The organism is Bradyrhizobium elkanii USDA 76, assembly GCF_023278185.1.
Classification (GTDB): Bacteria; Pseudomonadota; Alphaproteobacteria; order Rhizobiales; family Xanthobacteraceae; genus Bradyrhizobium; species Bradyrhizobium elkanii.
The window spans coordinates 6143963-6257565 of the sequence record NZ_CP066356.1 but is presented as its reverse complement, the minus strand read 5'-3'; the positions used below and the strand labels follow the sequence as shown (position 1 = coordinate 6257565).

Sequence of the window (113603 nt, the reverse complement as noted above, 5' to 3'; positions counted from 1 at the left end):
CGGCGGCACCACGCCGCCGATGATGATCATGATGTCCTCGCGGCCGTGCTTCTTCAGCGCCGCCTTCAATTCCGGCACCGCGGTGAGATGCGCCGCGGCAAGCGAGGAGACGCCGAGGATGTGGACGTCGTTCTCAACCGCTTGCCGCGCGGCTTCGTCGGCGGTCGCGAACAGCGGCCCGATATCGACGTCGAAGCCGACATCGGCGAACGCGGATGCGATCACCTTCTGGCCGCGGTCATGGCCGTCCTGGCCGATCTTGGCGACCAGGATGCGCGGGCGGCGGCCCTCGGCTTCCTCGAACGCATCGATCAGCGCCTGCACCTTTTCGACCTTGTTGGACATCGCCGCTGCCTCTCGCTTGTAGACGCCGGTGATGGACTTGATTTCGGCGCGGTGGCGGCCGAACACCTTTTCCATCGCGTCCGAAATCTCGCCGACGGTGGCTTTGGCGCGCGCGGCGTCGATGGCCAGCGCCAGTAAATTGCCGTTGCCTTCGCCCGCCGAGCGCGTGAGGGCGGCGAGCGCCGCATCGACGTCCTTCTGGTTGCGCTCCTTCTTGAGCCGCGCCAGCTTGTCGATCTGCAGCCGCCGCACGGTGGAGTTCTCCACCTTCAGCACGTCGATCGCCTTCTCGTTCTCCGGCTTGAACTTGTTGACGCCGATCACCGCCTGCCGGCCGGCATCGATGCGCGCCTGGGTCTTGGCGGAGGCTTCCTCGATCCGCAGCTTCGGCACGCCGGCCTCGATCGCCTTGGCCATGCCGCCGAGCGCCTCGACCTCCTGGATGTGCCCCCAGGCCTTCTGCGCGAGATCGCGGGTCAGCCGCTCGACATAATAGGAGCCGCCCCAGGGATCGATGATGCGGTTGGTGCCGCTCTCCTGCTGCAGGAACAATTGGGTGTTGCGGGCGATGCGCGCCGAGAAGTCGGTCGGCAGCGCCAGGGCCTCGTCGAGCGCGTTGGTGTGCAGCGACTGGGTGTGGCCTTGCGTTGCCGCCATCGCCTCGATCGTGGTGCGCATCACGTTGTTGAACACGTCCTGCGCGGTCAGCGACCAGCCCGAGGTCTGGCAATGCGTGCGCAGCGACAGCGAGCGCGGGTCCTTCGGATTAAACTGCTTCAGCAGCTTGGCCCAGAGCAGCCGCGCGGCGCGCATCTTGGCGACTTCCATGAAGAAGTTCATGCCGATCGCCCAGAAGAACGACAGCCGCGGCGCAAAGCGGTCGACGTCGAGGCCCGCTGCAAGCCCGGCGCGCAGATATTCGACGCCGTCGGCCAGCGTATAGGCGAGCTCGAGGTCCTGCGTCGCGCCGGCCTCCTGCATGTGGTAGCCGGAAATGGAAATGGAGTTGTATTTCGGCATCCGCTGCGAGGTGTAGGCGAAGATGTCGGAGATGATCCGCATCGAGGGCGCGGGCGGATAGATATAGGTGTTGCGCACCATGAACTCTTTCAGAATATCGTTCTGAATGGTGCCCGACAGTTTCTCCGGCGGCACGCCCTGTTCCTCGGCGGCGGCGACGAACAGCGCGAGGATCGGCAGCACCGCGCCGTTCATGGTCATCGACACGCTCATCTGGTCGAGCGGGATGCCGGCGAACAGCGTGCGCATGTCGTAGATGGAATCGATCGCGACGCCGGCCATGCCGACGTCGCCGGAGACGCGCGGATGATCCGAGTCATAGCCGCGGTGGGTGGCGAGGTCGAACGCGACCGAGAGGCCCTTCTGCCCCGCGGCGAGGTTACGGCGGTAGAACGCGTTGGAATCCTCCGCCGTGGAGAAGCCGGCATATTGCCGGATGGTCCAGGGCTGGTTGACATACATGGTCGGGTAGGGGCCGCGCAGATAGGGCGCGATGCCCGGCCAGGTCTCGAGGAAGTCGATGCCTTCGAGATCGGCCTCGCCGTAGACGGATTTGACCGGGATGCCCTCGGGCGTCAGCCACGGCTCGGCGCTCGCAGCCGGGGCCGTGGTGGCAACGGGCTGGAAGGCGACATCGGCGAAATCGGGAATGCGGGTCATTCCTGGGCTTCCTCAAACTGGCGATTGCATTCGATCAATCGCTGTAGCTTCTAACTCAATCATGGTCCGGATGCTGATGGCTGACGATCGTCGCCATCTTCTCCGGTCCGTAATTCTGCATCGTGGTCTGGCTCGGCAGGTTGGCAATGCCGACCACCCAGCCGTGGCGGGACTCGGTTCCGAATTGCTGCGTCGGTATCACCCGGTCGGGCCGGTCGAAGGCGCCCGTCATGATCTCGATCCGCGGCCCGTCGATGCGGCGGAAGCTGAGCGGTGTTCCGCAGGCCGCGCAGAAGTCGCGCTCGGCGATCGAGGAGGATCTGAACGCGGCGGGCTTGCCGCGGGTCCATTTGAAGTCGTTGCGATCGATGTCGGCGAAGGAGGCAAATGGCGCGCCGGACGCCTTCTGGCACATCCGGCAGTGGCAGATGCTGATCCGGGTCGGTGCCGCCGAGACGGCAAATCGGACGGCGCCGCACTGGCAGCCGCCGGTCAGAACGGGTGTCGCTGGTGTCTCTGCGCTCATGTCTGCTCCATCCGCCGATAGGCCTCGCGCAATGTCGCCAGCGCATCACCGCCGGCGAAGACGAACTCACCGATGCCGGCCGCCCGCAGCGCCGCTTCCTGGTCGCCGGGCCGCCCTGCCAGATAGATATGCCTTGCTCCGGCGCCGTGAAGGGCCTTGGCAGCCTCGGCGGCGCTGACGGCATAGACCTTATCCGAGGAACAAATGCACGCCATCGTGGCGCCCGAGGCCTTGAAGGCCGCCGCCAGCACAGCCGCGTCGGCAAAGCCCTCGCTGTCGATGGCCTCGATCCCGCCGGTTTCGAAGAAACTTTTGGCAAAGGTCGCGCGAGCCGTGAAGTCCGCGGCGGTGCCGAGATTGGCCAGGAAGATCTTCGGCCGTGCGCCATGCGCCTTGAGCGCGGCATCCGACTTGTCGCGCAGCGCCTCGAACGGCTCGGCGAGCCGTATCGGTGCGAGGGCGTCGAACTTCACCTTGGCATCGGCCACCGACGCCGGCGCCGATGGTTTCACATCCAGCACCGCCGGGACGGCCTCGCGCAGATCCGGGAATTCGCTGGCGCCGGTCAGCACGTCGCGGCGCTTCGCCACGTTGGTTTCGCGCAGCGATCGCGTCGCCGCGACCTTGTTTTGCAGCAGCCCCTGCTCGAGTGCGGCGAAGATGCCGCCGGCCTTCTCGATCTCCTGGAACAGCGTCCACGCCGCCTCGCAGAGCTGCGAGGTCAGCGTCTCGATGCCGCCGGCGCCGGCCGCGGGATCGGAGACCTTGGCGAGGTTGGACTCATCGAGCAGCACGAGTTGGGTGTTGCGCGCGATGCGCCGGGCGAAGTCGTCAGGCAGGCCGAGCGCCAGCGTGTGCGGCAGCACCGTGATCGCATTGGCGCCGCCGAGCCCGGCCGCAAAGGTTGCGATCGTCGCGCGCAGCATGTTCACATTGGGGTCGCGCTGGGTCAGCATGCGCCAGGCGGTCTGCGCGTTGACGAAGATCGGCTTCGGCGTGAGGCCGCAGGCCTGCTCGACCCGTGCCCAGAGCAGCCGCAGCGCGCGGAATTTCGCCATGGTCAGGAACTGGTCGGCATCGGCGCTGAGGCGGAACGAGATGCCCGGGCGCGCCGCATCCAGATCGATGCCGGCGCCTTCCAGCATGCGCAGATAGGCGAGGCCCAGTGCGAGCGTGAAAGCGAGTTCCTGCACCTCGGAGCCGCCGGCATCATGGACCGGCCGGCCGTCGGCCAGCACGAACGGCCCCTTGAAGCCGCGCTTGATCAGGCCATTGACGACCTGGCCGAACGACTTTTCGTAGTTGGGCCAGGCGATGGCCGCAGCTCCGCGCACGGCCATGGTGCTGAGCGCCTGGTAATTGAAATGCAGGTCGAGCTTGGCCGGGTCGAGCTTGCGGGCCTCGACCATGTCGGCAAAGGTCTCGCCGGCGTTCTCGCGGCCGATCACCGGGTTGAGCGCGATCATGATGCCGGCATCGAGATGGATGCCGCCGCAGGCGCGCGCCAGCGTCTTCTTGCTGGCATCGGCGAGGCCGAAGCCGCGCGCGCCGGGACCGCCGGCGAACTCGAATTCGAGGCCGGTCGCGCCGTTCTCGAGATCCTGCAGCGCTTGTGCATTGGCCTGTGCGGCATCGGGATGATCGACCCGCTGCAGGATCTGCCAGGGCGCTGCGGCGGCGCGGCCGGCAAGCGGGCTTGCGTTGGTGGCGCGGCGGTAGATCGGATCGATCTTCAGGCCGTCATAGGTCTTGCCGACCAGCTTCTCGAACGGAGCGCCCTTCAGCACGCCGTCGACCAGCTTGCGCCAGTCGTCATAGGTCGCAGGCCGAAAATCCGAAGCCAGAGCCAAATCGTCAGTCGAGGTCGTCATCCGCCCAAATCGTCCTTCACCGGCCCCGCGAGGAGCCCCTTGATTTGGCCGGAAATTGCCACGGGCGGGCGGCCAAGCCAAACGGTTGTTTGCGGTGGTTTGGCTTTAATCGAGGTCCGCTAGACGGAAAATACCGTCGGCGGAGACCTCGGCCAGCGCATCGGCGACGCGGCGCCCGGCGATGACGCGGTCGGGAACGATCTCGGCGAGCGGCACCAGCACGAAGGCGCGTTCGAACAAACGCGGGTGCGGCAGCGTCAGTTCCGGCTTGTTCAGCGTGACGTCGTCATAGGCGATCAGGTCAAGGTCGAGCGTGCGCGGTCCCCAGCGCTGCTCATGGGCGCGGTCGCGGCCGAACTTGGCTTCGATCTTGTGCAGCGTGAACAGCAGCGCATGCGGATCGAGACTGGTCTCGATCTCGATGCAGGCGTTGATGAAGCTGTCCTGCTGCTGCTCGCCCCAGGGCGGCGTCGAATAATCCGACGAGCGTGCGATAAGTGCGGCCTGGGCCATGCCGCAGATATTGGCGATCGCCTTGCGAAACGTGGCGCGGACATCGCCGACATTGCCGCCGAGGGCGATCAGGACGTCGGCCATCTGCGTTCAACCCTGAGGCGGTTGATGGCGCGAGCGGGTCAGCACCACGCCGACATCGTCGAAGATCGCGGCGATCGGCGCATGCGGCTTGTGCACCGTGACCTTGACCGCCCGGATGCGCGGGAAGCTCGCCAGGATGTCCTCGGCCACTGCGCCGGCGGCGCGCTCCAGCAGCTTGTAGTTGGTGTTCTTGAATGCCGATGTCGCGGTCGCCACCACGTTGGAATAGGAGACGGTGTCGGAGAGGCGGTCGGTGCGCGAGGATTCCGAGAGGTCGGTATAGAGCTCGAGATCGATGACGAAGCGCTGCCCGACTTCGGTCTCATGCTCCATCACGCCATGACGGGCATGGATGACGATCCCGGTGATGAAGATCGTATCGGTCATTGCTGTCCCTCGATTGCTGCGGCCACGCGCAGCGCCTGAACGGTTTCGGCGACGTCATGCGCGCGGATGATACGGGCGCCATTCTGCGCGGCAATCAGATGCGCCGCGATCGAGCCGCCGATCCGCTGTTGCGGCTCCGACGGCACGACCGTGCTGATGAAGCGCTTGCGCGAGGCGCCGACCAGCAGCGGCAGGCGGAACGAGCCGAGCTCGGAGAGCCGCGCCAGCGCGATCATGCTCTGCTCCGGGGTCTTGCCGAAGCCGATGCCGGGATCGAGCACGATCCGGTCGGGCGAAATGCCGGCGCTCGCGGCGATTGCGAGCGAGCGCTCGAAGAAGGCGGCGATGTCCTGCATGATGTCGATCGCCGGATCGGCCTGCTCGCGATTGTGCATGATGATCACGGGCACGTCGCGTGCGGCGACAAGCGGCGCCATGCCGGCATCGCGCTGCAGGCCCCAGACGTCATTGGCGATCGCCGCGCCCTGGTCGAGCGCCCAGGCCACGACCTCCGATTTCATACTGTCGATCGAGACCGGCACGCCAAGCGCGATCACGTCGGACAGCACCGGCTTCAGCCGCGCCATCTCGGCCTCGGCGGTGACCGGCTGCGAGCCGTAAGGGCGGGTGGATTCCGCGCCGATGTCGATGATATCGGCGCCCTCGGCGACCAGCTTGCGGGCCTGTGCCAGCGCCTCTTCGGGTGCGGCGAACTGGCCGCCGTCGGAGAACGAGTCCGGCGTCACGTTCAGGATGCCCATCACCGCCGGATAAGGCCGCGACAACAGCGCCGGCAGCACCGCCGATACGGCCGGGCCGGTCACCGCCGATGCTATGGGCTTGCTCGCCATCATGCGGTGGCTTTGCGCTGACCGCAGCGGCAAGTCAAGGTGTGGCGATGACGGGTGACGCGGCCGGCGGCCGGATGCCGTTAAGACAGGCTAATATGTGATTTTGGGAGGCAGCTTGCGTGCCTCTTCGATTAGCAGCTCGACCGATTTCTCCGACGGCATCACGCGGACGAGCTTACGGCGCACATTGGCGTCCTTCATGCTCTGCGCGAGCCGCGACGGGTTGCGGTGTGCGAGCTCGCGCACGGTGGTGACGCCGGCGGCGCGGACCAGGCCGACCTTCGCCTTGCCCATGCCGGGAATCCGCATGTAGTCGGAGATGTTGGCCCATTCGAGCAATTGTTGTTCGCTGATCCCAGTCTTGGCGGCGAGCGCCTTGCGTCCCTTGACGGTGCGGGCGGCTTCAAGCAGTGCGTCGGTCGTGCGGATACCCTGCGATTTCAGTTTGGTGGCGCAATAGGCGGACAGGCCTTCGATCTCGGAGAGGGGGTATGTCATGATACTCGTATGCAGGTAGAAGGGAGCGCACGTGCAAAGGCGTTTGGGAAAATGCTTCAGGCAAACTGGCTGAGGCCCGGCGTCCCCGAGATGATCTCGCCCATTTGATCCGCTCCGATTTTGTCGCGGCCGAACCTGAAAAGTTCACGCGCGACGTTCTGAATCTCACTCATGCTCAATCCAAGCGCCATCAGCCGGGTGCCGACAGCCATCAGACCGCCACCCATCAACCGCGATAGACCACCGCTGTTGTTGGAGGCGGCGATTGCCGCTTCGGCGCCGGGGATTTGGTCGATCAGAGCCTGGACCTTGTCGGAAGGTCCCTCGTTACGGAGGAAACCCAGAACGATGCCGATGGTTTTTTCAGCGACAGCACCGTCGATGCCGGCTTTCGCGGCCAGCTGCCCAACCAATTCGTCCATATTGCCCCGCCTCAACCGGTTTTTGCCGGATCATTCTTGAAGATTTATCTTGAGCGCCTGTGTCACGAAATACAAGCGATCCGCGCATTTCAGTTCGTTTTCTTTTTCGATCGCGTCGGAAGTGTTGCACCTCTGCAAGAGTGAGCGGCGGATTCACACCATCTTGGCGCAATGCGCAATGCCTTTCGTCACTTGGCCGGGAATAAAGTATGAGGAACTGGTAGAGCGACAATATACATCAGTGCGCGCCGATGGTTTCAATCGACCTGCAAGATGCAATATGATGTCATCGGTTCGAATGGATCGAGCCGATTTAAAATCGCGTTAAGAGGCGAAGCGATGGCGACGTCCGACACCAAGTTGGCCGACACCGATGAGAAAATCTTTATCGGCAAGGGCGAGGAAGCAGCGTGGCTGACGCTTGCGCTGGCCAACCGCCACGGCCTTGTGACCGGTGCGACGGGAACCGGCAAGACCGTCACCCTACAGGTCATGGCCGAAGGATTTGCGCGCGCCGGCGTTCCGGTTTTCGCAGCCGACATCAAGGGCGATCTTTCCGGTATCTCCGAAGTCGGCGAGGCCAAGGACTTCATCCTGAAGCGCGCCAAGGAGATGGGCCTGACCTTCCAGCCCGATCAGTTCTCGACCGTGTTCTGGGACGTGTTCGGCGAGCAGGGCCATCCGGTGCGCGCCACGGTCACCGAGATGGGACCGCTGTTGCTGTCGCGGATGCTCGATCTGAACGACGTGCAGGAGGGTGTGCTCAATGTTGCCTTCCGCGTCGCCGACGAGAACGGCCTCACGTTGATCGACATGAAGGACCTGCGGGCGTTGCTGGATGCGATCGCCCCGGACACCAGCAAGAAAGCTGCCGACGACGAGGAGGATCCGCTGACACCGATCCGCAAGGCGGCACAGAGCTACGGCAATGTGTCCAAGGCGACGATCGGAACGATCCAGCGTCAGCTCCTGGTGCTCGAGAACCAGGGCGGCGCGAAGTTCTTCGGCGAGCCGGCGCTGACGCTGAAGGATTTCATGCGGACCGACCGCGACGGCCGCGGCATGGTCAATATCCTGGTTGCCGACAAGCTGATGCAGAGCCCGCGGCTTTACGCCACGTTCCTGCTCTGGATGCTTTCGGAATTGTTCGAGGAATTGCCGGAAGCCGGCGACCTGCCGAAGCCGAAGCTGGTGTTCTTCTTCGACGAGGCGCATCTCTTGTTCAACGACGCGCCGAAGGCGCTGATGGACAAGATCGAGCAGGTGGTGCGCCTGATCCGCTCCAAGGGCGTCGGTGTCTATTTCGTCACGCAGAATCCGATCGACGTGCCGGACAAGGTGCTGGCGCAGCTCGGCAACCGCGTGCAGCACGCGCTGCGCGCGTTCACACCGCGCGACCAGAAGGCGGTTGCCGCGGCCGCGCAGACCTTCCGGCCCAATCCGAAGCTCGACACCGCGCGGGTGATCATGGAGCTCGGCAAGGGCGAGGCGCTGGTGTCGTTCCTCGAGGGCGGCGGCACGCCATCGATGGTCGAGCGCGTCATGGTGCGCCCGCCATCGGCGCGGATCGGGCCGATCACGCCGGAGGAGCGCAAGGCGATCATGGATGCGAGCCCGGTGAAGGGCAAATACGACACCGCGGTCGACGCCGAATCCGCCTACGAGATCATCCAGAAGCGGCTCGCCGGGACGGCGGCGCCGGCGGACGGCAGCGCTGGCGGCGAAGGTGGCGGCATCCTCGGCCAGCTCGGTTCGATCGCGTCCACGATCTTCGGCACCAACGTCAAGCGCGGCCGCATGTCGACCGGGCAGGTGATCGCGCGCAGCGTCACGCGCTCGGTGACCGACAAGGTGATCGGTGGCGTGGCCGCCGATCTCGGCAAATCGCTCGGCGGTTCGGTTGGCGGCTCGATCGGCCGGGCGCTGGTGCGCGGCGCCCTCGGTGGATTGCTGCGCAGATAGCATCGCGCCGGCCGGCCGAAGCGGGAGACCGGCTTTGCCTCGCGCGGCCGGCGCGCTACAACCTGGCGCAACGTCCAACAAAAAGGATATCCGCGATGTCCAACGCCAAGTTGCAGCCCGTCCTCGACCGCATCGACGCCGATTTCGACAACAGTCTCGAGCGGCTGTTCACGCTCTTGCGGATCAAATCGATCTCGGCCGATCCGGCCTTCGCCGATGACTGCAAGGCGGCTGCCGATCATCTCGCCAAGGATATCGCAACCCTCGGCTTCAAGACCGAAGTGCGGCCGACCGCCGGCCATCCGGCCGTTGTCGGCAAGCTGAACGGCTCGACCGACGGACGCCCGCATGTGCTGTTCTACGGCCACTACGACGTGCAGCCGGTCGATCCCTTGAATCTCTGGCACCGTCCGCCGTTCGAGCCCGTGGTGACCGACCACGCCGACGGACGCAAGATCATCGTCGCGCGCGGCGCCGAGGACGACAAGGGACAGTTGATGACCTTCGTCGAGGCGTGCCGTGCCTGGAAGACGGTGACGGGATCGCTGCCGGTCGACATCACCATCGTCATCGAGGGAGAAGAGGAGATCGGCTCGAAGAATTTCGTGCCGTTCCTGGAGGCGAACAAGGACGATCTCAAGGCCGACTTCGCGCTGGTCTGCGACACCGGCATGTGGGACCCGAATACGCCGGCGATCACCACCTCGCTGCGCGGCCTGGTCTATGACGAGGTCAAGATCAAGGCCGCCAATCGCGACCTGCATTCCGGCGTGTTCGGCGGCGGCGCGCAGAACCCGATCCGCGTGCTGACACGGATCCTCGGCGGGCTGCATGACGAGAACGGCCACATCACCATCCCCGGCTTCTATGACGGCGTGAAGGATTTGCCGCCGGATATTCTGGCCCAGTGGAAGCAGCTCAATCTGACGCCGGAGAGCTTCCTCAAGCCGATCGGCCTCTCGGTGCCCGCCGGCGAAAAGGACCGGCTCTTGATCGAGCAGGTCTCCTCGCGCCCGACCTGCGACATCAACGGTATCGTCGGCGGCTATACCGGCGAGGGCTCCAAGACGGTGATCGCGGCGGAGGCGTCAGCGAAGGTCTCGTTCCGCCTGGTCGAGGGGCAGGATCCCGAGAAGATCCGAAAGGCGTTCCGCGACTATGTGAAGGCCCGCCTGCCGGCCGACTGCAAGGCCGAGTTCACCGACCATTCCAGCGCGCCGGCGATCGCGCTCGACTGGAACATGAAGCCGCTGGCAGCGGCGCGCCGCGCGCTGACCGACGAATGGGGCAAGGAGGCGCTCTTGATCGGCTCCGGTGCCTCGATCCCGATCGTTGCCGATTTCAAGCACACGCTCGGCCTCGACAGCGTGCTGATAGGCTTCGGGCTCGACGACGACAACATCCATTCGCCGAACGAGAAGTACGACCTCAAGAGCTACCACAAGGGCATCCGCTCCTGGGCGCGGATCCTGGCGGCGTTCGCCGAGGCCAAATAGCGCAGGGCGCACTGCACGTAAAAACGCCGCCCGGGATTGGGCGGCGTTTTGATTCCGATAGTGCAGAGGATGTTGGCTTTAGCCTACCCGAAGATTGTGAAATTTCAATCACGATAACCGGGATTGACCCGGTCGAGCTTGCGCAGCAGCGGCGGCCAGACCAGCTGGGTCGAGCGCAGCTCGGCGCGATCGGGGTTCGACAGCAGCTCGGTGTTCTTGTCGATCGCGTGCTGGTCGACCGGATAGGCGATCGGTCCGAGCGCGCGGGTCGCCACCTGCATCGAGCAGGCGCGCTCCAGATGGTACATCCGCTCGAACGCGGACGCGACCGAGCGGCCGACCGTCAGGGTGCCGTGATTGCGCAGCAGCATGTGGTTCTTACTGCCGAGATCGCGCTGCAGGCGCGGGCGCTCGTCATGATCGAGCGCGATGCCTTCATAGTCGTGATAGGCGAGGTCGTGGGTGACGAGCTGCGCGGTCTGGTTCAGCGGCAGCAGGCCCTCGGGGCCGCTCGACACCGCGGTGCCGTCGACGGTGTGCAGATGGAGCACGCAGCCGGCGTCCTCGCGCACCTCGTGGATCGCCGAATGGATGGTGAAGCCAGCCGGGTTGATGCTGTAGTCGCTCTTCGAGAGCTGGTTGCCGTCGAGGTCGACCTTGACGAGGCTGGAGGCGGTGATCTCGTCGAACATCAGCCCGTAGGGGTTGATCAGGAAGTGGTGCTCGGGCCCCGGCACGCGCGCGGAGATGTGGGTATCGACCAGATCGTCCCAGCCATAGAGCGCGACCAGCCGGTAGCAGGCAGCGAGATTGATCCGCTGCTCCCATTCCGCCGCACTCATATCCGACGGCACTTCCTTCAGGCGCGCTTCCGCTGGCGACATGGCCGATTGCTCCATTGATGGCGTTATTGCTTGATCCAAGCGTAGCGCCGCCGGCGGACCGCAGCAAGGCAGGGTAACGGCGTGACAGTCATGTCGGCATGCGGCCCACGATCCGAACGGCGATCGTCAGTGGGCAGCGTGATGCGTTACGGCGCCGGGATCGCCAGCAGGCTCGAGATGCTGCGGCCGCGGATATCGTAGACGCGGGCGAACACGACGTCGTCGCGCTTGATCTCGACCATGACCGGCGCGGCCAGGCCCTTGCAGTAGAATTCGCCGAGCGTCATCGCGAAATCGGCGGCGTTGCTGTCCCAGCCGATCGTGAAATCGGGGCCGAGCGCGACCTGCGCGGGGCGCTGCGGTCCGCACACTGCGACCTTCCACTTGCGGTTCTGCGGCGGCACTTCCTGCCGCTCCGCCAGTTGCTCGCGCAGCCCGTCGGATGCCTGCTTCAGCGCCAGGCCCCAATAGTCCAGCATGAAGAAGTTGTCCGCGGTCCGCACCGTGCCGGCGATGTGGTTGAAGTGCGTGTACTGATACGGATGCAGGCGGATCATTTCGCTGAGCGGCAACAGGAGGCCGAACGCGAACACGGCGAGCGCCGCGGGCTGCCAGGCGCGGCGGTTCTCGCCGAGCCAGTCCATGCCGCGCGCGAATGCGACGCCGGCCAGCACCGTCATCGGCGGAATCACGAAGATGAAGTGGCGGATGCCGTTATAGAGCGCCGGCCGCTTCACCATCGCGATCACCAGCGGCAGCGTCGCCGCCAGCGTCAGCATCAGCATGATCGACTTGCGCTTTGCGGTGACGTCGTAGCGCGACAGCGACATCAAGGTGATGACGACGGCGGCGGCCAGCAGCACCAGCAGCACTTCGGGAAGCTGCAGCGCGAACAAGGTGGGCAGATAGGACCACGGCATGTCCGGCACCGACACCAGCGCGCCGTCGAACATCTCCTTCCACGGTTTCTCGAAGAAGTGCGAGAAATAGGTCACCGCTTCGAGCGGATGTCCGGGCTCCATGATCGACCACGGCCAGATCAGGCCCATCACGAGATAGCCCAGCACAAGCCCCGGCAGCAGCACATAGACGACATGGGCAAAGCGGTGGGTCGCCTCGCGCGGGCCCTGCTTGCGGAACTCCTCGATCAGAAGCGGGACGAAGCCGACCACGGCGTAGATCAATGCGAGCCCGCCGAGCACGCGGCAGCCGATCGACAGGCCGGCCCCCAGGCCGACGATCAGGATGGTGCGCGGCGAGGGCGCCGGATATTCCTCGATCAGGCGCACCAGGCCCATGATCAGGACCACCATCGCCACGGCGAACGGCGCATCCTTGGGATTCATGAACATGTGGCCGTAGAAGGTCGGGCACAGCGCCAGCAGCAGCAGCGCCGCCAGTCCCGCCAGCGGGCCGCCGACGCGGCGCGCCAGGCGCCAAGTCACCGCAAGGCCGATAACGCCGACGATCGCACCGAGCAGGCGGCGCGTCTCGAACAGTTCGAGCGGAATGATCTTGTGCAGCAGGGCCGCGGCCATGTCGAAGCCGCCGCCGTACATATACAGATTGGCAAACGACAGTGCGCCGGTGTCCTTGAACCCGGACTCGTACATGCGCAGCAGGAGGTCGGCATATTCAGCGTGGGTGTAATCGTCCCAGCCCAGACCGTAATCGCGGAACGTCAAGCCGGCGACCACGGCGACCACGCCGAGGACGAGGACAGCGAGATCGTCGCAGGTCTTCTCCACCGAGCGCCGCGCAGGCGCCTCGAGGGCAGACGTCGTAATCGATGACATAGCTAGTGATACCGGCGTGCCTGTGGCCCAGATTGGCGCTTTAGGGCCTCATTCCCCGGCATCCATAGCGCAGTTCCGTTTCCGAGTAATTGGTAATTGTGGCGTAATTTCCCAGATGCGTTGCAATAAATTGGCAGCAATTCGTAGCCAGTAAATCTACGGGAGCTGGCTGCCCGACAGTCACTGCGGCCGCGGTGAAGCAACGCATCGCGGCTTGGTTAAGCGGGATTTTAGGGAACTCTGTCTACAATTGGCGGTTGGCGGTGTGGGCAATATGACGGTATCGTGGCGTTGGTGGCCCGCGCCGATTTTCGGTCGGGTCTCCCGGGGGTTAGTTCGATGAAGGTTGGTCTGTTGGTCGTCGGCGCGGGCCTGGTCGTGGCGGGCTTGGCGGCGGTCGGCCTCGGAATTCCAAACAAGGAATTCAGCGTTGGCGGCACGTTGATCGCGACAGGCGTGACCGGCGCATGTACCGGCGTGATTGTTGTGGCCCTTGCCGCCATCCTTCGCGAACTCCAGGCCATGGGCGACCGGCTCGATGCCGTCGTTGCCGTGGGTCTGCGGTCCGGGTCGCCGTCTGCAACTTCCCCGCGCGGCACTCCCGACGATCCGGTGTTCCCGCCGCCTGAGCCGAAGGTCTCGGCGCCTCCGCCGCTGGCTCCCGCGTCCCCGCCATCCGCGCCGGCGGCGCCGCCGCCCTGGCACGACGAGATCGCCTCGCGCGGCGCATCAGGCGAGGTGCCGCCCGCGCCCGCGGATGGTTCTGCACCGCCCAAGCGGCGCAATCTGCTGTTCTCCTCCTCGCGCAAGGACCGCGAACGGAGCCAGGGGCGTGCCGCCGAGCCGCTCACGCCGGATCTGTTGTCGCCGGAACTGCGCTCGAATCCGGGCGGTTCGGCCGAACCGGCGCCGGCAACCTTCGACGATGCCTGGCCGAAGGCCGACCGACCGCGGTCGGTCGACGTCGCCGCCCGGCGCGGCCCCCGGACGCCATCGACCTTCGGCGAGGCCCAGTCGGCCGCCGCCGCCTCGCCGTCATCGGGCCATCCGCCGCCGCCCCAGGAGCAGCCGCCGGTGACCGTGCTCAAATCGGGCGTCGTCGACGGCATGGCCTATTCGCTCTATTCGGACGGATCGATCGAGGCGCAGATGCCCGAGGGCATGATGCGATTTGCCTCGATCGACGAGCTCAGGTCGCATCTGGAGCAGCGGCCTTAAGATCCGGGCCAATACTTGCGCGCGGCCGGCCCGAAGCCGGAAACGCGGCCGTTGTTGTCAGATTTGCTGTAATTTGTGCATATTCGCAAAGTAGTACGCGATTCCATTAATGTATTGCTGCGCATGGATACTGTCCGGTGCGCGCCGGGCTGTCGATAGCACGGGGAAGATTGAGCCATGTCCGATACGTCAGGCAAAACGCCGGTCGAGCTGACCGCCAACATCGTTTCGGCCTATCTCAGCAACAATCCGACGCCGGCCTCGGACATTCCGAACCTGATCAGTCAGGTCCACTCCGCCTTGCTGCGGGTGTCGAGCGGACGCAGCGACACGCCGAGCGAGCCGGCCAAGCCCGCGGTGTCGATGAAGAAGTCGATCACGCCGGAATATCTAGTGTGCCTCGAGGACGGCAAGCGCTTCAAGTCGCTGAAGCGCCATCTGCGCACCCAGTACAACATGACCCCGGAGCAGTATCGCGACAAATGGGGCCTGCCGGCCGACTATCCGATGGTGGCGCCGAACTATGCGGTGGCGCGCTCCCAACTCGCCAAGAAGATGGGCCTCGGTCAGCAGGCGCGGAAGCGGAAGTAAAGATCTACGCGGCGGACGCCAGCGCCTCGCGCGCATCGTTGCGGATGCGGTCGACCATCGAGCGCAAGCCGTTGGAGCGTTGCGGCGTCAGATGGTCGCGGAAGCCGAATTCGTCGAACAGCGCAAGCGCGTCGGTGCCGAGGATTTCCTTGGGCGTCTGCCCGGAAAACAACGTCAGCACGATCGCGACCAGGCCGCGCACGATGTGGGCGTCGCTGTCGCCGATATAGATCAGGCGCGGTTCGCCGTTGGCATCGCGCTCGACCCGCTTCGACAGCCAGACCTGGCTGACGCAGCCCTGCACCTTGTTCTCGGCCGAGTGCTCCGCCTCCGACAACGGTTCGAGCGTGCGGCCGAGCTCGATGACATAGCGGTAACGGTCGTCCCACTCGTCCAGCAGCGCAAAATTGTCCCTGATTTCGTCGATCGTCGTCATCGTGGCCCGCGTCCTGTCCTTGACGGCTTATATAGGAAGACGGGCCGCGAAAGCGATGAAAATGGAACCGGTTCCCGGTTGTTTTGACGCGTTTTCTTCACGCGAACCGGGATCCGCTTCGCGCGACAGCACTTTGGTTTCCCCTTACGGCGTCGGCGGCAGGCGGAATTCGATGGACTGATCGTCCGTGGTCAGCGTGTCGCGGGACGCGGTGGCTGAATCGGTATCGTCCTGGCCGATCGAGCCGGTGTGGTCGGGCGGCTTCTTGTCGGTGATGATCTGGTAGAGCTTGCGCGCCCCGTCGGTCGCGCGCTGGCCGATCGCGGTCGCGGCCTGGCCGCCGACCTCGCAGGCGGACGGCTGGCGCTTGCAGAACTGACCCATGTCGTTGATCGTCGCGGTCGCGGCCGACACCGCATCCGACGCGCTGATCTGCGGCGTCTTGTCCGCTTCGGGTGTCTTGTCTCTCGGCAGCAGCACGAGCACAAGCCCGAGCCAGAATGCCAAACGCAGCAGGAAGAACATGGCGCGATCCCGGTCGTCTGTCTTGTCTTGCTTCTTGCGCGGTCGATGCCGCTATTGGCCTTGAGGGTTAGCATCGGTCGATAAATCGGAAGTATCTGCATTGAAGTAAATCCGCCGAAAAATCGCGGAAAATTCGCCTGAATTGATTCGCCGTAAATTTTCGATTGATGGCGGCCGACGCGCGTCGGCTGCGCAGGATCCGCCGTGTCCACCATTTCGAAACCATAGAATGTCGCATCCGGAAACCAGCCGTTCACCATCCCCCGACAAATGGCCGGTGAATAGCGGGTCAAACCCACTCCAATGCGCGGTGTTTGGCGGCAGGCCGCCCAGCCTTAGCGTTCGCTTAAGTTCGCTCTGACACGTTGACCTGCAATCACGAAGGAGGCGTTCCGGCGCGTCTGTGTTGACGATTGAGCCGAAGCGCGAGTGCTGTGAGTAGTTTGAGTCTGATCCGCGATTGCCTGGATGCGCTGCTGCATCCGTCGGCGCAATATGATGCGCTGACGCGTGCGCGCCATCGTGCCTTCATGGCGCCGCGGCTGCTCGGCAGCCTGGCGGCGCTTGCCTCGTTCCCTGCCTTTCTTGCGATGCGCGGTGCGCCGACGGCGATCGAAGTCGCGGCATTCGCCTGGCTGATCGCGCCGATCCTGCTGTCATGGTTCCTGTCGCGCACCGGCCGCTATGAAGGCGCGCATGTGCTCTCGTCGCTGGCGCTCGCCGGTCTCGTGATGATGATCGCGGCGACGACCGGCGGCATCGCCTCGTTCGCCGCCGTGTGGCTCGTCGTCATTCCGATCGAGGCGGCGCTGTCGGCGTCGCGGCGCGTGGTGGCGTTTGCGTTCGCGCTGGCGATGATCTGCGCGGCGCTGCTGAGCGTGCTCGGCCATTATCACGTGCTGCCGGTCGTCGATCCCGCGGTTGCGTCGAACAGCACGCTGGTCGGCTTCGGAGTCGTGTCGGCGATCTTCTACGCCGCCGGGCTCGCCTTCGGTGCGGAGTCGCTGGCGCGCACCAGCGTGGCGCTGCTCTATGTCGAGGAAGAGCGTTACCGCCTGCTCGCCCATAACATGAGCGACGTGCTGTCGCGGCACAGCCGCAACGGCGCGGTGCGCTTCATTTCGCCCGCGGCCGAGAACATGCTCGGCGTGCCGGCATCGCGGCTGTTGGGCCACGGCCTGTTCGACCGCGTTCATGTCGCCGATCGCCCGGCCTATCTCACGGCGCTGTCGGACGCCGCGCGCGGTGACTCGCGCAGCGTCGAGTTCCGCGTGCGCCGTGACGGTGCGCGGGGCGAGGTCGCCGCCGAATTCATCTGGGCCGAGATGCGCTGCCGCCCGCTCGATCAGGCCGCCGCCGATGCCGAAGTCGTCGCCGTGATCCGCGACGTGACCGATCGCAAGGTGCAGGAGCAGGCGCTCGAACAGGCGCGCAATGTGGCCGAGCAAGCCGATGCGTCGAAGACGCGCTTCCTGGCCACCATGAGCCACGAACTGCGCACCCCGCTCAACGCCATCATCGGCTTCTCCGAGATGATCGCGCAGGAAGACGTGCTCGGCCTCGACGTGGCCCGCCGCAAGGAATACGCGCAGCTGATCAACGATTCCGGCCAGCACTTGTTGTCGGTCGTCAACGGCATCCTTGACATGTCGAAGATGGAGTCGGGCAATTTCGAGATTTCGCCGGAGCCGTTTGCGCCGCGGCCGGCGCTGCTCAATTGCTGCAATCTGGTGGCGTTGAAGGCGCGCGAGAGCGGCGTCGACCTCGTCACCCGCGTGCCGGACGATCTGCCGATCGTGAACGGCGATCCGCGCGCGTTCAAGCAGATCGTGCTCAATTTGGTCTCCAATGCCATCAAGTTCACCGAGCGCGGCGGCAAGGTGACGGTGTCGGCCGGCGTCGAGGGATCGCGGCTGGTGCTGCGTGTCTCGGACACCGGCGTCGGCATCGCCGCCGATGATCTCAAGCGAATCGGCGATCCGTTCTTCCAGGCCGGCAAGACCTATCAGCGCCGCCACGAAGGCACCGGTCTTGGTCTTTCGATCGTGAAGGGGCTGGTCGGCCTGCACCACGGCGAAATCAATGTGGAGAGCAAGGTGGGCGAGGGCACCACGGTGTCGGTCGCGCTGCCGCTGGCGTTCAACCCGCCCGCCGCCGTCGAGCCGTCCAGCAACGTCTCGACCCTGAAGCCCGCGCTGCGTTCCGGACTACAAGAGCAAACCCATCAGGTGAAGAAGAGTGCCTAGACAGACTTTGGATGACGATGAAACGCCGCGCCGTCGCCGCGGCGCCAAGGCGGTGGCCATCGCGGCCGAGGAGGAACGTGGCCTCGTCCTGCGCCTGCTGCTGCACAGTCCGAAGGATCTGGTTGCCGGCGTGCTGGCAACGTCTGCCATTGTTGCGATCCTGATCAATGCGCTGTTCCTGCAGGCCGGCCGTCATCCGTCGCCGATGTTCGGCGGTTCGGTTGTGACGCTGCCGCCGCCGGCCCCGGTTGCCGCGGCCGCCAGCCCGATACCGCGCCCGCGTCCGGCCGAGGCGGCTGCCCGATCGGCCGAGCCCGTCGACGTGAAGCCGGTGGAGACCAAGCCGGCCGAGACCAGGTCCGTCGAAGCCAAGCCGGCAGAACCCAAAGCCGAGGCCAAGCCGGTCGATCCGATGGCCAATCTGGTGCTGAAATCGACCGCCGCGCCGCCGGCCGCCGCACCGTCCCCGGCTGCCGCGCCGTCCAGCGTCATTCGTCCACCCGCGTCGATCCCGACACAGCATCTGAGCCCGGCCGGAAAACGCATCGCCGCGGTCCAGCGTACGCTGACGGAGTATGGCTACGGCCAGCTCAAGCCGACCGGCACGATCGGCGCGGATACCCAGCACGCCATCGCAAAGTTCGAGCGCGCCCGCAAGCTGCCGGTGACCGGCCAGATGTCCGATCGCCTGGTGCGCGAGCTCAGCGCGATGATCGGGCATTCGATCGAGTAGCCTCTCTGCGAAGGCATCGAATGCGTATTCGTCATGCCTGGGCTTGTCCCGGGCATCCACGTCTTTGACACCTGTGGAAGCTAAGACGTGGATGGCCGGGACAAGCCCGGCCATGACGCGTTAGGGCGTCTCGCCCAGCAGAACGTCCCTGACGTCGTCGGAGAACAGCTTCCTGCGGCCGGCCACCAGCACCCATTCCGGATCGTCGCGATCCGGAATGGCGCGCGGCATCCCGTGATCGAGCAGGGCCTGCGCGCAGCCCACCCAGTCGCCGCCGCTGACCGGCTCGTTGCAGGAGGCCCACGACAAGGAGCCGGACGCGTTGTCGCCGAAGCCGTGCTGTTCGGTCCACTCCGCGCCGTGCTCGAGCAGGAATCGCGTCAGGGCAGCGTTGCCGCGGAAAACCGCGTGATTGAGCGCCGACGCATCCCAATCGCCGCCGCGTACCGTGATCGGCCAGCCGAGCTCGACCATCAGCCGCACAGCATCGTCGCCGCCTGCCGCGGCGAGCTCCGGAAGCAACCGCAATTGCTGCGGTGAAAGTGAACCTGGAAGATCGGGCCGGCCGGCCTGGATTCGCCGCGCCTCGCTCTCGTCACCGCTGCTGCATGCCGCGACGAACCGCTCGTCATCGGCAAGCGTCTCATCGCCCGTGCGCTCGCGCAGCAACTCGGCGACCTCGGTCAGTCCGAATTGCAGCGCGTATCTGTAGGCGCTGAGCCCGCCTGGTGTCGTGATGCGCGGATCCGCGCCGGCGTCGAGCAGTGTCGCGATGCAGGTCCGCGACCGCCGCCGGCGAATCGCCCACAGCAGCGGCGAGCCGCAATCGGTCAGCGGCGCGTTGCCGGCGGGTTCGTTCGGATTGCCGCCGTGCCGCAGCAGCAAGTCGAGCGCCGCCACGTTCTCGTCGTCGAGCACCTTGTACATCGCGTTGGTGCCGGCGATCCGCGCGCCATGCTCGAGCAGCAGGCCCGTCGTCACCGAGCCTTCGAGCGAGTGGTACAGCGATTCATTGTCGTTCGGATTGGCGCCCGCTTCGAGCAACAGTTTTGTCAGCTCGAGATCGTGGTTGCGGCCGGCGGCGCCGTACAGCGCTGACAGCGGATTGCTGTCATCGGGCGCGTCGAGCGACCCCGGCGGCCAGCGGCTGCTGATGTGCTGGTCGGGATCGGCGCCGGCTTGCAGCAGCAGGCGTGCGCAGCGATGCAGCCGTGCCTGAAATTCAGGAATCTGCAACAGGCTGGAATGCGTGACCGCGACCAGCGGCGGCAGTTTCAAGGGACCGCCGGGACGGTTGAGCCATGCTGGATCGCCGTTGGCGGTGCGTTGCACCGTCTCCTCGTCGCCGATGGCGCAGGCGAGATAGGGATCGTCGGCGACAAGGCCGGGATCCTCGGTGAGCATCCGCGCCGCAACGCGCGGGTTGGCGCGGTCGGTGGTGCCGGCGACGTCTGCGGCATAGACCAGCTGCAGCCATCGCCGCACGCGATCGGCCTTGCTCTTGCCGGGCGGCAATTGTGCGTCGACATAGCGCCGCAGGTCCGGCCAGGAGGCGAAGCCGAGATCGCGCGCCACGCAGGACTGCGCATCGTGCAGCCGCAGATCAAGCGCGGCGATCTCAGTATCGCTGCGCCCGGCCGCAGCCGGAAGTGCATGCCGGAAACGCGCGTAAGCCTCCGGCGCCTGCCGCCGGTAAAGGCGAATGAGCTCCTTGGCCTGCTTCTTCAGATGTTCGAGATTCAATCGCGCGGGCGATCGGTCCATGGAAACCTCCGTGCATCAATCGCCGATGGTCCACAAAACCGGCTGCACAAAGGCTTGGTTGGCCGCTCAATTGGTGCAAGTGGGTTCAACCCTTCCCGTGGACCCGGGTGCGGCTTGCACCGCAGACTCAAGGATATGGGTGGCGGTTGGTTCGGTCAACCCGCCGCTGCGTGACCCGCCGCTGCGTGACGACATCCGTGACAATTGGACGTGGCCGCGCCGCTGGCCTATAGCTCGGCGCATGCGATTGAAAACCAGCATATGGGTCGCGGCGTATCTGCGCCGCTGCCAGACCGAGGGCGTGTTCGGTGCAGTCCGCAAGAAGGGCGCTGAGGAAGCCGGTGCCGTGTTCGTCAAGGTGGCGCTGATGGACGGCAACGCGATGCTGTATGCGCCGGCGCCGCAGACGGTCTATGACGACAGCCGTCCAGTCGAGCGGCTGTTCGTGCCGACCGCGCCACAGCCGGTGTCCGAGCCGTCTGTCGAGGAGCGCTTGACCAAGGAGCTCCGCTTCGATCCCGATGCCTGGATCGTCGAGACCGAGGACCGCGCCGGGCGACACTTCCTCGATCTGGCGAAGGGTTAACCTCCAGACTTCTGATTTCGGACAGCGGGTGCGCTGCCGGGCTGCAACGCGGGCCGCGTCTGCGAGGATGCCGCGCGCACGCGATGGCGCTCATCGTCATAGAGCGACGAGCGATATCTGGCGCGGGCCACCGCCATGGTCGAGCCGCGCCACGCCGCCAGCATCACCAGCGCCGAGCGCTCGCTGAGGCGATCATAGAGCCGCGACAGCCGATAGACATAATTGACCGAGGAGCCGGCTTCGGGATTGAGGAACATCAGGATCCGCTGGAACGCGGCGCTCGACACGTCGAGCGCTCGCATCGCGCAGGCGAGCGGCTCGCCGCCGGGATCGTTGACCACGTCGGCGGCGATCCGCGACGGCAAAATCAGCGCCTCGCCGAGTTCGAGCGTGAAGTTATCGAGGTCCTCGGCAAACGCCGCCATCTCCAGGATATGGATCGCACGCGCGGCACGCGCGGCCGGGATCCGCGCCGCGGCCTTCAGCGGCGTCTCCTGCAGATTGTGCAGGATCTGCGCGCGCTCCGTCGTGTTGGCGGCAAAGAACATGTCGGAGATTTCGGCGGCATCGTTCGGCCGCATGGCGAGGCTCGCCGCCATCCGCAGCTCGGCTTCGGTCGGGATCTTGGCCGGCAGCGCGGAGGGGGCGGGCGCTGGAATTGGCGCGGCCGCCGGCATCGGCTGGTCGGGACCGACGCGGCGCAGCCCGAGCTTGTCCATGATCCGGGCTGGCGTCGCCGGATAGATCGCAAGTCGCGCGCGGACCGCGGCCCGTGTCGCGTCGTCGACCTCGTCGATCAGGCGCGTCGTCAGTTCGACGAACTGGCGCTCTTCATCGGCGGAATGTGCGCTCGCCTGCACATAGAGGTCGGTCAGGACGCGCAGCAGCGTCGGGCGGATGTCGACGCCCTCGCGACGGGAGAGCGTCATCAGCCCATCGAAACCAGGAAATAGCGGAGCTGCGCTCATCTCGGGCGTACGCGACTTGCCAAACTTCGGTTTGAAAACCTTGTGGCAGCGAGCCTACGCAGGCTGTTTTAAGAGGCAGTTAAGGAAAACAAGCCGTGAAGGTGAATGGTCGAATTTGCGCGTGTCTATTAAGGCACAGCGCCATATCCGTAACCGTCCGTACCGGCGGCTTAAGATGTCATTAACCATGCGCGTTCTTAACTCGGCGTGCGCGGGGCAAATCATGTCCGTGCGGGGCCAGAGAGAACGGAACATGGGCACCATCGTTGAGTTTCCGGCGGATGCGGCTGCACGGCGGCCGGGCATGGCCGGTGCTGCCGGCGAAGGCATGGGGACCGTACTGATCCTTCCCGTCGTCCGGATCGAGCGAACGACAGAGGAGACCGGTGGTGGTCGCGGACCGGAGCAGGGCACTGCGCAGGGCCGCCGTCGCCGACGCCGCTCCTGATCGCGGACATCGGGCGATGCCGCAGCTTGTGCAGTGGACCGTCGCGCGGCGGTCACTCCCGGCGCTGATCCTGCTGCTGGCGGGCTCGGCGCTCGCCGGCTGCAGCGGCGGCGATTTCGGCCGCACCCGCGCCGATTTCCGCAACGACGACATGCATCGCTGGATCGGCGCCGAGGCGACCGGCAGCATCGGCAAGAACGCCTCGCAATTCCAGCTCACCGAACACGAACGTCAGCTGCGCGACCTCGCCTATCAGTTCATCGAGCCGCCGCTGTCGCGTCCGGCGTGGAAGAGCGTGTTCGGCGACTACCAGCCGCTGCCTTCGCCGTGGCGGCAGAGGGTCGTGTTCGATCGCACCGCTTATGGCCGCAATCTGATCGACGAGCCGCATCGCTCGTTCGCCTCACGCTATTCGCTGCTGATCGATGAGGTGCGCGACGACATCACCCGCTTCGAGCCGTTCTTCGCCACCGCGATCCAGGTGATCGAGCTCGATCGCAAGCGCAATGCCAGCCTCCACATGATCGCCGATGTGTCGCCGCGCGAGCGGGCTGACGCGGTGGCGCGGATGGAAGAGAACACGCTGATCGTGCAATGGGTCCAGCAGGCCCTGGAGCGGCGGATCTCATCCTATCGCTGGGCGCTGGAGCGGCTGGTGATCCAGGCGCCCGACGGCATGGCGGCCGACGCCGAACGCCAGATCAACGAACTCGCCCGGCTTACCGCCAACGCACCGCTCATCTCCGCGCCGGTCACGGGCCAGGCCGTGGTGACCAAGGGCTAGTGTCCCGAATCCGAAGTTCGCATCATTTGCCGCACCTTCGGGGCGAACTTCGGATTCGATAAGGACACTAGCAAACTTATGATTCTAGTGTGCTTTATGAATGCGAAGTTCGTGAAAGTGGCTGCCGCGAAATCGCACGAACTTCGCATTCAGCACACTAGGCGCGCTTCGGCTTCTTCGCTGTCGATTTGATCCGGCGACTGTTGGCTTGCCGTGGCAGGCTCGCAATGAATGCTTTCAGCGCGTCGGAGGGCGGCTGGGCGGAGGGGTAGGCGAGGCCGACCTGGCGCGTCACGTCGATATCGATCGCGCGCATCGTGACGTCAGGATTGCCGCGCGCCACGCCCTCGGGGACGATCGCGACGCCGACCCCGGCCGCCACCAGCGCCATCGCCCACTCCTCGGATTCCGCGATCGCCACCGGCTTGCGCGGCGGTGAGGCACGCTTGAAGAATTCCTGCTGCTCGCAATGGCAACGATCGATCATCGGAACGCCGGCGAAATCGGTGGTGCGGAGCGTCTCCTTCAGCGTCAGGGGATGCGAGGGCGGCAGTGCCGCGACATAGCGCTCGCTCCACAGCGGGATGAAGTGCTCGCCGGCGCCGACCATGGTCTTGGCGACGATCCGCGCGTCGGCCTTCTCGCTGGCGCCGACCAGCCGGAGCGCAAGGTCGGTATTGCCGGTCAGCGGCTTGAGCAGCGCGATAGTCCGGGCCTGATCGAGCGTCCGCAACAGGCCGAGCGTCAGCGCCTGCCGCGTCGCGGGGTTGCGGAAGAGATTTCGCGCCGCATCCGCCTCGTCGATGATCCGGCGGGCGATGCCGTGAAACTGCACGGCTGAGGCCGTCGGGGCCATGCCCTTCTTGTGCCGGATGAACAGCGTGGTGCCGAGCTCGGCCTCGAGATTGGTGATCGCCGCCGAGATCGACGGCTGCGAGATGAAGCAGCGTTTCGCCGCGGCGGTCAGATTGCGCTCGCGGTAGACCGCGGCGAAGTAGCGGAGTTCGCGGATATCCATAGGCATATCCTATCACATAGATAGAAAGACAATATTTTACCTATGGAAACGCCGGTGGCAAGTCTGCGCGCTGTTACAGCGGAGGACCTGTCATGCGCATCCACCATCTCAACACCGGCACGATGTGCCCGATCGGAAAGCGGCTCGTGAACGGCAGCGGCAGCATCTTCCAGCGGGCGCGGATGGTCTGTCATTGCCTGCTGGTCGAGAGCAATGACGGCCTTGTGCTGGTCGACACCGGGATCGGGCTCGACGACATCGGCGATCCGCCGCGGCTCGGACGCAAATGGGTGCGGCAGACGACGCCGCGGCTCGATCCGGCCGAGACGGCGGTGCGGCAGGTCAAGGCGCTCGGCTTTTCAGCTGATGATGTGCGCCATGTGCTGCTGACGCATCTCGATCGCGATCACGCCGGCGGCGTGCCGGACTTTCCGAAGGCCAAGGTGCACGTCCATCGCAAGGAGTACGAGATGGCGGTGACGCATCAGGTCGCGCCGCCGCAGGGGCGCTATATCACGGCGCAGTGGCGGCATGGGCCGGACTGGGCGTTCTATGGTGCCGGCGGCGAGGACTGGTTCGGCTTCAAGGGCGCGCGTGCGCTCGGCGACCGCGAGCCGGACATCCTGATGATCCCGTTGCCGGGCCACACGCTCGGCCATTGCGGGATCGCGGTGCGCGACAACGACAAATGGCTGCTGCACGCCGGCGACGCCTATTTCCACCACGCACAGCTCGATGCCAGGCCGCGGATCCCGCTGGTGCTCGGCATGTTCCAGCGCCGCGCGGACATGGATCGCGCGACGCGCATCCAGAACCAGGAGCGGCTGCGCCAATTGAAGGCGGCGCATGGCGCTGATGTGACGATCGTCAACAGCCACGATCCCGTCGACTACGAGACCTGCCGCTGCGGCCGGCACGCACTCGCCGTGAGCTAGCGCTTGCGAGCGGCAGGCGGCGGAGCCGGCGCGGGCAGCGGCGGCGGCGCCTCCTGCTTGGCCGCGACCGGCTCGGTCTGCACCTTGCACGAGGAGGCGGCGAGCGAGGCCTGCGCCTGCGGCATCAGGCCGGGCTCCGGCGCCAGCGCCTTCAGCAGGATCAGGCCGGTTGACGTCGGCGAGTCGATGATCAGCCGGTCGGCGGCGGTGATTTCCTCGTCCTCCGGCAGCTCGTTGTGCTGCGCCTCCGTCATCAGGTCGAGCTCGATCACCTTCTTGCCGGCGGAGCGGTCGTTGATCGCGTAGTAGGCGACCTCGTTGCGGGTATAGAACGACACCGACGTATAGGCCTGGCTGACCGGCACGGTGAGCTTGAGCGGTCCGGTCGAGAGATCGTAGCGGCAGATCGCCACCGCGAAGGCCGGATCCATCAGCGGCATCGGCGAATGGCTCGGGTCGGCGAGCGGCAGCTGGGTCACCTCGTTGAGCTTGGTCATCGGCGTCAGCCGCGAATAGGCGTCCTGCGAGGCGATGCGCGGCAGCGCCAGCACGCTGACGAGATGCACCACGCCGCCGAGCAGCACGCCTGCGAGGATGGTGAGCAGCAGGCGGATCATGGGCAACCCGTCGTTGCGATCGACGGCATCGGCGCGTCGCGCTGCGTGCGGGTCGCGACCCCGACCGGCGTGTCGTAGAGCCGCAGCATCAGCGCGTAGCGCTCGATGCCGCCGGTCGGCAGCCAGTTGCCGGCGCGCGAGCGCGAGGCGATGTGGATCTCGAACGTGCCGTCGGAGGCGCGCATGATCTCCTGGCTGGTGAAGCCGTAGCGCTGCAGCGTGTTGGCGACCAGGTGCCCCTTGCGGTCAAACAGCGTCAGCGTCCAGAACCGCGCAGCCGGCGTCACGCCGCTGACCACGATGTCGCAGCGGCCGTCGAGCGGCTTGTTCTTGTCGTCTGTGGTCGCCGAGAACGCGATGCCGTCGCCGGTGCCGATCGGCAGCTCGCCGCTGCGCGCGATGGTGGCGCGCGAATAGGGATCGACGTCGGAGGTGCCGCTCTTCGGACGCGCGGTCCAGGCGCCGATCTTCAGCGTGCCGAGATCGGTGCCGCGGGTCGCCGTCGCATAGGTCAGGCCGAGGCCAACGGCCGTGGCGATCACGAGTGCCAGCAAGGTGGTGAGGAGGAGCCGCACGTCAGTTCTTGCGTGGCACGGCCGGTGTCGCGCCGTCCGGCCCGGCCGCGGCAACGTAGTTTTCGGGGAACGCCAGCGCGCTCGAGGACTCGGCCTTGCCGGTCTTCGAGGGCTCGTTCAGCGTGGTCTTGCCGGCGGTCCTGGCAGCGTCGTCGAGCAGCTTCTCGACCCGCACCAGGATATCCGCGCCGCGCTTGGTCAAGACCGGCGGCGGGCCGGGCTTGGTTTCCAATACGCGCGGCGCCGCGCTGGTCTGGGCATTGGCCTGCGCCGGCTGCGGCGGCAGCTTCTGGCCCATGCCGACGCCGACCAGTTCTTTCACTTCCACGCCCTGATGCGCGGCGACCATGATGTCGTGCCAGGTCTGCGCCGGCAGCGAACCGCCGGTCATGCGGTTGGTCGGCGAATAGTCGTCATTGCCGTACCAGACTGCGCAGGTGAAGTTGCCGGTGTAGCCGACGAACCAGGCGTCGCGATAGGCGTTGGTGGTGCCGGTCTTGCCCGCGGTCGGAATGCCGTCGAGCGCGGCGCGGCGCGCGGTGCCTTCGCTGACCACGTGGCTCATCATGCCGGCCATGTCGGCGGCGATGTTCGGCGGAATGGCCTGCCGCGGCTTCGGGCCGTCGCGGTCCCAGCGCCAGACCAGGTCGCCGGCGCCGGTGCGCACCTCGAGCACGGAATGCGGCGTCACCGCCTTGCCGCGGTTCGGGAAGGTGGCATAGGCGACCGCGTGCTCCAGCACCGTGACTTCGTCGGAGCCGATCGGCAGCGACGGCGTATCGGGCAGCGGCGCCTTGAGGCCGAAGCGGCGCGCGACCTCGACGATCTTGGCGCGGCCCGCCTTCGGCCCTTCCTTGCCGCCCATCATGATCGAGAGCTTGACCGGCACCACGTTGATCGAGCGGGTGATCGCTTGCGTCAGCGTGACCTGACCCGAATAGGAATGGCCATAGTTCTGCGGGCACCAGTTGCCGATGCAGACCGGGCCGTCGACGATCTTCGAATTCGGCGTGAAGCCGTTCAGCAGCGCCGTGGTGTAGACATAGGGTTTGAACGACGAGCCGGGCTGGCGATAGGCGTCGGTGGCGCGGTTGAACTGGCTTGCACCATAGTCGCGTCCGCCGACCATGGCGCGGATGCCGCCGTCGAGATCGGACACCACGGTCGCGGCCTGCGTCGCGTGATAGTCGCGCCCGAACTGGCGCAGCTGGTTCTCGATCGCTTCCTCGGCCGCCTTCTGCACGTTCATGTCGATCGCAGTGCGGACCACGAAGACGCGCTCGGTGTAGGATTTCGGGAAGGTGTCGACCAGCCTGCGCATCTCGTCGAAGGCGTAGTCGAGATAGTAGTTCGGCGAGTTCTCGTCGCGCCGGTCGACCGCGACCGCGGGATTGCGGCGGGCGCCGAACACCTGGCCCTCGGTCATGAAGCCGGCATCGACCAGGTTGTCGAGCACGACATTGGCGCGGGCGCGCGCCGCGGGCAGGTTGATGTGCGGGGCGTATTTGGTCGGCGCTTTGAACAGGCCGGCGAGCATCGCGGCCTCCGCGAGGTTCACGTCGCGCACCGACTTGTTGAAGTAGAAATGTGCCGCGCCGTCGACGCCGAAGGTGCCGCCGCCCATATAGGCACGGTCGAGATAGAGCTTCAGGATCTCGTTCTTGGTGAGCCGCGTCTCCAGCCAGATCGCGAGGAAGGCTTCCTTCACCTTGCGCTCGATGGTGCGCTCGTTGTTCAGGAACAGGTTCTTGGCGAGCTGCTGGGTGATCGACGAGCCGCCCTGGCGGACGCCGCCGGCCTGCGCGTTGGTGACGAGCGCGCGGGCGAGGCCCGGCACGTCGATGCCGAAATGGTCGTAGAAGCGGCGGTCTTCGGTCGCGAGCGTTGCCTTGATCAGATTGTCCGGAAAATCTTCCAGCGGGATCGAGTCATTATGCTTGATGCCGCGGCTGCCGATCGGGTTGCCGTAGCGGTCGAGGAAGGTCACCGCGAGGTCGGACTTCTTCAGCCAATCCTCGTCGGCGGTCTCGCGGAAGGCCGGGATCGCGAGCGTCAGCATCAGGATCATGCCGCCGAGCCCGAGCGTCGCGGCTTCCGACAGCGGCTCGATGAACACCCAGCGCTTCCAGCGGCCGACATAGAAGCGGTCCATGAAGGTGGAATAGCGCTCGTAGAGCTCGCGCAGGCCCTTGCCCGACGAGAACAGCGTCGAGTCGATACGCGCATCGAGGTCCAGGAAGAAGTTCCGGACCTTCTGTTTCCAATGCGACGGCATGATCTGAAAGGACCGGACCCTTGATCAGTTCGACAGCGCTACGGGTGCCCAAAACGGACACGGGCCAGCGTCTTGCTTCGATGTTGCGGCAATCCCAAGGCGCTTTTGCGTCGTTGGGGACTCGTTCATTCTTCTATCCGAGCGGCTGCCATAAACCAATGGTGCGGCTTGTGAATTTAATGAAAGCCGTAACGCTGCCCACCGGCTTTTTCGACCCCGCAATAACCACCCCCTTGCGGAGGGAGCGTCGGCATCCCAAGAAGAGTTGCACCGCCATTTCAAGGATATCATGACCGCACCGCCCAAGCGCCCGTCGGACCAGGAGGGATTCTTCTGGAAAACCAAGACGTTGGAAGAAATGTCCAACGCCGAATGGGAGAGCCTGTGTGACGGCTGCGCACGCTGCTGCCTAGAGAAGCTCGAGGACGAGGACACCGGCAAGATCTATTTCACCCATATCTCCTGCAAGCTGCTCGATTCCGGCCTCTGCACCTGCAAGGACTACCCGAACCGTTCCGACCAGGTTCCGGATTGCGTCCGCCTGACCCCCGAAAACGTCCGGACGCTGAACTGGCTGCCGCCGAGCTGCGGCTACCGGCTGGTGGCCGAGGGGCGGGACCTCTATTGGTGGCATCCCCTGATCTCGGGCGATCCCAACACCGTCCATGAGGCCGGCGTCTCGGTGCGCGGTCGGGTGGAGGGCACCGAACTCGACGTCAACGACGCCGATCTCGAGGATCATATCGTGCGATGGCCGGCGCTGCTGCCGAAACGGGCACAATTGAAGAAGCGGCCGAAAATGCTGGGCAAGACGACCAAAGCGTGACGCCGTCGCCGCGTCCGCGATCACGTCACCGCGAGAACATCGCGGCGGGATGCACCCATGCGCTGGGGTGCCTGCCTCAGCATTCAATTGCTGCATAAATTGCAAAGCAGAGAATGATTCCATCGCGGGACGCGCCCGCGCAGCAGCATTACGCCCCAAATGAACAAGTATGAACGGCAGAGCCGGATTCCTGCCGACCAAGAGACATTGCCTGACGACATTGCCGAAGAGCTGTCTCATCTCCCGAGCGAGGTGATCGAACTCAGTGACGCGCCGCCGCTGGCGCCGCCGGCACCGCTCAATCCGGACGAAGTCCGCACCATCGTCATCAGCCTGATGCTGACGATGTTCCTGGCCGCGCTCGACCAGACCATCGTCGCGACCGCGCTGCCGACGATCGGGCGCCAGTTTCACGACGTCACCAATCTGTCCTGGGTGATCACGGCCTATCTCCTGGCCTCGACGGCGGTGGCGCCGGTGTTCGGCACGCTGAGCGACATCTATGGCCGCCGCGTCATGATCATCACCTCGCTCAGCCTGTTCGTGGTCGGCTCGGTGCTGTGCGCGATCGCGCCCAGCATGACCATGCTGATCGTTGCCCGCGGCCTGCAGGGGCTCGGTGGCGGCGGCATCATGCCGGTGGTCCAGACCGTGATCTCCGACGTGGTGAGCCCGCGCGAGCGCGGCCGCTACCAGGCCTATTTCTCCAGCGTCTGGATGGCCGGCGGCATCCTCGGCCCGGTCGTCGGCGGCGTGTTCGCCGAGCATCTGCACTGGTCGATGATCTTCTGGATCAACCTGCCGCTCGCGGCGGCGGCGCTGGCGCTGCTGCTGCCGAAGATGGGCAAGATCCCGGTGTTCCACCGCAAGCGCAAGGTCGACTGGCTCGGCGGCATCCTGCTGATGGCCTCGGCCGTCGTGCTGATGCTGGTGCTGACCTGGGGCGGCACCCGTCTGTCCTGGCTGTCGCCGACCATCACCGCGATGGTGGGCGCGTCGATCGCGCTCGCCGGCGCCTTTGTCTGGCACGCGCGCCGCGCCGACGAGCCGTTCCTGCCGCTGTCGCTGCTCGGCGGCTCGGTGGTGCCGTTCGCGATGGGGGCGGGCGGCTGTGCGCTCGGCGCCATGGTCGGCCTCACTGTGCACCTGCCGCTCTATTACGAGGTGGTCTATCACCTCACCGCCAGCGAGGCCGGCCTCGCGCTGATCCCGCTCGCGGCGATCTCGACCTTCGGTGCGGCGATCGCCGGCCGGACCATGGCGAAGGCCAAGCACTACAAGCGTGTCGCGATCGTCGGCACCTCGGTGGCCGCGATCTGTGCTGTCGGCATGGCGGTGACGACGCTGCCGCTGTGGGGATTGCTGCTTTTGATGAGCGTGTTCGCGCTCGGCCTCGGCACCACTTTCCCGATCAGCGTGGTGTCGCTGCAAAACGCGGTGGCACGGCCGCAGGTCGGCACCGTGACCGGCGCGATGAACTTCTTCCGCGCGATGATGGCCTCCTTCACGGTCGCCGCCTTCACCACCATCCTGCTGATGACGCTGGGGACCGACATCTCGCTCGCCGGCGAGCATCATGCCGCGGCCAGCACCGTCAGCGCGATCCCGATGGCCGACATGATCCATGCGTTCCGCTACGTGTTCGGCGCCGCCGCCGTGCTGCTGACCACCGCCTCGATCTGCATGATCACGATGGAAGAGCGCCCGCTCGCCGGTCCCGCCGCCCACCCGCCGGCGGAGATGGCTGAGTAGGGGGGTGGCCTCGTACACCGCTGTCGTCCCGGCGGACCCATACGCCGCGGCGGATGTTGTGAATCGGACTCGTCGTTCCAACATCGCGTAACAATCAGCATCCGTGGTCATGGATTCCTGCCTTCGCCGGGACGACACTGAGCTTGTCGCACGGCCAGCGGGCAACAATCCGCGATCTCGCGACATGAATTGCCCGAGCGTTGCTTTTCGTTCCGCTCTCTCCGCTTCGCTCGCCCTGCGTAATTTGCGCAGCGGGGAATGACGATCCGAGAGATCGGCGCCCCACGACCTTTTATTCCCCCTCTGCCTCAAATTTATTCAGCCGCACCGCGCCGACCCACTACTTTAGTCGCCGTCCATGCATGGCGATCCGCGCGCAGTTTCACTTGCTGCGCATTTTGCCGCGGCTATAGTCGCGCCCCAAGAGCTCGAAGCAGCCGAAGAAAAAGAGGAGAGAAACAGGGTGACAAGAACATCGCGACTCCCCGTGCATGCGAAACTTGCAGGAGCGGCCGTGTTGGGCCTGTTGGCTGCGGCGCCCAGCGGAGCGCTGGCTGCCGACACCCTCAAGATCGGCGTGATCGCCGAAGCGCAGGCGATTGCCGGTGCATCGATCCCGCAGGCGGCGCAGCTGGCCGCCGACGAGATCAACGCCAAGGGCGGCATCGACGGCCGCAAGATCGAGATCGTCAGCTACGACAACCACTCGTCCTCGGCGGATTCGGTGCGCGCGTTCCAGCGCGCGGTCAACGAAGACAAGGTCAACGTCGTCATTTCGAGCTACATCAGCGAAGTGGTGCTGGCGCTCGAGCCCTGGGCTTCGCGCCTGAAGACGCCGTTCGTCACGCCCGGCGCCGCCTCCAATGAGATCAGCAAGAGCGTCCACGCCGATTACGAGAAGAACAAGTACACCTTCCACGGCTACCTGACCTCGGCCGCGCTGGCGCTGTCGGTCTGCGATGCCGCCAAGGAGCTCCTGGTCGATCAGAAGCACATGAAGACCGCGGTCATCATGAGCGAGGATGCGGCGTGGACCAAGCCGCTCGACGTCGGCTACGAGGAGTGCCTGCCCAAGATCGGGCTCAAGGTCGTCGACCATATCCGTTTCTCGCCCGACACCACGGACTTCACGCCGATCTTCAACAAGGTCGAAGGCTCCAAGCCCGACGTGATCATCACCGGCATCTCGCATGTCGGCGTGCAGCCGACAGTGCAGTGGAAGAACCAGCAGGTGCCGATTCCGATGTTCGGCATTTCCTCGCAGGCGACCAACGAGACCTTCGGCAAGGACACCAACGACGCGGCGGAAGGCGTGCTGTATCAGGGCGTGTCCGGCCCGAACGTCGCGGTGACGCCGAAGTCGGTGCCGTTCGCGGAGGGCTTCAAGAAGCGCTACGGCAACTATCCATCCTACGCGGGCTACACCGCCTATGACGAGGTCTACTACATCGCCGATGCGGTGAAGCGCGCCGGCTCGGTCGAGGCCGACAAGATGGTCGATGCGCTGGAGAAGACCGACTGGGAAGGCACCATCGGACGCGTCCAGTTCTACGGCAAGGACGATCCGTTCACCCATTCGATCAAGTACGGCAAGGGCCTGATCACCGGACTGATGCTGCAGTGGCAGGGCGGCAAGCAGGTCGCGGTCTGGCCGAAGGAGGTCGCCAAGAGCGACCTCAAGTTCCCGAGCTTCATCAAGGTCACCACGAACTGACGACTGATGATCATGCTCCCGGGCCCCACCCCGGAGCATCCCCGTTCGGTTCCGTGTCCTCCACAACAGGCAGCCCTGCTGCCCCGGCCAATCTGAGATGCTTGCCCTACAAATCCTGATCGATGGCTTTGCCATCAGTGCGCTCTATGCGCTCGGCGCGACCGGCTTCACCCTGATCTTCGGTGTCTCCGGCGTTCTCAACCTCTCCCACGGTGCCATCATGGTGGCCGCAGCGGTTGCGGCCTGGGCCGCGGCCAGCGTGCTGCACCTCGACATCTACACCGGCGCGCTGTTCGGTGTCGGCGTCGCGCTGATCGTGTCGTTCGCGACCTATTTCGCGGTCGTCAAGCCGATCCAGAATTCGAGGCGGATCCCCAACGAGGAGAAGGAAATCTTCGTCCTCACCGGCACCCTGCTGTGGGGCATCATGATCCAGGAGCTGATCGCCTATTTCTTCACCAACAACGCCAAGACGGTGCTGCCGATCGTCGAGGGTGTCGTCGATATCTTCGGCAACCGCACGCCGCGCAACAATATCTTCACCGCGCTGGTCTGCTGCCTCGTGATCGGTCTGCTGTGGCTGCTGGTGAACCGCACCAGGACCGGCAAGGCGGTTCTGGCGGCCTCGATGAACCCGCGCGGCGTCACGCTGCTCGGGCTCGAGCTCACCCAGATCTACATCGTGGTGTGGGGCATCTACGGCATTCTCGCCGGCATCGCCGGCGTCCTGCTCGGCATGTTCCTCGGCGTCAGCTCCTACAGCGTCGGGCCGCTGACCGCGAGCGCGTTCTCGATCGTCGTGCTCGGCGGCCTCGGCAGCGTGTCGGGCTCGCTGATCGCGGCCTTCGTCGTCGGCTATCTCGAGACCATCACGGCCTACATGATCTCGCCGGCCTATCGCACCATTCCGGCGCTGCTGCTTCTGGTGTTCGTGATGTATATCCGGCCTCAGGGCCTGCTCGGGAGGCGCTGAGATGGCCAGCTTCTTTTCCTCGCGCCTGTTCTTCATTTCGCTGGTCTGCGTGGCGGTCGCCGCGACGCTGCCGTTCTACGTCTCGGGCTACATCCTCGGGCTGCTGACCGTCGCATTCTATTTCGGCGTGTTCGCGATGGCCTGGGACCTCTTGTTCGGCTTCGCCGGCGAGGTGAATTTCGGGCCGACCTTCCTCATCGGCACCGGCGCCTACACCGCCGGGATCCTCAACAACCAGTTCGGCTGGTCGGTCTATGTCTGCATCCTGCTCGGCGCGCTGGCGTCGGTCGTCGCGGGCTTCGTGCTGGCGCTGCCGGCGCTGCGAGTGAGGGGACCGTATTTCGGCCTGACCACGCTGGTCGCGGTCTTGATGCTGCAGAACTTCGTCGTGGTGTTCGCCGATCTCACCGGCGGCGAGATCGGGCTCACCATTCCCGACGTCATCACCATCAATGCCGGCGCCAATTACTGGATCGCGCTCGGCTTCATGACCGTGAGCGCGGCCATCCTGTACGGCCTGTCGCAATCGCCGGTCGGCCTCGTGCTGCAGGCGAGCGGGCAGGACCCGGTGCAGGCCGGCGCGCTCGGCTTCAACATCGTCAAGCACAAGCTCGCGGCCTTCATCGTCAGCGCCTTCTTCTCGGGACTGTCGGGCGCGCTGCTGGTGTTCTACTTCGGCACCGCCTCGGTCGGCACCGTGGTCGACGTCGCCGTCGGCGTGAACGTGATCGTCTCCGCGGTGCTCGGCGGCCGGCGCACGGTGCTGGGGGCCGCGTTAGGCGCGATCTTCCTGATCGTGGCCGGCGAATTCCTGCGCCCGACCGGCGAGCTTGCGACCTTCATCGTCTCGGCGGTGGCGCTGCTCGTCGTCCTGTTCTTCCCCGGCGGTTTCCTCGGAGCGGCCCTGTCACGCGAGGCGCGCTCTTAAATGGATCAGACCGTGACCACAGCAACGCTCACCGTCCGCGGGTTGACCAAGCGATTCGGCGGCCTCACCGCCGTGAAGAACCTCTCGTTCGACCTGCATCCCGGCGAGATCCTCGGCCTGATCGGGCCGAACGGCTCGGGCAAGTCGACCGCGATGAAGAGCGTGATGGGCATCGAGCGCCCGACCGCGGGCGAGGTGCTGTTCGAGGGCGAGAACGTCGCCGGACTGCCTGCGCACAAGATCGCGCGCAAGGGCTTCGGCATGGTGTTTCAGCACTCGCGGCCGCTGAACCGGCAGACCGTGCTGGAAAACATCATGGTCGCACTGTTGCCCGACAGCCTGTTCATGCTGTTTCCCGACAAGGCGTTGACCGAGCGCGCCAAGTGGATCGCCGAGCGCGTCGGGCTGGGGGCGGTGATGGACCGCCGCCCGCCGACGCTGCCGTTCGCTGACCTGCGCCGGCTGGAATTGGCCAAGGCGATCGCGCGCGACCCCAAGGTCGTGCTGGTCGACGAGCCCTTCGCCGGTCTCACCAGCGCCGAGGTCGGCACCTTCTCCGCATTGATCCGCAGCTTCCGCGACGAGGGCCGTGCGGTGATGCTGGTCGACCACAACGTCAAGAGCGTCGCGGCGCTGGTCGACCGCGTGCTCGCGATGTATCTCGGAGAGGAGATCACGACCGGCCGCGCCGAGGACGTGATGAAGAACGAGACCGTGCGGCGGGTTTATCTCGGCGGCGCGATCGAGACCCATGCGCGGCCCGAGACCTCGTTCAAGGACAAGGTGCCGCTGCTGCAGGTCGAGAATGTCAGCGTGCACTACGGCAAGGCGCAGGCGCTGGAGAACGTTTCGATCCACGTCCATGAGGGCGAGTTCGTCTCCGTCGTCGGCCTCAACGGCGCCGGCAAGACCACGCTGTTCAACACCATCTCGGGTTTCCTGCCCTATACCGGCGAGATCCTGCGCGGCGGACAGCCACTGCGCGGCACGGGGCCTGCGAAGATCGCCCGTTCGGGCCTCGTGCAATGTCCGGAATCGCGCGAATTGTTCGGCGAGATGACGGTGCGGGAAAATCTCGATCTCGGCGGCCAGCATCTCGACGACGCGGCGAGGGCCAGGCAGCTCGCATGGCTGTTCGAGCTCTTCCCGATCCTGAAGGAGCGCCAGGGCCAGATGGCGCAGACGCTGTCCGGTGGCGAGCAGCAGATGCTGGCGATCGGCCGCGCGCTGATGATGCAGCCGCAGATCCTGATCCTCGACGAGCCGACGCTGGGGCTTGCGCCTGTTATCCTCGAGCTGCTGTCGAAGGCGCTGGAGAAGCTGCGTCAGACCACCAAGATCACGGTGCTGCTGGGCGAGCAGAACGTGACGTTCGCGCTTCCGCATGCCGACCGCGTCTATGTGCTGGAGCACGCGCGGATCGTCTGGGAGGGCGATCCGGGCCGGTTCGCCGCGGAGGCCGGCAAGGACTTCCTGTGACGTTCGAAGTTTGAAAAGAAGAAAGCAAAACAAGGGAGATCATGATGACAGCATATTCAACCGCGACCCGCGTGAGCCTGTTGGCCTCGGCGCTCGCGCTCTGCCTCGCGGCGCCGGCCTATGCGCAGTCCAAGGACCCGATCAAGATCGGCATCATTGCCGAAGTGCAGTCGATCGCGGGTGCGGCGACGCCGGGCGGCGCGCAGATCGCAGCCGACGAGATCAACGCCAAGGGTGGCGTGATGGGCCGCAAGATCGAGATCGTCACCTACGACAACAAGAGCTCGTCGGCGGACTCGGTGCGCGCCTTCCAGCGCGCGGTGAGTGAGGACAAGGTCTCCGCGGTGATCGCGAGCTACATCAGCGAGGTCGTGCTGGCGCTCGAGCCGTGGGCCTCGCGGCTGAAGATGCCGCTGATCACGCCCGGCGCCGCCTCGAACGAGATCACCAAGGCGGTTCACAACGACTATGAGAAGAACAAGTACACCTTCCACGGCTACCTGACCTCGGCCGCGCAGGCGCAGCTGGTCTGCGATGCGGCCAAGGAGCTGCTGGTCGACCAGCTCAAGTTCAAGTCGGTCGCGATCATGAGCGAGGACGCGGCCTGGACCAAGCCGCTCGACGTCGGCTACGAGGCCTGCCTGCCGAAAGCTGGCCTGAAGGTGGTCGAGCACATCCGCTTCTCACCCGACACCACCGACTTCACGCCGATCTTCAACAAGATGGAAGCCGCCAAGCCAGACGTGATCGTCACCGGCATCTCCCATGTCGGCGTGCAGCCGACCGTGCAGTGGAAGAACCAGCAGGTGCCGATCCCGATGTTCGGCATCAGCGCGCAGGCGCTGAGCCCGACCTTCTGGGGCGACACCAACGGCGCGGCCGAGGGCGTGCCCTCGCTCGCGGTGGCGACGCCCGATGTTGCCGTCACGCCGAAGACCAAGCCGTTCGCGGCGGCGTTCAAGGCCAAGTTCGGCACGCCGCCGGCCTATACCGGCTACACCGCCTATGACGAGGTCTACATCATCGCCGAGGCAATCCAGCGCGCCGGCTCGACCGATCCGGACAAGATGGTGACCGAGCTCGAGAAGACCGACTTCGAGGGCACGATCGGCAAGATCCAGTTCTACGGCAAGAACGACGAGTTCACCCACGGCATCAAGTCCGGTCCGGGCGCCGTGACCGGCCTCGTGTTCCAGTGGCAGGGCGGCAAGCAGATCACGGTCTGGCCGAAGGCGATCGCCGAGGGCCAGATGAAGTTTCCGAACTTCGTGAAGCTGTCGCAGTAATCGCGGCGCGGGCGTTAAGGGCGATCAGGGGCGGTCATGCGGTGGCCGCCCCTTTTGTTATTTCCGCGTCGGCGGCGCCGTCTGGATCGTCGGCGCGGCCGCCGCGAGCAGCGCGGCGCGGTCGCCATCGCGCGGCGGATAGATGCGCTGCCGGTTGATGGTCTGCTTGGTGAGCTTGGCGGCGGCGCCTGACGTGTGCACCTCGCGGTCCCAGCCGGTGGTGTAGAGCGCGCCCCAGGCGCCGAGATCGAGCACCGTCACATACCAATCGATATTGAGCGGCAGCAGCGGTTCACCAAACAGGTCCGCGACCACATTGTGGCCGGCGAAGCGGCCCATCGGCCGCGCGAACTGGCACGACATCACGGTCGGGTGCTCGCCGTCGATCAGGCAGGCGGCGACGTCGCCGGCGGCGAAGACATCTGGCAGGCCTTCGGCGCGCATGGTGTGGTCGACTTTGATGCGGCCGAGCGCGTCGCGCCTGGCCGGCAGCGAGGCGGCGAGGGGGCTGGCGCGCATGCCGGCGCACCACACCACGGTTTTGGTCGGAATGATCTCGCCGGAGTTGAGCGTGATGCTGTCGGCGCCGACGGCACTGACCCGGACATTCAGCCGCGTCTCGACGCCGAGCGTGGCCAGCGCCTCGTTGATGACCGGGCGGCCATGCGCGCCGAAGGTCGCGCCGACCACGGGATTGGGATCGATCAGGATAACCCGATGATCGCCGGAGATGCCGGCGTGCGCCAGCTTGGCCGGCATCTCGGCCGCGACCTCGATCCCCGTGAACCCTGCGCCGACGACCGCGACCGTCGCGCGTGCCTCTGACGGCGGCTCTTTGCCGAGCGCCGCCAGATGCGTGTCGAGCCGCATCGCCGCTTCATAGGTGTCGACATCGAAGCCGTGGGCGGCCAAGCCTGAGATGGCGGGGCGGACCAGTTCGCTGCCGGTCGTCAGCACCAGCCGATCGTAGCTCAGAATCGCCGCACCCGCGCTGGTCTTGACCGTGACTTCGCGCGTCGCGGGATCGATTACCGCGACCTCGGCCAGCCGATGCCTGACGCCGACCGGATCGAGCAGGTCCTTGAGCAGCAACGCGACGTCGCCGAGATCGACCTCGTAATTGCGCACCCGGATGTTGTGATAGGCGTTGCGATCGACGACGAGGATTTCGGTGTCCGCCGCCCGCGCGCCGATCTCGTCGCGCTTGCGGGCTGCGCCGAGCGCGGCCCACAGTCCGGCGAAGCCGGCCCCCAGCACCAGGATGCGCGCCATCTCTCCCTCCGAAGTTGCATTGGATGGAGCTTGCCTGCGCTGGCGATGTCAAATCAAGTGGGGAGCCAAGGCCGTGTCGCTGCGCGCCGGAGCCTGGCCCAATGAACTCGCGCTTTCCGCGAGTTCGTCATGCCCGGCCTTGGGCCGGGCATCCACGTCTTCCTTGCTTGGGCAGGAAGCAGACGTGGATGGCCGGGACAAGCCCGGCCATGACGGAGATCGGCGTGCGAGGTGTCCTCACGTCCCCGGCCGCGAGACCTCGGTCTCCTTGCTGGTGATGAATTCCAGCAGCACCGGCACACCTTCCCTGGTCTTCTGGATGCCGCGCTTGATCGCGGGGATGATGTCCTCGGGCTTGGTCACCCGTTCGCCGTAGCCGCCGAAGGCGCGGGCCATCGCGGCGTAATCGCCGGAGATGTCGGTTGAGCGGTATTTCTCGGTGGAGATCGGCATCACCTTCAATTCGATCGCCATCGAGAAATTGTTGAGCAGGATCGACATGATCGGAATCCGCTCGCGCACCGCGGTCTCGAAGTCCATCCCGGTAAAGCCGATCGCGGCGTCGCCCCAGACATTGATGCAGAGCTTGTCCGGCTTTGCCAGTTTGGCGCCCATCGCAAGGCCCAGGCCATAGCCGAGCTGCGTGGTCTTGCCCCAGCCGATATAGGACAGCGGCTCGACCGACTTCCAGAACGGCGAGAGCTGGTCGCGCGGGCTGCCCGCGTCGTGGGTGATGATGGTGTTGTGGATGTCGACGGTGTGCTGCAGGTCCCACAGCACGCGGTAGGGATTGAGCGGCGAATCGTTGTGCGTCAGCTTCGGCATCCACTTGGCGAGCCACTCCTTGTGGGAAGCGGCGATCTCCTCGGCGACCGCGCTGGCGTTGCGGTCCGTGGACACGGTCTTGCCGATCTCCTCCAGTAGCGCGTCGAGCACCAGGCCGGCGTCGCCGACCAGGCCGACCTTGGCCTCGACATCCTTGTTGATGTGGTTCGGATCGAGCGTCGAATGGATGATGGTCTTGCCCTTCGGCATCGCGATGCCGAACGAGGTCTCGGTGAAGGAGCAGCCGATGCCGAAGATCACGTCGGCTTCGGAAAGAAATTTGGGCACCGCGCGCGGCACGGCGAGGCCGCCGGAGCCGAGCGAGAGCGGATGCGTCTCGGGGAACGACGACTTGCCGCCGAGGCTGGTGGTAACCGGTATCGCGAGCCGCTCGGCGAGGCGCTTCAGCTGCGGCCAGGCCTTTGCATAGTGCACACCCTGGCCGGCATAGATCACCGGACGCTTGGCGCCAACGAGCAGGGCGGCCGCTTCCTTCACATGGACGGGGTCGGCGCCGTAGCGGGTGCGCAGCACCGGCGTGTAGTTCAAGGGCTCCGGCACCTCCTCGTTCCACATGTCGGCGGGGATTTCGACGATGACCGGCCCGCCGCGGCCGTTCTTCAATTTTGTAAACGCCCGCCGAAAGATGTTGCAGACCTCGGCCGCGATGTTGATCGGCTCCGACGATTTTGAGAACGCCTTCATCGCCTGGCTGGAATTGAAGTTCGGGTCGATATTCGCGAGCCGGCGCGCATAGCCCATCGGCAGCACCAGGACGGGCACGGATTCGCCGTAGCACTGCGCGACGCCGCCCATCGCGTTCTCGGCCCCGGGGCCGTGCTGCATGCAGAAGGCGCCGATCTTCTCGCCCGAGGTGACGCGGGAGATCGCGTCCGCCATGTGCACGCCGATGCGCTCCTGGCGCACCATCACCGGGCGGATGTCGGCATTGGCGGCGTATTCGATCAGGTGGTTGACCGGGTAGCCCGTGAGGATCTCGATGCCCTCGCGCTTCATGATTTCCGCGATCGCGGTGCCGAGCTTCATGACGGTCACTCCCTTTGCATGCGGCCGGTTCGTTCCGGCCTCGTTGTCGCCTGTCCGATAAAGGAACAGGATTCCGCGGCACCGGTAAAGCGCGGCCGGGGCCGGATCAGGTAGTCCTGATATGCGTTTACGAGCGGAGCCGTTTCCGGTCAGACGGGATCAGAACGGAGCTCTAGATACTTGTTTTGACGCGTTTTCTTTGCGCGAGCCGGTGTCAACTTCGCTGGAAAGCGCTCCGGCCGCGGCCCGGTGCCTCGCCCGGCGGCAACCCGATGCAGGCAGAACTAGCAGGGAAATTCGCTGCAACTTTTAAGCGACCGTTCATCCTTTCCCTCAATGGGCCGTCAACCAATGTGGCCTAGTTTGGCCGGCATATTACTACGGCGCGGGAGAAAAAGCCGCGAGCGTCGGACAGGAGCTTTTCATGCGCGCGTTGATGGCAAGGTTTCTGCGTGATGAGGTCGGGGCGACGGCCATTGAATACGCCATCATCGCCGGCGGCATCAGCATCGTGATCGTCGCCGGCGTCAGGGGCATCGGCACCAGTGTGAGCGGCCAATTCAATGCCGTCAGTTCGGCATTCAAGTAAGCGCTGCCGACAGCTCGGCATTTTCCAGATTCAGTCGTCCCCATTCAACGCGCGCAGCATCGCGATGCGCGCGAACATCAACCAGCCGGCACCTTGTTCCGCCGCATTGATCAGATGCTCGACCGCGATCTGCCAGCGCGTCTCCTGCTGGGTGTCTTCCGATAGCTTCATGATGTAGTCGGCAGCGTGCTGCAGCGTCACCAGCGTGCCGCCGCGATGCAGCGCGATCGGTTCGTCAAACGGCGTCGACCAGGGCATCCTCGACCGGGACATCTCAGGCGCTGTGGACCGGGCTCATCTTGTGGTCGCTGCCGCTAGCCTGCCTTCTTGCGCGCCGCGGTGCCCTGGGCGCGCGTTGTCTTCTCGGCCTTCTTTGGCTCGGGCTTGGCGGCTTCCTTGGGCTCGCGCTTGCCGCTGCCCGAGATCGGCAGCAGCATTTCGCGCTGGCCCTCGATGCGCTTCTTCGGCTTCTTGCCCTTCGCCGCCTTTGCCTCGGCCTTGGCGGGCGCGGCCTGCTTCTCGTTGGCGAGGCTCTTCTTCAGCGCGTCCATCAGGTTGATGACGTTGCCGCTGGTCTTCGCCGCGGGCTTGGCAACCTTGATGCCGTTGCGCTTCTGGTTGATCAGGTCGATCAGCGCCTGCTCGTAGCGGTCCTCGAACTCCTCCGGATCGAAGTCGGCGGACTTCTGCTCGACGATGTGCTTGGCGAGATCGAGCATGTCCTTGGTGATCTTCACATCCTGGATGTCGTCGAAATACTCCTTCTCGCTGCGCACCTCATACGGGTAGCGCAACAGCGTGCCCATCAGCCCGTTGTCGAGCGGCTCGAGCGCGATGATGTGCTCGCGGTTGGTCAGCACCACGCGGCCGATCGCGACCTTGTTCAGGCTGCGGATGGTCTCGCGGATCACCGCAAAGGCGTCGTGGCCGACCTTGCCGTCGGGAACGAGGTAGTAGGGGCGGATCAGATAGCGGCTGTCGATCTCGCTGCGCGGCACGAATTCGTCGATCTCGATGGTGCGGGTCGAATCCAGCGCGATGTCGTCGAGCTCTTCCTTGGTGACCTCGATATAGGTGTCGGTGTCGACCTTGTAGCCCTTCATGATGTCTTCGGTGGAGACTTCCTCGCCGGTCTCCGCGTCGACCTTGGCGTATTTGATGCGGTGGCCGGTCTTACGGTTGATCTGGTTGAAGGAGACCTTTTCGGTATCCGATGTCGCCGGGTACAGGGCAACCGGGCAAGTCACGAGCGAAAGGCGCAAAAAGCCCTTCCAATTGGCACGAGGGGCCATGGGGGAAACTCCGGGGAAACTCCGATTACGCAACCGACGGAACGGTCAAGGATAACACCGGGAACCCCAGTTTGAAACAACACGGCCCGGTGAATCTCGCAACGGCGTTAACCGTGACCTCGCGCTGCGCCGGTTTGACGCGGCGGGCGGGACTGCCGTTGGGCAGCCGTCGAAGCGCTCGGAACATCGCTCCCGATCACGCGTTGGCTGTCGAAGGGGAGCGGCAACGCCGGAATTACAGGCACTTAAGCAAAGAGGTTGCCATGGCAACGGAACGACACGGTCAAATCGTTGAAACCCCGACCGAGGCGCGCCAGGCCGAGCCTGGACCTTCGGTTCTCGCGCTGCTCACGGCCTCGACAGGGCTGGCCGTCCTGATCCTCGGCATTGTCTGGTTCGCCTTTTTCCGCGTGTGAGGCGATGATCATTGGTTGGCCGCGTGCGAGGACTTGATTGTTAGACTGACAGGCGGGGCGAAGCGGGCAGATTGCTCCCGGGAAGAATCCGTTCGGTCGATCGCGTCGGCTTCCGGCGCGCGGCTATCCCGCATGCGGGTCACATTGCATGGTCAAGCTGCACGATCGTCTTGACGCAAGGACGCGACGTCGATCGGACCAGAATGCAAGTGGAAATTCCGGCGTGCGGGTTGCCGCGATCGCCGACGTCGAATTCCAGATCGGGTCGAATGGAATTTCCCTGAGCGATGGCCTGCAGCTTGGCCGCGTTTTGCAGCGGTGATCTGTGATGCGCGAGGCGAATGGCTGCGGCGACGCGTCACGAGATCATCGAAATTGACTGCTAGCTGATTTGAATCAGATACGTCCTGAGCCTGAGATGTTCTATTCGCAAGAAGAAAAAAACTCGTTGCTGGCCCGTCTCAAGGAGAAAAGCGTTTCAGGTGTCTTCGTCGGATTGACGGTGCTGGCGATGGCAGGTTGGATTTATCTTCTCAGCTCGATGTTCCTGAAATTCATGCTTTGGTGGTTCTCCTGAGACGTTGTCTCGCGAGAACAACTATTGTTGACGCCTGATCATTGTTGCGCCGTCAGATTGCACAAAAATTCCAGCGGCTGAACAATCTTTCGGCGCGTCCAATCATGATGTCGTCACAACTTCGAATGTTAATAACATCGGGGCGAACGTGGACGATTGTGATGGTTTCTTCTGCTCTGATTCTCGCGGCGGTGTTCGTCGCAGGCTTCTTCTCCGGTTTCGCTGCGCGCTCGTGGCGATCGCACAAGCGCCGCGCGCAATATCGGATCTATGCACCGTATGTGGCGCCATCGGCCGCGAAATCGTCGAGGCGGGACCAGCCGGTCAGTGCGTTCGGCCACATGCGTCGCGCGTTCTAGCGGAGTAGTTCGATCGAGGTAGCGCGACGGTGTGCGATGAGTTGGGGTTGGCTGGCAACATGCAATCGGTCATCATGTCCGCGTCCGTTGCGGCAGGCGGGTTGGTTGCGCGCCGGCGTGCGCCTGATCTCGTTGCCAGCCTCGCGGATCGCAAGGGAACTTTCACGTCATGAGTGATCTCAGGGGGCATTCGCCAAGGCGGTATGTCGTCGATGTCAGTGGCAAGCGCGTGCTGGTCGGGCTGACGCTTGAGGAGACGTCGGAGTTCGAGGACCTGGACGCCTCGCTGCCCGGACTGGCGGACGGGGGCGGGACCGGCTTGGTGCCGTCAGCCGGTGAGGGACGGTGGCTCGAACTCTATGACAAGCACGACAAGGCCTGGATCAAGTGGAAAGCCGACCTGAGGGCCGGGCATGAGGGCAATTCATCCTTTTTTAACTAAGACCGGGCGATTTTTGACCTGTGCTGCCTGAATGGGCCCGAACCGGATACTGACAGATGTTTCAGCTGTTTTTGCGGTCTCGCGCGCAGGACCTGATCAGGTCGCGGCGCGGCGAGGAAGGTTTCAAGGCACGCTCGGCCGAGCGCGATGCCGAGACCGATCGCGCCCGGATCGGATCGATCATGGCCGCGATCGAGGCTGCGTTGCAGGCGGCCGAGAGCGAGCAATCCGGTCTTGGCCGCCGTGTCGACGATGTTCTGGCCCGCGCCGCGGTAACCCTCGGCAACGGCACCGACGAATATCTGGAACGCGAGGCGCTTGACAACTATCATCAAGACCTGTTTGACGCCGAGATCTCCAACGGCCAGCGCCGGCTGAAGGAATTGGCGACCGAGATTGCGCACTTCAAGTTCATGAAGGCCGCGGTCCTGAGCCGCTTTCCGGACTACAAGCCTCCGGCCGCCGGCAACTGACGCCTAGCGGGGCGCAACGCGCAGGCAGCTGCGGCTGCCGCGTGTGACGGCTGATCCGGAAGGTCCGGCGCAAGGCGAAAGGCACAGGCAAAACTTGGTGATCGCAGGCAATCTACTCGTCACGGGCTGCGCCGGCTTCATCGGCTTCCATCTGGCGGAGCATCTGCTGCGGGCGGGGCAGCCGGTCATCGGCCTCGACAATCTGAACGACTATTACGACCCGGCGCTCAAGCGCGCGCGCCTCGATCTGCTCAAGCAGCACCGTGGCTTCACCTTCGTGGAGCTCGACCTCGCCGACCGCGCCGGCATGAAGGCGCTGTTCGAGCGTTATCGCTTCGAGGTCGTGGTGCATCTCGCCGCGCAGGCCGGCGTGCGCTATTCCCTGCAGAACCCGCACGCCTATGCGGATTCCAATCTGGAGGGCTTCCTCAACGTCCTCGAGGGCTGCCGGCACACCGCGTGCAAGCACCTGTTGTTTGCGTCCTCATCGTCGGTCTATGGCGCCAACACCAAGTTGCCGTTTTCGGTCCACGACAATGTCGACCATCCGGTCAGCCTGTACGCCGCGACCAAGAAGGCCAACGAGCTGATCGCCCATTCCTACAGCCATCTCTATCGCGTACCGGCGACCGGGCTGCGGTTTTTCACCGTGTATGGGACATGGTATCGGCCGGACATGGCGCTCTATGCGTTCGCCGACGCGATCACCAAGGGCAAGCCGATCCAGCTGTTCAACAACGGCAACATGCGGCGCGACTTCACCTATGTCGACGACGTGGTCGAGGCGATGATGCGGTTGATCGGCCGCGCGCCGGAGGGCGACGTCAACTGGTCGGGAGCGCATCCCGATCCGGGCTCGAGCCGGGCGCCGTGGCGGGTCTACAATATCGGCAACAGCAGGCCGGAAGAACTGATGCAAGTGGTTGCGCTGCTCGAGCGGGGCTTCGGGCGGCAGGCCGAAAAGCAGTTGTTGCCGATGCAACCGGGAGATGTACCGGAGACGTCGGCCGACGTCTCCGACCTGGAGCGTGAAATCGGCTTCCGCCCGCAGACGCGGATCGAGGATGGCATTGCCAGGTTTGTCGCCTGGTATCGGGCCTATCACGACGTCGATCGGACCTAGGCGCCGCGAGAATCGACGTCACGTTTCAACACGTGGCCAGAGCCTGATCTTCGCGCACACGCGATCCGCGTTTGTCGCGACGGAAAACCGCTTCGCACTTTTCCGGATCATGCTTTAGTGCGCTCCTTGCGAGTCCGGGCTCGAGAAAAAAAACTGGTTCAGCTTGGAACGGAGTGTGGCAATGCGAGTTATCTCCGGTTTTGCGATCGCTTCAGCCGTGATCATGATCTCCTGCGCGATGGTTCCGGCGCATGCGATCGACGTGCAGGTGGCGCGCGCCTGCGATGCTTTGGTGGCGAAGGCATTTCCGCCGCTACAGCCCGGCAATCCCGCTTCCGGTAGCGCGAGGGGCGGTGCGAAAGCCCAGCGGGACTATTTCAACAAATGCGTCGCCAATGGTGGCAAGATGGACGACGATACGCCTCCTAAATCGAAATAGCGCGCGATCGCGACGCGCGTGGCGAATTAGCGATGCTTATGGCGAATCTTCGCTGTCGCTGCTGTTCGTGGCGACTGTGCAAGCACGTATGAGTGAAGCGACAAGCGCGCGAAAGCCGTTCGCTCTCTCTGTTCAAGCCGGACGCTTCGGTCCCGCTCATTTTAATTAGAATAGCGTTAGCGCGTTTGGATCCGGCGGAGGCGAAATCGCGCTTGGTCCGATGTCCAGCGTTGAATTCACTTCGCCGGATTGCTCGAGCGATTCAGAACCGTCAGAGCTGCTTCAATATTCGCAACCGATCGAAACACTCTGCGATCCTTGATGGGCGTGGCAGCAGCAGATTTTGCGTCTACGGAGCGGCTTTGGTGGAATATCTTGTGTGCACCCGAACGCGCCCTTTGCCGTGCGATCGCTAACACGGCGACATTGTGATAGCCGGACAATGCCCGTTCAGCATTGCAGGACACGGCAGCCATCAATGATCACCGAGCAATATCATGCGCTTGGTAGAGCTTCTGCCGCGCATTGAGCCGCGTTGTCCAGCCGCGCGCCTTATCGTTGCCGCTGCCAACTCATCTGCACGACACATCAAAGGCCGCCGATCGAGCGCTTCGCGATCAGGTTGTGGAACCTGATTGAGAAAATTTAACTCGGAGCCGTGTTGGTCGCAAACCTGCCCCATTAACCGCCTTCCATGTGCGCGGAATAACCCTGTCATCGAAACTTCAATCACATCGCTCATACCCTTAACCGCAGAGCGAGGGCGCGCCATGAAGCAGCACAAAGTTCAACATTTGCATCAGCCGATCGAAGAGGCGTTGCTCGCGACCAATCAATCGCTGCGCAACGAAGTCGTTGCGCTGATGCTTGATATCGCTGAGTTACGTGAAATCCAGGAACGCCCGGGCTCGTCGCGTTCGTTCGGCATGTCTCGTGAGCAGAACACCCCGCGCGTCGCGCTGCGCCGGGTTCACAGCTGAAGTCCGTCAGCCTCTTTCTCACCGGCAGATTATGCGGCCACACCCTCGCCAATCCGGCGAGCATGCTGGCACGCCTGCAGTTGCGGACATTTCAATTCTAAATTGAAGAATGCGTCGGCCCAATGTTCGTTCAGGCGGCCGGCGGACGTTGCTGCGGACAATCGCGGTCGTGAGGGTGGGGGCGGTCAGTGCTCCTGCGGCACGGACTTGCGTGCCCCGGCATCGGACAGACGCTCGCGCAGGATCCAATTCTGCAAGACCAGTTCGACCGCGGTATGCCGGAGCTCGCAATTTTCTGCGACGAGGCGTTCCAGGATGTCGGCCGCCTCGCTGGACGCGGGTTGGTTCCCTTCGAAGACCTTGAGACGCGCCATGGTGTCGATCCTCGCAAAAATGTTGATCAGAGGCTGGCTCTGACAAGCGTCAGCACGGAATGGTTCGTGGATGATCGGGCGGACGTGGTTCCGCCTGATGGCCTCGGGTGGGAAAGCGCTTAATTGATAATTTGGGGATCGAGATATGAGCGTTAGGTTTCGTGAAAATAATCCTCAAATATGTTGAAACCCTCATGACACCTAACGTCCTAGTAACTACTGCTGGGCGTGTACGCCCGCAAGCGGCCGGACGCGAAAGTCGCGGGATTAATTTGTTAGAAATTTGTGAAAGTTGCGCTTGACCGATGAGGCGATTATCGCGGCGAGGCATGGCGCACTCACAATCTGTCGAGAGACCGATTGAATATTCTCATTTGCTTCCCGTTTGAGAATGCAAACAGTGCGCCAGTTATCCAGATCAAACTCTCATACACAGAAAGTCGTATAACTTTTTTTATCGGGCCCTTTCAGCGGAGGAATATTCCCCGTATATTCCGTTCAATACCTTGCAGCTTCGGCGTTTCTTCGCACTATGTGTTGCTGCCGACCGGCAAGTTCGAGGCTCCCGAAAGGCCCCCGGGAAACCCTCAATTTGAATTTCCTGTTGCATTTACATAGCTTATAGGCCATGCGATGATTGCTAATCTAGGGGGCAATGAGATGACCAATGAGGCGTCATTCTACTGAGGAGATCAGTTCCAAGGTCAAACAGGCCGAGGAACTCATGGCGCGGGGGCAGTCCCAGGCCCAAGCGTGCAAGGTGCTGGGCGTTAGCGTGATGACATTTCATCGCTGGCGCAAGCAGGAGGCCGCACGTGGCCACCAGGCGAATGGTACTGTTACCGAATTCGCCGCTCGCACCGATGATCGAGATGGGATCCCCCCTGTCCATAACCGTATTGATGAATTACGGCTGGAAAATGAACGGCTGCGCCGGATCGTGACCGACTTGCTGCTCGAGAAAATGAAGATCGAGGAAAAGCTAGCGCTCAGGTCCGGCGGCGGGAGCGGCTTGCCCCGCCGTGGTGAAGCCCAAAGCTGACGTAAGCTATCCGTTAGTGGATACGTGAAGGCCTGGGAGCCAGCAGCAGCTGGTCGCTCAGATGTGCCTTCTCCGACCTTGCGCGCAGCTCTTCGAAGATCGGACGCAGTCTGGCCTGTGCAAGGTCCAGACCTCTGACGATGTCCTGATTCGGCATGTCGGCCGGGAAGCGGGCCGCTCGCAGCTTGGTCTCGATCGCCTTGACCAGCACCTCGACGTCGTCGCGGTGCTGGCCTGCGACGAGTTCGGCGCCCATCAGGCGGATGAGATGGAGGAGGGCCACCAGCGCGGCCTCGGTTTCGCCAGCCGATGAACTCATGCGCGCTCTCTATCCGATATCCGCAGCAGGTCTTGCGAGCTCACGACTCGCCTGATAATACACATATGAATTGTTAACACGAATGTTAATTCCCGATGACCGACCTTTCGGACGCTCGATTGGCGAAGGTACCGGTTAACTTCGGCGCCTTCTCGTTCGCTTTCGCCTCCCTCGAGGCGTTTGCCGTCGCGTTCGAGATGATAATCGTCGTGCTGTCCAGCATCGTCGGCGGCGCGGCCTATCACCTCTTTTACTACCACACGGTTTATAGCAACAGCTTCGAGGGTTTTCTAGGGATCGGGGTCCTCGCCGCCATCCTTCACATGTTCGTGGCGAAGTCGCAGGGCCTCTACAATGCGCAGGTGCTGGCCGGTCTCGACCGGCGCTGGAGCAGCCTGCTCGGCGGCTGGCTGCTGGTCGTTCTGCTGATGACCCTGATTATCTTCCTCTTGAAGGTGGGTTCCGGCGTCTCGCGCGGATCGGTGATGTCATTTGGCCTGATCGGCGGCCTCGGGCTGGTCACCGGACGGATGCTGCTGCAGGCGCCGCTGCAACGCGCGATCGACCGCGGCATGTTGGCCACGCGCCGCGCGGTCGTGGTCGGGATGGCGGACGAATTGTCCCGGGTGCGGCAAGCGAGCCTGCTGCGCGATTTCGGCCTCAGCGAGGTGCGACGGGTCCAGCTCTCCGGATCGTCTGACGACGCCGGCGACCGGGCCGCCGTCGCGTCAGCCATTCGTGCAGCCCGCGAGAGCGGCGCCGACGAGATCATCCTGGCCATGCCCTGGCAGCAAGAGCCGCGCATCCAGTTCGTGTGCGATCAGCTGCGGGCATCGCCGCTGCCGGTGCGGCTGCTGCCAGACCGGACCGCGGAACGATTCCTGGCGCTGCGGATGGTGGCGACCGGCCCGATCCCGACGCTGGAAATGCAGCGCTCGCCGCTTACTTCGCTCGAGCGCGCCGGCAAGCGGCTGTTCGACATCGTGGCATCCAGCGGCCTCCTGGTGCTGTTCGCGCCGCTGCTGATCGGAACGGCGATTGCGATCAAGCTCGACTCCAGGGGGCCGGTCCTGTTTCGGCAGCGCCGCAACGGCTTCGACGGCAAGCAATTCACCATCCTCAAATTCCGCTCGATGCACGTGCTCGAGGATGGCGATGTCATCACGCAGGCCCGCCAGAACGATCCGCGGCTGACCGGGATCGGCACGACGCTGCGCCGCCGCAGCATTGACGAGCTGCCGCAGCTGGTGAACGTATTGCGCGGCGACATGTCGCTGGTCGGGCCGCGGCCGCACGCACTGGCGCATGACGATAAATATTCGAAGCTGATCGCGAGCTATGCGCAGCGCCAGCACGTCAAGCCCGGCATCACCGGTCTCGCGCAGGTGCAGGGGCTGCGCGGTGCGACGCCGGCGATCGAGGACATGCAACTGCGCGTGGCGCACGACCTCATCTACATCAAGAGCTGGAGCTTCGTGCTCGACCTGCGCATCCTGCTGCGCACGGTCGGTGCGGTGCTGCGTCACAAAGGTATCTGACGGCTGGGCATCCGGCGCCAGGCGCGCCTTACTCCGGAATGCTCTGGTTGGCGTCCTTGAATTCCGCCTCGATGATGCGCCGGTTGGCGTCGCCAGCCACGCGATAGGCCTGCCCGATCGCGCCCTTCAGCTCCGGCGCGCGGGTGAGGATCAGGCGGATCTGCCGCTGCAGCAGATCGATCAATTCGACGTCGCGCGTGGTGTCGACCTGCGCCAGCAGGATCAGGCGCGGCGCGATCAGGTCGCTGCGGTTGAAGCCGGTGTAGTAGGACATCTTCAGCGCCTTCGACGCGGTCGGGTTCAGCCAGTCGAACCGTCCCGTTGCCGAGGCGAGGCCGAACCAGGCGCCGGCGTCCATCGGCGAGAGCCGAAGCGCACGCGTGAACGCGGCTTCGGCGGCCTCCGGCGACGTCTGCAATTCGCTCCAGCCGTTGCGCAGCCACAGCTCGCCTCTGACCAGGCCGACCTCTGCGGCGATCGCCGGTTTGCCGCGCAATGCATCGGCGGCAAGCCACCACGCCGACAAGGCCAGCGTCGCCGCGCCGATCGCAGCGGCGGCCGGCACGAAGGCCCGCGAGAGGTGCCTCGCATTCCGGCCGATCGCATCAGCCATCGTGTTGGCCATCGTCTTAGCCATGGCGCGCGGCCCGGTTGCCGGTCATCAGGAGGGTTCGCCGTGCTCCTTCGAGCTTGACGCAGGTCAGGCGGCCGGTCGCATAGGCGCCGGTGTCGACATTGATGCGGTTGCGCAGCAGCTCGGCCTCATGCACCGGCGTATGGCCGTGGACCACGACCTTGCCGAAATCATCTTCCGACATCAGGAAGTCGTCGCGGATCCAGAGCAGATCCTCCTTGCGCTGCTGGTTGAGCGCGATGCCGGGCCTGACGCCGGCATGGACGAAGAAGTAGCGTTTGTGCACATAACAGAGCGGCAGCGAGCGCAGGAAGGCGAGATGGGCCGGCGGCATCTGGCGGATCAATTGCCGGGCGAGCGCCCTTCGTTCGGAGGCGTCGGGATTGGGCGAGGGCGTCAATCCGTAGGACATCAGCGTTTGCAAGCTGCCGAACTGCCGCCATTGCGCGAGCATGTCGGGATTGACGAGAAACTCCAGCAGGCAGGCCTCGTGATTGCCGAGCAGGCAGACCATGCTGCGGGTGCGTCGGCGTTGATCGAGCATGGCGATGACATCGCGCGAATCCGGTCCGCGATCGATATAGTCGCCGAGGAAGACCTGGATCGGTCGCGCCGGCCGGAACCGCCGGATATCGGCATCGATGCGGGCGCAGATCTCGTGCAGCAGATCGGCGTGACCGTGGATATCGCCGACGGCGTAGATGCAGGTCTCGTCGCCCTCATGTTCGAGATCGCCGGCATGGCCGACAAGACGCTGGAGGAAGCGGCGCATCTGGCGTCTAGCCCGCCTGCAACCGTGAACGGCTGATCCGCTGTGCCAGTCCTGTTCCGATCACGGCTCCCAACACGATCACTCCGGGCAGCGCCGGCAATTCCGGCAAGGTGAAGCCAGCCAGCAGCAGCGTCAGCAGGACGGCTGCGGCCGATGCAGGGTAGGACCAGTCGCGGCCGCGATTGCGCGCACCGGCCGTGAACGCTGCGATGCCGACGATGATAGCCGCGACTGAAGTCCAGAACATGGCGGAACCGAACTGGGCGATCAAGGCCGCCGTGCTGGTCACAACCACCGGCCGCGTGGAGGCGCCCTGCCAGTCCATATAGGTCGACGCCAGCGTTGCTGTGGTGCCGGCGCCGCTGCCGAGCGCGGGCAGGTCGGCGAGCAGATTGTGGGTCGATTGCACGAACTCGGACGGTGCATGAACAAAGGCGACCGCAAGCGGCACGTCGGGATGGCGATTGGCGATCGCCGTCGCCAGGGCGATCAGCGCGATCGCCGCCGCAGCGGCAGCGCTGCTCCAGCGGTGCAAATGAAGTTTCCGCGCGGCGAAGGTCATCAGGACAAGGGCGATGCCCGCGGCGAGTGCGATCGCGGCGCCGCGCCCCACGTACCAGCAGGCGCTGGCGGCGCAGAACAGCGCGCCGGCGGCGAGCAGCCAGCGCAGCCGTGTCAATTGGGCTGCGGTGCGGCCGTCAGCGTGTCCGCCGACGTCGAGCGCGCGCGCAAGGCTGAGCGGAACGCCAACGAGAGCGACGACCAGGAATCCGCTTGCCGTCTCATCGCGCGCAGCGCCAGGCCAGACTTTGATCGGATCGCTTGATAGCAGCAGGATCAGGGCCGCGACGGCCGCCGTTGCTGCAATGGTGCGGGCCAGCACATCGGCGCGGCGGGCGTCGATCGCGATCGCGGCGGCGGTGATCATGACCGACACGAGTGACAGCCAGATCAGCAGCGTGCCGAGGCTTGCGCCGGTGTCGATCGTGATGCTGCCGCTGAGCTGTGCTCCCAGTGTTTCGCCGGCGAACTTCCACACCGGATGCGCCAAGGCCGCCAGTGGCAGCATCTGCAGGACGATCCAGAGCATCGGCAGAAGCGCCGCCGCAACAGCGGGACCGGCGACCGACCTCAGGAAGGACAGCTCACCTGGACGGATCGCCACGAGGCTTGCGAGCAGCCCGAGCGACGTCGCCGCGCCGACGGGACCAGTTGCGAGCGATGCGTCGATGAGACCCAGCGGAATCGACGCCCCGATCAAGATGCAGATGAAGGCCGTGACGTTCCACACGGGAGGGGGAGGTCCTGCGGAGGATGAGACGCAAGACAGCGGGATGCCCCGGGCTTGCCGCGAGGTCAACGGAAATCGGCCGCGCCAAAGGGGGCAGTGAGATGCCCTGCTATTGCGAACGGCGCAGGGCGAGACGCGGTGTCGAGGTACGAGACCGGAACGGCGGCGCGAAGGTGCCTGCCAGATAACCGACTTGCAGCGCTACGATCGCGATGATCATGAGCAGCGCGGTTTCCGACCACGACAGGCGCGCGACCCCGATGGCGGCCAGCAGCGCGAGCTCTGCGAGCGCCACCGGCGCCAGCACCAGACAGTGCTGGCGCAGCCCGAGAACGGTTCCGCCGATCAAATTGCCAAGAAAAACAAATAACATAACCAAACCCTGCGCCCGCATGGTACCGGGCCGGGCCTAAGCCGGGGTTAACCCGCACGCCGCAAGCGGCCGGCGTGACGCCGGTCGACGCTCGAATGACCAGTGGGTTTGTTAATCGATTAACATTCAGAACGGGCGCAGATCACCGTAACTATAGGCCGCCCAATAATCGCGGCCGCCATACGGTCCATAGGCGCCGTAGAGCGGCGCGCAAGAGTAGCGATCGGGACAGCCGTGCCAGCAAACCCGTTTCCACTGGCAGACGTCGCCACGACAATATTGCAGCCGCTGACAGTTGCCGCCGACCCGTTGCACGGCGCGCGGCGCAGGAGAAACGCTTAGTTCTGCGGCAAAAACGCCGGAGCCACCGAGGGGGCCTGGCAGCGGCAAGGCGACCATTCCCAACGCGATCGCCAGTGACTTCATGCGGGCCATCGAACCCTCAATCGGTTAACTTAAACCATCTCATTCACAGATAACGGGAACATCGGACGAAATCAAAGCCGGAGTGACGGCGCGCGGGGCTTTGTCTCACAGCGGTGCGCCGGTGTCGCCGATTTGCCTCACCTCGCTAACATTATTTATCAATTGCATCGCAATATATCGCGAAACCTTGTGATTATGATAGTCGGCGTGTTACGGCACGGCCGGAGTATTTAAATGTCGCGTACGATTTTCATTCGGGTAATGTTATTACTTGCGTCCGCCTGTTGGGTCAGCGGTTGCCATTACATGCCGACCAACGGTCCGACGAGCTCCGATGTCGTGGCCGGGCAGCGCGATCCTGAAAGCCTGCCCTATGCGATGGTCAAGATCACACCGCAGATCGAGAACGTGCTGGCGTCATTCGCGCCGCAACTTGCCGGCGGCATCCAGGGCCCGCCGCCGAAGGACATCCGTTTCGGCATCGGCGACGTCGTCAGCGTCACGATCTTCGAGGCCGCCGCCGGCGGTCTGTTCATTCCGGTCGAGGCCGGCGTGCGTCCCGGAAACTACATCACGCTGCCCAACCAGAACGTCGATACCGACGGCAACATCTCGGTGCCCTATGCCGGCGCGATCCGCGCCAAGAGCCGCACGCCGACCGAAGTGCAGCGCTCGATCGTCGATGCGCTGAAGAACCGCGCGATCGAGCCGCAGGCGGTGGTCGCCCTGATCGAGCAGCGCACATCGCTGATCTCCGTGCTCGGCGAGGTCAATTCGCCGAACCGCTTCCCCGCCAACGCCGCGGGTGAGCACGTGCTCGACGCCATCACGCGCGCCGGCGGCCCGAAAGGGCAGGGCTTTGATACCTGGGTGATGCTGGAGCGTGACGGCAAGCGCACCACTGTGCCGTTCGGCCAGCTGGTCTACGAGCCCAAGAGCAACATCTACGCGCATCCCGGCGACACCATTTATGTCTACCGTGAGCCGCAGACCTTCGTCGCCTTCGGCGCTTCGGGCGCGCAGGGCCAGTTCAATTTCGAAGCCTGGCGCATCTCGCTCGCCGAAGCGGTCGCCAAGGCGGGCGGCCTGAACGACTCCTCGGCCGATCCGGCCTCGGTGTTCGTCTATCGCGGCGAACTGCCGGAAGTGGCCGCCAAGCTTGGCGTCGACGTCAGCAAATATTCAGGGCCGATCATTCCGGTCGTCTACAACATCAATTTCCGCGATCCGGCCGGCTATTTCCTGGCCACGCGTTTCCAGTTGCGCAACAAGGACGTGCTCTATGCGTCGAACGCGGCATCCGTCGAGGACGCCAAGGTGATGCAGCAGATCCGCCTCGTGACCGCAACGGTGAACGATCCGATCGTGGCCGCCTACAACGCAACCTTACTTCGTAATTCGATCAAGCTTGCGCCCTGATACTGGGGCGTGAGCCGGCACGGCCGGCTTCATGACACGTTTGCGACTAGCTTCCGGCTCGGGCGAGGCGACGGCATTGCCGTGGCCCGTGCGCTGGTCGTCGTGGCTGTTCTGCGCCGTCGTCGCGCTGGCGCCGCTGCCGCTCGGCTCGATCGGTGCTGTTGCTCCCGCGATCTGGTCGATCCTGCTCGGGATTGCACTGCTCGGGGTGTTGCCGATGCGCCTGCGCGGCAGTCAGCTCGCGATCCTCGCCGTGACGGCGCTGTTGACGGCGCTTGCCATGCTGGTGCTGCGCGAGCAGTCGGCGCTTCGGCCCTGGTCGGGTGTGGCGCCGAACGCGTTGTGGGCACAGGCCGGCAAATTGCTGCCTGCCGAGCTGCCGCCGGCCGTGTCGATCGCGCGCAGTCAGCCGTTCTACTCGATCGGCGTCGGGATCGTTTGCCTGCTCAGCTTCGCCATCGGCGTCGTGCTCGGCGCCAACCGCGGACTGGCGCGCGGGTTGTTGCGGGCGGTGGCCGCGGCGGGCCTGGTCTATGCGATCTGCGGCATCGTCACTTTTGCGATCGATCCCACCCGGATCTACCTGCTGCACGAGAAGCAGGCGCACCTGGCGTGGCTGACATCTCCCTTCGTCAATCGCAACACTGCCGGCATCTATTACGGTTGCTGTGCGCTGATCTGGCTGTTGTTCGGCTGCGAGCTGATCGAGCGGCATTGGCCGTCGCGCCGCGCCAGCCTGTCACGGCTGCTCGCGCGCCTCGATATGCCGGCGCGGCGCCGGCTCGCCGGCCATGCGTTCGGCTGGCTCACCTGCCTGCTGGCGATGTTTCTGACCGGCTCGCGCGGCGGCGCCGGGATCTCGCTGCTCGCTGCGGTCGCAGCCGCCGCGATCTTCTTTCGCAACCGGGTGCCGCGCCGCTACGGCATGATCGTGGCGCTCGGCGTCGGCAGCCTGGTCGCGCTGGCACTGCTGCAGCTTCTCGGCGGCGGCGTCGGCGCGCGCTTCAGCACGATGGGCCTGTCGGATGAGGGACGGTTCTCGACCTATCGCGCAACGTTGCGGATGATCTGGGACCACCCTTGGCTCGGCGATGGTTTCGGGACCTTCGAATGGGTCTATCCGGCCTATCGCACCGACGACATCTCGCTGCGCGGGACCTGGAACCGGGCGCATAACAGCTGGCTCGAACTGGCGTCCGACGGCGGAATGTTAATGGCCGGCGCCACCATGATCGCGCTGCTCGCAGCGTTCGGCGTGCTCGCGCATGGCGTGCGGACCCGCCACCGCGACGTGATCGTGCCGCTCGCGGCGCTCTGCGCGTCGGCCGCCGGCGCGCTCCATTCGATGATCGATTTCTCGCTCCAGATCACCGGCTATGCTGTTGTAATCGCGGCCTTGCTCGGGGCAGGCCTGTCGCAATCCTTCCGCTCGGGCAGGGGCGGCTCCGGTGGCGGCTCCGACCGTGACGCCCATGTTACGGTCGGGCGGCAGGTTAACGTTGATTTGGCGCGCCGAAGCGGGGGCGCGGCCGGCGAGGCTATTTAATTGGCGCGATAACTCTGACTATGCTAACGAACTGTTAGTATTCGTTAGGGAGATAGCTGTGTTCACATTTGAGCGATCCGGCGGTTTTTCCGCTCCGCGCCTCGCGATGCTGGTGATGTTGGTGCTCGCGGTGCCCGGTGGCGCGGCGATGGCGGAGACCCCTGGCGGACTGATCCAGCTGTCCCAGGCGGTCACCAATTTCAAGGCCAATCCGGAGCAGCTGCTGACCCAATATCCGAATGCGGGCGTGGAGTTGACCTCGCGGGCGCGCGATTTCGCGCTCAACGATCCGACGTCGCTCGACCCGCTGATTGCGCTGATCGCCAAGGCAAGCAAGGATCAGAAGACGGCGATCGCCGCCGGTCTCGCCCAGGCCGCGCGCATCGTGGTGCGCAGCAACCAGCCCTACGCGACGCGCATCCAGCAGGCGATTGCCGACACCAAGGATCTCGACACCGTGATGGCGTTTGCCGCTGCGTCGGGCGACAGCGGCACCGCTGCGACCGGCGCCGGCGGCGCGGGCAGCGCCGGTGCATCCGGCGGCCAGACCAGCGCGCTCGGTGCCAGCGGCGCCGGAGGCGGCACGCTCGAGGCCATCGACGGCAACAGCGTGAACACCGGCATTTTCAGCTTCACCTCGTCGGTCAGCAGTTCGGGTAGCACGACGACCGGTACGGCCACGGGCACTGGCACCACACTCATTTCAACAGTAACTCCCTGAGCGGACGTCCGATCGCCAATGGAGAACTCTCTGCAGCAACGCGCTTCGGTGTCGGCGGCGGGACGCTTCGCAGGATCATTGGAGGGCGCGAGGGCAGGCATCAACCTGCCGGCGCGGCGATAGGACGAAATGCTTCAGCGCAACCAGATTTCGCCGTCTGTCGACTTAAGAAATCGTCCGGCCGAATTGCCGTCGCTGGCGGAAACCTTCGACGCCTTCGGCACCTATTTGCTCCGGCAATACTGGGTCATCCTCGGGACCGCCGGGCTCTGCCTGTTCGGCGGCATCTGCTATCTGATGACGGCGGCGCCGAGCTATACGGCGCTTGCCACGATGATCATCGACACGCGCAAATTCCAGGCCTTCCAGCAGCAATCGCCGGTGAGCGAGGCCCCGGTCGATTCCGCCGCGGTCGAGAGCCAGGTCGAGATCCTGAAATCGGAGAATGTGGCGCTCGCGGTGATCCGCGACCTCAAGCTCAACGAGGATCCGGAATTCGTCGGCTCGAGAGCCGGCGCGGTAGGAGCTGTGGTCGATTTCGTGTCCGGCCTGCTCGCCGGCGGCGCGCCGCCCACCGAGTTCGACCGGACCCGGCGCGCGGTCCGCACGTTCCAGAAGCAGCTCGACGTCCGCCGCCGCGGCATGACTTATGTGATCGAGGTCAGCTTCCGATCGCTCGATCCCGAGCGCGCGGCGCAGATCGCCAATGCCGTCGCCGACGCCTACATCGTCGACCAGCTCGATTCCAAGTATCAGGCAACGCGGCGCGCCAGCGTCTGGCTGCAGGACCGCATCCAGGAGCTGCGCACGCAGGCATCCAACGCCGAGCGCGCGGTGCTCGACTACAAGAAGACCAACAACATCGTCACCTCCAGCGGCAAGCTGCTCAACGAGCAGCAGCTCGGCGAGCTCAACACCCAGCTGCTCCACGTGAAGTCGCAGGTCACCGACGCCAAGGCCAAGCTCGACCGCATCGAGGCGGTGGTGAAGGGCGGCGTCCCCGATGCGACGGTGGCCGATACCCTGAACAACCAGGTCATTACCAAGCTGCGCTCGCAATATCTCGAGCTGGCCAATCGCGAGGCCGACTGGTCGTCGCGCTACGGCTACAATCATTTGGCCGCCGTCAACCTGCGCAACCAGATGCGCGAGATCCAGTCGTCGATCGTGGACGAGCTGAAGCGGCTCGCCGAAAGTTACAAGAGCGACTATGCGATCGCCCTGCAGCGCCAGAACGAGATCGAGCGCGCCGTGAACGACTCGGTGTCGCAGTCGCAGTCGACTAACCAGGCGCAGGTCACGCTGCGCGAGCTCGAGAGCTCGGCGCAGACCTATCGCTCGCTCTACGACAATTTCCTGCAGCGCTACATGGAAAACGTGCAGCAGCAGTCGTTCCCGGTCAGCGAGGCGCGGGTGATCACCCGCGCCTCGCGTCCGCTCGGCAAGAGCCATCCGCAGACCTTGGTCGTGCTCGCGCTCTCGGCGCTCGGCGGCCTGATCGCCGGGCTCGGGCTCGGCGTGTTGCGCGACCTCTATGACCGGGTGTTCCGCACCGCTGAAATGGTCGAGACGATCCTCGAGGCCGACTGCGTCGCCATCGTTCCCCGCGTCTCGCCGGGCCAGATCAAGGCGCCGGTCGCCGGTCGTTCCAATCTGCCGATCGGTCCGCGCACGATCCGGCGCGGCGACGAGCCGGTGCTGTGGGCGGCGATCGATTCGCCGTTCTCGCGGTTCTCGGAAGCGATCCGCTCGATCAAGGTCAATGCCGACCTCAACGTCACCAAGCCGTCAAAGATCCTCGGCCTGACCTCGGCGCTGCCCAACGAGGGCAAGTCGACGCTCGCCTTCGTGTTTGCGCAACTGGTTGCCCAGAGCGGGGCCCGCGTGCTCCTGATCGATTGCGACCTGCGCAATCCCTCGCTCAGCCGCAAGGTCGCCGCGACTGCCGAGCGCGGCATCCTCGACGTGCTGTCGAACAATGCGACATTGCAGGACACGCTATGGCGCGATCCCGAGACCGGCCTCGCCTTCCTGCCTGGCGCCACGCGCTCGCGCATCGCGCATTCGCACGACGTGCTGGCCTCCGACCAGATGAGGGATTTCATCGACGGGGCCCGCAGCCATTATGATTACGTGATCGTCGATTTCCCGCCGCTCACGCCGGTGGTCGATGTCCGTATCACCGCCCACTTCGTCGATTCCTTCGTCTTCATCGTGGAATGGGGCAAGACCCAGGTGCAGGTGGTCGAGCGCGCGCTGCGCAGTGCGCGAGCGGTCAACGAGAACCTGCTCGGCGTCGTGCTCAACAAGGCCGATATTGCGGCGATGAGCCGCTATAGCGGCTATGGCGGCAAGAACTACTATTACAACTCGCACTATGGGCGATATGGCTACACCGAGTGAGGCGCACGGTGGGATGCCCGGGCGCGCAGCCGCCTGGCTTGCGCGCGGCTTGCTGGCCGCGGTCGCGTGCTCGTCCGTCGCCTGGGGCACCACCACCTTGCCGGACTTTGTCGACCAGACCCGGCTCGACGGCGCAAAGGACCTGATTCTTCGCAACGTACCGGTCAGCGACGCCGAACTCGATGACCTCGGTCCGCTGCTGTCGCGCGCCGTGGCGGAAAAGGATTGCATGCCGGCCATCGATCGCAGCGCGGCGGTGATCCGGTTGCGGCGCGCCGAGAACGCGCTCGCATCCGGCGAGCAGGTCGACGCCCGGATGGGCGAGCTTGACGAAGCTGTCCGCAAATCGCTCGGCTGCGCGCCGGCCGATCCCTATCTCTGGCTGGTGCTGTTCTGGCTTCGCAATACGAGGCAAGGTTTGAGCGACGCCAATTTCGACCTGCTGCGGATGTCGTACCGGCTCGGACCGAACGAGGGCTGGATCGTGGTCAAGCGCAGCGCGATGGCGCTTACAATGTTCGACGCGCTGCCGGCCGACCTTTCGTCCGACGTGGTTGCCGAGTTCGCGCGTCTCGTGAAGACCGAACTGTACACCGAGGCAATCGATCTCCTGAAGGGACCGGGCTGGGTGCACCGCGACAAGTTGCTGGCCGGCCTCGCAGCTGTCCCGCAACGGAACGTCGACATCCTGACCACCACCATGGCCGACATTGGATACGATCTCGACCGCCGCTCGCCGGCGGAGCGGCGCAATTGGCAGCACAAATCGAACGATCGCTTCGACGAGCTTGCCCGAATGCCGCCGGAGGCGAGGGCTAGGCCATGACGATGGAATTTTGCGTCGGACAGCACAACGCGCATTATGAGGGCGTCTATTCGGCGCAGGAGCGCGACTGGCGCCGCGTCTGCGCGGTCGACAAGGCCGATCATATCGCCGGCTTGCTCGGCGCAGCCGCCGCGAGGGTCGGCAATGTGCTCGAGGTCGGCTGCGGCACCGGCGCCGTGCTGGCGCGGCTGTCGGCGATCGGCGTCGGCCGCGACTTCACCGGCATCGACGTGATCGATCCCGCGACCAATCTGGAGATCGACGGCGCAGCTTCAGCTCCATTCCGCTGGTCCAGCTATGACGGTACGACGATCCCGTTCGCCGACGGATCGTTCGACCTCGTCTATGCCAGCCACGTGCTGGAACACGTGCCCGAACCGCGCGCATTGCTTTACGAACTCGCCCGCGTCTCGCGGGACTTCATCTATGTCGAGGTGCCCTGCGAATTGCACGCGCGGACCAGTCGCCGGGCGCTGCAATCGACGCTCGACATCGGCCATATCAATTTCTACACGCCCGATACGTTTCGGCTGCTGCTGGAGACCGTGGGGCTCAAGGTCAAGGACTTCGGCACCTGGGACCACAGCCTGCCGGTGCATGCTTTTCATTCGTCGCGGATGAAGGGGCTCGCGAAGAGCATCGTGCGGAGGTCGCTGTTGACGGTCAGCCCAGGGGTCGCGACCCGTCTTGCGACTTATCATTGCGGGGCGATCTGCCGGCACGACTCGGCGCCGCCACAGGACCGATAAGCCATGGCGTCGCGCGTGGTCGTCTTCAACAACATGATCACACCTTACACCAACCGTCTCTACAACGAGCTGGCCAGCCGTGGGCTGGATCTCGCCGTACTGTCCTGTACGCCGCAGGAGGCCGATCGCGCCTGGGCCGGCTCGTTCACGCCGCGCTACGTCACGCGCACGGTGCCGGGTGTATCGATCCCGCTGTCGCGGTCGCGTCACACCCATGTCAATATCGGAATCGGACGTGCCTTGAATGCGCTCGCGCCCGACCTGCTGTTCGTCAACGGCCTGTATCCCTCGATGCTGGCCGGCGCGGCATGGGCGCGCACCAACGGCAAGGCGCTCGCGCTGACGATCGACGGCTGGCGCGAGACGATGCCGAACACCGCCTATCACCGTCTGGCGCGGCCCTGGCTGCTGCGCCAGTGCGACGCAGTGGTGTGTTGCAGCGACAAGGGCAGGGCGTATTTCCGCGGCGAGGGCGTTCGTGCCGACGATCTGTTCGTGGTGCCGCTGGTGCCGGCATGGGATCCGCCGGCGATTGTGCCGGCATTCCACGACCGTCCATTTCATCTGCTCTGGTGCGCCCGCCTCAATGACGACGCCAAGAACGCGATCTTCTTCGAGAACGTCGCGATCGCGCTTGGCCGGATCGTGCCCGGGCTGAAGGTGCGCGTGGTCGGGTCCGGCGCCGCCGAACAGCGCATGCTGGCGCGGCTCGGCGGTGCCGGCATCGATGTCCGCCACGACCGCTACCTGCCGTGGCAGGCGATATCGGACGTCTTTCTGCAGTCGCGGCTGCTGCTGCTGCCCTCATTGCTGGAACCATGGGGCCTGGTGTGCAACGAGGCCCTGCAGTGCGGGGTTCCCTGCCTGGTGTCTCCCCATGTCGGGGCAGGCGGTGAGTTGGTCCGTGACCAGGACAATGGTTATGTTTGCGCGCTCGATGAACAGGTTTGGGTCGATGCGGCGCGCGGCTTGCTCGAACATCCCGCGCGCTGGGAAGCGATGTCGCGGCACGCCCGGCAGAGCGTGCGACGCGATGCGCTTGCCGACGCCGCGGCGCGTTTCACCGCCGCGGTCGATCACCTCTTGAGGGCGCCGGCCCGGCAGGAGGCCGTGCAATGATCGGCAGATGGTGGCTGCGAACCGATGTCTTTCTGCACGCCTATCTGGTGATGGTGCTCGGCTGCATCTATTTCCTGTTCAATTTCATCGAGGGCATCTCGTTCGCGGAAAGGGCCGGGGAATCCACGCTGTTCCGCGGCGCATGGCTGCTGCTCTACCTCCTCTTGATGCTGCACGTTGCGATCGACCGGCAGCGCTTCGGCCTGCTGATGCTGCAATCGCATCTCTACCTGACGTTCATCGCCTTCGCCCTGGTATCGCTGGCGCTGAGCGCCGACCCCGCCGGCTCGTCGATCAAGTTCGCGATGTATCTGCTGACCACGATGTTCTCGGCGTGGGTTGTGATCAGCTGCCCGGTCGATCGTCTCGTCGATACGCTGTTCCGGATCGGGATCGTGGTGCTGATCGTTCACGTTCTGCTGTTTCCGGTAATCGGCTCGCAATGGGATTACGACCCGCTGCACCGGCCGACGGTGCTCGGAACCCAGGCCTATGCCGGCGTGTTCGGTCACAAGAACCTCGCGGGCGCCTTCTTCGGCCTGATGGTGCTGATCTGCTTCGTGCGCATGCTGGCAGGACCGCGGCGGCAATTCGGCTGGACGCTGCTGCTGATGGGATGTCATTTTTTCGCGCTCGCCGCGGCCGGCGCCGCAGGACCGCTGATCAGCATGTTGACGGCGCTTGCCGTGACCTTCGGGCTGCTGCTGGTGGTGCTCGGGCACAGGGGCGCTGCCTCGATCTACTGGCTCGGCCTCGCCTTCGTTGCGCTTGTCGTGTTCGCCGTGCCGAGCGACGAGTTGTACGGGCTGGTCGGCCGCAGTGGAAACCTGACCGGCCGCTCGTTCCTCTGGTCGGTCTGGCCGCACTTCTTCTGGCAGCACCCCTGGCTCGGCTACGGGTTTTCGGGATTCTTCAACGAACTGCCGAACTCGCCCGTGAACGAACTGACGAGCATGGCGCCGTGGAATACCGAGTTCGGCTCATTCGAGAATTCCTATCTCGACGCCTTTCTCCAGTTCGGCCTGCTGGGCGGTGCGCTCTATATGCTGCTGCTGGCGCTCGCATTGTGGAACACCATCGTCTTCGCGTTCGAGCGGAGAGGGATGTACTGTATGGCGCCGTTCGCGATGCTGCTGTTCGTCGTGATCGCGTCGGCCAATGACTCCAGCCAGCTGCTGCACAATTATTTCGGCTGCGTGCTGGTGTTCTGGTGCTATTTCGGCCCGGAGGCCAGGCTGCAAATGGCGCCGCGGCGGACGTTCAACAGACTACGGGTGAGTGAGGCGTGAGCGCGTTGACCGACAGGCTGGACCGGGCGGCGGCCCAGACCCGGGTCGCCGGTGCCATGAGCGGATTGCTTCGCCGGCTGCGGCGTGCCGGGGGCAATGTCGCGCTTGGCCTGATCGATCAGGCGCTGCTGAGCGGGTCCGCCTTCGTGCTGACGATCGTGCTCGCCAATGTGCTCGACATCAATTCATTCGGCAGGTTCAGCGTCGCCTGGTCATTCTCGATCCTGATCGAGGCGGTGTTTCTGCGCGGCCTGTTCGACGACGGGTTGCCGGCGACCGCGCACCGCATCCCGAAATCGCTATGGCCGCAGCTGCGGCTCGGCCTCTATCTGTCGTCACTGCTCGCCTCGGGTGCGCTCGGCCTTCTGCTGGTGAGTGCGGGCCTTGTAATCGTCGCCGTCGGCGGAGACGCCGGTGGGCTCGTGATCGCAACCGGGCTTGCGATCCCGGCGGTTCGCCTGCAGAGCATGTTCCGCCGGATTTGCTATCTCGACGGCAGACTGCCGCGCGCGCTGGCGTCCTCGCTGACCTATTGCGTGGCGCTGGTCGTCTCGGCCGGGCTGATGATCGCGCTCAAGCTCGCCGGCGCGACGGCGGCGATGGCGTGTATCGCGATCTCGGCCGCGCTCGCCGGCAGCCTGCTGCTGGCCCGCACCAGCGAGCTGGCCCGGCCGCAAGCCAGAATCTTCCGCGGTTCGCTGCAGCGGCTGTTTCGAAACGGTCGCTGGTTCGTCGCGACCTCGCTCACCTACTGGATCGGCAGCATCGGGCTGATCCCGGTCTGCGGCTTTCTCATCGGGCTGGACGCGAGCGCGTCGCTGCGGATCCTGCTGTTGGTGTTCGCACCGCTCAGCCAGTTCTGCGCGACGATGTTCTCGGTTCGCCTACCGGAAATCGCGGCCGAACTGCGCGCCGGCCGGCGCAGCGCAGTCGCCGCGGCCGCGCGCGAAAATGCCCTGCTGCTCGGGTCGATCGCGGCCGCCTACGGCACGGCGGTCGTGCTGCTCGGCCAGCGCATTCTGGCGCTTGTCATCCACGGACAGAGCTATGAGATCGGCACCGGCAGCCTCGCCTTGATGGGCGCGGCGATGGCGCTCGACGCGGTGTGGCTCGGCCTCGCGCTGCCGCTGTTTGCGACCGGCAAACCGCAGCGATTCATGCTGAGCCGGATCGCCGGCCTTGTCGCGCTGTGCTGCGTCCTGCCGTTCGCGGCGGAGGCCTGGCAGGTGATGGGCGCGGTTGCGGCGATGGTGGCCTCCAGCGCGGCGTCGGTGATCACGGTTGTGCTGACCAATTCGGCGCGGGAGCGGACATGACCGACGACGCGCGCGGCGGATCGCTCGAAAAGCTGCATATCGGCGCCTTCAATTGCGGCATCGACGGCTGGATCAATACCGACATCACGATGCACCTGTGGATCGCGCGGATGCCGTTCGCGGCGAAAGCGCTGCATCTCGCCGGTGTGCTGAGCGATGCCCGCTATGCCGAGCATCGCCAGGGCAAGTTCGCCGGGCTGCGCCACATGAACCTGACCAGGCCGCTGCCGTTCGCGGATCGCAGCCTCTCGGCGGTGTTCAGCGCGCATGTCTTCGAGCACCTGTTTCCCGACGAGGTCGAGCGGCTGGCGCGCGAGATCGCGCGGGTGCTGGCGCCCGGCGGGGTGTGCCGGATCGTCGTCCCCGACATGGAGCGGATCGTCGCGCTCTACGATCCGGCGGCGCCGCAGGCTTTCCTCAAGGGCGTGTTCGAGATCGATCGCCGCAAGGAGGCCGCCTTTGCGCATCACTGGGGCTTTACCCGTGCCTCGCTCGCGGCCCTGTTCCGCGACGCCGGCTGTTCGGAAACCCACACCCGTGCCTATCGCGAGGGCGTTTGTCCCGACATCGACCGTCTCGACAACCGGCCGGACGAGTCGATCTACTTCGAGGCCATCAAGTGAGCGCGACAGGAAAATCGATGCATCGTTGGGTGAGGGATCGCGCAGGCCGTGCCAGTTCGAACCGACCGGTAGCAGGAGACTGACCTTGCTGGGTGCGATCCAAGCCCGATTTTCCAATGCGGCACGCCAGCGGCGCGGCGAATTCCTCGTCCGCACCGTAAACCTGCCGCTCGACGCGAAGATCCTCGATCTCGGCGGCGGCACCGGCCGGCACATTCGCGCGATCCTGCCCCGCCATACCGACATCACGGTTTGCGACATATCGGCCGACGATTTGAAGGCCGCGCGCGAGCGCTTCGGCTTCAAGACCGTTCTGCTGCAGGAGACCGAGCGCCTGCCGTTCGACGATCAGGCGTTCGACTTCTGCTTCTGCTCGTCGGTGATCGAACACGTCACCGGACCAAAGCAGGATGTCGTCGCGATCGAGAGCGACGCAACGTTCCTGAATATCGCGCGCGAGCACCAGAACCGCTTTGCGGGCGAGATCTCGCGGGTCGCGAAGTCCTTCTACGTGCAGACGCCGTACCGGTATTTTCCGATCGAGAGCCATACCTGGCTGCCGGGCATCATCGTTCTGCTGCCGAGGCGGCTGCAGATCGCGCTGATCAATATATTCAATCGCTTCTGGTTCAAGCGGACCGCGCCCGACTGGCACCTGTTCGACTGGCGCGAGATGACGGAAACATTTCCCGACGCGAAGATCTATCGCGAACGCTATCTCGGCATGACCAAGTCGCTGATGGCGATCAAGGCCTGAGGCGGCCATCCGCCTGCCACGTCAATCGTCGCGCCGGGCCAGGATGTTGATCAGCGTGCCCACTGCGGGTTGGCGATCGAGCGCCGGGGGGAGCGGGGAACCGGCAAAGCTGCTCCCCAGCATCGTGAGGCCGTGTTGTCGGAGCAGACCCTGCATGGCCGCCGGCGAGGTGTCGAATTTGGAGAACGCGAGATAGCGAAACAGCGGCCGCGCCGACACGCGTGAAGAGGCCGCATGCGCGAGCTTGTAGCCCCGGCGCAGCAGCGAGTCTCGATTGGGGATCGAGAGCAGCAGCAGCCCGCGAGGCCTGAGCACACGATGAATCTCGGCGAGGCACTGCGCCACGTCGGGAACATATTCCAGCACGCTCGCGCACAGCGCGCCGTCGAAGGATCGATCGGGAAACGGCAGGCTAGCGATGGTCGGGATCTGCTGGAATGTGAGGCGCCCGGCGAGCGTGCCGTCGGCGAGGTGGCTGCGAGCCGCCGCAATCATCTCCGATGAGGCGTCGACGCCGGTGACGTCGCAGCCGCGCGCGGCGAGCAGGCGGGACAGCGTTCCGGTGCCGCACCCGGCGTCGAGCCAGCGCTGCCCGTTGAGGTCCGCATTGCCGACCAGACCGAACATCGCGGCCGTCCGCGCCTTGAAGGTACGGCTCTGATGCAGCGTCTCCCATCCCGACGAAATCTCGTCGTGAAAGCGGATTTCGGGTCGCTCGCGGGTCTGGCCCATGGTGGCCATGATATTCCCTACCAGTGAAAGCCGCTCACTTTGGCGCGCACCTGCTCGGGCAATCCGATCTCCGACAGTTCGAGCACGACCTGGTCGGGACGGGTCGCAGTCAGCGCCGCAACGAAGCGCGGATCGGCCGTCGTCAGCACGATAATGTCGGCCCACTCGATGGTCGCGGTCACATCGTCGTTCAACAGGCCGACCAGCTCCGGATTGCGCATCAGGAATTCCCGGTTGGCGCCGATCAGTTGCGACAGCTGCACATTGGGGTCGTAGATCCGGATGTCGCGCCGCTCGCCGCGCAGGCTCTTCACCAGCCTCACGAAGGGACTGTCGCGGACATCGTCGGTGCCGGCCTTGAAGCTGATTCCGAGGAATGCGATGCGGCGGCCCTCATGCGACAGGATCCAGTCGGCGCCGCGCGACATGATCATGTCATTGCTCGGCAGGATGCTTTCGAGCACCGGCGTCGACAGTCCGCGGCTGTGTGCAAGGTGTTTCAGCGCCTTGACGTCCTTGGGCAGGCACGAGCCGCCGAAGGCGAAGCCTGGCCGCAAATAGGCCGGCGAGATGTTGAGCCTTGTGTCCTGCATGAAGATGTTCATGACGTCGCGCCCGTCGATGCCGAGCGTCTTCGCGATCGTGCCGATCTCGTTGGCAAAGCTGACCTTGAGCGCATGCCAGCTGTTGTCGACATATTTCACCAGTTCCGCGGTCTCGACCGGCGGCGTGATCTTGGCGCCCGGCAGGTCCTTGTAAAGCGCCATGACGCGGTCGGCGGTTTCCTGGTTGAAGGCGCCGACCACGGTCTTGGACGGCGCGTTGAAATCCGCAATCGCGCTGCCCTCGCGCAGGAACTCCGGATTGAAGGCGAGGTCGAAGTCGCGTCCGATCCTGTTGCCGGAGGCTTCCTCGATCAGCGGCCCGACGGTGCCGCGGGTGGTGCCGGGCAGCACGGTAGAGCGGATCGTCACGGTGTGCGGTGCGTTCTTGGCGCGCAGTCCGCGGCCGATCTCGATCGCGACCTGTCGGATCGCGGTCAGGTCGAGATTGCCGTTGCCGGACGAGGGCGTGCCGACGCAGACCATCGATATGTCGCTGTTGACGATCGCTTCGGTGGCGTCGGTGGTCGCGGTCAGCTGACCGGTTGCCACCGCGCGCGCCACCTTGTCCGAGATGCCCGGCTCGACGACCGGCGATCTGCCTCCGCGGATCAGGTCGACCTTCGCAACGCTCTTGTCGACGCCGATGATCTGATGGCCGAGCTCGGTGAAGCAGGCGGCGCAGACCGTTCCGACATAGCCGAGGCCGAAAATGCTGACGTTCATGCTTCGACCTTCAACAATCCAGGACGTGCGCGTGGCCGCGTCGCGTTTGACGTGAGTGAAGCGGCTGCGCGTTCAAGACGATGCCCGCCCGGCGGCTGCGTTCGCGCTGGACGGTTCCGAGGTCGGCCGCTCGGCGGGTGCATGCGCGCGCGGCGCACGGCTTTGCGCGGGCACCGTCCCGGCAAACAACGACTCATAGGCCGCAAGCAGCTTCGGCTCCTCATGTGTCCACGACAGCGCACGCTCGACGCGGTTGCGGCCAAATGCCCCCATCGACTGCCGCAATGACGGATCGTCGATCAACGTAATGATCTTGCTGGCGAAATCCCTCGGATCGTTCTTCGCGGCATAGAGCGAGGCGTCGAGCGCCGAGCGGCGGCCTTCGCGGACGTCGAACTGAACGATCGGCCGTCCGAGCGCCATGTACTCCATGATCTTGTTCATGGTGGAGATGTCGTTCATCGGCGTGACGCGGTCCGGATTGACGCAGACGTCGGCGGTCGAGAGCATCGTGAACAGCGCGTCATCCGCGATGGCGCCGGTGAAGTTCACGTAGTCGGAGAGCTGCATCTCCTCGCAGAGCTTGACCACCGCATTCCACTCCGGCCCGGTGCCGGCGATGTTGAACTGGATGTCGGTGCGGCCGAGATCGTGCACAATGTGGCCGATCGACTGCAGCAAGAGATCAATGCCTTCCGATTGGCCGATCACGCCGACATAGCCGACGCTGTAGCGTCGGCCACGGCGCCAGGCCGGATCGGCCGGCCGCGAACGCACCCGGTCGAGATTGGGGCCGGATCGCACCACGAAAACCCGGTTGGCCGGCATGCCGCCGCGCGCGATCGCGATCTCGCGATAGGATTCGTTGGTCGCGATCGAGATGCTCGCCGTCTTGAAGGTGAGATACTCGACCAGCCGCAGCAGCTGCCAAAAGAAGTCCCTGCGGCCGAATTTTGCTTCGTAGAGCTCGGGATTGACGTCGTGATGATCGAACACGAAGCGCTTGCCGCCGAGCTTGAACAACAGGCCGATCAGGAAGATGAGGTCGGGGGGATTGCAGCCCTGGATCACGTCGAAGCCGTGCTTCCACGCCACCTTGATCGCCAGCAGCGTTTCCCAGAACAGTGCGACCGGATATTCGATCAGGTAGGCGGCGATCCCGCGCGCCTCCACCGGCATCGGATGACGGTAGATGTGAATGCCCTCGAGGCATTCGTAGGATTCGTCATGGCCGCGGCCCTTCGGGCAGATCACCGAAACTTCATAACCCGCCTTGCGCAGCGACGTTGCTTCGCACCACACCCTGCGATCGAAAGGAACCGGAAGGTTCTCGACGATGATCAGGATCCGCCGCGGTGATGGTTCAGCTCTCGACATCTGCGATGATCTATACCATTGACCTAACAACATCACAATCCGACTAACATCGGCATTAACATGCGCGGCTTCCACTATGCAATCCCGACGCGGATGTGACGGCGACGAGACAGGGACATGGCAGGCAGAGTGAGGGATTGGGGCCAAAGGGCATTGATTGCGCTGGTTTTGAGCGCGCTGCTGCCGCTGGCCTACAAATGGCCGCTGCAGTGGGCTGGTTTGACGGCATACGATGCGCTCAATGCGAGCCGCGTGAATGCGGTGATCCCGCCGACGCTTTTCGGCATGACGATCAACGCGATCGGGCAGTCGCAGTCAAAGTCGCAGCCCTGGCCCGAGCTCAAATTCGACGGCGTTCGGCTGTGGGGCGCGATCTACTGGGCGCAGATCAATCCGGCGCCCGGCATCTACAATTGGGCGCGCTTCGACGCCATCCTTGCCGCGGCGGAGCGCGAGCACGTCGAGATCGTCCTCAATCTCGCCTATACGCCGCGATGGGCCGCGTCGGTGAAGGATGCGCCGCCGGCGTTCACGCCGGGCGCAAGCTCACCGCCGGCCGATCTCGCGTCATGGGACGACTGGGTGCGTGCGGCGGTCACGCGTGCCGCCGGCCGCATCAAATACTGGGAAATCTGGAACGAGCCCGAGGATCCCAAATATTACTCGGGCAATATCGCGACTATGGTCCAGCTGCAGAAGCGGGCCTACGAGATCATTAAAGCCAGCGATCCCACGCTGACCGTGCTGACGCCGCCGTCCAATGGCACGCCGGACGGGTATCGCTGGCAAGAAGCCTTCATGGCGCAAGGTGGCGGACAATATGCCGATGTGTTCGCCTTCCACGGCTACACGAGCGAACCCGAGGCGGTGCTCGGAATCATTGCGCGCTTCAAGAAAATCCTCGCCGCGCACGACCTGTCCGCGAGGCCGATCTGGGACACCGAGGCCGGCTGGTCCTCCTATGAGGACAATCCCGACGGGTGTCTGGCGCGCGCATACATCCTGAAATGGATCAGCGGTGTCGACCGCTTCTATTGGTACGAGTTTGCCGGAGGCGGCAGCGACTTTGGAAAATTATGGGACCCGGTGCGCGGGCTGCTGCCGAGCGGAATTGCCTACCGCACGATCCAGTCCTGGCTGGTCGGTGCAAGCGTCGTGGCGGCAGGCAGGACGTCGCCGTCGACCTGGCGCGTCGAGCTTCGCATGCCGGATGGCCGCAACGGTCTGATCCTCTGGACCACCAAGGGCCGGTCCGTTTATCGGGTCGACCCGCATTTTAGCCTCTACCAGGGCCTCGACGGCGGCGAAGGGCCTGTCGCCAGCGGCGAGGTCGAGATCTCGCCAAAACCGGTCCTGTTGCTGGAATGATAACAATGTTAAGTCTCCGGCAATGAGATAATTATGACCTGGCTTCATTGCGGGCGGCGGGCGCGATACAAGGAGCGCTGTTAACTTGAGGCGATTGACCGACCGTGAAGCAGATCGCGCAGAACTATAAGAGCGGCGAACTCAAGCTGATCGATGTGCCGGCGCCGCGCTGCCGCCCCGGCGGGGTTTTGGTGCGCACGGCGTTCTCCGCGGTGTCGACCGGCACCGAGATGATGAAGTTCACCGAAGGCCGCCTGTCGCTGTTCGGCAAGGCGCGCGCGCGACCCGACCAGGTTGCCAAGGTGGTGAGCTCGGTCCGCCAGCAGGGGTTGCTCGCGACCTATCAGAAGGTGATGAACCGCCTCGATTCCTACACGCCGCTCGGCTACTCGCTGTCGGGCACCGTGGTGGAGGTCGGCGAGGGCGTCGGCGGCTTCTCGGTCGGACAGCGCGTCTGCTGCGGCGGCAATCAATATGCAACCCACGCCGAATACAATTGGGTGCCGGTGAACCTTTGCGTGCCGCTGCCGGACAGCGCTGCGCTGGACCAGGCCGCATTCACCACGATCGCCTCGATCGCGCTGCAGGCGATGCGCCAGTCGGAGATCCGCTTCGGCGAGACCGCCTGCGTGATCGGTCTTGGCCTGATCGGGCAGATCATGGTGCGGCTGCTGCGCAGCGCCGGTGTCGTGGTCGCCGGGCTTGACAGGCTGGAGGCGCGATGCCGGCAGGCGGAGGCTGCGGGCGCCGCGGTCTGTGCCGTCGCATCGGATGATGCCGCGGCCGAATTCCGCGCCCGGATCGACCAGCTGACCGCAGGCAACGGCGTCGATTGCGTGTTCATCACCGCGGGCAGCGACGATCCCGATCTCGCATCACGTTCGGCGGCATTGCTGCGCGACCGCGGCCGCATTGTCGATATCGGCAAATGCACGCTGAACCTGCCGTGGAACGAATTCTACGACAAGGAGCTCGACGTGCGCTTCTCGCGCTCCTACGGCCCTGGCCGCTACGATCCGCTCTATGAGGAGGGCGGCATCGATTATCCGATCGGTCATGTGCGCTGGACCGAGAAGCGCAACATGGAAGCGATCGTTGGGTTGCTCGCCGACGGGCGGCTGGATTTCTCCTCGCTGATTTCCGAAATGGTACCGCTGGAGCAGGCGACGTCGGCGTTCGAGCGCATGAGCCGCGGCGAGGTCGGCCTCGGCATGGTGTTCGCCTATCCGGACGCCGCTCCCCGCGCGATGCAGATGATCTATCGTCCGGCGGTTGCCTCGCGCAGCGGCCGGGTGCGGCTCGGCGTCATCGGCGCCGGCAATTATGCCTCCAGCATGCTGTTGCCGCAGCTTGCGAGCAACCAGCGCGTCGATCTCGTCGAGGTCGCCACCAATACCGGCCTGAGCGGCACCACTGCGGTCCGCAAATTCGGCTTCGCGCGCGCCTCGACGGACGCGGCATCGGTGCTCGGCGCCGACGACATCGATGCCGTGCTGATCGCAACGCGCCATGCCTCCCATACCGACCTCGCGACGCAGGCGCTGCGCGCCGGCAAGGCGGTGTTTGTCGAAAAGCCCTTGGCGATCGATACAAACTCGCTCGATCGATTGGAGCAGGTGATCCGGGAAACCGGCAACAACCGGCTGATGGTCGGCTTCAACCGCCGCTTTTCGCCGCTGCTGCAGGGCATGCGCGCGACGTTCGCGCCGGCAGGACCGCAGACCCTGCAATATCGTGTCATGGCCGGGCCGCTGGAGAAGTCATCCTGGTATCTGCAGGCCGAAAGCGAAGGCAGCCGCTTCGTCGGCGAGGGCGGCCATTTCATCGACGTGCTGTGCTGGTGGCTCGGCGCCGGGCCGGTGCGTGTCTTCGCGAGCACGGCGGGCAAGGACGTCGACAATCTGGTCGCCACCTTCGATTTTGCCGACGGTTCGGTCGCAAGCCTCAGCTATCTCACCGGCGGCGATCCGCGGGTGCCGAAGGAAGCGCTCGAGATATCGGCAAGCACGGGTTTTGCCGCCTTCGACAATTTCTCGGGCTTCGAGGTCTGGCACGCCGGACAGCGCACGGCCAAGACAGCGCGGCTCGACAAGGGCCAGCGGCCGATGCTGGATGCCTTCATCGCTGCGGTCGCATCGGGAGCTGCGATGCCGATTGTGCTCGACTCGCTGCTGGCGACCACGCGCGCAACACTTGCCGTCCAGGAAAGCGCGGCCGCCGGGATGCCGATCGATCTGACGGCCGGCGCGGCGGAGCAGGGCGTCGCGCGCGCCTCGACTGCGTTGAGATGAATCCGGCCTGGTATCTGCGCAGGCTGCAGCGCATGGAGCCGTCCGAGCTTGCCGGACGGGTGAACGACCAGGTGCTGCATCTGCTCTGGCGGATCACTCCGCCCGATATCGCACGGCGCGCCGGCGCCAAGCTCGCTCCCGGCCCGCGGCAGCCGCGCCTGAAGCCGCTGCCTTTGCCCGCCCACGCCCCGGGACAGGCCGCCGAACGGCTGATCCAGAGCGCCGACCGGATTCTCGCCGGGCAGTGGCGGATTTTCGCCAGGGATCATGGGGCCCTCGGCGAACGGCCCGACTGGTTCGTCGATATCAGAAGCGGGAAGCGGGCGCCGGCCGGCGTGCACGCATTCGCGGTTCCCTATCGTGACGAAAGCGCGGTCGGAAACATCAAATACATCTGGGAGCCGTCGCGTCACCACCATCTCACGGTGCTCGCGACCGCGTATTACCTGACCTCCGACGAGCGCTACGCCAGGCGCGCGGCCGAGCATCTGGTGAGCTGGTGGCGCGAAAATCCGTTCCCGCGCGGCCCGCACTGGATCAGCGGCATCGAGCTTGGCGTGCGGCTGATCTCGTGGGCCTGGGTGCGCCAGCTGCTGCAGAATTGGCCCGGCGCTGCTGCGTTGTTCGAAAACAACGATCTGTTCCTGACGCAGCTCTATGCGCATCAATACTGGCTGTCGCAGTTCCCAAGCCGTGGCTCCTCGGCCAACAACCACCTCATCGCGGAGGCTGCCGGGCAGTTCGTGGCGGCTTGCGTGTTTCCGTTCTTCCAGGACAGTGCGCGATGGCGTGAGCAATCGGCCGGCACGCTGGCACACGAAGCCGTTGCGCAGACGCTTGCCTGCGGCAGCAACAGTGAGCTCGCGACCGACTATCACGGCTTTGTTCTCGAACTGCTGCTGGCGGCGGCAGTGCAGGGCCAGTCGTCCGGACATCCGCTTGGCGATGCGGTCTGGACCACGATGTGCCGCATGAGCGACGTCATTGCCGCGATGCTGGACGATCGCGGTCATCCGCCGCGGCAGGGCGACGGTGACGACGGCATCGGCCTGTTGCTCGACGATCACGCTGGCAATCGCTGGCTCGGCTTGCTCGCCACCGGTGCGCGCCTGTTCGGCGAGCTGCCATGGTGGCCCAAATCGCCGGAGCCCGATCTGCGCACCCTTGTGCTCACCGAAGGCAATGAGGCCCGTGCGATCGCTGGGCGGCCCAAGCACCGCCCGCATTTGCTTGAAGGGGCGGGACAGGCCTTTCTGATCGATTCCGAGCGCGCGGTGTGGTGCCGTTGTGACCACGGCCCGCATGGCTTCGGCCGCATTGCCGCCCACGCCCATGCGGACGCGCTGTCGCTCGAATGCAGGATCGGTGGTGTGGAGATCTTCGCCGACCCCGGCACCTATTGCTACCATGGCGATCCGCGATGGCGGGCCTACTTCCGCTCCACGCTGGCGCACAACACGCTCTGCCTGTTCGCGCGCGACCAGTCGGTGTCGGGCGGGCCGTTTCTCTGGACACGGCATGCGCAGACCCGGCTTGTCGCAGCAAGCGGCCTTGACGATCGCGATGCGGATGCGAGCTGGGTTGCGGAGCATTCGGGATATCGGGGCGAAGCAGGTGTCGTGCATCGCCGCTCGGTGCAATTGCAGCGTCAGGCGGCGCGGCTCGTCGTCACCGATGTCGTGCTTGCCGATGAAGGGCTTGCGGTGCAGGCGAGCCTCAGCTGGCATCTCGGTCCCGACGTCGAATGCAGGCTCGAAGGGCACAGGGCGCAGCTGGCATGGCCGGGCGGGCGCGGCGAGCTCGATCTGCCGGCGGCACTGAGCTGGATGCCGCATCGGGGTGACGAGACCATGCCGGCCGGCTGGTATTCGCCGTCCTTCGATCTCAAGGTGCCCTCAGCGACGCTGATCGGCTCCGGTACGCTCGCGGGCGGCCAAAGCCTGGTGACCGAGCTGCGCTGGTTCTCTGATCCGGCCCGATCATGAAGATCCTGGTCGCCCACAACAGGTATCAGGGACGCGGCGGCGAGGACGTCGTGTTTGAAGCGGAAGTGGACCTGCTGCGCGCCGCAGGACACAGCGTTGAAACGCTCACGGTCAGCAACGAGACGATCAATTCGCTCCCCGCACGCATCACGACCACGCTGTCGATCGCCGATAATGCGGAGGGAAAGCGGGTCGTGGCGGAGGCGATCGACCGCTTTCGCCCCGACGTCGTGCACGTCCACAATTTCTTCCCGCTGCTGTCGCCCGCCGTGTTCGATCTCTGCCGGCAAAAGCGCGTGCCCGCGGTGGTGACGCTGCACAATTATCGCACCATCTGCACCGGCGGCATGCTGCTGCGCGACGGCCGCATCTGCCACAAGTGCCTGGACCGTGGACATCGCTGGGGCGTCGTGCACCGCTGCTACCGCGGATCGCTTCCGGGCTCGATCGCTTCGGCCTACATGATCGAGCAGCACCAGCGCCGCGGCACCTGGACGCGTCCCGGGCTGCGCCTGATCGCGCTGACGCAGTTTGCCAAAACCCTGTTCGCGCAGGCCGGCTTCGACGCCGACCGGATCGACGTGAAGCCGAACTTCATCGCCGATCCGGGGGCGCCCGATTGGGCGGCGGCGCGCAGCGGGCTGCTTTACGTTGGACGGCTGAGCCGCGAGAAGGGCGTCGGCGTGCTGCTCGATGCCGTTGCCGGGACCGGCATGCCCTTGCGGATCGTGGGCGAGGGGCCTGAGCGCCTCGCGCTCGAGGCTCGGGCGCCCGGCCATGTCGCGTTCCTGGGCGGGCTCTCGCGCGGTGAGGTGCTGCGGGAAATGGCGAATGCCGAGGCATTGGTGGTGCCGTCGCTGTGGTACGAGGGATTTCCGATGGTCGTGGTCGAAGCCTTCGCGCGAGGCACGCCGGTGATCGCCTCCGGGATCGGCGGACTTGCCGAGGTGGTGACCGCCGGCAAGACCGGCGCGCTGGTGCCGCCGGGCGACGCGGCCGCGCTCGGAAAGCGGATCGGTGAGGTTCTCGGCGCCGCCGGCCTGACCGCCGCATGGGGACGGGCCGCACGGGCCGCCTATCTCGAGCACTACGCGCCGGACGAGAACCGCAGAATGCTCGAGGCCATCTACGCGCGCGCCGCCAGGGGATGATCGCCGCAGGTCGGCGCTCGGCCCGCGATCGGGCCTCGTGCCGCCCGTTCCATGCGCGTCGCTAACATGTTGCGCCAAATCTGATGTTAATTTGTTACAATGCGGCGTCCGGTCGGCGTCGCGCCAGGTTTTGATCGCGCGGTCGAACGGCGCTGATTCTGCGGGTGATTCCTCGGATCTCGCTTGATCGAGCCCGCAAACTGCGGCCAGGCGGCGTTATAACACTGGCCGGCGGGGCGCCGGCTGCGAAGTTTGACGCTTTTTTGCAAAACGTCTCACGCGATGCAGAAATATTTTTTTCAGATCAGAAAATCCCATCGAAGCGCTCGCGGCATCAGTGAAATTCAGCGCGCCCGCGGTATCCCGGGCCCCCGTGAAACCCCGTATAATCACTACCTTTTTTGCGCCGCGGCTAACATTGGTGATTGCCCTGCGCTGAATGTTATAGTGCATACGAAGTGGTGCTAAGTCTCACATAAATCTCAGGGAACCAGGTGTTAACAGCGCATTGCTGATTGACACTCCGGCCTAGCGGACTTAACAATGGACTTAACAAGTTCGTAACCTGGGTCCACATTTGAGTTGCATCGCAACAAACTAGTTGTGAATCAACAGCTTAAGTGTGGGCGAGCGGCTTGAATCCTCGTATCCCAAGCAGGGGCTACATCGATGGCGACTTACAATCTAGACCAGACCGACCTTAAAGCGGCGATCAACTCCACGATCGATCACTCGACCCAGCAACAGATCCTTGACTATCTGATCAACGCGGGGATCGGATACACCAGCCCGGATAACGGCGCGACGATTCCGGTGCAGGAGGGGTCTGGGATCACCAACCCGGATCCGAACGCCAATGTTCTGATCGAAACCAACCCCGTTAACACTGTTAACACCGACGCCAACCTGAAGGCGATCATCGAGGCGACCAATCAGGACGTCACGCTGACGGTGAACGGCAGCACCCCCGTGCTGGCTGCGACCGGCTCCGGCAACGATCAGGTGTTCGTCAACAACACCGGCGACACGACGGTTCTCACCGGCTCCGGCAACGACACCATCTTCGGCGGTGCCGGTCACGACTCGATCGATGCGGGCTCCGGCAACGACGTGCTGGTCGACAACGCCTCCGGTCACAGCACGCTGGATGGCGGCAGGGGCAACGATCTGCTGTTCGGCTCCGGTGCCGACACCCTGAACGGTGGCGCCGGCAACGACACGCTCTACGGCGGCAGCTCGTCGCAGCTGAGCGGCGGCAACGGCAACGACGTGCTGGCGTCCGGCAGCACCGCCGGCAATTCGAGCACACTGGATGGCGGCAAGGGCAACGATGCGCTGTACGCTGGTGCGGGCAACGACAGCCTGGACGGCGGCGCCGGCAACGACACGCTGTATGGCGGATCCGGTGTCGACACGCTGCATGGCGGCAACGGCAACGATCTCCTTGTCGGCGGTACCCAGACTGCTGCCGAGTTCGGCGGCAACGGCAAGGACGTGCTCTACTCGGGCAGCGATGCGTCGCACGCGACCTCGCTCGATGGTGGTGCCGGCAACGACTCGCTGTATGGCGGTGCCGGCAACGACACGCTGTTTGGCGGTTCCGGCAACGATACGCTGGTCGCCGGCTCGGGCACGCAGACGCTGATCGGTGGCGACGGCAAGGACTCGTTCGTCGGCTCCGACACCGGTACGGCCTCGATGGTTGGCGGCTCCGGTCAGGACTACTTCTACCTGAACAACGCCACCAGCAGCGACACCATCGATGGCGGTGGCGGCAACAAGGACTCCCTGACCTTCCTGGATCACGCTTCGACCGACGTGAGCGACATCAGCCCTGGATCGAACGGTTCTATGGACATCACCTTCAGCAATGGTCAGGTGACCCAGATCAGCAACATCGAATACCTGATCTTCAACGATGGTAACTCGACCAAGCTGTAAGATCCTAGGTCTGCACTAAGCGAAGGCGCCGCCCCAACCGAGGTTGAGGCGGCGCTTTTTTCTTCGATCGTCGGCATGGCCGTCAAAAGTGGGTGATTGATGATCGAATAGGCTGCGGTTGACGATCATGACGCGCCTGCGATGAGTTCGACGGCTCGCGTCAGGGGAAGTGCATGCGCACATTCCGATTGGAACCTTGTCGACCGATCCGAGTCGGATGTATCAAATCAATCACAAGTTCCGCCCCGGGCATTTTAGCCAATCGACGTTAGAAGTTAGTTCGTCACATTCGGACCACGTAGCTTTTGTAAAGCCGTGCCGCTCGCTTGACACGACGGTGCTGGGGCCGACGGCTATCTGCGGCCCCGGCACATTTGGTCAAGACGAACGATCGCTGCAGAACTCAGCCGCTTAACGAACCCGCGGAGCTCTCGAATTGGCCACGAAGAAAATGCTGAATGCCGGCGCTGGATCGACGGTTACCAAGCGCATCCAGCCGCTCCTGACATCGCATGAATGGGACGAGATTCGATTAGACGTCGACAGCGGCGTGAATCCCGACGTCGTCGGGTCGATTACCGATCTTGCCCGATTGTTCCCGGCGGCCTCGTTCGATGCGATCTGGTGTTCTCATGTCATGGAGCACCTCTATGCCCATGAGGTTCACCCCACATTCGTCCAGTTCCGCCAAGTCCTCAAACCGGACGGATTCGCACTGATCATGTCTCCCGACCTCGAGGCGGTCGCTCAGCACATGTTGACGCGCGGCCTCGGTGCGATCGCTTACGTCTCGCCGGCAGGTCCGATCCGGCCATTGGACATGATCTACGGGCATTCCGGCGCGATCGAGCAGGGGCGCCACCACATGGCGCACAAGACCGGCTTTTCGACCGAGCGGATGGGGAACCTGCTGCTCAGCGCCGGTTTCCCGACGGTGTCGGTTCGGAGCGGGAATTTTGAGATCTGTGCACTGGCACTCATGCCGGAGGCCAGGGACGAGCGGATCAGGCCACAGCTGGAGGCCTGCGGATTCGACTTCCAGGAGACGGTGACCGCCGACTCGTGATTTGTCGATGTTAAACAATGTTATAAGGTTCCCTGGTTAAGTCGCACGAGAACGCGCTCGAAACTGGCTTCGCGGCCTGCCGCGAAACATATCTTTTTCGGGCGACGCGCTGAAAATGCTGCGTTAGCGAACTAACAGTGATAAGTTATATCTCGCTGGGGACCGGACCTTGCGCAGTCGAAACTTCGAGGCATCCATGACCAAACACCTCTCGCTCGTCGGCGCACCTTCGGTGGAGGCCCTGCCACCTTCGGGGCTCGCTTGTCTCGTCATCGTGGCAAGACAGCATGGTTTGCATCTGACCCCGTCCCAGCTGATCCACGACAACCTCCTGGGCGACCAGGAAGTCACGCTGGCCGAGCTTTTGAAGTGCGCGAATTCCTCGGGCATGACGGCAAAGGCCGTCACGCTGGACTGGAAGAGCCTGAGCCATCTCAAGAGGGCGCTGCCGGCCATCGTTCGGCTGCGCGACGGCAGCCACATGGTGCTGCTGCGCCTCGAAGGCGATGAAAACAGCTCCCGGGTGGTCCTGCAGGATCCGAATGCCGGCGAGGACGCGTTGCTCGTCATCGACCAACCGCGCTTTGAGGACATCTGGTCGGGCGACGTCGTCATGGCCAAGCGCGACTATGAGATTTCGGACGAGACGCAGCCGTTCAGCTTCGGTTTCGTCGTCGCCCTGGTGTTCCGCGAACGGCGCATCATGCGCGACGTCGCGATCGCGGCGCTGGTGCTGGGCTTCATGGGGCTGGCACCGATCATGTTCTGGAGGCTGCTCTCGGACAAGGTCATTTTCTACAAGGCGTACAATACGTTCTACGTGCTGTGCGTTGCGATGCTGGTGATCATCCTGTTCGAGACGGCGTTCTCGTTCCTGCGGCAATACCTCGTGCAGAGCTTGACGGCACGCCTCGACGTCAAATTGTCGACCTACGTGTTCGAAAAGGTGCTCAATCTGCCGATCGACTATTTCGAGCAGAATCCTGTCGGCCTGATTTCCCGCGACATTCGCGAAGTGTTCCGGATTCGCGGCTTCCTGACCGGGCAGTTGTTCGGGACGGTCCTCGATTCGACGACGTTGATCTTCTTCCTGCCCGTCATGTTCTTCTTCAGCCCGATCATGACGCTGATGGTGCTGGGCTTTGCCGCAATGATCGTGGTCTGGCTCATCCTGATGCTGCCCGTGTACCGGCGGAGCTCCTCGGCGGTTCTTGCCGCCGAAGGCGCGCAGGGGGCGTTTCTGATCCAGAGCCTGAACGGCATGAGGACCATCAAATCGCTGGCGCTCGACACGCGCCAGCGGCACATGTGGGATGTGCTGGTGGCGCGCGCCGCCAAGGCGCGTCTTGCCGAAGGCATGACCGGAAACATGATCCAGACGCTGGTCCGTCCGCTGGAACGGTTGGCGGTCAGCGCTCCCTATGCACTCGGCGTCTACCTCGCCGTATCGAGCGGCGATCCGGTCTATGTCGGGGCGCTGTTTGCCTTTCTGATGCTGTCGCAGCGTGTTGCCGGCCCGCTGATGAAGATGGCCCAACTCATCAACCAGTATGACGAGGCGCGCACCGCGGTCACCATCGTCGGCAATCTGGTGAATCAGCTGCCGGAGGAGGGACGCTCTGGCCATGGCGTGCGGGTTCCGCTGAAGGGCCTGATCGAGTTCTCCGGCGTCACGTTCAAGTACAAGGGCGCGGTGTCGCCGGCGCTGAACAATATCTCCTTCGAGATTCCGCTCGGCACGACGCTCGGCGTGATGGGCAAGAGCGGCTCGGGCAAGACCACGATCACGCGGCTGTTGCAGCGCCTGCACTCCGACTATGGCGGGTTGATCAAGGTCGACGGTATCGATGTTCGCGAATACGATGTCGACCATCTGCGGCGCAACGTCGGCGTCGTGCTGCAGGAGAACTTCCTGTTCAGCGGCACGATCCGCGAGAATATTGCCGCGGCAAAGCCGGACGCGACCTTCGACGACGTCGTCAGGGCGGCGCGATTGGCCGGCGCCGAGGAGTTCATCGACAAGCTGCCGCGGGGTTACGAGACCTATGTCTACGAGGGCTCCACCAACCTCTCCGGCGGACAGCGTCAGCGCCTCGCGATCGCGCGCGCGCTGATCGTCAATCCGCCCATCCTGATCCTGGACGAGGCGACCAGCGCGCTCGATGCGGAGAGCGAGACGATCGTGAATGCGAACATTTCGCGGATCGCGCACGGCCGCACGCTGATCATCATCTCGCATCGCCTGTCGTCGCTGACGAAGGCCGACGCGATCCTCGTGCTCAATCGCGGCGTGGTCAACGATATCGGTCGCCACGAGGAACTTCTGGAGCGCAACGACATCTACAGTTCGCTCTGGTACCAGCAGAACACGCATCTCGTTCCGACGGGCCGCAACGACAAGCCTAACTTCAGGAGTCCGACCCTTGTCTCCTAATCAAGCTTCGCTCGCGACCGTTCGCCAGTTCCAGTCCGAAACCGACGCCATCCGCGAGGCGCCCGAGCCGATGTTGGCCCGTGCGACGCTGTTCGTGCTGTCGGCGCTGCTGGTATCCATCGTGGCGATCATGTGCCTGACGCGCCTCGATCGGGTGATCACCAGCGTCCGCGGCAAGATCGTTCCGGTCGATCAGATCAACGTGCTGCAGGCCCTGGACCCGTCGATCATCAAGACGATCGATGTTCGGGAAGGCGAGCAGGTCGACACGGGACAATTGCTTGCGACCCTCGACTCGACCTTCACCGCGGCCGATGTCACCCAGTACAAGCTGCAGATCGCGAGCCTCGATGCGCAGGTTGCGCGTGACGAGGCCGAATTGTCCGGCAAGCCGCTGTCGTATGGCAACGCCAAGGATCCGGATGCCGCCAGGTACAACGCCTTGCAGAAGGCGCTCTACGACCAGCGCGTCGCTCAGTACAGCGCGCAGGTGACGAGTTACGATTCCAAGATCAGCCAGACCGAAGCGACAATCTCGAAGGCGAAGAAGGACGACGAGCGGTATGGTCAACGCGCCGAGATCGCCGGCAAGATCGAGGACATGCGCTCGACCCTTGCCGAAAGCGGCAGCGGGTCCAAGCTGAACCTCTATCTGTCGCAGGATACGCGCCTGGAGTTGCTGCGTCAGATCGACAACACGCACAACACGCTGCTGGAAGCGCAACACCAGCTCGACTCGCTGAGGGCCGATCGCAAGGCCTTCATCGAGCAGTGGAACGCGCAGCTGAGCCAGGATCTGGTCACGACGCGCAACAATTTGGATACGGCCCGGGCAGCCTACGACAAGGCCATCAAGCATCAGGACCTGGTCCGATGGACGGCTGCCGAGCCGTCGGTCGTCCTCACCCTTGCCAAGCTCTCGGTCGGATCCGTGCTGAAGCCGGGCGATCCCTTCATCACGCTGATGCCGCTCAAGACGCGGCTGGAGGCGGAGATCCAGGTGCTGTCCCGCGACGTCGGCTTTATCCGGCCGAATGACCCCTGCACGCTGAAGGTTGATGCCTTCAACGCGGCGGAGCACGGCACGGCGGCGGGCAAGATACGCTGGATCAGCGAAGGCGCCTTCACCACTGACGACGACGGAAAGCCCGTCGATGCCTACTACAAGGCGCGATGCTCGGTCGACCAGAGCAACTTCACCAATGTTCCGAACAATTTCCGCCTCATCCCCGGCATGACGCTGCAGGGCGATGTCAATGTCGGCACCCGTTCGGTGGCGATGTATCTGCTCAGCGACATGCTGCGCGGCATGACGGAAGCGATGCGCGAGCCATGATGGAGTCTGCGAGATCCCTGCTCGAGTTGTTCCGGCCCGACTCCTCCCGTTCAGACCCAAAGCAGTTTGAACGGGGACTGGAGGCTTACGAGAACGGGCGATACCTTGAAGCCCTGCGCTTTTGGCGGCTTGCCTCGCGGGCGGGCAAGCCTGAGGCGGATTACCGGATCGGGCTGCTCTATGCGCGGAACGAGGGCGTTATCGGCAGCATTCCGGACGCGGTCGCGTGGTATGAACGCGCCGCGCTGAAAGGACATCTGGATGCGCAATTCCAGCTTGGCCTGATCTACCTCAACGGGGTCAAGGCGACGCTCGGACCGAACAGGCCCGAGATGTGGCGGCAATCCACGGCGGCCCGTCTCGGCGACAAGGCGATCAACCTCCACGATCTGGTCTTCCCGAACGGGACAGGCGTGGCCAAGGACGTCGATGCCGCATTCCTCTGGATGTCGGTGGCGGCGGAAGCCGGCAAGGCGGAGGCGCAATCGATTCTCGGCGACATGTATGCCAACGGGCAAGGTTGCGTGCGGGATCACGCTGCTGCCCTGCGCTGGTATCAGGCCGCGGCCGAGCAGAAAGCGGCGTCCGGCGAATTCGCACTCGGCGATGTGTATTATCAGGGCCGCGGCGTTCCGGTCGATTACGCGCAGGCCGCGATCTGGTATCACAAGGCGGCCGAGCAGGGACATGTTCGCGCACAGGTTGCGCTGGCTTTCATGTGCCTCAAGGGCACCGGGCTTCCCGAAAATGTCGAAGAGGCCGCACGGCTGTTCCAGAGTGCCGCTGCGCATGACGATACGATCGCGCTCTACAACATTGCGCTGTTGCGGTTGAGCGGCAAGGGGGCTGTCAAGGATCTCGACAGGGCCGAGACCGCATTGCGCAAGGCGGCGCGGAAGGACTACCTGCCGGCGATCCAGGCGCTGGCCGAGTTCTATGCGCTCGGGACTGCCGCCGAGCCGGATCTGCGCGAGGCGGCGTATTGGTACGAGAAGGCGGCCGAGCGCGGCGATACGCAGGCGCAGTTCCTGACCGGACGCTTCTATGCCACCGGCACCGGCGTTCCGCCCAGCATCCGTCAGGCTGCGAAATGGTTCGAGCGTGCGGCGGAGGGCGGCCACGCCACGGCGGCCCACAACATTGCGGTGTTCTATCTCAATGGCAGGGGCGTGGCGCGCGATGTCGCGGCTGCGATCAAGTGGTTCGAGCGCGCGTCCGAGGGAGGCATCAGCGCCGCCGGCGTGCAGCTCGGTCGGCTCTACTCTGCCGGCAACGGCGTGCCGCGCGATCAAGCGCGTGCGGCGGAGTGGCTCAGCAAGGCGGCCGACGGCGGCGATGCCGATGCGAAGATGGCCTATGCGATGTTTCTTATCCAGGATGAGCCGTCCGCGGAGCGTCTTGCGCAAGCACGTGCGCTGCTGACCGACGCGGCCGAGGCCGGCCATCCGGCTGCGGCATTTCAGCTGGGCGGGCTTCACATGGGCAGATCCGGCGGTGCCGTCGATGTTCCGGCCGCAGCGCAATGGTTCAAACGTGCGGCAAGCGCCGGCCACGTCGAAGCCCAGCACACTTTGGCGCTGCTGTATTCCGATCCCAAGAGCGGCCTCAAGGATCCGCAGGCCGCCGCCGGCTGGATCGTCAAGGCGGCGGACGGCGGCAACGCCGCGGCGCAGTTCAAGCTTGCGGTGATGTATTGCACCGGGCAGGGCGTCGAGCAGGACCTCGCCAAGGGCGTCACCTGGTACGAGGCGGCGGCGCGCCAGGGCCACACGACGGCGCAATACAACCTTGCCGTGATGCTCGGCCGGGGACAGGGGCGCGATGCCGATCCGGCGAAGGCGGCCGAATGGTTCGAGGCCGCGGCGAAGCAGGGCATGGTCGAAGCCCAACTCGCGATTGGCGATGCACTGCGCGCCGGCGACGGCATCGCGCAGGACCGCGACCAGGCGCTGCACTGGTATCGACAAGCGGCACAGCAGAACAACGAAGGCGCGCGACGTCGTCTGCAGGCAATGGGCGAGAGTGTTGGCTGAGATTGTCGGAGGCGGGCTTCGCACGCGGCGCCGAGCGGCGGCTTTGTTTTTAGGCGCGAAGGCACTGAAGCAGGCAGCTTCGCGCGACAATCTGGGCAGAACTAACGATGGCTTTCATATCGACGACAGAGAGATTGCGTTAATGTGGCTATCGCCAACAAATACTCATTGTGGTTGTGTGAAGTTGACTGATAAGCATCAGGTCACGATCCGGGGCAGGTTCGAACGGCAACGCGATCTCGGGATATCGATCTTCCACACGGCTGATAAAGAAACTGGAACCAGCGTTAGACGTTGGTAGGAGCTTGAGAAGCGATGAACAAGATGGTGGAACGGAGCGTCAGGGATACGAAGGATATGTTGCCCGTTGCCAGTCCGGTTCAGCAGGACGATCAATCACAGAGTGTATTCCTGGATCCCGATGTCAGCGATTTCCAGTCGGGACCGAGGCTGCGTGGTGCGATCCTCGAGCACTCCGGGCGAGTGATCTCCGGCTGGATTGTGGATGCGCAGTCGCCTGCTTCGACCGTTGCGATATCGCTTTTTGTTGCTTCCCACTGTGTCGAAGAGGGACGGACGGGCCGGTCGGTGCCGGCCAGCGTCGGTCCGCACACCGTGATCGGGCGTCCCGGATTTCGGATCAATCTATCCACGCCAAGCGTGCGCCGTCGTTTGGCTCGCGCCCTGAAGAATACGCTGCTGGAACGCAAGCCCGTGCAGATCTACCTGCGCATCAGCCTGAACGACGGCGAATACTACGAAATACCGCTGTTCGAGAAACTCGAGTCGAACGAGGTGGTCGTCGCGCTCGGCTTCTCGACCGACGATTACGACGATCTGTTGTTTCCGAACAACGACAAGAAACTGGTTGCCGCCATGGCGGGCGCCGCCTCCGTGAAGGAGGTACGCTACGTCTGCTTCTACCTGCCGCAATTCCATTCGTTCGCGGAGAACGACCGTTGGTGGGGGCCTGGCTTCACCGAATGGACCAACGTCTCCCAGATGCGTCCGCAGTTTGCCACGCACCAGTCTCCGTGGTTGCCCGCGGATCTCGGCTTCTATGACATGAGATTGGTCGAGACCCGTCAGCAACAGGCAGACCTGGCTCGCCGCTACGGCGTTCACGGCTTTTGCTATTACGCCTACTGGTTTCAGGGGCGAAGATTGCTGGAGCGGCCGCTGCGGCTTTTGCTGGAGGACGGCGAGCCGAACATCCCGTTCTGCATCTGCTGGGCGAACGAAAACTGGTCACGGCGATGGGATGGTTCTGATACCGAGCTGCTGCTCGGCCAAAACCACTCCCTCGAGGATGACGTCCGCTTCATTGACGATATGGCAGATATCCTCCTGGATGATCGCTACATCACGGTTGACGGTCGCAAGATCCTTCTGATCTACCGTCCCTCGCTGATCCCGGACAAGGAACGCCTGTTCCAAACCTGGCGTGTGCGTGCAAGGCAACTCGGCATCGGCGAGCTGCTGATTTGCAATGCGATGACGTTCGGCGAGTTCGATCCGCGAGAATTCCATTGCGATGCCGCCGTGGAATTCCCGCCCCATACCGTCAATGCGCGGGAGCTGAGCCGGGCAGAGGTCGAGACGCCGACGGAGTTTTCCGGCAAGCTCTACGACTATCTTGAAGCCATGCGCTCGACGCTCGGCAAGGTCTACGAGTTTCCGTTCTTTCCAACCGTGATGCCGCGCTGGGACAACACGCCGCGCAAGGGCTCGCGTGGACACGTGTTCGTCAGATCAAGCCCCGAGGCGTTCGAAGTCTGGCTTCGTGAAGCGACCGAGCGGGCGCGCCGGAGTTCTTTCGAGCAGCCGATCGTGTTCATCAATTCGTGGAACGAATGGGCCGAGGGAGCCCATCTGGAGCCCGACTCGCGTTTCGGCCGTGCCTATCTCGACGTCGTCAGGCGTGTGTCTGCCGGCGAGTCGATCTCGGCAGAACTGCGCTCGAACTCCGCGCTGCTGGACTGCTTGAGCAGATCGGAGCTCGAGCAGACGATCAAGAGTGCTGCAGTTCATGTCGAAGTACTCGCCAACTTACAGCGCAATGAAGTCGCGCTCACCGGATTCCAGAGCATTCGCGAAGGCTTGCCGGTCGAAATTGAGGGTGCCATCGCAAGTCCGGATGGCTCGATGTTCGTGATCGAGAATATCAATTCGCAAACGGAGGAGCGCGTGGTGGTGGACCCGCGCTACAGGGTGCTGGTCCGAGGGTGGGTTTTTGCCAAGGATGGCTTCGAGCCCCTGAGAAACCGCATCTCGTTTCTGGTGTTGTCTCCGGAAGGCGAGACGAACGCCGGCAAGAGCGGGTACTGCCTCGTCATCGATTGGCACGAGCGAATGGACGTCACGGAGTATATGAAGGCGACCGCGCGCGAGTGCTGCTTCGGCTTCGAGGTCAGCTTCATGCTCAAGGGACTGCCGGACGGAGAGTACAGGCTTTCGATGCTCGAGGTTGGCGAAGGAGAAAACCTGCTGGTTGGATCAAGCCATTCCCTGGTCGTTCGGCATTGAGTTGAGAGTCCTATGTTAGCCAGCGTGGTGATTGCTTGCTACAAGCACGAGGCCTATCTCGAGCACTGTCTCGAGACGGTCTTCGACCAGACCCATCCCGAACTTGAGCTGATCATTGTCGACGACAATTCGCCGGACAACAGCTTCCAGCTGGCCGAAAGGCTTCTGAAGCGGAAGTCGTTCGCAAAGCGTTTTGCATCGTGCAAACTGCTCAAGAATCCCACCAACATGGGAGCTCACTTTACCTGGAATCGTGCGCTGTCGCTTGCTAAGGGCGACATGCTCTTCCTGCTCAACTCGGACGACGCCTTTTCGAAGGAGCGGGTCGAGACATTTGTCGGCCGCCATGGCGCTGAAAAGGTGTTCTTCGGCTTCTCCGCGATCGAGCCGATCGACGAGAACGGGAAATCCATCAAGAGTTATCAGTTTCCGGCGCGTCTCAGATACGCAACGAGCCAGGCGGTAAGCTCCGATCGCCCGCTGTCGTGGTCCTTCCTGGAGTCGCAGATCGCCGCCTCGACGGGAAATTTCGTGTTGAGCGCCGAACTGTTGCGGCAGGCTGGGTGGTTCGCGGACCTCAAATATTGTCACGATTGGGAATTCGCGCTGCGCGCGATCACGATCGTCGAACCAAAATACGTGGAATCCGATCAGTACATGTATCGGTTGCACGCAACCAACAGCTTCCGCGGACTAAGTTCGGTGGCCGAAAGCGAAACGCGGGCTTGCATGCAAAGCTATTCGCTGCGCGCGATGACGTCCAAGCCACCGAACGGGACCTGTCTCAGTCCGTTGAACATGGGGGAGGCGTTCTACAAGCTGATCAGGAACTACCCGAATTTCCGCTTTTGGATGCGGCAGCTCTACGCACCTTATCTTGCAGAGCACAGGACCGTGGAGCTGAACCAATGGACGGTCCCGGCCGAATGGCGCTAGCACAACGCGGCTGACGCCAGATCACGCGCCAAGTCACGGCTGCCAAGTCACGGCTGACGCCAGGTCGCAGCTGAACAAGTCCGCAGCTGAAGAAGCTCGCGGGCGCCAGCCTCAGCACATCAGCGCTAGCAAAGGTTTGGCCTTTGCTTGGATTGCGCGTCTTTCAGGACCTTGCGCAGGGCCTCCAGGCGCTCGGTCTTGCAGGGCAAGGTGGGGACAAGCCATCCGCCTTCGTCGTTTTCGTTCCAGGCATAAATCAGGATCGCGGGAGACTTCATCTCACCGGGCTGAGCTGCCCTCCATTCGATCGAGCGATGCAGATGATCCGACAGCTCCGCCCCGGTCGGCGCAATGAAGAAATTTTCCATCCCCACGCCGGGGCGCTGCTTGGCTTCCCAAGGCACTGGGCGTTCGATGCGTGGACGGCGGTCCCAGCCGGTCATCACGGTGGGGATGACGGGAAGCCGGCTCTTGGCCAGTTCATTCCAGTCTCGCTCCGCGCCGCGCGTGAGGTCGGCATAGGAGCCACGGACGCTGCCGTAAACGCCGGCATAGGAACTGACCGCGTCGGCAGTCAGGAAAGCGCCCTGTTCATTGAGCAGTTTCTTGTCACCGGTGAGCACCAGATACGGATCTCCGTGTCCCGCAGCCTTTACACGCGCTCTGAATTGCTCGATCTGGGCCCGCAGGTTCTCGATCCCACCCCATCGTTTTTCAACGTCGGCAACATGTATGAAGCCGAGAAAATACAGCGGTCTTCCGCCCGCTACTTTCAGGTAGTTGCTGTCGCCCATGAGTTTGACGTGTTCGTCAATCAGCGGGCTTGGCTTGTCGTGGGAGCCCCATCGAGGGAACTCGGTAAAGATGCAGTAGGAAATCTCATTCTTGATCGGGCTTTCCCTGAAGACCTTCAGGGCCCTCGACATCGGATCGGCGGAGCCGTAGGCGACAAACGCCCAGTAGTCGATGCCTGCGAAAACGGCCTGCTTGATTTCCTTGTCGATCGTCTGTTGCGTGATCTCCGGAAAGGCAATCTCACTGCGGCTCTTTCCAGTGGTCTCCTTCGCAAAGAATGGAACTCGCCAATGGTACTGCTGCGGCGAGAGCGATGTTTCAACCGCCTTCGTTGGCGTCGATCCGGGCGCATACCAGGCGTCCCACCGCAGCGCGCCCACCAGAGGCCGGTCGGTGCGCGCAGCCGCTTGCTGGGCGGCCAGGGCGCGCTCAACCGTATAGCTAAGGGCTCCAGCTGAGCCCAGGGCCAGGAACAATCGTCGTGTCAGCATCTTCGAGCGCTCGCCGTTGTTTTCCCAAACATCCTGTTGATTCTCTTCAAAAACGCCCTAATGATCAACTGACAGTACGGCTAATGATGGGCCAAACTTTTTCTGCGCGATGAGCTTAGATTGGCTAAAACCAGTCGATGTTGATTGCAACGCACAGGGACCGTGTTTGATGCAGCTGGTTGCATGGGAAAATGAATCTACTGCGATTTGCGATCGCATCCGGAGCAGCCATGGAGCGCTCAAGATCGTTCTCAAGACCAAGGATGATCCGTTTTTCCTTGCGGATTGGGTGGACCATCACAGGAAGATCGTGGGCGATGCGAACCTGATCATTCTTGACAATGGATCTGCCGACAGCAAGGTCTTGTCGGTTTACGAAGAGTTGGGGCCGGACTTGCTGATCGCGAGTTTCGGCGGATTTCACAACAATCTGCACAATCCCAAAAACTTCGAGGAGCTGTACGCCAGCCTGTCGGCTTCTTCCGATTTCCATTGCTTCCTGGATACGGACGAGTTTCTGGCGTTCTATGACGGCGAACGCTTCACGAGCGACGCTTCGATATTGCATCACCTGAACGACAAGGAAGGTGGTGCGTTTATCCCATCGACCTGGCTGTACAACGCGCCTTCCTATCGCGACAGGATGTTGTGCGGCACCGATTTGGGCACGCTCCGCAATGGCCTCACCTGGGGCAAGCCGTTGATCCGTTCGGCTGCCGCGCCTTTCTCGGGAGAGGTGAATCACAACTGCCAGATCGCCAAGGGAAAGAAGCCGCCGGCGCCGTTGTTTGGATTTTTCCTGCTGCATATGGCGACCTTGTCGCCCGCGCAGAGGATCCGCGCCAATCTCAACAAGCTGATTGCCCGCGGATTCATGCAGCGCGGGGACTCCCTTGAGAAAGTATTGGAGCGGGATATATCGCGGGCGACAGAGAACGAGAAGCTGTACGTGACCGAGATCAAGCGGATGCTCTCTCTTCGGGAAGACCGCGGTCCCGAGACGGCTCCCTTGGGAACGGGGTCGATGCGAATTGACCAGTCGGGCAAAGTTGAATTTGCGTCGCCGGCCGAGGAGCGCGTCTTTGCCGAGTTCGCTGCATCCTTTGACGCGCTATGCGCGCAAACGCTGCCTTCCTGAGGTTGGATCTGGCTGCTCTGTCGGGGCATTGCCGCCTTGAACGCTCAGGCGGCAAGCCGTGGTGCAATGTTGCCTTGTCGGGAGAGCTCGCCGGTCAGGACGGCTCTCCGCTGAACGACTGCAGTATGGCTTCGGCAGCGTCTCTCTTCGCAAGCGGCATGAAGAACGACATGTCGCCGGCCGTCGCAATCTCGCGAGCGATCTCTCTGACGCAATGATAGGCGGGGCGAGAGCTGAAATCGTGCATGCCGATGATTGCAGTCGGGCTGCAGTGCAGGACGATCTGGGCGAAGCATGCGACCCTGAAGCGGCCGTCGACGAGATAAAGATCAGCATCGGCGCTTTGCGGCGTTTCCCAGATGGTCGAGTGATAGTCCGGCCAACGCGGCTTTGTTGATGGGTCGACCGGGAAACCCCAATCGCCAGTGCGTCCGATGTCGATGAACGTCAAATGCGGCTTCGTACGAGCTGAGGCGCACGCACGATCGACCTGATCCAGCCAGTCCTGTGAGGAATCGATGGACAATATCGAGTTCGTGACGTGCTTTGAGGCGATGACCGTACTTCCGCCTGTGCCGAATTCGACGTAATCGCGGCTATTTCTCACAAATGACAAGAACAGTTCCGCTTCTTCCCGCGACATTCTTGGTAGCAATTGACGTCTCCTCGTTGTTCGCAGCCCCTGGGACAATTCCTTTTCACCGGGGGCGTTGGACGTGTCTGATGCCAGCACGTCGTTGCATCTTCAGGCCGCGCCGCAGTTCATCAGCGCCAAGTCATGGTCGCCAAGGGCTGCATCCTTGCACCCGATCGGCCGGACACCTTCCGGCCGAGGGATATTCCGCAAGTCCCACGATGATCGGCGCTGCCACCGTTGTTGATGACCCGCGGTGACCGGCGGCTACTGGTTCAGGCCGACGCGCTCCACCTTGTAGCCGCCCTCCAGGATGGAACGCCACCAGGGTTGCTCGTCGACATACCAGCGCACGGTCTTGGCGATGCCGGTCTCGAAATTCTCCTCGGCGCGCCAGCCGAGCTCGGTTTCGAGCTTGGTGGCGTCGATCGCGTAGCGGCGGTCGTGGCCGGGCCGGTCGGCGACGAAATTGATCAGCTGGCGGCGCGGGCCTGCTGCGGCCGGCACGACCTCGTCGAGCAGGTCGCAGATGCTCTCGACCACGTGCAGGTTGGTGCGCTCGTTGCGGCCGCCGACATTGTAGGTCTCGCCGACCTCGCCGCGCTCCAGCACCAGGGTCAGCGCCTTGGCGTGATCCTCGACGAACAGCCAGTCGCGGATGTTCTTGCCGTCGCCATAGACCGGCAGCGGCTCGCCGGCGAGCCCCTTGATGATCATGTGCGGGATCAGCTTTTCCGGGAAGTGATAGGGGCCGTAATTGTTGGAGCAGTTGGTCACCAGGGTCGGCAGCTCGTAGGTCTCGCGCCAGGCCCGCACCAAATGATCGGACGATGCCTTGCTGGCCGAATAGGGCGAGTTCGGCGCATACGCCGTGGTCTCGGTGAACAGCCCTTCGTCGCCGAGCGAACCGAACACCTCGTCGGTCGAGATATGCAGGAAGCGGAACCGGTCGCGCTTCTCGGGCGAGAGCGTACGCCAGTGACGCAGCGTCTCCTGCAGGATCGTGAAGGTGCCGACGATGTTGGTCTGGATGAATTCGCCGGGGCCGTCGATCGAGCGGTCGACATGGCTTTCCGCGGCAAGGTTCATCACCGCATCGGGCTGATATTTCTCGAACAGCCGGCGCAGGTTCTGTGCCTCGCAGATGCAGGCTTTCTCGAAGGTGTAGTTGAGGCTTTCGGCGGCGCGGGGCAGCGAGGCGAGGTTTGCCGCGTAGGTCAGCTTGTCGATGTTGACGACGCGGGCGTGGGTGTCGCGCAGCAGGTGGCGGACCACGGCGGAGCCGATGAAGCCGGCGCCGCCGGTGACGAAGATCGTCGATCCCTTAAACCGCATGTTTGAATACCTCCGCCGCGCGCGGCTCGCCGTGGAACGAGCGGTAGACCGACAGCAGGTACTCGCCGTAGCTGCTCTTGGCGGTCTTCTGTGCGACCCTCGCGAAGGCTTCGAGCGAGATGTAGCCCTGGCGCAGCGCGATCTCCTCGGGGCAGGCGATGCGCAGGCCCTGGCGCTGCTCCAGGATCTGGACGAAATGGCTGGCTTCGACCAGCGAGGAATGGGTGCCGGTGTCGAGCCAGGCAAAGCCGCGGCCGAGCACCTCGACATAGAGGTCGCCGCGTTCGAGATAGGCCTTGTTGACGTCGGTGATCTCGATCTCGCCGCGCGGGGATGGCCTGATGCCCGCCGCGATGTCGACCACATCATTGTCGTAGAAGTAGAGGCCGGTGACCGCGACGTTGGACTTCGGCCGCTTCGGCTTCTCCTCGATCGAGAGCGCCCGGCCGGTGCCGTCCAGCTCGATCACGCCGTACTGCTCCGGCGCGTTCACGACGTAGCCGAACACGGTGGCGCCTTTCTTGCGGATCGAGGCGGACGACAGCATGCTCGGCAGGCCGTGGCCGTAGAAAATGTTATCCCCTAACACAAGGGCAACAGAGTCATCGCCGATGAAGTCGCGTCCGACGATGAAGGCGTCGGCAAGACCCCGCGGGGTCTCCTGCGTCGCATAGGCGAACCGGACACCCATCTCGCTGCCGTCGCCAAGCAGGCGCTGGAACAGCGGCTTGTCCTGCGGCGTGGAAATGATCAGGATATCGCGGATTCCGCCCAGCATCAGCGTCGACAGCGGATAGTAGATCATCGGCTTGTCGAACACGGGCAGCAGTTGCTTGGAGACGACTGTCGTCACCGGATAGAGGCGCGAGCCGGTGCCACCGGCAAGGATAATGCCTTTCATGGTCCCTCACAATTTGACTATCAGAACATAACATATAGCGTGCGCTGCACAAGTTTGTTATGAGAGGGAAATTAACATTTCAAGCGCGTCAAACTGGAACAAATGTTAGATGAACGTCATCAAGACCGAGCTTCCTGAAGTCCTGATCGTCGAGCCGAAGCTGTTTGGCGACCAGCGCGGCTTCTTCCTCGAGACCTACCAGTCTCCGCGTTACGTCGAGCACGGCATCACGCGTCCCTTCGTGCAGGACAACATGTCCCGCTCGGCCTATGGCGTGCTGCGCGGGCTGCATCTGCAAAACCCGCTCACCCAGGGAAAGCTCGTGACTGTGCTGCGCGGCAAGGTGCTGGACGTTGCCGTCGACGTGCGCGTCGGCAGTCCGAATTTCGGCAAGCATGTCGCGGTCGAATTGAGCGAGGACAACCGTCGGCAATTATGGGTGCCGCGTGGCTTCGCCCACGGCTTCGTGGTGCTCTCGGAGACCGCCGACTTCTTCTACAAATGCGACGATTTCTACAGCCCCAAGGACGAGCTCTCGATCCGGTGGAATGATCCGGCGATCGGGATCAAATGGGGCGTCGACAAGCCACAGCTGTCGGCCAAGGATGCGGACGCGCCGCTCCTGGCCGACGCCAGCAACCTTCCGACCTATGGACAAATCTGATGCGGATCTTGTTGACGGGAACACGCGGCCAGGTTGGCAGCGCGCTCAAGCCTCTGCTGGAAAGCCACGGCACGATCATCGCGCCGCCCACAGCGGAGTTCGATCTGTCGAAGCCGGAGATGTTGACGAGCCAGCTTGAGAGCCTGAAGCCCGATCTCATCATCAATCCGGCGGCCTATACCGCCGTCGATCGCGCCGAGGACGAGCGTGAGCAGGCGTTCCTGGTCAACGCAAAGGGGCCTGAGGTGATGGCCAAATGGGCTGCGGCGAACCGCGTGCCGCTGGTGCATTTCTCCACGGACTACGTCTTCAATGGCTCGGGCGACAGGCCGTGGCGCGAGGACAGCCCGACAGAACCGCTATCGGTCTACGGCGCCAGCAAGCTTGCCGGTGATGCCGCGATCCAGGCGGCGGGCGGGGCGCACCTGATCGCGCGCACCTCATGGGTTTATGCCGCAAAGGGCACAAATTTCCTGCGCACCATCGCGCGGCTCGCCGGCGAGCGTAAGGAGCTGCGGATCGTGGCCGATCAGATCGGTGCGCCGACCACGGCATCAGCGATCGCCAGTGCGGTCGCCGGCATCGTCCTGCCGAACCTCACCACGTTGCACGATCAGCTCGTGCGCAGGGGAGGTGTCGTCAACCTCGTCTGCGCCGGCGAAACCAGCTGGCACGGCTTCGCAACCGCCATTGTCGGCGGGCTGAGGTCCCGCGGCGTCACGCTGGCGGTCGAGAATATCGCTCCGATCGCAACGGCCGATTTTCCGACCAAGGCGGTGCGTCCGGGCAATTCGCGGCTGGACTTGTCGCGGCTGCAGGCGCAGTTCGGCGTGGCGATGCCGACCTGGCAGGAAGCGCTGGCGCGCGAACTGGATGCATTTGTCCAGCTCGGCGCGCCCGCCCACGCTTAGGGCGAGTTCGGAAGTTGGGATGCCGGTGCGCGTGAAGAAAACGCGTCAGACAAGAAAAGAGCCTTGGTTCTGATTTGATCAGAACCAAGGCTCCAGGATTGAACCGACCGGCGGCTATCGTCGCCAGGCGCGCGCGCTCAGCGCGGCCGACCGATGCTGTCGTAGGTGAAGCCGTGCGCGGCCATCTCGTCCGGACGGTAGATGTTGCGCAGGTCGACGACGACCGGATGCTTCATCTCCTGCTTGATGCGCTTGAGATCGAGCGCGCGGAACTGGCGCCACTCGGTCACGATCACCAGCGCATCGGCCTGGCGCGCGCATTCATAGGCATCCTTGCAGTACTCGATCTCCGGCAATTCCTTGCGCGCCTGCTCCATGCCGATGGGATCGTAGGCACGAACCTTGGCGCCGAAGTCGATCAGGCCGTTGATCAGCGGGATCGAGGGCGCCTCGCGCATGTCGTCCGTATCGGGCTTGAAGGTCAGGCCGAGCACGCCGATGGTCTTGCCGCGCAGCTCGCCGCTGAGCACGTTGGCGACCTTGCGCGCCATCGCGCGCTTGCGGTTGTCGTTCGCGGTCAGCGTGGCCTCGACGATTTTCAGCTGGACGTCGTGGTCGAGCGCGGTCTTGAACAGCGCACGGGTGTCCTTCGGGAAGCACGAGCCGCCATAGCCGGCGCCGGCATGCAGGAACTTGGTTCCAATCCGGTTGTCGAGCCCGATGCCGCGCGCGACCTCCTGCACGTTCGCCCCGACCCTCTCGGAGAGATCGGCGATCTCGTTGATGAAGGTGATCTTGGTGGCAAGGAAGGCATTCGCGGCGTATTTGATCAATTCAGCCGTGCGTCGCGCGGTATAGAGGATTGGCGCCTGGTTGAGATAGAGCGGACGATAGACTTCGCCCATCACCCTCTTGGCCCGATCGTCCTCGGTGCCGACGACGATGCGGTCGGGATGGCGAAAATCCTGGATTGCGGCACCTTCGCGCAGGAATTCGGGGTTCGACGCAACGGCGAAATCGGCGTCGGGATTGGTTTCGCGGATCAGGCGTTCAACCTCGTCGCCGGTGCCCACGGGCACGGTCGACTTGGTCACCACCACGGTGAACTTCTTGAGCGCCGCGCCGATCTCCTTGGCAGCAGCATAGACGTAGCTCAGGTCCGCATGGCCGTCGCCGCGCCGCGAGGGCGTTCCGACCGCGATGAACACGGCATCGGCGTCCGCGACGGCGCCCGCGAGCTCCGTCGTGAAGGTCAGCCGTCCGGCCGCGGCGTTGGTCTCGACGAGCTTATCGAGGTCAGTTTCGTAGATCGGGATCTTGCCGCGCTTCAGGGCCTCGATCTTGCCGGCGTCCTTGTCGACGCAAACGACCTGGTGGCCGAAATCGGCAAAACACGCTCCGGACACGAGACCTACATATCCCGTTCCAACCATTGCAATCTTCATGAATCCGCTCGTCGATCAGTGTGGAGAGGAGGAGTTAGCACTAGCACAATTGGCGCCGATAACGCCAAGTTTTATAGCGTATAGTTTGTGTTGGAGGTCGGCGGCTTTTTGTGCAAACGGTGATCGCCTCGGTGCAGCTGAGCGCCCGCTAGTCACCTCGGGCGCACCATGGACACATTCTCAACTTGAAATCGACCGACAATCGAGCTGCCGTTTGAGGGTGGACATGAGCATGAAGACGATTGGCAAGCAGAAGCCCTCAGGAGCTGAATACGCGTCGTTGCAAACGCAGTTCTCCAGATCCGATCGCACGACGTTTTCCGGGTTTGTCTATGATCGCGCCGATCTCGGCCGACGTTACACCGTCGACCTGCTCGTCGACGGCGAGCCATACATGTCATCATTGTGTGACGAGTTCGTAACAGAGCTTGCGGAGGCCGGGATCGGCGACGCCCGATTTGGCTTTACCTTCAACGTGCAGGATCAGGTCAGCGCGAACGCCGGGATCATTGAGGCAAGGCTGGCGAATATCGGCAGTCCCGTCGGTGCTCCGATTCGCTGCGATGTCGCTGCGCCGGAAGCGCGGTGGCACCGGATCGGCGATATCGAGTGGGTCGGAGGTCTGCGCTTCGAAGGCTGGCTTGCCCAGGACATCGACGAGGACATCGAAATCCTGATCGCGCAACGCCCGGTGATGACCGTGAAGCCGACCGGGTGGACCAACGTTGCGCGGGGCGGCGAGTTCGGCGTCGGCCGCCGGATCGATTTTCATCTGCCCGAGCATTTTGCGGACGGTCGCATGCGCGGACTATCCGCGCGGACGATTTCAGGACGGAGCCTGATCTCGGAGCCGATTTCCTTTGTCGCTTTCGATCGCGGATTGGAGCAAACGCTCGCGGATCTCGGGCGCTGGGACAGCGAGCGGCTTCGTGGAGAGCTGTTCGACCGGGTGCTGCCGGCCTCGATGCCGTTTCACGCCTATCGCGGCTGGAAAGAGCGCTTCTCGCCGACGACACAATCTGAACAGTCTGATGTTGCATCCGAGGCGGCAGTCGTCCTGATCGGCGATGCCAGGGTGGACGAGAGCATCGAAAGCCTCGAAGCCCAACGGCACTCCGCCTGGTCGGCGGTGTCCCTGCCGGCGCGGGCGTTCAGTCAATTCGATCCAAAAGCAGCGCGCGAGTTTGTCGAGGGCGATGCCGCTGGCAGCGCGTTCTTTGTGTTTTGTCTGAGCGGAACGATCCTCGCGGAAGACGCCTTGCAGCGCTTCGCCGATCTATTCGCGTCCGAACCCGGCTGCGATATGGTCTATGGCGACGTCGAGGTCGCTGCGGGCGCCGGCGCTGTCTGGCCGCTGGCGTTCTCCGCATTCGATCTCGAACGCGCGCTCGAGCAGGGCTATGGGGCGTATTGTTTTGCGGTGCGTCGGGAGCCTGCCGTGGAAGCGCTGCGATCGGCGACGTCGCTCTACGACATCTTCCTTTGCTGCGCGGAGCCGGATCGAACCTATCATCTTCCGGGATCGGTTGCGGCGTTGCCGCGGATTGATGCGTCGGCTGCCACCGCCGAACTGGTCGCCGCAAGCAAGGCGTATTTTGCCAGGGCCGGCATCGAGGCCAATGTCGAGCCGCGAAAAGCGGGACTTCTTCCGGCCGTTCAGGTCAAACGCGCCGTCGATTGGAACGAGCGCACCACCATCATCATCCCGACCCGAAATCGCGCCGAGCTGCTCAAGCGATGCATCGAGACGGTCATGCCGGCGGCAAATGAGACGAACGCCCGGATCCTTGTCGTCGACAACAGCTCGACCGAGCCGGAAACGCTGGACTATCTGGATGGCCTGTCCGCGCAGGAAATCGACGTCATTTCGGTCGAGGGGCCCTTCAACTTCGCATTCATCAACAACGCCGCCGTCGCTTGCGTCGATACCGACAACATCTGCTTTCTCAACAATGACGTCGAGGCGCTCGACGACGGCTGGCTGGCGGAGATGCTGTGGCGGCTCGCCGCTCCCGATGTCGGAGCCGTCGGTGCAAAGCTGCTCTGGCCGAGCAGCGTCGTGCAGCACGGCGGAGTGGTTCTGGGGGCCAATTTCTCGGCCGCGCACGCCTTCAACGACCGGATGGATGGCGATCCCGGCTATGGCGATCTGCTCCAGGTGGCGCACGAATGTTCGGCGGTGACGGGGGCGTGCCTCCTGATGCGCAAGAGCGATTTCGTGACCGTCGGCGGCATGGACGAGATCCGCTTTCCGATCAGCTTCAACGATATCGATCTGTGCCTGAAGCTGCGCCAGCTCGGAAGGCGGATCGTGTTCACGCCGGACGCGAAACTCGTTCATTTGGAGTCGGCAAGCCGCGGCCGCGATTCCGCGCCGGATCGCAGGGCACGCTTCAGGCGCGAGCTGTCGATCCTGCGCGCGAAATGGGGCGAGGTGCTACTCGACGATCCCTATTACAGCCCGCTGCTGGGGCTGGATTCGACGCCGTTCTCCTCGCTTGCATGGCCGCCGCGATCATGGAAGCCGCGCGCCAACCTGCCGCCGGTGCCGACCGCTCCTCCGATCGGGTTGTAGCAGGACGTCCTCGACCGCCCAGTCGCTTACGGCAGCAATCGTTGCATCGGTATCAAAGCCCGCCTGCAGCTTCAGGTCCGTGCTTCGGCCACGTCCTGGAGGAGTCGGGCTCCATTCCGTCGCGGCGATCGGCAGCCCGGTTGCCAGCAACGCGTCCACCAATGGATGGCCAAACGCCGGTTCACCGATGTCGAGAACCAATTTCGTGATGCCGTGACCTTCGATGAGCGTGGCAACGTCGTCGACGGCAATATCGCCGGTGACAACGACATTCGTGCGCTGCATGAGCTTGAGATCGTCGAGGGTACTCCCCAGCACGATGATCTCGACGTCTTCGTCGGCGTCGGCCAGTTGATCGCTCAACGCTCGTATGAAGCGAAATTCCGCGGCGTTGGCGTGCAGGACCAGCAGGCCGAGACGCGCGGGGCCGCTCACGGCGGGATACAGCGTCGGCGGCGCAGACGGGTCGCTCAGCCTCACGACCTGCAGGCCGAGAACGGCTTCCGTGAATTCGGTCCCGTCGTCACCGATCGCAGTCACGCGCCGCGCCCCGGCGACCAGGCTCGTCCAATCCGGATGAACGCCTGATCCAAATGCGGTGCGCATTGCAAGCGCGGTGTCGGTGATCAGGAGGTCGTAGGCAAAGCGTCGTGTGAGCTGCGCCAGACATGCGCCGGGAATGCGGTTCGGCTCCGCAATCTCGAGCGACCGGATTCCGAGATCGGCGAGAAACCTCAGAAGAGCTTCGCGGCCCTCCGGCGTTGCAACGTCGAGTGCGATCGACTGCGGCGCTCCGCCATCCGGATCGAACATCGCAGCCAGCTGGCGTTGTCCCTCGGAGCGGATCTGCACTACCAGACCGTGCTGACCCTCTGCAGCCAGCTGCCGGCAGCGCCTGACGGCGATCGCGCGGCCGGCGGACGAGCCGCAGAGGATGACTGTGGGGCCGGCGGCGACCTGCTGGTTCGTGAGCAGCTTGAGCTCAAGCACCGCGCGGCAATCGCGGAGTGGATCGGCAAGCAGGAATGCGGCGCAGTCCGTTGCATAGCGCCGGTAACGGTGTTCGAGAACGCGAAGATTTCGCATCACGAGCGAACGCTTCTCGCCCAGAAACGAGCGCGAGCCCTCGTGTCCGACGAAAACCGAAGGAATGCACACGTTGCGGAAGCCGGCCTCCGCTGCGCGCAGGCAGAAGTCGACGTCTTCGAGATAGCCGCGATAGAAGTCGTCGGAGAGCTCGCGCACGGCGTCGAGGCATTCGCGGGTAATGTAGAGGCAGAACCCGATGCCGTTGGGGATGTCGATGGCAATCCCGAAATTTGCCCTGCCTGCAAGTTCATCCAGCAATTCGATCTCGCCGGGCGGGGGCAGGGGATTTGACCGGTTCGGGATCGGAAAGCTGGTGTATTCGCCGTTGTTCGACAGCGGGGTCGCGGTGCCGACGCGCGGCGTCGATTGCACGGCGCTGCGCAGGCGTTGCAGCGCGTATTTCGGCACGATCGTGTCCGAGTTCAGCAGCACGACGTCGCCGGCGCCGGTCTCGCCGAGCGCGCGGTTGACCGCGCCGACAAAGCCAAGATTGTGCTCGTTGGTCAGCAGCCGGATGCGGAACTCGGCGGCGAGGTCGTTGAGCAGGCGCTTGATGTCGGGCTCGGGCGAGGCATCATCCACGACGACGATGGTCGAGCCCGGCGTGCAGGCGAGCGCATTCAACGCGCTGTCGATGCAGGCTCGCGTCGCGGCCAGATCCCCGTATACCGGAATGATGATGGTGAGCGGAGGAGGTTCGCCGTTTCGAAGGCGAACCGGCCGGCGTGGTGCGGCCCGGTGATCCGGAACGCGGTTGGCCGGGAGTTGAACACTTGCGATCACGCGGTCCGCCTGCGTGATCTGCAGGCGCTGAGAGGTCGCGGACGCGGGCCGGATCAGACGGAAGCTCGCGGCATGTCGGCCGTCACGCGCGAATCTGTGGCGTAGATCGGCGGGAAGCTGGATCGTGCTGGATTGATCCGCCTGCGCCAGCGAAAGGTGCGGGTCGTCCGGCCCGCGCCACGTCACCCATCCCTTTACTTCTTCATCGAGAAAGTCGATGCGGGCGCAGCTGTCCTGGCCGCTCTGTTCGAGCAGCAGCAGGGCGCCCCTGACCGAATCCGGATCGTCATCACGCCGCGTGACGCTTCGCGCCGCCTCGATCTGCTGAAGGTCGTCGCCCCACGCCATCATTCGCCGGGCGGCGACCAGATCGTCAGGCTCGAGCTCGAGCGCCCTCGCGACGCCAGCGATCGCCGCATCCCTGAGATCGAGATGAAACAACGCTTCCGCGCGCAGCAGATGAGCGCGGGCGCCCGGATGCGGCAGGATCCGGCAGCGGCGGTCGGCGAGCGCGAACGCCAAGCGGAAATCACGCGCCTCGAGCGCCCCGACAGCGGCCCGCTCGAGATCGACGTGGTGGAGCGTTTTGGACGTAAAGGCGATCCTGCGCGCGTCGGCGGTCAAATGGCGCCCTTATCTGCCCGCATGGTCAGCCTGCCGTCTTGACGGCGCCCTGCCGGCTCCGGAACACGCGCACCCGTCCCTCGAGGCGCGGTCCGTCCTGGTGCGGCATCGGAGTCGGAGTGGCGGGCTCGACGCGCCGCGGCTGCTGGGGCGCGAGGGGCGCCGCCTGGACCCGGCGCTCCTCGAGATTGAGCTTGAGGCCCACCAGCGGTTCCCGTCCTGAAGGACCCGACACCACAATCCGGTTCCCGGTGACCCGCAGGGCTGGAGCCCCGAGGAAAATGGTTTCAGCCGCGATGGCGTAGCGATCCGCGCCGGGACCCGTGGCCTCCAGCGAGAACCCCGTGATGGCCAACGCGCGTCCCCGGGTTCCGGCAAAAGTTCCGAGAGGAACGAACTGGTTGTCGCCCCGCTGCGGCCGGGCGAACTTGACGGCATATTGCAGGTGGAGATCGCGCGGCTTGTTGGGCCATTCGAGGGAAATTCCCTCGATCCGGGCCGGCGCGGACGGTCCGGCAATCCAGACATTCGAGCCGACCGTCACGTCGCCCAGGCCCGCGACATGTGCGAGCAGCTTGAGGTCGCTCAACTCGCCGGGCCCAGCCTCCGGCTCGAACATGTCGAATGGCTGGCTGGCCGGCTGCTCAGCCGGTTGTCCCTGGGTCAGCGGCTCGATCTTGATATTGGCGGCGGTCGACCCGCCGACGCGCCCTGCGGTGACCTCGACGATCAGGCGGCTCGGCCGGGCGACCGACACGACCAGCGCGGTCTCGGGCGCGAACAGGGTTCCATTGACCACGTCCGGTCCGGTAATGATATTACAATTGTTAAGACTGGCGCGATCCGCGTATACGCGCACCACCGGAGGTGACACCTTATCATCTGCGCCATTGTATCGAACCAGGAAGAGACCCCGTGCCAGATCAATGGTTTTCTGCTGAATCTGTTCGTTCATTGTCGCCTGCGAGCCTAACGGAATGGATTGATAAGTCCCCTGCAGTGTGCCCCAAAAATCTGTGTGATAGAAGGGGTCTTAATGTTAATCCGGTAAGATAGTTTCGCCCGCCAATCGATGACACACCGCCGGTGATGATGCAGACCCTGACCCCAATTGAAGACCGCGCGGCCGGAGGGCGCGCTCGCCCGCCAATGAACGTCCTGTTCGTCCACAATAACTTTCCAGCCCAGTACCGCCACATTGCGCGCGCGCTCGCGGAGCAGCCCGGCAACAGGGTCGTTGCGGTCGGTTCATCGACCGCGAGCACGACGCCGGATATCCGGCTGCTCAAATATTCGACGACCAAGACGGATTCCGCGGTCGTCCATCCGTTTGCCCGGCGCTTCGATGTCGAATCGCGGCGTGCGGAAGAGGTTCTGTACGCGCTGTCGTCGCTGTCGGGGCAGGGCTTCGTGCCCGACCTGATCTTCGCGCATCCCGGTTGGGGCGAGACGCTGCCGCTGCGCACGATGTTTCCGCGCGCGCGGATCATCCTCTATTGCGAATTCTACTACGGTGCCGAGGGCAGGGACGTCGGCTTCGATCCCGAGTTTCCCATGACGGGCCTTGATGGCAATGTCGCACTCCATCTGAAGAATGCGACCACGCTGCTGGCGCTCACGGAATGCGATACGGGCGTCTCGCCGACGCCATGGCAGAGGTCGACCTTTCCCGCCGAGTTTCAGAGCAAGATCGAGGTGATCCACGAGGGCGTCGACACCGACGAGGTGAAGCCCAATCCGGTCGCGCGGTTTCAGCTTCCGAACGGTGCGACGCTGTCGGCGGACGACGAGGTGATCACCTACGTCTCGCGCAACCTCGAGCCGGTGCGCGGATTCCATGTCTTCATGCGGTCCCTGCCGAGGATCCTCGCCGCGCGGCCGAATGCGCAGGTCGTGATCGTCGGCGGCAGCGGGACATCCTACGGCGCGAATCCGCCCAAGGGCTCGAGCTGGAAGTCGATGTTCCTGGACGAGATCAAGTCGGACATCGACCTGCGCCGGGTGCATTTCCTCGGCCGGATTCCTCGGGAACCGTATCTCGAGCTGCTGCAGATATCCTCGGTGCACGTCTATCTGACCTATCCCTTCGTGCTGTCCTGGTCGCTGCTGGAGGCGATGAGCGCGGGATGTGCGGTGGTGGCGTCCGACACCGCCCCGCTTCGCGATATCATCTCGGACGGCAACGGCCTGCTGGTGCCGTTTTTTGATATTGATGCGCTGTCGGATCAGGTAGTCTCGGTGCTGTCACGGCCCAAGGCCTTCAAGAAGATGCGGATGAAGGCGCGCAGCTTCGTGCGGGACAATTACGACGCAAAGCGGGTCTGTCTGCCGCGGATGCTGACGCTCGTTGATGAAGGTGTCCTCCCGCGCACGCACGGGGGATAACGCCAGGAGTTTGCGATGCCGCTTGTCATCTCGGTTGCCCAGCGCAAGGGCGGGGTCGGAAAGACGACCCTCGCGGTCTTGCTGGCCGCAGAACTGGATCGGCGCACGGGCGTCGTGGGACTGGTCGACGCCGACTCGCAGGCGTCCGCGTGTCACTGGGCCGAGCCCGGCAATCTGTCGTTCCCCGTCTACCAGCTTGACCCGGAAACCCGGCCGGTCGCCGAATGGGCCAGGCTGATGCGCCAGATTCCGCATCAGATCATCGTGGTGGACTCCGCGCCGAACGATCGGGTGCTGGGCGCCGTGCTCGCGGTCGCCAATATCGTGCTGATGCCATGCACGCCGTCCGGCCTTGATATCGAGGCCACCGCGCGGACGCTCGACATCGTGCGGGAGGTGCGTGCCACGCGGCGAACGGCGCTCCGTGCCATGATCGTGCCGAACCGCGTCGACCAGCGCACCCTCGAAGGCCAGCAGCTGATCGAGGAGCTCGATACGCTCGACGAGGAGATCGGGCCGATGATCGGCAGTCGCTCGGCCTATGTTCGCGCCGTCGCCTTGGGGCAATCGGTCGCCGATTTTGCCGGCGGGACGCCCGCGGATCTCGAGATCAAGATGCTCGCCGATCTCGTGATGAGCTGGTGCGGGATCGCACCCAGGCAGCGGGTGGCGATTTAACAGAGCGCGCCGGCGGCTTCACGGCAGGCCAACCATGCCGGCATGGGAACGAAAGATTTCGGGCCGCAATCGGCGCTTGACCTGACGGCGGCGCCCCGCAGGCTTGGTTAACGGACTGCTCGCGCGCACCCTCGCATTTGAAACAAATGCCGCCGCGCGCTTGAGCCCAAGCTCAAGACATTTCCCGTACATGCTTCCCGTCACTGTGGGGAGTGAAGAATGTACAACGTCAAGAGAGTGATGGCCCTGGTTCTGGCCGTCCTTGCGCTCGGGACAAGCGCACGGAACACCCAGGCTGGAATGGTCGGCTTCCCGCTGCCGCTGCGCGGCGTGATCGAGAAGATCCGCTTCAGCGAACCGACGCTGGCGCCGATGGCCTACACCATGTTCTGCATGCGCTATGCCGACGAGTGCAAGCCGAAAGCCCGCGCCCGGATGGTGTTCCGCGGCGGCGCCACGCGCCTGACCAGGCAGCGCATCGCCGACCTGATCGAGGTCAACGCTTCGGTCAATCGCAGCATCGCGCCCCAGCGCAACGAACGCGGACTTGCCGGCGAGGAATGGCTGATCAATCCGGCGCGCGGCGATTGCAACGATTACGCGGTCAGCAAGCGCCACGAGCTGCTGGCGCGCGGCTGGCCGATGCGCGACCTTCTGCTGAGCGAGGTTGTGACCTCCTCCGGCGAACATCATCTCGTGCTGGTGGTCCGCGCCAGGGGTGGAGACATCGTGCTCGACAATCTGAATGCGCAGATCCGCAGCTGGTCGCAGGCGCGTTATCGTTGGGTCAGGATGCAGACCCCGGCGAACCCCGATCACTGGGCCGCCGTCGCGCAGGCCGGCGCCTGAAGTTCTGAACGAGCTCCATCGATCGAAAATGGCGCGGCGAGACATTTCGCCACGCCATTTTTCGCATCAAGGACGATCGCCAGCCCGCTGCGGCGACATTGCCGGAACGATTGGAGGCATCGATGGTTGACCCGGTCCAACCCATCGAGGCATCGACATGAAGCTGGCCGGCCTTGTCACAACAGCGGCGCTGGTCGTCGCCACCGTCCCCGCCCTTGCACAGGGCACCGGACAGACCGCGCAGGGCGCAACGCGCTATTCGATCGATGGGCCGGGCGGCGGCGTTCCGACGTCGCGGCCGCAGGCGACCCAGCCGGTCCCGCCGGCAACACCGGCTTACCCCTATGGCAGACCGTCGCGGCACGCGCCGCCGGTCGGTCAACGGACCAACGTGCCGCTGGGGTCGCGCTAGCCGTTGCTTCGGCTGCAAATCCGTTCGGTCTTAACGCTATTCCCATCGTCATTTTGCCGCCTCGGACGGAATGTCGTACCGATGCGATCACTGCGCCTGTTGAGGCGCAGAATTGGTTCGCGCGCAGGGCAATAAGTTCAAATGGCGAGCAGGGGTTCGATCCTGATCACGGGCGGCGCGGGATACATCGGGTCCCATTGCGCCAAGGCGGTTGCCGAGGCCGGGTTTCTGCCGGTCGTCTACGACAATTTGTCCACCGGTCACCGTGATTTCGTGCGCTGGGGACCGCTCGTGATCGGCGACGTCGCCGACCACGACAGGATCGCCGCCACCATCCGCGAGCACGATGCGCTCGCCGTGATGCATTTCGCGGCGTTCAGTGCGGTCGGCGAGTCCGTGGCGGATCCGCAGAAATACTTCACCAACAACGTTGCCGGCACGCTCGGACTGCTGCGCGGCATGCGGGAGGCGGGCTGCGGCCGCCTGGTGTTTTCCTCGACCGGCGCGGTCTACGGCAACGCCGGACGCGATCCAATTCCCGAGAGTGCTGCAGGTCCGACCGTCAATCCCTACGGCCGCTCCAAGTTGATGATCGAGCAGATCCTGGCCGACTACCGCGCGGCCTATCGGTTCAACTCGGTCTGCCTGCGCTATTTCAATGCCTGCGGCGCCGACGCCTCCGTCACCATCGGCGAACTTCGCGATCCCGAGACGCATTTGATTCCGCGCGCGCTGATGGCGCTGCTCGGGCACGTGCCGGACTTTGCGATCTTCGGCGAAGACTATGACACGCCTGACGGCACCGCGGTGCGCGACTACATCCATGTCGATGACCTCGCCAGCGCCCATATCGCGGCGCTCGAACTGCTGCTGAAGGGCGACGCCGGCGGCGTGTTCAACCTCGGCACCGGCACCGGCTATTCGGTGCGCCAGGTGCTCGACGCGATCCGCGCCGAGACCGGTGAAGCGGTGCCGAGCGTGGTGCGCGAGCGCCGGGCCGGCGATCCGCCGATCCTGGTGGCCGATCCCTCCAGGTCGGAGCGCGGCCTCGGCTTCAAGGCCAGCCGGTCCGATCTTGGCTACATCATCCGCTCGGCCTGGGCGTGGCACCGGAAGGCCCATCCGCGCCGGCGATAACCGCCTGCGTCCACAGCACCTCAGTTCAAGGTGATGTAGTGCTGCTCCGCCAATCGGGCGAGGAACGGCATGTCGACAAAGCTTGCCACCAGGAAGACGGCGACCAGTGCCAGCACGAGCAGCATCAGGCCGCGCTCGCCATAGAGCTTCTCGGGTTTCTGCGCCGACGACCCCGGCGACGTCGACATCGAGAAGTAGGTGGTGAACAGCATCACCACCAGCGGCATCGCAAGGACGTACTCGATGCGGTACTTCACCAGGAACACCGAGAGGAAGAACACCGAGAACAGCGAATAGCTGAGGCACGAGGCCGTCAGCGACACCTCGGTATAGTGCGCGAAGCTCGCGCGGTAGCGCGCCAGCAGCTCCCTGCTGTGGGACGCGGCGATCTCGCGATATTCGGACAGCCGCTTGGCCGCCATCAGGAACGCGCCGCCAAACCAGTAGCACAGGATCACCGAGCCCGGCGGCAGCGAGGTCGGGTCGATCATCGCCCAGCCGATCAACAGCCGCAGCGGATTGTTGACGGATTCCGAGATGACGTCGAAATAGGCCTTGTCCTTGCTGCGGAGCGGCGGGACATTGTAGACGATGCCCTGCAGGGCGAAGATGCCGGTTGCGAACAGCATCAGGCGGCTGCTCGCAGATGCGCAGACGAGACCGAGCGCGACCAGCAGCAGCCACTCGATTCCGATGATCCTGCCGTCCATCGCGCTCTGGACCGCGGAGCGCTGCGATTTGGTCGGGTGATGCCGGTCGAAGTCGCGGTCGAACCATTCATTGATCACATAATTGGCCGACGCGATGCAGATCGCGGCCACAAGGCCGAGGACGATCGCGCTTGCGACATGCTCGCCTCTCGGGCCGCGCAACAGCCAGGCGAGGACAATCCCGGGAACGATGAAGACGTGCTTGGTGCTGTGATCGAGCCGCAGGATGGCGAGATACTGCCGGATGCTTGCGGCCGGCGGCTTGCCGGCTTCGACCTTACTGTCCATCAGCGCCATCGCGCGGTCCTTTTCTGTCGTCGTCGATCGATCGCCTAGTTGAGGAGGTAGACGTCGAAACTCTCGTCGGTTTTGGCGGGGCCGAAGCGGCGGAGCATCGTGGTCGCTTCGCGGAAATCGCGGATCTGCGCCGCTGAGGCACGGAACGTCCGCCAGTCCTTGCCTTCGTCGTAGATCCGGTCGGGCGTGATCTCGTTGAGCCGGTAGGCCAGCAGGATGATGACGGGCGCGCGGCTCGTGTCGCGAAGCTCGCGGGCGAGGCGCAGGGTCTCGCCGAGATCGCCGTCCATCTTGCCCTTGCGCGAGAAGATCACGACGCTGCCGAATTTGTGGTCGCGCGCGAGATAGAGGGGGTTCTTGACGTAGTAGGGCAGCGCCTCGACCAGCCATTCCGGCTCGCTGAGGATCACCGCGTTGGCCAGATCGGCGCGCGAGGCGATCAGGCGGCCGAGATCGGCGCTGCGGCTCGCGACCACGCCGGTCACTGCATTGCGCAGATCGTTGATGCCGGCGGCGGTCTGGATCGCGAGCACCAGCAGGAGCGACACGCGTCCGATCGCCGGCAAGCGCCGGTCGAGCCATGCGCGGGAGACCGATGGCGCGGTGACTTTGCTCCAGCCGATCCAGTAAAGCGCGATCAGGAAGCTCAGCCAGACCGCGGCGTGGCGGTAGGCGCCGTTGGCGGCGACGGCGAAGAACAGCGACGTCAGCAGCAGGGCGGCGATGGCGGCGAGAAAGGCCGGTCGCCGCGGCAGCAGCCCGAGCGTCGCGCCGAACAGCAGCGCCGATCCCGCGACCCCCGGCAGCAGATTGGCAAACAGCGCGCCCAGCGACGTTGCGCCGGGGTTCACCAGCGCAAGAATTGCCGCCGCCAGCGGTGACTCGTGCGACCAGTCCCGGGCCGCGGCGTCATTGTAGGTCGGCAGCATCGTCACGGCGCAGATGACGACGCCAATCGTCGCGATCGTTGCATTGATCGCGAAATTGGCGAGTTGCGGCGACCAGCGCCAGCCATCGGTGTCAAGCAGGTCGAGCAGCCAGAACAGCAGGAATGCGCCGGCCATGATCGCGCCGACGACGTTGGTGTTGGCGAGCAGGAACAGCAGCGCGCCGAGCAGCAAACCACGGTCGCGGTGAGCCCGATAGCAGGCCGCGATCGCGAACAGCAACAGGGCCGAGATGCCGTAATTCCTGGCCATCACGACGTATTCAAACAACAGCGCATGGCCGGTGATCAACAGCAGGATCAGCGGCCGCGGAAATGGCGAGCGGAAGATCAGCAGTGCGACCGTGAGGAGCCCGACCACGAAGGCGACGGCGGGCAGCACCTCGACCCGATCGAATACGGCATGTGCGCCGCGCAGCAGAAGGTACCAAAGGGCAGGGTGGCCCTCGCCATGCAACCCTCGCAGCATGGCGACCGGATCGTCGCCGTTCAGGGCAATGGTGAGCGCGCGGACCTCGTCGCGCCACATCACATGACGGCCGATCTGGAATCCGACCAGCGCGACCCATCCTGCGAGAAGCAGGAGGTCCGGCCAGGATCGGCGGTCCCGCTTGGGCGCGAACCACCACTGGTCCAGGATGTGCAGAGAACGGGTCAATGAATCCTGCTGCTGCTGCTCGGATCGGGACGGTCAAACCGCGGTGTCATCCGCCGGCCGGGTGGTTTGTGTTAACAGTAAAATCCACATAGAATGTTGTAACATTATGGGCAAACCAGACTAACATTTATGACGCCGACGCCGCCCAGAGAACGGTCAGGGACACCGGTCCTGCGCACCCCGAGGTGGAGTTCGCGCTGGTGCTGGCGCGAACCATCGATTCCGTGAGCGCCGACCCGCAGCAGCTGCGCAGCGCGGTCTACGAGCTCGCGCGGCAGAAACTGCAGCAGCTCGCGCACGAGGATCCGGCGGAGAAGCAGCGTTTGATGCAGGCGCTGGAAGTGGCGATCGAAGGCGTCGAGGCGCACACCAAGAGCAACGTGATCGAGAAATTCGAGGTCCCGCCGGCGCGGGCGCTGCCCGCATTCCTGGAAGCGGCGGGCGCCGCGCGGCGGATCGAGGCGCCGCCCCCGATCGATGCCGAGGCGGCCTTTGTCACGACCCTCGATCGCGTCGAGCCCGCCGCGGCGTCGCGCCGTCCGCGATGGTCGTCGTCGGCGCCGCTGCGTTACATTGTCATGCTGGCGTTCTTCGGGCTGATCGCGGCCGTTGTCCTGCTGCAGCAACGCGGCGTGTCGTTGGCCGCGGCCCGCGCGATGATCGCCGGCACGCTGGCATCGGCGCCGCCTGAAACCCAAAGGCCGGCGGGGGTCGCGGCCGTGCCGGCGCCGGCGGTTGCGGCCGAGCCACCGGCGCCGAGACGGCCATTGCCGACCGCCTACGGCGTTTATGCCGAGAGCGCCGGCAAGCTTTACGAGCTGCAACTGATCCAGGGGCGCGCGCCAGATCCGCGGGTGGCGATCTCGGCGGCGATCACGCGGCCGAGCGAGACCACGCTGCCGGACGGACATCTCCGCTTCATCGTGTTCCGGCGCGAGGGTGCCGGCAGCGCCTCCGATCCGATCGATGTGCGCCTGATCGCGCATGTGAGCCAGCAGACCACGTTCGACGCGGCCGGCAAGCCGGTGGTCTCGCCGGGTGACGACAGCTGGGTGATCCGCAACATCTCGATCCCGTTCCGCGCGGCGCCGCTCAAGGACGATCCGCAGATGTTCGAGGTCCTGCCGCGCGACGACGCGCCGCTGCCGCCGGGACGCTACGCGCTGATCCTGAAGGCCCAGGCCTACGATTTCACCGTCGAGGGCGCGGTCACCGACAAGCGGCACTGCCTGCAGCGGCTGGCGGCCGCCAATGGCGTGTTCTACTCGGAATGCGAGAAACCGTGAGCGGGGTGTCCGTGCGGTTCAGCGCCGTGCTGGCGCTCCTGCTGGCGTCGAGTGCCGCCGTCGCCGCACCCGCCGCCGAGACCGCAAAGCGCTGCCTGCGCGCGGCCTACATGGTCTACCCCTACAAGCGACCGGGGGCCGTGCCGATGAATGGCGACCGGCTGCACTTCTTTCAGCAATGCATGGCGCAGGACGACATGAAGTCGGCGGAAGCGCCGAAGCGCGATTGAGCGCAAAGCGCCGGCCGCTCAGCTTGCGGACTGCTCCACGCCCGGCCTCAGCCGGCCGAACTGGTTGCGCAGCACGAGCAGCATGAAGCGACCGACGCCGACGCCGGCGAGACCTCCCGCCACCTTGACGATCGCGTCGATCAGGCGGCCGTGACGGTCCGGTGTCAGGAATTGCATTGCTTCGAGCGTGAACGCGCTGAAGACGACAAGGAGCACGATCAGCGCGGTGCGCCGCGGGTAGCCCAGCACGAAGGCCAGCGCCATCACGGCGAACGCCGCGAAATGCTCGATCTGCGGATGGAATAGCGAGGGACGGTCCTGGATCGGGGACAGTGTCACGAAGGCGATGAAGGCAAGCGCAAGCCAGCCTGCAATCACGCCGAACCTTCGTATTTTTGAAACAAGCAACGCGTTCTTCCCGGTCCATGTGCGCTCGGCGCGCCGCCGTTGAATTAGCGCATCGCTCGTGTCAGCGACATGAAAATGGTCGTCGAAGGTTAACTTGCCGGTCGACTGCAAATGACCCGACATGTTCTCGGTGCCCTGGTCCGCCGGAAGGTTGCCAGCAACAATTGTCTTCAAGTTTAAGGTATCACGATACTCTGAGCTGAAACCCGATTTCGTTTCGCGCGCATCTCATGGAGGGAACCAGGGGGTGCTTGCGCGGGTTCCCGGGATGGTGCACCTGACGAAAAAATAAGCGGCGCCTTGCGGGTCCATTCATAAGCCGTTCACGGCCGGAAGCCTCATTTGGTGCCGGAAT

General features: G+C 64.3%; 106 protein-coding genes (1 of these 106 cut by a window edge). 63 read left to right on the top strand and 43 right to left on the bottom strand.

What is annotated here, in order from left to right:
• The 8 genes from scpA to JEY66_RS30205 all read right to left on the bottom strand — a co-directional run.
• On the bottom strand, window positions 1-2025 hold the 5' portion of the coding sequence (gene scpA, locus JEY66_RS30240; RefSeq protein WP_016843218.1) for a methylmalonyl-CoA mutase. The gene continues 132 nt to the left of window position 1, outside the view; the window shows 2025 of its 2157 coding nt (coding positions 1-2025); the start codon lies at window positions 2023-2025; its stop codon lies off the left edge, out of view.
• Between the two features lie 55 nt (window positions 2026-2080).
• Window positions 2081-2551, bottom strand: coding sequence for a GFA family protein (locus JEY66_RS30235; RefSeq protein WP_026192515.1), 471 nt, complete (start codon window positions 2549-2551; stop codon window positions 2081-2083).
• Window positions 2548-4422 (bottom strand): methylmalonyl-CoA mutase family protein, encoded by a 1875-nt coding sequence (locus tag JEY66_RS30230; protein WP_018270647.1) that lies wholly within the window; start codon window positions 4420-4422, stop codon window positions 2548-2550. The genes JEY66_RS30235 and JEY66_RS30230 overlap by 4 nt, the downstream gene beginning before the upstream one ends.
• A gap of 105 nt (window positions 4423-4527) precedes the next feature.
• A complete protein-coding gene (gene folK / locus JEY66_RS30225; RefSeq protein ID WP_018270648.1) occupies window positions 4528-5019 on the bottom strand; it encodes a 2-amino-4-hydroxy-6-hydroxymethyldihydropteridine diphosphokinase in 492 nt (163 codons plus the stop codon).
• A 6-nt stretch (window positions 5020-5025) separates the two neighbouring features.
• A complete protein-coding gene (folB, locus tag JEY66_RS30220; protein ID WP_016842351.1) occupies window positions 5026-5406 on the bottom strand; it encodes a dihydroneopterin aldolase in 381 nt (126 codons plus the stop codon).
• A complete protein-coding gene (gene folP, locus JEY66_RS30215) occupies window positions 5403-6260 on the bottom strand; it encodes a dihydropteroate synthase (protein WP_080650341.1) in 858 nt (285 codons plus the stop codon). The genes folB and folP overlap by 4 nt, the downstream gene beginning before the upstream one ends.
• A gap of 87 nt (window positions 6261-6347) precedes the next feature.
• Window positions 6348-6755, bottom strand: coding sequence for a DUF4332 domain-containing protein (locus JEY66_RS30210; RefSeq protein WP_018270650.1), 408 nt, complete (start codon window positions 6753-6755; stop codon window positions 6348-6350).
• Between the two features lie 56 nt (window positions 6756-6811).
• Window positions 6812-7177, bottom strand: coding sequence for a hypothetical protein (locus JEY66_RS30205; protein ID WP_016841849.1), 366 nt, complete (start codon window positions 7175-7177; stop codon window positions 6812-6814).
• Between the two features lie 339 nt (window positions 7178-7516).
• On the opposite strand from JEY66_RS30205, the gene JEY66_RS30200 reads away from it, so the two are divergent.
• Both JEY66_RS30200 and JEY66_RS30195 read left to right on the top strand, forming a co-directional pair.
• The gene (locus JEY66_RS30200; protein ID WP_018270651.1) at window positions 7517-9139 is read left to right on the top strand and encodes a helicase HerA-like domain-containing protein; all 1623 of its coding nucleotides are present in this window, start codon (window positions 7517-7519) and stop codon (window positions 9137-9139) included.
• A gap of 95 nt (window positions 9140-9234) precedes the next feature.
• The gene (locus tag JEY66_RS30195) at window positions 9235-10635 is read left to right on the top strand and encodes a M20/M25/M40 family metallo-hydrolase (protein ID WP_018270652.1); all 1401 of its coding nucleotides are present in this window, start codon (window positions 9235-9237) and stop codon (window positions 10633-10635) included.
• 104 nt (window positions 10636-10739) lie between these two features.
• Here JEY66_RS30195 and JEY66_RS30190 read toward each other — a convergent pair whose 3' ends face one another.
• Entirely contained in the window at window positions 10740-11519 is a 780-nt protein-coding gene (locus JEY66_RS30190) for a class II aldolase/adducin family protein (RefSeq protein WP_026192517.1), read from the bottom strand.
• 146 nt (window positions 11520-11665) lie between these two features.
• Window positions 11666-13315 (bottom strand): glycosyltransferase family 39 protein, encoded by a 1650-nt coding sequence (locus JEY66_RS30185; protein ID WP_018270654.1) that lies wholly within the window; start codon window positions 13313-13315, stop codon window positions 11666-11668.
• A gap of 339 nt (window positions 13316-13654) precedes the next feature.
• Between JEY66_RS30185 and JEY66_RS30180 the strand changes: the two genes are divergently transcribed.
• Both JEY66_RS30180 and JEY66_RS30175 read left to right on the top strand, forming a co-directional pair.
• Complete coding sequence (locus JEY66_RS30180; RefSeq protein ID WP_018270655.1) at window positions 13655-14533, top strand: hypothetical protein; 879 nt, start codon at window positions 13655-13657, stop codon at window positions 14531-14533.
• A gap of 177 nt (window positions 14534-14710) precedes the next feature.
• Window positions 14711-15124 (top strand): Ros/MucR family transcriptional regulator, encoded by a 414-nt coding sequence (locus JEY66_RS30175; protein WP_018270656.1) that lies wholly within the window; start codon window positions 14711-14713, stop codon window positions 15122-15124.
• 4 nt (window positions 15125-15128) lie between these two features.
• Here JEY66_RS30175 and JEY66_RS30170 read toward each other — a convergent pair whose 3' ends face one another.
• Together JEY66_RS30170 and JEY66_RS30165 are read right to left on the bottom strand one after the other, a co-directional pair.
• Window positions 15129-15560 (bottom strand): SufE family protein, encoded by a 432-nt coding sequence (locus JEY66_RS30170; protein ID WP_018270657.1) that lies wholly within the window; start codon window positions 15558-15560, stop codon window positions 15129-15131.
• 144 nt (window positions 15561-15704) lie between these two features.
• Window positions 15705-16085 (bottom strand): DUF5330 domain-containing protein, encoded by a 381-nt coding sequence (locus JEY66_RS30165; protein WP_016841842.1) that lies wholly within the window; start codon window positions 16083-16085, stop codon window positions 15705-15707.
• Between the two features lie 434 nt (window positions 16086-16519).
• Between JEY66_RS30165 and JEY66_RS30160 the strand changes: the two genes are divergently transcribed.
• Both JEY66_RS30160 and JEY66_RS30155 read left to right on the top strand, forming a co-directional pair.
• The gene (locus JEY66_RS30160) at window positions 16520-18331 is read left to right on the top strand and encodes a PAS domain-containing sensor histidine kinase (RefSeq protein WP_041482627.1); all 1812 of its coding nucleotides are present in this window, start codon (window positions 16520-16522) and stop codon (window positions 18329-18331) included.
• Window positions 18324-19064 (top strand): peptidoglycan-binding domain-containing protein, encoded by a 741-nt coding sequence (locus tag JEY66_RS30155; RefSeq protein ID WP_026192519.1) that lies wholly within the window; start codon window positions 18324-18326, stop codon window positions 19062-19064. The genes JEY66_RS30160 and JEY66_RS30155 overlap by 8 nt, the downstream gene beginning before the upstream one ends.
• A 120-nt stretch (window positions 19065-19184) precedes the next feature.
• On the opposite strand, the gene JEY66_RS30150 is transcribed toward JEY66_RS30155, so the two are convergent.
• A complete protein-coding gene (locus tag JEY66_RS30150; RefSeq protein ID WP_018270659.1) occupies window positions 19185-20828 on the bottom strand; it encodes an ankyrin repeat domain-containing protein in 1644 nt (547 codons plus the stop codon).
• A gap of 241 nt (window positions 20829-21069) precedes the next feature.
• Here JEY66_RS30150 and JEY66_RS30145 point away from each other — a divergent pair, with 241 nt between their 5' ends.
• Window positions 21070-21414, top strand: a complete 345-nt coding sequence (locus JEY66_RS30145) for a DUF1491 family protein (RefSeq protein ID WP_016841837.1) — start codon at window positions 21070-21072, stop codon at window positions 21412-21414.
• Here the strand turns inward: JEY66_RS30145 and JEY66_RS30140 are convergent.
• Entirely contained in the window at window positions 21411-22343 is a 933-nt protein-coding gene (locus JEY66_RS30140; protein WP_018270660.1) for a DUF2336 domain-containing protein, read from the bottom strand. The two genes, JEY66_RS30145 and JEY66_RS30140, sit on opposite strands and share 4 nt — an antisense overlap.
• A 292-nt stretch (window positions 22344-22635) precedes the next feature.
• Here JEY66_RS30140 and JEY66_RS30135 point away from each other — a divergent pair, with 292 nt between their 5' ends.
• Together JEY66_RS30135 and JEY66_RS30130 are read left to right on the top strand one after the other, a co-directional pair.
• Window positions 22636-22830 carry a hypothetical protein gene (locus JEY66_RS30135; RefSeq protein ID WP_026192521.1) on the top strand — a complete coding sequence of 65 codons (195 nt, stop codon included), beginning with the start codon at window positions 22636-22638 and terminating at the stop codon, window positions 22828-22830.
• Window positions 22831-22846: 16 nt separating this feature from the next.
• The gene (locus JEY66_RS30130) at window positions 22847-23614 is read left to right on the top strand and encodes a hypothetical protein (protein WP_018270661.1); all 768 of its coding nucleotides are present in this window, start codon (window positions 22847-22849) and stop codon (window positions 23612-23614) included.
• Window positions 23615-23771: 157 nt separating this feature from the next.
• Here the strand turns inward: JEY66_RS30130 and JEY66_RS30125 are convergent, their stop codons facing one another.
• On the bottom strand, window positions 23772-24632 hold the full coding sequence (locus JEY66_RS30125; RefSeq protein ID WP_016841833.1) for a LysR family transcriptional regulator: 861 nt from the start codon (window positions 24630-24632) through the stop codon (window positions 23772-23774).
• Window positions 24633-24724: 92 nt separating this feature from the next.
• On the opposite strand from JEY66_RS30125, the gene JEY66_RS30120 reads away from it, so the two are divergent.
• Window positions 24725-25567, top strand: coding sequence for an MBL fold metallo-hydrolase (locus JEY66_RS30120; RefSeq protein ID WP_016841832.1), 843 nt, complete (start codon window positions 24725-24727; stop codon window positions 25565-25567).
• Here the strand turns inward: JEY66_RS30120 and JEY66_RS30115 are convergent.
• The 3 genes from JEY66_RS30115 to JEY66_RS30105 are packed head-to-tail and all read right to left on the bottom strand — an operon-like array spanning window position 25564 to window position 29034.
• Window positions 25564-26184 carry a DUF1254 domain-containing protein gene (locus tag JEY66_RS30115; protein WP_018270662.1) on the bottom strand — a complete coding sequence of 207 codons (621 nt, stop codon included), beginning with the start codon at window positions 26182-26184 and terminating at the stop codon, window positions 25564-25566. The two genes, JEY66_RS30120 and JEY66_RS30115, sit on opposite strands and share 4 nt — an antisense overlap.
• Window positions 26181-26759 (bottom strand): DUF1214 domain-containing protein, encoded by a 579-nt coding sequence (locus JEY66_RS30110; protein WP_016841830.1) that lies wholly within the window; start codon window positions 26757-26759, stop codon window positions 26181-26183. The genes JEY66_RS30115 and JEY66_RS30110 overlap by 4 nt, the downstream gene beginning before the upstream one ends.
• Before the next feature lies 1 nt (window position 26760).
• Window positions 26761-29034 (bottom strand): transglycosylase domain-containing protein, encoded by a 2274-nt coding sequence (locus JEY66_RS30105; RefSeq protein WP_018270663.1) that lies wholly within the window; start codon window positions 29032-29034, stop codon window positions 26761-26763.
• A 289-nt stretch (window positions 29035-29323) separates the two neighbouring features.
• On the opposite strand from JEY66_RS30105, the gene JEY66_RS30100 reads away from it, so the two are divergent.
• The 7 genes from JEY66_RS30100 (at window position 29324) to JEY66_RS30070 (ending at window position 37992) form a co-directional block, all read left to right on the top strand.
• The gene (locus JEY66_RS30100; protein ID WP_016841827.1) at window positions 29324-29860 is read left to right on the top strand and encodes a YcgN family cysteine cluster protein; all 537 of its coding nucleotides are present in this window, start codon (window positions 29324-29326) and stop codon (window positions 29858-29860) included.
• Between the two features lie 159 nt (window positions 29861-30019).
• Window positions 30020-31612 carry an MDR family MFS transporter gene (locus JEY66_RS30095; protein WP_018270665.1) on the top strand — a complete coding sequence of 531 codons (1593 nt, stop codon included), beginning with the start codon at window positions 30020-30022 and terminating at the stop codon, window positions 31610-31612.
• 517 nt (window positions 31613-32129) lie between these two features.
• On the top strand, window positions 32130-33326 hold the full coding sequence (locus JEY66_RS30090; protein ID WP_018270666.1) for an ABC transporter substrate-binding protein: 1197 nt from the start codon (window positions 32130-32132) through the stop codon (window positions 33324-33326).
• Window positions 33327-33423: 97 nt separating this feature from the next.
• On the top strand, window positions 33424-34299 hold the full coding sequence (locus tag JEY66_RS30085) for a branched-chain amino acid ABC transporter permease (RefSeq protein ID WP_018270667.1): 876 nt from the start codon (window positions 33424-33426) through the stop codon (window positions 34297-34299).
• Between the two features lies 1 nt (window position 34300).
• Complete coding sequence (locus JEY66_RS30080; RefSeq protein ID WP_016841806.1) at window positions 34301-35227, top strand: branched-chain amino acid ABC transporter permease; 927 nt, start codon at window positions 34301-34303, stop codon at window positions 35225-35227.
• A complete protein-coding gene (locus JEY66_RS30075) occupies window positions 35228-36706 on the top strand; it encodes an ATP-binding cassette domain-containing protein (protein WP_018270668.1) in 1479 nt (492 codons plus the stop codon).
• A 41-nt stretch (window positions 36707-36747) separates the two neighbouring features.
• On the top strand, window positions 36748-37992 hold the full coding sequence (locus JEY66_RS30070; RefSeq protein WP_016841804.1) for an ABC transporter substrate-binding protein: 1245 nt from the start codon (window positions 36748-36750) through the stop codon (window positions 37990-37992).
• 57 nt (window positions 37993-38049) lie between these two features.
• On the opposite strand, the gene JEY66_RS30065 is transcribed toward JEY66_RS30070, so the two are convergent.
• Window positions 38050-39264 carry an NAD(P)/FAD-dependent oxidoreductase gene (locus JEY66_RS30065; protein WP_018270669.1) on the bottom strand — a complete coding sequence of 405 codons (1215 nt, stop codon included), beginning with the start codon at window positions 39262-39264 and terminating at the stop codon, window positions 38050-38052.
• Between the two features lie 237 nt (window positions 39265-39501).
• Window positions 39502-41136, bottom strand: a complete 1635-nt coding sequence (locus JEY66_RS30060) for a thiamine pyrophosphate-requiring protein (RefSeq protein WP_018270670.1) — start codon at window positions 41134-41136, stop codon at window positions 39502-39504.
• A 424-nt stretch (window positions 41137-41560) separates the two neighbouring features.
• On the opposite strand from JEY66_RS30060, the gene JEY66_RS30055 reads away from it, so the two are divergent.
• Window positions 41561-41725, top strand: a complete 165-nt coding sequence (locus JEY66_RS30055) for a Flp family type IVb pilin (protein ID WP_016841801.1) — start codon at window positions 41561-41563, stop codon at window positions 41723-41725.
• 30 nt (window positions 41726-41755) lie between these two features.
• Here JEY66_RS30055 and JEY66_RS30050 read toward each other — a convergent pair whose 3' ends face one another.
• Complete coding sequence (locus JEY66_RS30050) at window positions 41756-41983, bottom strand: hypothetical protein (RefSeq protein WP_016841800.1); 228 nt, start codon at window positions 41981-41983, stop codon at window positions 41756-41758.
• Between the two features lie 56 nt (window positions 41984-42039).
• Window positions 42040-43017, bottom strand: a complete 978-nt coding sequence (gene ku, locus JEY66_RS30045; protein ID WP_026192523.1) for a non-homologous end joining protein Ku — start codon at window positions 43015-43017, stop codon at window positions 42040-42042.
• A 71-nt stretch (window positions 43018-43088) separates the two neighbouring features.
• On the opposite strand from ku, the gene JEY66_RS30040 reads away from it, so the two are divergent.
• The 7 genes from JEY66_RS30040 (at window position 43089) to JEY66_RS30010 (ending at window position 46846) form a co-directional block, all read left to right on the top strand.
• The gene (locus JEY66_RS30040) at window positions 43089-43433 is read left to right on the top strand and encodes a hypothetical protein (RefSeq protein ID WP_129964913.1); all 345 of its coding nucleotides are present in this window, start codon (window positions 43089-43091) and stop codon (window positions 43431-43433) included.
• 418 nt (window positions 43434-43851) lie between these two features.
• Window positions 43852-44010, top strand: a complete 159-nt coding sequence (locus tag JEY66_RS30035) for a hypothetical protein (RefSeq protein WP_016841796.1) — start codon at window positions 43852-43854, stop codon at window positions 44008-44010.
• Window positions 44011-44171: 161 nt separating this feature from the next.
• Window positions 44172-44369, top strand: coding sequence for a hypothetical protein (locus JEY66_RS30030; RefSeq protein WP_018270673.1), 198 nt, complete (start codon window positions 44172-44174; stop codon window positions 44367-44369).
• Window positions 44370-44538: 169 nt separating this feature from the next.
• A complete protein-coding gene (locus tag JEY66_RS30025; RefSeq protein WP_018270674.1) occupies window positions 44539-44811 on the top strand; it encodes a hypothetical protein in 273 nt (90 codons plus the stop codon).
• Between the two features lie 56 nt (window positions 44812-44867).
• Entirely contained in the window at window positions 44868-45284 is a 417-nt protein-coding gene (locus tag JEY66_RS30020) for a hypothetical protein (protein ID WP_016841793.1), read from the top strand.
• A 94-nt stretch (window positions 45285-45378) separates the two neighbouring features.
• Window positions 45379-46407 (top strand): NAD-dependent epimerase, encoded by a 1029-nt coding sequence (locus JEY66_RS30015; protein ID WP_018270675.1) that lies wholly within the window; start codon window positions 45379-45381, stop codon window positions 46405-46407.
• A 181-nt stretch (window positions 46408-46588) separates the two neighbouring features.
• Window positions 46589-46846: a hypothetical protein gene (locus JEY66_RS30010; RefSeq protein WP_244620849.1), complete on the top strand. Its 258-nt coding sequence runs from the start codon at window positions 46589-46591 to the stop codon at window positions 46844-46846.
• Between the two features lie 236 nt (window positions 46847-47082).
• Here JEY66_RS30010 and JEY66_RS30005 read toward each other — a convergent pair whose 3' ends face one another.
• A complete protein-coding gene (locus JEY66_RS30005) occupies window positions 47083-47322 on the bottom strand; it encodes a hypothetical protein (protein WP_129964914.1) in 240 nt (79 codons plus the stop codon).
• A gap of 294 nt (window positions 47323-47616) precedes the next feature.
• On the opposite strand from JEY66_RS30005, the gene JEY66_RS30000 reads away from it, so the two are divergent.
• Window positions 47617-47826 carry a hypothetical protein gene (locus JEY66_RS30000; RefSeq protein ID WP_016841790.1) on the top strand — a complete coding sequence of 70 codons (210 nt, stop codon included), beginning with the start codon at window positions 47617-47619 and terminating at the stop codon, window positions 47824-47826.
• Between the two features lie 185 nt (window positions 47827-48011).
• On the opposite strand, the gene JEY66_RS29995 is transcribed toward JEY66_RS30000, so the two are convergent.
• Complete coding sequence (locus JEY66_RS29995; RefSeq protein WP_018270678.1) at window positions 48012-48200, bottom strand: hypothetical protein; 189 nt, start codon at window positions 48198-48200, stop codon at window positions 48012-48014.
• A 667-nt stretch (window positions 48201-48867) separates the two neighbouring features.
• Here JEY66_RS29995 and JEY66_RS29990 point away from each other — a divergent pair.
• On the top strand, window positions 48868-49242 hold the full coding sequence (locus JEY66_RS29990) for a helix-turn-helix domain-containing protein (RefSeq protein ID WP_018270679.1): 375 nt from the start codon (window positions 48868-48870) through the stop codon (window positions 49240-49242).
• Window positions 49243-49255: 13 nt separating this feature from the next.
• Here JEY66_RS29990 and JEY66_RS29985 read toward each other — a convergent pair whose 3' ends face one another.
• Window positions 49256-49561, bottom strand: a complete 306-nt coding sequence (locus JEY66_RS29985) for a hypothetical protein (protein WP_016841787.1) — start codon at window positions 49559-49561, stop codon at window positions 49256-49258.
• Window positions 49562-49680: 119 nt separating this feature from the next.
• Between JEY66_RS29985 and JEY66_RS29980 the strand changes: the two genes are divergently transcribed.
• The gene (locus JEY66_RS29980) at window positions 49681-51099 is read left to right on the top strand and encodes an undecaprenyl-phosphate glucose phosphotransferase (RefSeq protein ID WP_244620848.1); all 1419 of its coding nucleotides are present in this window, start codon (window positions 49681-49683) and stop codon (window positions 51097-51099) included.
• A gap of 28 nt (window positions 51100-51127) precedes the next feature.
• Here JEY66_RS29980 and JEY66_RS29975 read toward each other — a convergent pair whose 3' ends face one another.
• From JEY66_RS29975 to JEY66_RS29955, 5 genes are all read right to left on the bottom strand, one after another.
• Window positions 51128-51736 (bottom strand): hypothetical protein, encoded by a 609-nt coding sequence (locus JEY66_RS29975; protein WP_129964915.1) that lies wholly within the window; start codon window positions 51734-51736, stop codon window positions 51128-51130.
• Entirely contained in the window at window positions 51729-52505 is a 777-nt protein-coding gene (locus JEY66_RS29970) for a metallophosphoesterase family protein (RefSeq protein ID WP_018270682.1), read from the bottom strand. The genes JEY66_RS29975 and JEY66_RS29970 overlap by 8 nt, the downstream gene beginning before the upstream one ends.
• Window positions 52506-52512: 7 nt before the next feature.
• Complete coding sequence (locus JEY66_RS29965) at window positions 52513-53796, bottom strand: hypothetical protein (RefSeq protein WP_018270683.1); 1284 nt, start codon at window positions 53794-53796, stop codon at window positions 52513-52515.
• Window positions 53797-53905: 109 nt separating this feature from the next.
• A complete protein-coding gene (locus JEY66_RS29960) occupies window positions 53906-54190 on the bottom strand; it encodes a hypothetical protein (RefSeq protein ID WP_129964917.1) in 285 nt (94 codons plus the stop codon).
• A gap of 105 nt (window positions 54191-54295) precedes the next feature.
• On the bottom strand, window positions 54296-54604 hold the full coding sequence (locus JEY66_RS29955) for a hypothetical protein (protein ID WP_129964918.1): 309 nt from the start codon (window positions 54602-54604) through the stop codon (window positions 54296-54298).
• Between the two features lie 297 nt (window positions 54605-54901).
• On the opposite strand from JEY66_RS29955, the gene JEY66_RS29950 reads away from it, so the two are divergent.
• The 11 genes from JEY66_RS29950 to JEY66_RS29900 all read left to right on the top strand — a co-directional run bounded on the left by JEY66_RS29950 (window position 54902) and on the right by JEY66_RS29900 (window position 67363).
• Window positions 54902-56014, top strand: a complete 1113-nt coding sequence (locus tag JEY66_RS29950; RefSeq protein ID WP_018270685.1) for a polysaccharide biosynthesis/export family protein — start codon at window positions 54902-54904, stop codon at window positions 56012-56014.
• 31 nt (window positions 56015-56045) lie between these two features.
• Window positions 56046-57560: an O-antigen ligase family protein gene (locus tag JEY66_RS29945; RefSeq protein WP_129964919.1), complete on the top strand. Its 1515-nt coding sequence runs from the start codon at window positions 56046-56048 to the stop codon at window positions 57558-57560.
• A 58-nt stretch (window positions 57561-57618) separates the two neighbouring features.
• On the top strand, window positions 57619-58281 hold the full coding sequence (locus JEY66_RS29940) for a hypothetical protein (protein WP_041482630.1): 663 nt from the start codon (window positions 57619-57621) through the stop codon (window positions 58279-58281).
• Between the two features lie 129 nt (window positions 58282-58410).
• On the top strand, window positions 58411-60684 hold the full coding sequence (locus JEY66_RS29935) for a polysaccharide biosynthesis tyrosine autokinase (RefSeq protein WP_026192527.1): 2274 nt from the start codon (window positions 58411-58413) through the stop codon (window positions 60682-60684).
• A gap of 13 nt (window positions 60685-60697) precedes the next feature.
• Complete coding sequence (locus tag JEY66_RS29930; protein ID WP_018270689.1) at window positions 60698-61510, top strand: hypothetical protein; 813 nt, start codon at window positions 60698-60700, stop codon at window positions 61508-61510.
• Complete coding sequence (locus JEY66_RS29925) at window positions 61507-62259, top strand: class I SAM-dependent methyltransferase (RefSeq protein ID WP_018270690.1); 753 nt, start codon at window positions 61507-61509, stop codon at window positions 62257-62259. The genes JEY66_RS29930 and JEY66_RS29925 overlap by 4 nt, the downstream gene beginning before the upstream one ends.
• A 3-nt stretch (window positions 62260-62262) precedes the next feature.
• Window positions 62263-63378 carry a glycosyltransferase family 4 protein gene (locus tag JEY66_RS29920; protein ID WP_018270691.1) on the top strand — a complete coding sequence of 372 codons (1116 nt, stop codon included), beginning with the start codon at window positions 62263-62265 and terminating at the stop codon, window positions 63376-63378.
• A complete protein-coding gene (locus JEY66_RS29915; protein WP_018270692.1) occupies window positions 63375-64667 on the top strand; it encodes an O-antigen ligase family protein in 1293 nt (430 codons plus the stop codon). Before JEY66_RS29920 ends, JEY66_RS29915 begins: the two co-directional genes overlap by 4 nt.
• Window positions 64664-65983, top strand: a complete 1320-nt coding sequence (locus JEY66_RS29910) for an MATE family efflux transporter (protein WP_018270693.1) — start codon at window positions 64664-64666, stop codon at window positions 65981-65983. Before JEY66_RS29915 ends, JEY66_RS29910 begins: the two co-directional genes overlap by 4 nt.
• Window positions 65980-66606, top strand: coding sequence for a class I SAM-dependent methyltransferase (locus tag JEY66_RS29905; RefSeq protein ID WP_018270694.1), 627 nt, complete (start codon window positions 65980-65982; stop codon window positions 66604-66606). Before JEY66_RS29910 ends, JEY66_RS29905 begins: the two co-directional genes overlap by 4 nt.
• Before the next feature lie 85 nt (window positions 66607-66691).
• Window positions 66692-67363 (top strand): class I SAM-dependent methyltransferase, encoded by a 672-nt coding sequence (locus JEY66_RS29900; RefSeq protein WP_018270695.1) that lies wholly within the window; start codon window positions 66692-66694, stop codon window positions 67361-67363.
• Window positions 67364-67384: 21 nt separating this feature from the next.
• Here the strand turns inward: JEY66_RS29900 and JEY66_RS29895 are convergent, their stop codons facing one another.
• The 3 genes from JEY66_RS29895 to JEY66_RS29885 form a co-directional block, all read right to left on the bottom strand.
• Window positions 67385-68104 carry a class I SAM-dependent methyltransferase gene (locus tag JEY66_RS29895; protein ID WP_018270696.1) on the bottom strand — a complete coding sequence of 240 codons (720 nt, stop codon included), beginning with the start codon at window positions 68102-68104 and terminating at the stop codon, window positions 67385-67387.
• Between the two features lie 8 nt (window positions 68105-68112).
• Window positions 68113-69423 (bottom strand): nucleotide sugar dehydrogenase, encoded by a 1311-nt coding sequence (locus tag JEY66_RS29890; protein ID WP_018270697.1) that lies wholly within the window; start codon window positions 69421-69423, stop codon window positions 68113-68115.
• Window positions 69424-69495: 72 nt separating this feature from the next.
• Entirely contained in the window at window positions 69496-70800 is a 1305-nt protein-coding gene (locus JEY66_RS29885) for a glycosyltransferase family 4 protein (RefSeq protein ID WP_018270698.1), read from the bottom strand.
• 117 nt (window positions 70801-70917) lie between these two features.
• Between JEY66_RS29885 and JEY66_RS29880 the strand changes: the two genes are divergently transcribed.
• The 12 genes from JEY66_RS29880 (at window position 70918) to JEY66_RS29825 (ending at window position 89867) form a co-directional block, all read left to right on the top strand.
• Window positions 70918-72168 carry a glycosyl hydrolase gene (locus JEY66_RS29880; RefSeq protein WP_244620847.1) on the top strand — a complete coding sequence of 417 codons (1251 nt, stop codon included), beginning with the start codon at window positions 70918-70920 and terminating at the stop codon, window positions 72166-72168.
• 104 nt (window positions 72169-72272) lie between these two features.
• A complete protein-coding gene (locus JEY66_RS29875; RefSeq protein ID WP_018270700.1) occupies window positions 72273-74459 on the top strand; it encodes a bi-domain-containing oxidoreductase in 2187 nt (728 codons plus the stop codon).
• Window positions 74456-76444 carry a heparinase II/III family protein gene (locus tag JEY66_RS29870; protein WP_018270701.1) on the top strand — a complete coding sequence of 663 codons (1989 nt, stop codon included), beginning with the start codon at window positions 74456-74458 and terminating at the stop codon, window positions 76442-76444. Before JEY66_RS29875 ends, JEY66_RS29870 begins: the two co-directional genes overlap by 4 nt.
• Complete coding sequence (locus tag JEY66_RS29865; protein ID WP_018270702.1) at window positions 76441-77595, top strand: glycosyltransferase; 1155 nt, start codon at window positions 76441-76443, stop codon at window positions 77593-77595. The genes JEY66_RS29870 and JEY66_RS29865 overlap by 4 nt, the downstream gene beginning before the upstream one ends.
• Before the next feature lie 669 nt (window positions 77596-78264).
• The gene (locus JEY66_RS29860; RefSeq protein WP_018270703.1) at window positions 78265-79536 is read left to right on the top strand and encodes a calcium-binding protein; all 1272 of its coding nucleotides are present in this window, start codon (window positions 78265-78267) and stop codon (window positions 79534-79536) included.
• A 451-nt stretch (window positions 79537-79987) separates the two neighbouring features.
• Window positions 79988-80602, top strand: a complete 615-nt coding sequence (locus JEY66_RS29855) for a class I SAM-dependent methyltransferase (RefSeq protein ID WP_016841687.1) — start codon at window positions 79988-79990, stop codon at window positions 80600-80602.
• Window positions 80603-80798: 196 nt separating this feature from the next.
• Window positions 80799-83036: a peptidase domain-containing ABC transporter gene (locus JEY66_RS29850; protein WP_026192528.1), complete on the top strand. Its 2238-nt coding sequence runs from the start codon at window positions 80799-80801 to the stop codon at window positions 83034-83036.
• Window positions 83026-84372: an HlyD family type I secretion periplasmic adaptor subunit gene (locus JEY66_RS29845; protein WP_026192529.1), complete on the top strand. Its 1347-nt coding sequence runs from the start codon at window positions 83026-83028 to the stop codon at window positions 84370-84372. The genes JEY66_RS29850 and JEY66_RS29845 overlap by 11 nt, the downstream gene beginning before the upstream one ends.
• On the top strand, window positions 84372-86405 hold the full coding sequence (locus JEY66_RS29840) for an SEL1-like repeat protein (protein ID WP_018270706.1): 2034 nt from the start codon (window positions 84372-84374) through the stop codon (window positions 86403-86405). The genes JEY66_RS29845 and JEY66_RS29840 overlap by 1 nt, the downstream gene beginning before the upstream one ends.
• On the top strand, window positions 86398-86706 hold the full coding sequence (locus tag JEY66_RS29835; RefSeq protein WP_129964921.1) for a hypothetical protein: 309 nt from the start codon (window positions 86398-86400) through the stop codon (window positions 86704-86706). Before JEY66_RS29840 ends, JEY66_RS29835 begins: the two co-directional genes overlap by 8 nt.
• Window positions 86707-86720: 14 nt before the next feature.
• Complete coding sequence (locus tag JEY66_RS29830) at window positions 86721-88931, top strand: glycosyltransferase WbsX family protein (RefSeq protein WP_026192531.1); 2211 nt, start codon at window positions 86721-86723, stop codon at window positions 88929-88931.
• Between the two features lie 12 nt (window positions 88932-88943).
• Window positions 88944-89867: a glycosyltransferase family 2 protein gene (locus JEY66_RS29825; RefSeq protein WP_018270708.1), complete on the top strand. Its 924-nt coding sequence runs from the start codon at window positions 88944-88946 to the stop codon at window positions 89865-89867.
• A 125-nt stretch (window positions 89868-89992) separates the two neighbouring features.
• Here the strand turns inward: JEY66_RS29825 and JEY66_RS29820 are convergent, their stop codons facing one another.
• Window positions 89993-91153 (bottom strand): glycoside hydrolase family 71/99 protein, encoded by a 1161-nt coding sequence (locus tag JEY66_RS29820; protein ID WP_018270709.1) that lies wholly within the window; start codon window positions 91151-91153, stop codon window positions 89993-89995.
• 169 nt (window positions 91154-91322) lie between these two features.
• Between JEY66_RS29820 and JEY66_RS29815 the strand changes: the two genes are divergently transcribed.
• Window positions 91323-92291 carry a hypothetical protein gene (locus tag JEY66_RS29815; protein ID WP_018270710.1) on the top strand — a complete coding sequence of 323 codons (969 nt, stop codon included), beginning with the start codon at window positions 91323-91325 and terminating at the stop codon, window positions 92289-92291.
• Between the two features lie 94 nt (window positions 92292-92385).
• Here JEY66_RS29815 and JEY66_RS29810 read toward each other — a convergent pair whose 3' ends face one another.
• From JEY66_RS29810 to rfbA, 3 genes are all read right to left on the bottom strand, one after another.
• A complete protein-coding gene (locus tag JEY66_RS29810) occupies window positions 92386-93024 on the bottom strand; it encodes a hypothetical protein (RefSeq protein WP_244620846.1) in 639 nt (212 codons plus the stop codon).
• 168 nt (window positions 93025-93192) lie between these two features.
• Complete coding sequence (rfbB, locus tag JEY66_RS29805; protein WP_016841674.1) at window positions 93193-94260, bottom strand: dTDP-glucose 4,6-dehydratase; 1068 nt, start codon at window positions 94258-94260, stop codon at window positions 93193-93195.
• A complete protein-coding gene (rfbA, locus tag JEY66_RS29800; RefSeq protein WP_018270712.1) occupies window positions 94250-95161 on the bottom strand; it encodes a glucose-1-phosphate thymidylyltransferase RfbA in 912 nt (303 codons plus the stop codon). Before rfbA ends, rfbB begins: the two co-directional genes overlap by 11 nt.
• A 109-nt stretch (window positions 95162-95270) precedes the next feature.
• On the opposite strand from rfbA, the gene rfbC reads away from it, so the two are divergent.
• Window positions 95271-95825, top strand: a complete 555-nt coding sequence (gene rfbC, locus JEY66_RS29795) for a dTDP-4-dehydrorhamnose 3,5-epimerase (protein ID WP_016841672.1) — start codon at window positions 95271-95273, stop codon at window positions 95823-95825.
• Complete coding sequence (gene rfbD, locus JEY66_RS29790; RefSeq protein ID WP_018270713.1) at window positions 95825-96736, top strand: dTDP-4-dehydrorhamnose reductase; 912 nt, start codon at window positions 95825-95827, stop codon at window positions 96734-96736. The genes rfbC and rfbD overlap by 1 nt, the downstream gene beginning before the upstream one ends.
• A gap of 137 nt (window positions 96737-96873) precedes the next feature.
• Here rfbD and JEY66_RS29785 read toward each other — a convergent pair whose 3' ends face one another.
• Complete coding sequence (locus tag JEY66_RS29785; protein ID WP_026192533.1) at window positions 96874-98181, bottom strand: UDP-glucose dehydrogenase family protein; 1308 nt, start codon at window positions 98179-98181, stop codon at window positions 96874-96876.
• Between the two features lie 232 nt (window positions 98182-98413).
• Between JEY66_RS29785 and JEY66_RS29780 the strand changes: the two genes are divergently transcribed.
• Window positions 98414-100756 carry a glycosyltransferase family 2 protein gene (locus JEY66_RS29780; RefSeq protein WP_240537072.1) on the top strand — a complete coding sequence of 781 codons (2343 nt, stop codon included), beginning with the start codon at window positions 98414-98416 and terminating at the stop codon, window positions 100754-100756.
• On the opposite strand, the gene JEY66_RS29775 is transcribed toward JEY66_RS29780, so the two are convergent.
• On the bottom strand, window positions 100697-102628 hold the full coding sequence (locus tag JEY66_RS29775) for a glycosyltransferase family 2 protein (protein ID WP_157183442.1): 1932 nt from the start codon (window positions 102626-102628) through the stop codon (window positions 100697-100699). The two genes, JEY66_RS29780 and JEY66_RS29775, sit on opposite strands and share 60 nt — an antisense overlap.
• A 132-nt stretch (window positions 102629-102760) precedes the next feature.
• Between JEY66_RS29775 and JEY66_RS29770 the strand changes: the two genes are divergently transcribed.
• Window positions 102761-103294, top strand: a complete 534-nt coding sequence (locus JEY66_RS29770; RefSeq protein WP_157183443.1) for a hypothetical protein — start codon at window positions 102761-102763, stop codon at window positions 103292-103294.
• Here the strand turns inward: JEY66_RS29770 and JEY66_RS29765 are convergent.
• On the bottom strand, window positions 103278-104207 hold the full coding sequence (locus JEY66_RS29765; RefSeq protein ID WP_041482631.1) for a hypothetical protein: 930 nt from the start codon (window positions 104205-104207) through the stop codon (window positions 103278-103280). The two genes, JEY66_RS29770 and JEY66_RS29765, sit on opposite strands and share 17 nt — an antisense overlap.
• 194 nt (window positions 104208-104401) lie before the next feature.
• Between JEY66_RS29765 and JEY66_RS29760 the strand changes: the two genes are divergently transcribed.
• The 5 genes from JEY66_RS29760 (at window position 104402) to galE (ending at window position 108713) form a co-directional block, all read left to right on the top strand.
• Window positions 104402-105637, top strand: coding sequence for a glycosyltransferase family 4 protein (locus JEY66_RS29760; protein WP_018270717.1), 1236 nt, complete (start codon window positions 104402-104404; stop codon window positions 105635-105637).
• A 15-nt stretch (window positions 105638-105652) separates the two neighbouring features.
• Window positions 105653-106315 carry a ParA family protein gene (locus JEY66_RS29755; protein ID WP_016841664.1) on the top strand — a complete coding sequence of 221 codons (663 nt, stop codon included), beginning with the start codon at window positions 105653-105655 and terminating at the stop codon, window positions 106313-106315.
• A 219-nt stretch (window positions 106316-106534) separates the two neighbouring features.
• Window positions 106535-107164, top strand: a complete 630-nt coding sequence (locus JEY66_RS29750; protein ID WP_026192534.1) for a transglutaminase-like cysteine peptidase — start codon at window positions 106535-106537, stop codon at window positions 107162-107164.
• 157 nt (window positions 107165-107321) lie between these two features.
• Window positions 107322-107576 carry a hypothetical protein gene (locus tag JEY66_RS29745; protein WP_018270719.1) on the top strand — a complete coding sequence of 85 codons (255 nt, stop codon included), beginning with the start codon at window positions 107322-107324 and terminating at the stop codon, window positions 107574-107576.
• Between the two features lie 141 nt (window positions 107577-107717).
• On the top strand, window positions 107718-108713 hold the full coding sequence (gene galE, locus JEY66_RS29740) for a UDP-glucose 4-epimerase GalE (protein WP_018270720.1): 996 nt from the start codon (window positions 107718-107720) through the stop codon (window positions 108711-108713).
• 20 nt (window positions 108714-108733) lie between these two features.
• Here the strand turns inward: galE and JEY66_RS29735 are convergent, their stop codons facing one another.
• Both JEY66_RS29735 and JEY66_RS29730 read right to left on the bottom strand, forming a co-directional pair.
• Window positions 108734-109720: a UbiA family prenyltransferase gene (locus tag JEY66_RS29735; protein WP_018270721.1), complete on the bottom strand. Its 987-nt coding sequence runs from the start codon at window positions 109718-109720 to the stop codon at window positions 108734-108736.
• A gap of 35 nt (window positions 109721-109755) precedes the next feature.
• On the bottom strand, window positions 109756-111324 hold the full coding sequence (locus tag JEY66_RS29730) for a hypothetical protein (protein ID WP_018270722.1): 1569 nt from the start codon (window positions 111322-111324) through the stop codon (window positions 109756-109758).
• Between the two features lie 200 nt (window positions 111325-111524).
• Between JEY66_RS29730 and JEY66_RS29725 the strand changes: the two genes are divergently transcribed.
• Window positions 111525-112610, top strand: a complete 1086-nt coding sequence (locus tag JEY66_RS29725; RefSeq protein ID WP_244620844.1) for a hypothetical protein — start codon at window positions 111525-111527, stop codon at window positions 112608-112610.
• The gene (locus JEY66_RS29720; protein WP_244620843.1) at window positions 112607-112840 is read left to right on the top strand and encodes a hypothetical protein; all 234 of its coding nucleotides are present in this window, start codon (window positions 112607-112609) and stop codon (window positions 112838-112840) included. Before JEY66_RS29725 ends, JEY66_RS29720 begins: the two co-directional genes overlap by 4 nt.
• An 18-nt stretch (window positions 112841-112858) precedes the next feature.
• Here JEY66_RS29720 and JEY66_RS29715 read toward each other — a convergent pair whose 3' ends face one another.
• Window positions 112859-113422 carry a VanZ family protein gene (locus JEY66_RS29715; protein WP_018270725.1) on the bottom strand — a complete coding sequence of 188 codons (564 nt, stop codon included), beginning with the start codon at window positions 113420-113422 and terminating at the stop codon, window positions 112859-112861.
• Between the last annotated feature and the right edge of the window lie 181 nt (window positions 113423-113603).

Excerpts from the sequence above, each read along its gene's own strand:
- JEY66_RS30235 (WP_026192515.1), bottom strand. The coding sequence starts at position 2,551 with ATGAGCGCAGAGACACCAGCGACACCCGTTCTGACCGGCGGCTGCCAG.
- JEY66_RS30230 (WP_018270647.1), bottom strand. The coding sequence starts at position 4,422 with ATGACGACCTCGACTGACGATTTGGCTCTGGCTTCGGATTTTCGGCCT.
- folK (WP_018270648.1), bottom strand. The coding sequence starts at position 5,019 with ATGGCCGACGTCCTGATCGCCCTCGGCGGCAATGTCGGCGATGTCCGC.
- folB (WP_016842351.1), bottom strand. The coding sequence starts at position 5,406 with ATGACCGATACGATCTTCATCACCGGGATCGTCATCCATGCCCGTCAT.
- folP (WP_080650341.1), bottom strand. The coding sequence starts at position 6,260 with ATGATGGCGAGCAAGCCCATAGCATCGGCGGTGACCGGCCCGGCCGTA.
- JEY66_RS30210 (WP_018270650.1), bottom strand. The coding sequence starts at position 6,755 with ATGACATACCCCCTCTCCGAGATCGAAGGCCTGTCCGCCTATTGCGCC.
- JEY66_RS30205 (WP_016841849.1), bottom strand. The coding sequence starts at position 7,177 with ATGGACGAATTGGTTGGGCAGCTGGCCGCGAAAGCCGGCATCGACGGT.
- JEY66_RS30200 (WP_018270651.1), top strand. The coding sequence starts at position 7,517 with ATGGCGACGTCCGACACCAAGTTGGCCGACACCGATGAGAAAATCTTT.
- JEY66_RS30195 (WP_018270652.1), top strand. The coding sequence starts at position 9,235 with ATGTCCAACGCCAAGTTGCAGCCCGTCCTCGACCGCATCGACGCCGAT.
- JEY66_RS30190 (WP_026192517.1), bottom strand. The coding sequence starts at position 11,519 with ATGTCGCCAGCGGAAGCGCGCCTGAAGGAAGTGCCGTCGGATATGAGT.
- JEY66_RS30185 (WP_018270654.1), bottom strand. The coding sequence starts at position 13,315 with ATGTCATCGATTACGACGTCTGCCCTCGAGGCGCCTGCGCGGCGCTCG.
- JEY66_RS30180 (WP_018270655.1), top strand. The coding sequence starts at position 13,655 with ATGAAGGTTGGTCTGTTGGTCGTCGGCGCGGGCCTGGTCGTGGCGGGC.
- JEY66_RS30175 (WP_018270656.1), top strand. The coding sequence starts at position 14,711 with ATGTCCGATACGTCAGGCAAAACGCCGGTCGAGCTGACCGCCAACATC.
- JEY66_RS30170 (WP_018270657.1), bottom strand. The coding sequence starts at position 15,560 with ATGACGACGATCGACGAAATCAGGGACAATTTTGCGCTGCTGGACGAG.
- JEY66_RS30165 (WP_016841842.1), bottom strand. The coding sequence starts at position 16,085 with ATGTTCTTCCTGCTGCGTTTGGCATTCTGGCTCGGGCTTGTGCTCGTG.
- JEY66_RS30150 (WP_018270659.1), bottom strand. The coding sequence starts at position 20,828 with ATGGACCGATCGCCCGCGCGATTGAATCTCGAACATCTGAAGAAGCAG.
- JEY66_RS30145 (WP_016841837.1), top strand. The coding sequence starts at position 21,070 with ATGCGATTGAAAACCAGCATATGGGTCGCGGCGTATCTGCGCCGCTGC.
- JEY66_RS30140 (WP_018270660.1), bottom strand. The coding sequence starts at position 22,343 with ATGACGCTCTCCCGTCGCGAGGGCGTCGACATCCGCCCGACGCTGCTG.
- JEY66_RS30135 (WP_026192521.1), top strand. The coding sequence starts at position 22,636 with ATGGGCACCATCGTTGAGTTTCCGGCGGATGCGGCTGCACGGCGGCCG.
- JEY66_RS30130 (WP_018270661.1), top strand. The coding sequence starts at position 22,847 with ATGCCGCAGCTTGTGCAGTGGACCGTCGCGCGGCGGTCACTCCCGGCG.
- JEY66_RS30125 (WP_016841833.1), bottom strand. The coding sequence starts at position 24,632 with ATGGATATCCGCGAACTCCGCTACTTCGCCGCGGTCTACCGCGAGCGC.
- JEY66_RS30120 (WP_016841832.1), top strand. The coding sequence starts at position 24,725 with ATGCGCATCCACCATCTCAACACCGGCACGATGTGCCCGATCGGAAAG.
- JEY66_RS30115 (WP_018270662.1), bottom strand. The coding sequence starts at position 26,184 with ATGATCCGCCTGCTGCTCACCATCCTCGCAGGCGTGCTGCTCGGCGGC.
- JEY66_RS30105 (WP_018270663.1), bottom strand. The coding sequence starts at position 29,034 with ATGCCGTCGCATTGGAAACAGAAGGTCCGGAACTTCTTCCTGGACCTC.
- JEY66_RS30100 (WP_016841827.1), top strand. The coding sequence starts at position 29,324 with ATGACCGCACCGCCCAAGCGCCCGTCGGACCAGGAGGGATTCTTCTGG.
- JEY66_RS30095 (WP_018270665.1), top strand. The coding sequence starts at position 30,020 with ATGAACAAGTATGAACGGCAGAGCCGGATTCCTGCCGACCAAGAGACA.
- JEY66_RS30085 (WP_018270667.1), top strand. The coding sequence starts at position 33,424 with ATGCTTGCCCTACAAATCCTGATCGATGGCTTTGCCATCAGTGCGCTC.
- JEY66_RS30080 (WP_016841806.1), top strand. The coding sequence starts at position 34,301 with ATGGCCAGCTTCTTTTCCTCGCGCCTGTTCTTCATTTCGCTGGTCTGC.
- JEY66_RS30075 (WP_018270668.1), top strand. The coding sequence starts at position 35,228 with ATGGATCAGACCGTGACCACAGCAACGCTCACCGTCCGCGGGTTGACC.
- JEY66_RS30070 (WP_016841804.1), top strand. The coding sequence starts at position 36,748 with ATGATGACAGCATATTCAACCGCGACCCGCGTGAGCCTGTTGGCCTCG.
- JEY66_RS30065 (WP_018270669.1), bottom strand. The coding sequence starts at position 39,264 with ATGGCGCGCATCCTGGTGCTGGGGGCCGGCTTCGCCGGACTGTGGGCC.
- JEY66_RS30060 (WP_018270670.1), bottom strand. The coding sequence starts at position 41,136 with ATGAAGCTCGGCACCGCGATCGCGGAAATCATGAAGCGCGAGGGCATC.
- JEY66_RS30055 (WP_016841801.1), top strand. The coding sequence starts at position 41,561 with ATGCGCGCGTTGATGGCAAGGTTTCTGCGTGATGAGGTCGGGGCGACG.
- JEY66_RS30050 (WP_016841800.1), bottom strand. The coding sequence starts at position 41,983 with ATGCCCTGGTCGACGCCGTTTGACGAACCGATCGCGCTGCATCGCGGC.
- ku (WP_026192523.1), bottom strand. The coding sequence starts at position 43,017 with ATGGCCCCTCGTGCCAATTGGAAGGGCTTTTTGCGCCTTTCGCTCGTG.
- JEY66_RS30035 (WP_016841796.1), top strand. The coding sequence starts at position 43,852 with ATGTTCTATTCGCAAGAAGAAAAAAACTCGTTGCTGGCCCGTCTCAAG.
- JEY66_RS30030 (WP_018270673.1), top strand. The coding sequence starts at position 44,172 with ATGGTTTCTTCTGCTCTGATTCTCGCGGCGGTGTTCGTCGCAGGCTTC.
- JEY66_RS30025 (WP_018270674.1), top strand. The coding sequence starts at position 44,539 with ATGAGTGATCTCAGGGGGCATTCGCCAAGGCGGTATGTCGTCGATGTC.
- JEY66_RS30020 (WP_016841793.1), top strand. The coding sequence starts at position 44,868 with ATGTTTCAGCTGTTTTTGCGGTCTCGCGCGCAGGACCTGATCAGGTCG.
- JEY66_RS30010 (WP_244620849.1), top strand. The coding sequence starts at position 46,589 with ATGCGAGTTATCTCCGGTTTTGCGATCGCTTCAGCCGTGATCATGATC.
- JEY66_RS30005 (WP_129964914.1), bottom strand. The coding sequence starts at position 47,322 with ATGGCTGCCGTGTCCTGCAATGCTGAACGGGCATTGTCCGGCTATCAC.
- JEY66_RS30000 (WP_016841790.1), top strand. The coding sequence starts at position 47,617 with ATGAAGCAGCACAAAGTTCAACATTTGCATCAGCCGATCGAAGAGGCG.
- JEY66_RS29995 (WP_018270678.1), bottom strand. The coding sequence starts at position 48,200 with ATGGCGCGTCTCAAGGTCTTCGAAGGGAACCAACCCGCGTCCAGCGAG.
- JEY66_RS29990 (WP_018270679.1), top strand. The coding sequence starts at position 48,868 with ATGAGGCGTCATTCTACTGAGGAGATCAGTTCCAAGGTCAAACAGGCC.
- JEY66_RS29985 (WP_016841787.1), bottom strand. The coding sequence starts at position 49,561 with ATGAGTTCATCGGCTGGCGAAACCGAGGCCGCGCTGGTGGCCCTCCTC.
- JEY66_RS29975 (WP_129964915.1), bottom strand. The coding sequence starts at position 51,736 with ATGGCTAAGACGATGGCCAACACGATGGCTGATGCGATCGGCCGGAAT.
- JEY66_RS29970 (WP_018270682.1), bottom strand. The coding sequence starts at position 52,505 with ATGCGCCGCTTCCTCCAGCGTCTTGTCGGCCATGCCGGCGATCTCGAA.
- JEY66_RS29960 (WP_129964917.1), bottom strand. The coding sequence starts at position 54,190 with ATGCGGGCGCAGGGTTTGGTTATGTTATTTGTTTTTCTTGGCAATTTG.
- JEY66_RS29955 (WP_129964918.1), bottom strand. The coding sequence starts at position 54,604 with ATGGCCCGCATGAAGTCACTGGCGATCGCGTTGGGAATGGTCGCCTTG.
- JEY66_RS29950 (WP_018270685.1), top strand. The coding sequence starts at position 54,902 with ATGCCGACCAACGGTCCGACGAGCTCCGATGTCGTGGCCGGGCAGCGC.
- JEY66_RS29945 (WP_129964919.1), top strand. The coding sequence starts at position 56,046 with ATGACACGTTTGCGACTAGCTTCCGGCTCGGGCGAGGCGACGGCATTG.
- JEY66_RS29935 (WP_026192527.1), top strand. The coding sequence starts at position 58,411 with ATGCTTCAGCGCAACCAGATTTCGCCGTCTGTCGACTTAAGAAATCGT.
- JEY66_RS29930 (WP_018270689.1), top strand. The coding sequence starts at position 60,698 with ATGCCCGGGCGCGCAGCCGCCTGGCTTGCGCGCGGCTTGCTGGCCGCG.
- JEY66_RS29925 (WP_018270690.1), top strand. The coding sequence starts at position 61,507 with ATGACGATGGAATTTTGCGTCGGACAGCACAACGCGCATTATGAGGGC.
- JEY66_RS29920 (WP_018270691.1), top strand. The coding sequence starts at position 62,263 with ATGGCGTCGCGCGTGGTCGTCTTCAACAACATGATCACACCTTACACC.
- JEY66_RS29915 (WP_018270692.1), top strand. The coding sequence starts at position 63,375 with ATGATCGGCAGATGGTGGCTGCGAACCGATGTCTTTCTGCACGCCTAT.
- JEY66_RS29905 (WP_018270694.1), top strand. The coding sequence starts at position 65,980 with ATGACCGACGACGCGCGCGGCGGATCGCTCGAAAAGCTGCATATCGGC.
- JEY66_RS29895 (WP_018270696.1), bottom strand. The coding sequence starts at position 68,104 with ATGGCCACCATGGGCCAGACCCGCGAGCGACCCGAAATCCGCTTTCAC.
- JEY66_RS29890 (WP_018270697.1), bottom strand. The coding sequence starts at position 69,423 with ATGAACGTCAGCATTTTCGGCCTCGGCTATGTCGGAACGGTCTGCGCC.
- JEY66_RS29885 (WP_018270698.1), bottom strand. The coding sequence starts at position 70,800 with ATGTCGAGAGCTGAACCATCACCGCGGCGGATCCTGATCATCGTCGAG.
- JEY66_RS29880 (WP_244620847.1), top strand. The coding sequence starts at position 70,918 with ATGGCAGGCAGAGTGAGGGATTGGGGCCAAAGGGCATTGATTGCGCTG.
- JEY66_RS29870 (WP_018270701.1), top strand. The coding sequence starts at position 74,456 with ATGAATCCGGCCTGGTATCTGCGCAGGCTGCAGCGCATGGAGCCGTCC.
- JEY66_RS29865 (WP_018270702.1), top strand. The coding sequence starts at position 76,441 with ATGAAGATCCTGGTCGCCCACAACAGGTATCAGGGACGCGGCGGCGAG.
- JEY66_RS29860 (WP_018270703.1), top strand. The coding sequence starts at position 78,265 with ATGGCGACTTACAATCTAGACCAGACCGACCTTAAAGCGGCGATCAAC.
- JEY66_RS29855 (WP_016841687.1), top strand. The coding sequence starts at position 79,988 with ATGCTGAATGCCGGCGCTGGATCGACGGTTACCAAGCGCATCCAGCCG.
- JEY66_RS29850 (WP_026192528.1), top strand. The coding sequence starts at position 80,799 with ATGACCAAACACCTCTCGCTCGTCGGCGCACCTTCGGTGGAGGCCCTG.
- JEY66_RS29840 (WP_018270706.1), top strand. The coding sequence starts at position 84,372 with ATGGAGTCTGCGAGATCCCTGCTCGAGTTGTTCCGGCCCGACTCCTCC.
- JEY66_RS29830 (WP_026192531.1), top strand. The coding sequence starts at position 86,721 with ATGAACAAGATGGTGGAACGGAGCGTCAGGGATACGAAGGATATGTTG.
- JEY66_RS29825 (WP_018270708.1), top strand. The coding sequence starts at position 88,944 with ATGTTAGCCAGCGTGGTGATTGCTTGCTACAAGCACGAGGCCTATCTC.
- JEY66_RS29820 (WP_018270709.1), bottom strand. The coding sequence starts at position 91,153 with ATGCTGACACGACGATTGTTCCTGGCCCTGGGCTCAGCTGGAGCCCTT.
- JEY66_RS29815 (WP_018270710.1), top strand. The coding sequence starts at position 91,323 with ATGCAGCTGGTTGCATGGGAAAATGAATCTACTGCGATTTGCGATCGC.
- rfbB (WP_016841674.1), bottom strand. The coding sequence starts at position 94,260 with ATGCGGTTTAAGGGATCGACGATCTTCGTCACCGGCGGCGCCGGCTTC.
- rfbA (WP_018270712.1), bottom strand. The coding sequence starts at position 95,161 with ATGAAAGGCATTATCCTTGCCGGTGGCACCGGCTCGCGCCTCTATCCG.
- rfbC (WP_016841672.1), top strand. The coding sequence starts at position 95,271 with ATGAACGTCATCAAGACCGAGCTTCCTGAAGTCCTGATCGTCGAGCCG.
- rfbD (WP_018270713.1), top strand. The coding sequence starts at position 95,825 with ATGCGGATCTTGTTGACGGGAACACGCGGCCAGGTTGGCAGCGCGCTC.
- JEY66_RS29785 (WP_026192533.1), bottom strand. The coding sequence starts at position 98,181 with ATGAAGATTGCAATGGTTGGAACGGGATATGTAGGTCTCGTGTCCGGA.
- JEY66_RS29780 (WP_240537072.1), top strand. The coding sequence starts at position 98,414 with ATGAAGACGATTGGCAAGCAGAAGCCCTCAGGAGCTGAATACGCGTCG.
- JEY66_RS29765 (WP_041482631.1), bottom strand. The coding sequence starts at position 104,207 with ATGAACGAACAGATTCAGCAGAAAACCATTGATCTGGCACGGGGTCTC.
- JEY66_RS29760 (WP_018270717.1), top strand. The coding sequence starts at position 104,402 with ATGAACGTCCTGTTCGTCCACAATAACTTTCCAGCCCAGTACCGCCAC.
- JEY66_RS29755 (WP_016841664.1), top strand. The coding sequence starts at position 105,653 with ATGCCGCTTGTCATCTCGGTTGCCCAGCGCAAGGGCGGGGTCGGAAAG.
- JEY66_RS29750 (WP_026192534.1), top strand. The coding sequence starts at position 106,535 with ATGTACAACGTCAAGAGAGTGATGGCCCTGGTTCTGGCCGTCCTTGCG.
- JEY66_RS29745 (WP_018270719.1), top strand. The coding sequence starts at position 107,322 with ATGAAGCTGGCCGGCCTTGTCACAACAGCGGCGCTGGTCGTCGCCACC.
- galE (WP_018270720.1), top strand. The coding sequence starts at position 107,718 with ATGGCGAGCAGGGGTTCGATCCTGATCACGGGCGGCGCGGGATACATC.
- JEY66_RS29735 (WP_018270721.1), bottom strand. The coding sequence starts at position 109,720 with ATGGCGCTGATGGACAGTAAGGTCGAAGCCGGCAAGCCGCCGGCCGCA.